This is a genomic window from Xanthomonas sp. NCPPB 1132 (assembly GCF_056629235.1).
This window is the reverse complement of record NZ_CM152819.1, coordinates 1,210,147-1,324,210: the sequence shown is the minus strand read 5'-3', so window position 1 is coordinate 1,324,210 and position 114,064 is coordinate 1,210,147. Positions and strand designations below refer to the sequence as shown.

94 protein-coding genes, 1 other RNA gene, 1 pseudogene and 1 riboswitch (2 of these 97 running past the window's edge) are annotated in these 114,064 nt (G+C 70.5%); of the genes and pseudogenes, 49 read left to right on the top strand and 47 right to left on the bottom strand.

Annotated features, from left to right (window positions below; all coding sequences use genetic code 11):
* The 7 genes from rph to pepQ form a co-directional block, all read left to right on the top strand.
* Positions 1–194, top strand: the 3' end of a protein-coding gene (gene rph, locus AC1G9L_RS05730) for a ribonuclease PH (RefSeq protein WP_010343098.1). It extends 532 nt beyond the left edge of the window; 194 of the gene's 726 nt are visible here — the last part of the coding sequence; its start codon lies off the left edge, out of view; it ends in the stop codon at positions 192–194.
* The gene (locus AC1G9L_RS05725) at positions 191–580 is read left to right on the top strand and encodes a VOC family protein (RefSeq protein ID WP_019801816.1); all 390 of its coding nucleotides are present in this window, start codon (positions 191–193) and stop codon (positions 578–580) included. The genes rph and AC1G9L_RS05725 overlap by 4 nt, the downstream gene beginning before the upstream one ends.
* Positions 577–1,188 carry an RdgB/HAM1 family non-canonical purine NTP pyrophosphatase gene (gene rdgB, locus AC1G9L_RS05720; RefSeq protein WP_019801817.1) on the top strand — a complete coding sequence of 204 codons (612 nt, stop codon included), beginning with the start codon at positions 577–579 and terminating at the stop codon, positions 1,186–1,188. The genes AC1G9L_RS05725 and rdgB overlap by 4 nt, the downstream gene beginning before the upstream one ends.
* Positions 1,189–1,314: 126 nt before the next feature.
* Positions 1,315–2,544: a radical SAM family heme chaperone HemW gene (gene hemW, locus AC1G9L_RS05715; RefSeq protein ID WP_019801818.1), complete on the top strand. Its 1,230-nt coding sequence runs from the start codon at positions 1,315–1,317 to the stop codon at positions 2,542–2,544.
* A 75-nt stretch (positions 2,545–2,619) separates the two neighbouring features.
* Positions 2,620–5,004, top strand: a complete 2,385-nt coding sequence (locus AC1G9L_RS05710) for a DUF1631 domain-containing protein (RefSeq protein ID WP_481070453.1) — start codon at positions 2,620–2,622, stop codon at positions 5,002–5,004.
* Complete coding sequence (locus AC1G9L_RS05705; protein ID WP_019800853.1) at positions 5,001–5,342, top strand: PilZ domain-containing protein; 342 nt, start codon at positions 5,001–5,003, stop codon at positions 5,340–5,342. The genes AC1G9L_RS05710 and AC1G9L_RS05705 overlap by 4 nt, the downstream gene beginning before the upstream one ends.
* Positions 5,343–5,607: 265 nt before the next feature.
* On the top strand, positions 5,608–6,933 hold the full coding sequence (pepQ, locus tag AC1G9L_RS05700) for a Xaa-Pro dipeptidase (protein ID WP_019800854.1): 1,326 nt from the start codon (positions 5,608–5,610) through the stop codon (positions 6,931–6,933).
* A 112-nt stretch (positions 6,934–7,045) separates the two neighbouring features.
* On the opposite strand, the gene AC1G9L_RS05695 is transcribed toward pepQ, so the two are convergent.
* Positions 7,046–8,377 (bottom strand): aminopeptidase P N-terminal domain-containing protein, encoded by a 1,332-nt coding sequence (locus AC1G9L_RS05695; RefSeq protein WP_481070452.1) that lies wholly within the window; start codon positions 8,375–8,377, stop codon positions 7,046–7,048.
* A complete protein-coding gene (locus AC1G9L_RS05690; protein ID WP_481070451.1) occupies positions 8,377–8,922 on the bottom strand; it encodes a YecA/YgfB family protein in 546 nt (181 codons plus the stop codon). Before AC1G9L_RS05690 ends, AC1G9L_RS05695 begins: the two co-directional genes overlap by 1 nt.
* A gap of 210 nt (positions 8,923–9,132) precedes the next feature.
* On the opposite strand from AC1G9L_RS05690, the gene AC1G9L_RS05685 reads away from it, so the two are divergent.
* The 10 genes from AC1G9L_RS05685 to AC1G9L_RS05640 all read left to right on the top strand — a co-directional run bounded on the left by AC1G9L_RS05685 (position 9,133) and on the right by AC1G9L_RS05640 (position 16,583).
* Positions 9,133–11,316 (top strand): putative bifunctional diguanylate cyclase/phosphodiesterase, encoded by a 2,184-nt coding sequence (locus AC1G9L_RS05685; protein WP_010342808.1) that lies wholly within the window; start codon positions 9,133–9,135, stop codon positions 11,314–11,316.
* Positions 11,317–11,383: 67 nt separating this feature from the next.
* On the top strand, positions 11,384–11,605 hold the full coding sequence (locus tag AC1G9L_RS05680) for a TIGR02449 family protein (protein ID WP_019800452.1): 222 nt from the start codon (positions 11,384–11,386) through the stop codon (positions 11,603–11,605).
* A complete protein-coding gene (locus tag AC1G9L_RS05675; protein WP_010342806.1) occupies positions 11,602–11,895 on the top strand; it encodes a cell division protein ZapA in 294 nt (97 codons plus the stop codon). The genes AC1G9L_RS05680 and AC1G9L_RS05675 overlap by 4 nt, the downstream gene beginning before the upstream one ends.
* 98 nt (positions 11,896–11,993) lie before the next feature.
* Positions 11,994–12,178, top strand: a non-coding RNA gene (gene ssrS, locus AC1G9L_RS05670) — 6S RNA.
* A gap of 160 nt (positions 12,179–12,338) precedes the next feature.
* Entirely contained in the window at positions 12,339–13,118 is a 780-nt protein-coding gene (locus AC1G9L_RS05665) for a thioesterase family protein (RefSeq protein ID WP_371184804.1), read from the top strand.
* A gap of 79 nt (positions 13,119–13,197) precedes the next feature.
* Positions 13,198–13,791, top strand: coding sequence for a 5-formyltetrahydrofolate cyclo-ligase (locus tag AC1G9L_RS05660; RefSeq protein ID WP_152240004.1), 594 nt, complete (start codon positions 13,198–13,200; stop codon positions 13,789–13,791).
* A complete protein-coding gene (locus AC1G9L_RS05655) occupies positions 13,788–14,258 on the top strand; it encodes an EVE domain-containing protein (protein WP_019800670.1) in 471 nt (156 codons plus the stop codon). The genes AC1G9L_RS05660 and AC1G9L_RS05655 overlap by 4 nt, the downstream gene beginning before the upstream one ends.
* A 92-nt stretch (positions 14,259–14,350) precedes the next feature.
* Entirely contained in the window at positions 14,351–14,998 is a 648-nt protein-coding gene (rpiA, locus tag AC1G9L_RS05650; protein ID WP_010342802.1) for a ribose-5-phosphate isomerase RpiA, read from the top strand.
* Positions 14,999–15,166: 168 nt separating this feature from the next.
* Positions 15,167–15,619: a DUF192 domain-containing protein gene (locus tag AC1G9L_RS05645; protein ID WP_019800669.1), complete on the top strand. Its 453-nt coding sequence runs from the start codon at positions 15,167–15,169 to the stop codon at positions 15,617–15,619.
* 49 nt (positions 15,620–15,668) lie between these two features.
* On the top strand, positions 15,669–16,583 hold the full coding sequence (locus AC1G9L_RS05640) for a SirB1 family protein (RefSeq protein ID WP_371184883.1): 915 nt from the start codon (positions 15,669–15,671) through the stop codon (positions 16,581–16,583).
* A 181-nt stretch (positions 16,584–16,764) separates the two neighbouring features.
* On the opposite strand, the gene AC1G9L_RS05635 is transcribed toward AC1G9L_RS05640, so the two are convergent.
* Positions 16,765–16,956 (bottom strand): rubredoxin, encoded by a 192-nt coding sequence (locus AC1G9L_RS05635; RefSeq protein WP_019800667.1) that lies wholly within the window; start codon positions 16,954–16,956, stop codon positions 16,765–16,767.
* A 72-nt stretch (positions 16,957–17,028) separates the two neighbouring features.
* On the opposite strand from AC1G9L_RS05635, the gene thiE reads away from it, so the two are divergent.
* On the top strand, positions 17,029–17,652 hold the full coding sequence (gene thiE / locus AC1G9L_RS05630; protein ID WP_481070450.1) for a thiamine phosphate synthase: 624 nt from the start codon (positions 17,029–17,031) through the stop codon (positions 17,650–17,652).
* A 732-nt stretch (positions 17,653–18,384) separates the two neighbouring features.
* On the opposite strand, the pseudogene AC1G9L_RS05625 reads toward thiE, so the two are convergent.
* Positions 18,385–21,545: pseudogene (locus tag AC1G9L_RS05625) on the bottom strand (TonB-dependent receptor domain-containing protein).
* Positions 21,546–21,857: 312 nt separating this feature from the next.
* On the opposite strand from AC1G9L_RS05625, the gene hemL reads away from it, so the two are divergent.
* Together hemL and AC1G9L_RS05615 are read left to right on the top strand one after the other, a co-directional pair.
* Positions 21,858–23,150 (top strand): glutamate-1-semialdehyde 2,1-aminomutase, encoded by a 1,293-nt coding sequence (gene hemL / locus AC1G9L_RS05620; RefSeq protein WP_019801439.1) that lies wholly within the window; start codon positions 21,858–21,860, stop codon positions 23,148–23,150.
* 223 nt (positions 23,151–23,373) lie between these two features.
* Positions 23,374–26,148 (top strand): winged helix-turn-helix domain-containing protein, encoded by a 2,775-nt coding sequence (locus tag AC1G9L_RS05615; RefSeq protein WP_481070449.1) that lies wholly within the window; start codon positions 23,374–23,376, stop codon positions 26,146–26,148.
* A gap of 136 nt (positions 26,149–26,284) precedes the next feature.
* Here the strand turns inward: AC1G9L_RS05615 and azu are convergent, their stop codons facing one another.
* The 6 genes from azu to AC1G9L_RS05585 all read right to left on the bottom strand — a co-directional run bounded on the left by azu (position 26,285) and on the right by AC1G9L_RS05585 (position 33,567).
* Positions 26,285–26,740: an azurin gene (azu, locus tag AC1G9L_RS05610; RefSeq protein WP_481070448.1), complete on the bottom strand. Its 456-nt coding sequence runs from the start codon at positions 26,738–26,740 to the stop codon at positions 26,285–26,287.
* 148 nt (positions 26,741–26,888) lie between these two features.
* The gene (locus tag AC1G9L_RS05605) at positions 26,889–28,076 is read right to left on the bottom strand and encodes a pyridoxal phosphate-dependent aminotransferase (protein ID WP_481070447.1); all 1,188 of its coding nucleotides are present in this window, start codon (positions 28,074–28,076) and stop codon (positions 26,889–26,891) included.
* A 32-nt stretch (positions 28,077–28,108) separates the two neighbouring features.
* A complete protein-coding gene (locus tag AC1G9L_RS05600; protein ID WP_019799091.1) occupies positions 28,109–28,618 on the bottom strand; it encodes a Rid family hydrolase in 510 nt (169 codons plus the stop codon).
* A gap of 44 nt (positions 28,619–28,662) precedes the next feature.
* On the bottom strand, positions 28,663–29,091 hold the full coding sequence (locus AC1G9L_RS05595; RefSeq protein ID WP_481070446.1) for a c-type cytochrome: 429 nt from the start codon (positions 29,089–29,091) through the stop codon (positions 28,663–28,665).
* Entirely contained in the window at positions 29,088–30,662 is a 1,575-nt protein-coding gene (locus AC1G9L_RS05590) for an FAD-dependent oxidoreductase (RefSeq protein ID WP_019799089.1), read from the bottom strand. Before AC1G9L_RS05590 ends, AC1G9L_RS05595 begins: the two co-directional genes overlap by 4 nt.
* Before the next feature lie 208 nt (positions 30,663–30,870).
* Positions 30,871–33,567 (bottom strand): TonB-dependent receptor domain-containing protein, encoded by a 2,697-nt coding sequence (locus AC1G9L_RS05585; protein ID WP_019799088.1) that lies wholly within the window; start codon positions 33,565–33,567, stop codon positions 30,871–30,873.
* A 287-nt stretch (positions 33,568–33,854) separates the two neighbouring features.
* Here AC1G9L_RS05585 and AC1G9L_RS05580 point away from each other — a divergent pair, with 287 nt between their 5' ends.
* Entirely contained in the window at positions 33,855–34,472 is a 618-nt protein-coding gene (locus AC1G9L_RS05580; protein WP_481071024.1) for an HAD-IA family hydrolase, read from the top strand.
* 510 nt (positions 34,473–34,982) lie between these two features.
* On the opposite strand, the gene AC1G9L_RS05575 is transcribed toward AC1G9L_RS05580, so the two are convergent.
* Complete coding sequence (locus AC1G9L_RS05575) at positions 34,983–36,215, bottom strand: acetylornithine transaminase (protein WP_019801987.1); 1,233 nt, start codon at positions 36,213–36,215, stop codon at positions 34,983–34,985.
* A gap of 151 nt (positions 36,216–36,366) precedes the next feature.
* Between AC1G9L_RS05575 and AC1G9L_RS05570 the strand changes: the two genes are divergently transcribed.
* Positions 36,367–37,236 carry an ion transporter gene (locus AC1G9L_RS05570; protein WP_019801988.1) on the top strand — a complete coding sequence of 290 codons (870 nt, stop codon included), beginning with the start codon at positions 36,367–36,369 and terminating at the stop codon, positions 37,234–37,236.
* Positions 37,237–37,240: 4 nt separating this feature from the next.
* Here AC1G9L_RS05570 and AC1G9L_RS05565 read toward each other — a convergent pair whose 3' ends face one another.
* From AC1G9L_RS05565 to AC1G9L_RS05550, 4 genes are all read right to left on the bottom strand, one after another.
* Positions 37,241–37,663, bottom strand: a complete 423-nt coding sequence (locus tag AC1G9L_RS05565; RefSeq protein WP_010343362.1) for a VOC family protein — start codon at positions 37,661–37,663, stop codon at positions 37,241–37,243.
* Between the two features lie 115 nt (positions 37,664–37,778).
* Positions 37,779–38,939 (bottom strand): ROK family transcriptional regulator, encoded by a 1,161-nt coding sequence (locus AC1G9L_RS05560; protein WP_209246032.1) that lies wholly within the window; start codon positions 38,937–38,939, stop codon positions 37,779–37,781.
* A 187-nt stretch (positions 38,940–39,126) separates the two neighbouring features.
* The gene (locus AC1G9L_RS05555) at positions 39,127–39,942 is read right to left on the bottom strand and encodes an SDR family oxidoreductase (protein WP_481070445.1); all 816 of its coding nucleotides are present in this window, start codon (positions 39,940–39,942) and stop codon (positions 39,127–39,129) included.
* A 125-nt stretch (positions 39,943–40,067) separates the two neighbouring features.
* A complete protein-coding gene (locus tag AC1G9L_RS05550; protein ID WP_481070444.1) occupies positions 40,068–40,730 on the bottom strand; it encodes a serine/threonine-protein kinase in 663 nt (220 codons plus the stop codon).
* 332 nt (positions 40,731–41,062) lie between these two features.
* Between AC1G9L_RS05550 and AC1G9L_RS05545 the strand changes: the two genes are divergently transcribed.
* Positions 41,063–43,075: a bifunctional DedA family/phosphatase PAP2 family protein gene (locus tag AC1G9L_RS05545; protein ID WP_481070443.1), complete on the top strand. Its 2,013-nt coding sequence runs from the start codon at positions 41,063–41,065 to the stop codon at positions 43,073–43,075.
* A gap of 87 nt (positions 43,076–43,162) precedes the next feature.
* Here AC1G9L_RS05545 and AC1G9L_RS05540 read toward each other — a convergent pair whose 3' ends face one another.
* The 4 genes from AC1G9L_RS05540 to AC1G9L_RS05525 all read right to left on the bottom strand — a co-directional run bounded on the left by AC1G9L_RS05540 (position 43,163) and on the right by AC1G9L_RS05525 (position 47,065).
* Positions 43,163–43,639, bottom strand: a complete 477-nt coding sequence (locus AC1G9L_RS05540; protein ID WP_481070442.1) for a protease inhibitor I42 family protein — start codon at positions 43,637–43,639, stop codon at positions 43,163–43,165.
* A gap of 273 nt (positions 43,640–43,912) precedes the next feature.
* Positions 43,913–44,494 (bottom strand): LON peptidase substrate-binding domain-containing protein, encoded by a 582-nt coding sequence (locus AC1G9L_RS05535; protein WP_019802480.1) that lies wholly within the window; start codon positions 44,492–44,494, stop codon positions 43,913–43,915.
* Between the two features lie 28 nt (positions 44,495–44,522).
* Positions 44,523–45,962: a UDP-N-acetylmuramate:L-alanyl-gamma-D-glutamyl-meso-diaminopimelate ligase gene (gene mpl / locus AC1G9L_RS05530; protein WP_481070441.1), complete on the bottom strand. Its 1,440-nt coding sequence runs from the start codon at positions 45,960–45,962 to the stop codon at positions 44,523–44,525.
* Positions 45,963–46,501: 539 nt separating this feature from the next.
* Positions 46,502–47,065 (bottom strand): adenylate kinase, encoded by a 564-nt coding sequence (locus tag AC1G9L_RS05525; RefSeq protein WP_209230549.1) that lies wholly within the window; start codon positions 47,063–47,065, stop codon positions 46,502–46,504.
* 145 nt (positions 47,066–47,210) lie between these two features.
* Here AC1G9L_RS05525 and AC1G9L_RS05520 point away from each other — a divergent pair, with 145 nt between their 5' ends.
* Together AC1G9L_RS05520 and AC1G9L_RS05515 are read left to right on the top strand one after the other, a co-directional pair.
* Positions 47,211–48,467 (top strand): diphosphate--fructose-6-phosphate 1-phosphotransferase, encoded by a 1,257-nt coding sequence (locus tag AC1G9L_RS05520; RefSeq protein WP_019799183.1) that lies wholly within the window; start codon positions 47,211–47,213, stop codon positions 48,465–48,467.
* A 188-nt stretch (positions 48,468–48,655) separates the two neighbouring features.
* Positions 48,656–48,973, top strand: a complete 318-nt coding sequence (locus AC1G9L_RS05515; protein WP_019799182.1) for a DUF6434 domain-containing protein — start codon at positions 48,656–48,658, stop codon at positions 48,971–48,973.
* 174 nt (positions 48,974–49,147) lie between these two features.
* On the opposite strand, the gene AC1G9L_RS05510 is transcribed toward AC1G9L_RS05515, so the two are convergent.
* Positions 49,148–49,687 (bottom strand): hypothetical protein, encoded by a 540-nt coding sequence (locus AC1G9L_RS05510; protein WP_481070440.1) that lies wholly within the window; start codon positions 49,685–49,687, stop codon positions 49,148–49,150.
* Between the two features lie 257 nt (positions 49,688–49,944).
* On the opposite strand from AC1G9L_RS05510, the gene AC1G9L_RS05505 reads away from it, so the two are divergent.
* Positions 49,945–51,972: a sodium-translocating pyrophosphatase gene (locus AC1G9L_RS05505; RefSeq protein WP_019799180.1), complete on the top strand. Its 2,028-nt coding sequence runs from the start codon at positions 49,945–49,947 to the stop codon at positions 51,970–51,972.
* A gap of 58 nt (positions 51,973–52,030) precedes the next feature.
* Here the strand turns inward: AC1G9L_RS05505 and AC1G9L_RS05500 are convergent, their stop codons facing one another.
* Positions 52,031–52,519: a hypothetical protein gene (locus AC1G9L_RS05500; protein WP_481070439.1), complete on the bottom strand. Its 489-nt coding sequence runs from the start codon at positions 52,517–52,519 to the stop codon at positions 52,031–52,033.
* 198 nt (positions 52,520–52,717) lie between these two features.
* On the opposite strand from AC1G9L_RS05500, the gene ppa reads away from it, so the two are divergent.
* Positions 52,718–53,251, top strand: coding sequence for an inorganic diphosphatase (gene ppa / locus AC1G9L_RS05495; RefSeq protein WP_010343376.1), 534 nt, complete (start codon positions 52,718–52,720; stop codon positions 53,249–53,251).
* Between the two features lie 158 nt (positions 53,252–53,409).
* Complete coding sequence (locus AC1G9L_RS05490; protein WP_010343377.1) at positions 53,410–54,525, top strand: HDOD domain-containing protein; 1,116 nt, start codon at positions 53,410–53,412, stop codon at positions 54,523–54,525.
* A 345-nt stretch (positions 54,526–54,870) separates the two neighbouring features.
* On the opposite strand, the gene AC1G9L_RS05485 is transcribed toward AC1G9L_RS05490, so the two are convergent.
* The 5 genes from AC1G9L_RS05485 to ggt form a co-directional block, all read right to left on the bottom strand.
* Complete coding sequence (locus AC1G9L_RS05485; protein ID WP_019799178.1) at positions 54,871–55,119, bottom strand: hypothetical protein; 249 nt, start codon at positions 55,117–55,119, stop codon at positions 54,871–54,873.
* A gap of 247 nt (positions 55,120–55,366) precedes the next feature.
* The gene (locus tag AC1G9L_RS05480) at positions 55,367–56,026 is read right to left on the bottom strand and encodes an ion channel (protein WP_019799177.1); all 660 of its coding nucleotides are present in this window, start codon (positions 56,024–56,026) and stop codon (positions 55,367–55,369) included.
* A gap of 153 nt (positions 56,027–56,179) precedes the next feature.
* Positions 56,180–58,057 (bottom strand): phosphomethylpyrimidine synthase ThiC, encoded by a 1,878-nt coding sequence (thiC, locus tag AC1G9L_RS05475; RefSeq protein ID WP_481070438.1) that lies wholly within the window; start codon positions 58,055–58,057, stop codon positions 56,180–56,182.
* Between the two features lie 111 nt (positions 58,058–58,168).
* Positions 58,169–58,268: riboswitch (TPP riboswitch) on the bottom strand.
* A gap of 215 nt (positions 58,269–58,483) precedes the next feature.
* Positions 58,484–60,340 (bottom strand): methyl-accepting chemotaxis protein, encoded by a 1,857-nt coding sequence (locus AC1G9L_RS05470; RefSeq protein ID WP_481070437.1) that lies wholly within the window; start codon positions 60,338–60,340, stop codon positions 58,484–58,486.
* 251 nt (positions 60,341–60,591) lie between these two features.
* Positions 60,592–62,313 (bottom strand): gamma-glutamyltransferase, encoded by a 1,722-nt coding sequence (gene ggt / locus AC1G9L_RS05465; RefSeq protein ID WP_019800451.1) that lies wholly within the window; start codon positions 62,311–62,313, stop codon positions 60,592–60,594.
* 489 nt (positions 62,314–62,802) lie between these two features.
* Here ggt and ilvC point away from each other — a divergent pair, with 489 nt between their 5' ends.
* The 9 genes from ilvC to leuB all read left to right on the top strand — a co-directional run bounded on the left by ilvC (position 62,803) and on the right by leuB (position 71,970).
* Entirely contained in the window at positions 62,803–63,810 is a 1,008-nt protein-coding gene (ilvC, locus tag AC1G9L_RS05460; RefSeq protein WP_010343386.1) for a ketol-acid reductoisomerase, read from the top strand.
* 43 nt (positions 63,811–63,853) lie between these two features.
* Complete coding sequence (gene ilvG, locus AC1G9L_RS05455) at positions 63,854–65,575, top strand: acetolactate synthase 2 catalytic subunit (RefSeq protein ID WP_481070436.1); 1,722 nt, start codon at positions 63,854–63,856, stop codon at positions 65,573–65,575.
* Positions 65,559–65,807, top strand: coding sequence for an ACT domain-containing protein (locus tag AC1G9L_RS05450; protein WP_010343388.1), 249 nt, complete (start codon positions 65,559–65,561; stop codon positions 65,805–65,807). Before ilvG ends, AC1G9L_RS05450 begins: the two co-directional genes overlap by 17 nt.
* A gap of 195 nt (positions 65,808–66,002) precedes the next feature.
* Complete coding sequence (locus tag AC1G9L_RS05445; protein ID WP_481070435.1) at positions 66,003–67,106, top strand: threonine dehydratase; 1,104 nt, start codon at positions 66,003–66,005, stop codon at positions 67,104–67,106.
* Positions 67,103–68,659, top strand: coding sequence for a 2-isopropylmalate synthase (locus AC1G9L_RS05440; RefSeq protein ID WP_481070434.1), 1,557 nt, complete (start codon positions 67,103–67,105; stop codon positions 68,657–68,659). The genes AC1G9L_RS05445 and AC1G9L_RS05440 overlap by 4 nt, the downstream gene beginning before the upstream one ends.
* A gap of 84 nt (positions 68,660–68,743) precedes the next feature.
* Positions 68,744–70,159 carry a 3-isopropylmalate dehydratase large subunit gene (gene leuC / locus AC1G9L_RS05435; RefSeq protein WP_019801584.1) on the top strand — a complete coding sequence of 472 codons (1,416 nt, stop codon included), beginning with the start codon at positions 68,744–68,746 and terminating at the stop codon, positions 70,157–70,159.
* Positions 70,159–70,341, top strand: coding sequence for a hypothetical protein (locus AC1G9L_RS05430; protein ID WP_010344479.1), 183 nt, complete (start codon positions 70,159–70,161; stop codon positions 70,339–70,341). The genes leuC and AC1G9L_RS05430 overlap by 1 nt, the downstream gene beginning before the upstream one ends.
* A complete protein-coding gene (gene leuD, locus AC1G9L_RS05425; RefSeq protein WP_017914017.1) occupies positions 70,341–70,919 on the top strand; it encodes a 3-isopropylmalate dehydratase small subunit in 579 nt (192 codons plus the stop codon). The genes AC1G9L_RS05430 and leuD overlap by 1 nt, the downstream gene beginning before the upstream one ends.
* Positions 70,909–71,970, top strand: coding sequence for a 3-isopropylmalate dehydrogenase (gene leuB, locus AC1G9L_RS05420; protein WP_019801210.1), 1,062 nt, complete (start codon positions 70,909–70,911; stop codon positions 71,968–71,970). The genes leuD and leuB overlap by 11 nt, the downstream gene beginning before the upstream one ends.
* A 179-nt stretch (positions 71,971–72,149) precedes the next feature.
* Here leuB and AC1G9L_RS05415 read toward each other — a convergent pair whose 3' ends face one another.
* From AC1G9L_RS05415 to AC1G9L_RS05380, 8 genes are all read right to left on the bottom strand, one after another.
* Positions 72,150–75,158 carry a two-component regulator propeller domain-containing protein gene (locus tag AC1G9L_RS05415; protein ID WP_481070433.1) on the bottom strand — a complete coding sequence of 1,003 codons (3,009 nt, stop codon included), beginning with the start codon at positions 75,156–75,158 and terminating at the stop codon, positions 72,150–72,152.
* A gap of 114 nt (positions 75,159–75,272) precedes the next feature.
* Positions 75,273–76,649: an ATP-binding protein gene (locus tag AC1G9L_RS05410; protein WP_481071022.1), complete on the bottom strand. Its 1,377-nt coding sequence runs from the start codon at positions 76,647–76,649 to the stop codon at positions 75,273–75,275.
* A 17-nt stretch (positions 76,650–76,666) separates the two neighbouring features.
* Complete coding sequence (locus AC1G9L_RS05405; protein ID WP_010344484.1) at positions 76,667–77,344, bottom strand: response regulator transcription factor; 678 nt, start codon at positions 77,342–77,344, stop codon at positions 76,667–76,669.
* 21 nt (positions 77,345–77,365) lie between these two features.
* Complete coding sequence (locus AC1G9L_RS05400) at positions 77,366–78,019, bottom strand: tetratricopeptide repeat protein (RefSeq protein ID WP_481070432.1); 654 nt, start codon at positions 78,017–78,019, stop codon at positions 77,366–77,368.
* Positions 78,016–78,834: an SDR family oxidoreductase gene (locus AC1G9L_RS05395; RefSeq protein WP_010344486.1), complete on the bottom strand. Its 819-nt coding sequence runs from the start codon at positions 78,832–78,834 to the stop codon at positions 78,016–78,018. Before AC1G9L_RS05395 ends, AC1G9L_RS05400 begins: the two co-directional genes overlap by 4 nt.
* Positions 78,834–79,511 (bottom strand): iron-containing redox enzyme family protein, encoded by a 678-nt coding sequence (locus tag AC1G9L_RS05390; protein WP_019801718.1) that lies wholly within the window; start codon positions 79,509–79,511, stop codon positions 78,834–78,836. The genes AC1G9L_RS05395 and AC1G9L_RS05390 overlap by 1 nt, the downstream gene beginning before the upstream one ends.
* Positions 79,508–81,001 carry an AMP-binding protein gene (locus AC1G9L_RS05385; protein WP_481070431.1) on the bottom strand — a complete coding sequence of 498 codons (1,494 nt, stop codon included), beginning with the start codon at positions 80,999–81,001 and terminating at the stop codon, positions 79,508–79,510. Before AC1G9L_RS05385 ends, AC1G9L_RS05390 begins: the two co-directional genes overlap by 4 nt.
* Positions 80,998–81,654 (bottom strand): thermostable hemolysin, encoded by a 657-nt coding sequence (locus tag AC1G9L_RS05380; RefSeq protein ID WP_019800272.1) that lies wholly within the window; start codon positions 81,652–81,654, stop codon positions 80,998–81,000. Before AC1G9L_RS05380 ends, AC1G9L_RS05385 begins: the two co-directional genes overlap by 4 nt.
* 222 nt (positions 81,655–81,876) lie before the next feature.
* Between AC1G9L_RS05380 and AC1G9L_RS05375 the strand changes: the two genes are divergently transcribed.
* The 3 genes from AC1G9L_RS05375 to AC1G9L_RS05365 all read left to right on the top strand — a co-directional run bounded on the left by AC1G9L_RS05375 (position 81,877) and on the right by AC1G9L_RS05365 (position 84,710).
* Positions 81,877–82,536 carry a TetR/AcrR family transcriptional regulator gene (locus tag AC1G9L_RS05375; protein WP_481070430.1) on the top strand — a complete coding sequence of 220 codons (660 nt, stop codon included), beginning with the start codon at positions 81,877–81,879 and terminating at the stop codon, positions 82,534–82,536.
* Positions 82,537–82,670: 134 nt separating this feature from the next.
* Complete coding sequence (locus AC1G9L_RS05370; protein WP_010344493.1) at positions 82,671–83,330, top strand: protein-L-isoaspartate O-methyltransferase family protein; 660 nt, start codon at positions 82,671–82,673, stop codon at positions 83,328–83,330.
* Between the two features lie 18 nt (positions 83,331–83,348).
* Positions 83,349–84,710, top strand: a complete 1,362-nt coding sequence (locus AC1G9L_RS05365) for a TolC family outer membrane protein (protein ID WP_010344494.1) — start codon at positions 83,349–83,351, stop codon at positions 84,708–84,710.
* Positions 84,711–85,091: 381 nt separating this feature from the next.
* Here AC1G9L_RS05365 and AC1G9L_RS05360 read toward each other — a convergent pair whose 3' ends face one another.
* Together AC1G9L_RS05360 and waaA are read right to left on the bottom strand one after the other, a co-directional pair.
* Positions 85,092–86,063, bottom strand: a complete 972-nt coding sequence (locus tag AC1G9L_RS05360; protein WP_481069694.1) for an IS110 family RNA-guided transposase — start codon at positions 86,061–86,063, stop codon at positions 85,092–85,094.
* 325 nt (positions 86,064–86,388) lie between these two features.
* Positions 86,389–87,708, bottom strand: coding sequence for a lipid IV(A) 3-deoxy-D-manno-octulosonic acid transferase (gene waaA / locus AC1G9L_RS05355; RefSeq protein WP_010344495.1), 1,320 nt, complete (start codon positions 87,706–87,708; stop codon positions 86,389–86,391).
* Positions 87,709–87,811: 103 nt separating this feature from the next.
* Between waaA and AC1G9L_RS05350 the strand changes: the two genes are divergently transcribed.
* Entirely contained in the window at positions 87,812–88,759 is a 948-nt protein-coding gene (locus AC1G9L_RS05350) for an LpxL/LpxP family Kdo(2)-lipid IV(A) lauroyl/palmitoleoyl acyltransferase (protein ID WP_481070429.1), read from the top strand.
* A gap of 4 nt (positions 88,760–88,763) precedes the next feature.
* Here AC1G9L_RS05350 and AC1G9L_RS05345 read toward each other — a convergent pair whose 3' ends face one another.
* From AC1G9L_RS05345 to AC1G9L_RS05335, 3 genes are read right to left on the bottom strand one after another with little or no spacing between them, the layout of a single operon-like run.
* Positions 88,764–90,119 (bottom strand): O-antigen ligase family protein, encoded by a 1,356-nt coding sequence (locus tag AC1G9L_RS05345; RefSeq protein WP_481070428.1) that lies wholly within the window; start codon positions 90,117–90,119, stop codon positions 88,764–88,766.
* Positions 90,100–91,221 (bottom strand): glycosyltransferase, encoded by a 1,122-nt coding sequence (locus tag AC1G9L_RS05340; protein ID WP_481070427.1) that lies wholly within the window; start codon positions 91,219–91,221, stop codon positions 90,100–90,102. Before AC1G9L_RS05340 ends, AC1G9L_RS05345 begins: the two co-directional genes overlap by 20 nt.
* 10 nt (positions 91,222–91,231) lie before the next feature.
* Positions 91,232–91,429 carry a zinc-finger domain-containing protein gene (locus AC1G9L_RS05335; protein ID WP_010344507.1) on the bottom strand — a complete coding sequence of 66 codons (198 nt, stop codon included), beginning with the start codon at positions 91,427–91,429 and terminating at the stop codon, positions 91,232–91,234.
* Positions 91,430–91,507: 78 nt separating this feature from the next.
* Here AC1G9L_RS05335 and AC1G9L_RS05330 point away from each other — a divergent pair, with 78 nt between their 5' ends.
* Positions 91,508–91,882, top strand: coding sequence for a helix-turn-helix domain-containing protein (locus AC1G9L_RS05330; protein ID WP_481070426.1), 375 nt, complete (start codon positions 91,508–91,510; stop codon positions 91,880–91,882).
* A 438-nt stretch (positions 91,883–92,320) separates the two neighbouring features.
* On the opposite strand, the gene AC1G9L_RS05325 is transcribed toward AC1G9L_RS05330, so the two are convergent.
* A complete protein-coding gene (locus tag AC1G9L_RS05325; RefSeq protein WP_010344510.1) occupies positions 92,321–94,606 on the bottom strand; it encodes an NADP-dependent malic enzyme in 2,286 nt (761 codons plus the stop codon).
* Between the two features lie 149 nt (positions 94,607–94,755).
* A complete protein-coding gene (locus AC1G9L_RS05320; protein ID WP_481070425.1) occupies positions 94,756–96,120 on the bottom strand; it encodes a dicarboxylate/amino acid:cation symporter in 1,365 nt (454 codons plus the stop codon).
* Between the two features lie 445 nt (positions 96,121–96,565).
* Here AC1G9L_RS05320 and AC1G9L_RS05315 point away from each other — a divergent pair, with 445 nt between their 5' ends.
* The gene (locus tag AC1G9L_RS05315; RefSeq protein ID WP_019800027.1) at positions 96,566–97,738 is read left to right on the top strand and encodes a porin; all 1,173 of its coding nucleotides are present in this window, start codon (positions 96,566–96,568) and stop codon (positions 97,736–97,738) included.
* A 320-nt stretch (positions 97,739–98,058) separates the two neighbouring features.
* Positions 98,059–100,704, top strand: coding sequence for a hybrid sensor histidine kinase/response regulator (locus AC1G9L_RS05310; protein ID WP_481070424.1), 2,646 nt, complete (start codon positions 98,059–98,061; stop codon positions 100,702–100,704).
* A 527-nt stretch (positions 100,705–101,231) separates the two neighbouring features.
* Here AC1G9L_RS05310 and AC1G9L_RS05305 read toward each other — a convergent pair.
* Together AC1G9L_RS05305 and AC1G9L_RS05300 are read right to left on the bottom strand one after the other, a co-directional pair.
* Complete coding sequence (locus tag AC1G9L_RS05305) at positions 101,232–101,582, bottom strand: DUF5713 family protein (RefSeq protein ID WP_010344517.1); 351 nt, start codon at positions 101,580–101,582, stop codon at positions 101,232–101,234.
* A gap of 94 nt (positions 101,583–101,676) precedes the next feature.
* Positions 101,677–102,315 carry a LuxR C-terminal-related transcriptional regulator gene (locus AC1G9L_RS05300; RefSeq protein WP_209030825.1) on the bottom strand — a complete coding sequence of 213 codons (639 nt, stop codon included), beginning with the start codon at positions 102,313–102,315 and terminating at the stop codon, positions 101,677–101,679.
* Positions 102,316–102,600: 285 nt separating this feature from the next.
* Between AC1G9L_RS05300 and AC1G9L_RS05295 the strand changes: the two genes are divergently transcribed.
* The gene (locus AC1G9L_RS05295) at positions 102,601–105,735 is read left to right on the top strand and encodes a two-component regulator propeller domain-containing protein (RefSeq protein ID WP_481070423.1); all 3,135 of its coding nucleotides are present in this window, start codon (positions 102,601–102,603) and stop codon (positions 105,733–105,735) included.
* 16 nt (positions 105,736–105,751) lie between these two features.
* Here the strand turns inward: AC1G9L_RS05295 and AC1G9L_RS05290 are convergent, their stop codons facing one another.
* The 3 genes from AC1G9L_RS05290 to AC1G9L_RS05280 are packed head-to-tail and all read right to left on the bottom strand — an operon-like array spanning position 105,752 to position 108,916.
* Positions 105,752–106,834 carry an ABC transporter substrate-binding protein gene (locus AC1G9L_RS05290; protein ID WP_481070422.1) on the bottom strand — a complete coding sequence of 361 codons (1,083 nt, stop codon included), beginning with the start codon at positions 106,832–106,834 and terminating at the stop codon, positions 105,752–105,754.
* Complete coding sequence (locus tag AC1G9L_RS05285; RefSeq protein WP_481070421.1) at positions 106,831–108,219, bottom strand: sensor histidine kinase N-terminal domain-containing protein; 1,389 nt, start codon at positions 108,217–108,219, stop codon at positions 106,831–106,833. The genes AC1G9L_RS05290 and AC1G9L_RS05285 overlap by 4 nt, the downstream gene beginning before the upstream one ends.
* A complete protein-coding gene (locus AC1G9L_RS05280; protein WP_019802381.1) occupies positions 108,212–108,916 on the bottom strand; it encodes a response regulator in 705 nt (234 codons plus the stop codon). The genes AC1G9L_RS05285 and AC1G9L_RS05280 overlap by 8 nt, the downstream gene beginning before the upstream one ends.
* Before the next feature lie 222 nt (positions 108,917–109,138).
* On the opposite strand from AC1G9L_RS05280, the gene AC1G9L_RS05275 reads away from it, so the two are divergent.
* The 4 genes from AC1G9L_RS05275 to AC1G9L_RS05260 all read left to right on the top strand — a co-directional run bounded on the left by AC1G9L_RS05275 (position 109,139) and on the right by AC1G9L_RS05260 (position 113,742).
* The gene (locus AC1G9L_RS05275; RefSeq protein WP_019802382.1) at positions 109,139–110,329 is read left to right on the top strand and encodes a porin; all 1,191 of its coding nucleotides are present in this window, start codon (positions 109,139–109,141) and stop codon (positions 110,327–110,329) included.
* A gap of 131 nt (positions 110,330–110,460) precedes the next feature.
* Positions 110,461–111,786, top strand: a complete 1,326-nt coding sequence (locus tag AC1G9L_RS05270; protein ID WP_019802383.1) for a CitMHS family transporter — start codon at positions 110,461–110,463, stop codon at positions 111,784–111,786.
* Between the two features lie 107 nt (positions 111,787–111,893).
* A complete protein-coding gene (gene phbB, locus AC1G9L_RS05265; protein WP_010344527.1) occupies positions 111,894–112,634 on the top strand; it encodes an acetoacetyl-CoA reductase in 741 nt (246 codons plus the stop codon).
* Positions 112,635–112,710: 76 nt separating this feature from the next.
* The gene (locus AC1G9L_RS05260) at positions 112,711–113,742 is read left to right on the top strand and encodes a substrate-binding domain-containing protein (protein ID WP_019802384.1); all 1,032 of its coding nucleotides are present in this window, start codon (positions 112,711–112,713) and stop codon (positions 113,740–113,742) included.
* Between the two features lie 73 nt (positions 113,743–113,815).
* On the opposite strand, the gene AC1G9L_RS05255 is transcribed toward AC1G9L_RS05260, so the two are convergent.
* Positions 113,816–114,064, bottom strand: partial view of an MFS transporter gene (locus AC1G9L_RS05255; protein ID WP_481071020.1) — the end only. It continues 1,167 nt past the right edge of the window; only the last 249 of its 1,416 coding nucleotides appear in the window; its start codon lies beyond the right edge, outside the window — the gene reads right to left on this strand; its stop codon occupies positions 113,816–113,818.

Sequence of the window (114,064 nt, the reverse complement as noted above, 5' to 3'; positions counted from 1 at the left end):
TGGACTACGCCGAGGACAGCGACTGCGATACCGACATGAACGTGGTGATGAACGACGGCGGCGGCTTCATCGAACTGCAGGGCACCGCCGAGGGCCATGCCTTCCGCCGCGACGAACTGGACGCGCTGCTCGGCCTGGCCGAGCGCGGCATCGGCGAGTTGCTGGCGGCGCAGCGCGCGGCCCTGGCGCAATGACGCGGCACCTGACCCTGGTCACCCTGGTGGTGGCCGACTACGACGAGGCCATCGCCTGGTACACCGGCAAGCTGGGATTCCAGTTGCTGGAAGACGTGGAGCAGGGCCACAAGCGCTGGGTCGTGGTCGGGCCTGGCGATGCGCGCGGCGCGGCGCTGCTGCTGGCGCGCGCCAGCGACGACGCGCAGCGCAGCCGCATCGGCAATCAGACCGGCGGCCGCGTCGGCTTCTTCCTGCACACCGACGACTTCCAGCGCGACCACGCGGCGATGCTCGCCGCCGGCGTGGAATTCCTGGAAGCCCCGCGTCACGAACCCTACGCCACGGTCGCGGTGTTCCGCGATCTGTACGGCAACGCCTGGGATCTGCTGGAGCCCACCGCATGAAACTGGTCCTGGCCAGCAGCAACGCCGGCAAACTCGAAGAACTGCATGCCCTGCTCGACGACGTCGGGGTCGAACTGATCGCGCAATCCACGCTCGGCGTCAGCGATGCCGATGAAACCGGCCTGACCTTCGTCGAGAACGCGCTGCTCAAGGCGCGCCACGCCGCGCGCGTCACGGGCCTGCCAGCGCTGGCCGACGACTCCGGCATCTGCGTGGACGCGCTGCACGGCGCGCCGGGCCTGTATTCGGCGCGCTACGCCGGCGAGCACGGCAATGCGCAGGCCAACATCGACAAGCTGCTGGACGCCCTGCGCGATGTTCCCGACGCGCAGCGCGGCGCGCACTTCTACTGCGTGCTGGTGCTGCTGCGGCATGCCGAAGATCCGCAACCGCTGCTGGTGGAAGGGCGCTGGCGCGGCCGCATCGCGCAGGCCCGTGCCGGCACCGGCGGACATGGCTACGATCCGGTGTTCCTGGACCCGGAGCATGGCCAGACCGCAGCCGAGATGCCGCTGGCGCTGAAGAACCGCATCAGCCACCGCGCCCTCGCCCTGCAGCAGCTCAAGCAACGCTTTGCCGAGCTGCTGGCGGCACGGCCGGCCGGGTGAACGCGCCGCGCGCAGGCGTCGGGCCGACGCAGGTCGCATGGTGCGCGCAGCCTGCACTGCACCGCGCCTGCGGCCCCTGACCCACCCCCGCCCCATTCGCCGACCGCACTCCGCTTTCCCGACGCCATGCCGCACGCCCACGACCATTGCCAGCATCCGCCCGGCGCCGCCTGCCCGGATCCGTCCGCGCACGCCGGCAGCCCGTCGCTGGTGCCGCCGCCGCTGTCGCTCTACGTGCACCTGCCCTGGTGCGTGCGCAAATGCCCGTACTGCGACTTCAACTCGCACGCAGCCAAGGGCGCGCCGCCGTTCGACGCCTACGTGGATGCGCTGATCCGCGACCTGGACCAGGACCTGCCGCTGGTCTGGGGCCGGGTGGTCAACAGCGTGTTCTTCGGCGGCGGCACGCCCAGCCTGTTCCCGCCCGAGGCGATCGACCGCTTCCTGCAGGCGGCCAGCGCCCGGCTGCGCTTCGCGCCGGGCCTGGAGATCACCCTGGAGACCAATCCCGGCACTGCCGAGCACGGCCGCTTCGACCGCTACCTGGCGGCCGGGGTGAATCGCCTCAGCTTCGGCATCCAGAGCTTCGACGACGCGGCCCTGCAGCGGCTCGGCCGCATCCACGACGGCGCCGAGGCCGAGCGCGCGGTGAAGCTGGCGCAGGACGCCGGCTACGCCAATGTCAACCTGGACCTGATGTACGCGTTGCCGCAGCAGACCCTGGCCGAGGCCGAGCGCGACATCGCACAGGCACTGGCGCTGCAGCCGACCCACCTCAGCCACTACCAGCTCACCCTGGAGCCGAACACCGTGTTCGCCGCGCGGCCACCGCAGGGCATCCCCGAGGACGACGACGCCTGGGACATGCAGGAGCGCTGCCAGGCGCTGCTGGCCGAGGCCGGCTACGCGCAGTACGAAGTCAGCGCCTATGCACGCGCCGGCTACCGCTGCGCGCACAACCTCAACTACTGGACCTTCGGCGACTATCTCGGCATCGGCGCCGGCGCCCACGGCAAGATCAGCTCCGGCGCCGAACAGAACATCCTGCGGCGCTGGAAGCACAAGCATCCGCAGGCGTTCCTGGACGCGGCGGGAACGCCGGCGGCGATCGGCGGCGACGAGTGGATCGCGCCGGAGCGGCGCCCGTTCGAGTACATGCTCAACGCCCTGCGCCTCAACGACGGCTTCGCGCTGCGCGACTTCAGCGCCCGCACCGGCCTGCCGCTGCAGGCGATCGCCCCGGCCCTGGCCACCGCGCAGGCCCGCGACTGGCTGCGGGTGGACGCCGGGCACGCCGTCCCGACCGAGCTGGGACGGCGTTTCACCAACGACGTGATCGCCCTGTTCCTGCCCTGAGCCGCGTCGTCCGCCTTGGTTGCGGCGGCGGATCGTGCTACATACCGCGCAGAAAAGTACAACGGCGATCACAGGATGCCCGTGTCTGCGACCCTCCAGGCCCCGACGGCGACGCTTGCCAGCGCCGCCCTGCCGGCGCGCGTGCGCGACATCCTGCAGGCCCTGAACAGCCTGCTGTGGCAGGCCCTGGACATGCCGCTGCAGGCCACGCTGGACGAACTGGAGCAGGACCTGCTCGAGCAGGCCGGGCGCGCCCGCAACGGCCAGGTGCAGCAGGACCTGTTCCAGGAAGCGCAGCGCCTGCGCGCGCAGCGCGGGGGCTTTGCGCCGCACTACCAGGCGCACCTGGAAGCCGGGCTGGCCGGCATCCGCAGCCCGGCCGCCACGGCCGCCACGCCGCGCACGGCCAGGCCGGTCGCGGCGGCGCAGATGCTGACCCTGGTCGCCGACGTGGATATCGACCGCGACATCGTGCTGCACGAGATCGCCCGCCGCGAGGCGACCCGCTGCAACATCCCGCTGCAGTTGCTCGGCCAGCGCTTCGGCGTGCTGGCGGCACGGCCCGCCTTCGAGATCGAGCAGTTGCCGCTGGGGCCGCACGCGCTGTGCCGGCTGCTGCGCGCTGCCGGCGAAACGCTGGGCCTGGGGCTGGACACGCAGTTGTCGCTGTACAGCGCCTTCGAACGCCAGGCACTGGCGCGCTATGGCGAGATCGTGGAACGGGCCAATGTGCTGTTGACCCACGCCGGGGTGCTGCCGGGCCTGATCTACCTACCCTACGTGGCACGCAGCACCAACGTGGAGCCGGGCACGCGCCGCACCGCGCGCATGGCCACGGGCACCGCGCCGGCGCCTGCCGATGGCGGCTCCCGCGGCAGCGGCGCTGCGCCCTTCCAGGCCGCACCCGCCATGGGTATGCCGCCGGGGCCTGCCGCCACGGCCCCGCTGCCGCCAGCGGGTGTAGCGGCGGCCGCCGCGGAACCGGCCGCCAGCGGCCCCGACCTGGCCACCCTGCGCCAGTTGCTGACCGCAGCGCGCGCCAAGGCCGCACCGGCCGCGACGGCGCCCACAACCGCGACCGCCGGTGCCGCCACGCTCCCGGCGCGGCCGGCAAGCGCCACCGGTGCGATCCCGGTCCCGACCGCCAGCCTGCTGCAGGCCCTGGGCGAACTGCAGGCGCAACCGCCGGCCCACAGCACCCTGGGCGGGCTGCGCGGACGCCGCCACCTGCGCGACGTGCAGACCGCCCTGCTGCAGGCGCTGCGCGCCAGCCATGGCGCGCAGGCGACCCTGGCCCCACAGCAGGCCGACACCTTCGACCTGCTCGGCCTGCTGTACGGCGAGATCGAGCGCGAGGTGCGCGCCGACGCGCCGGCCGCGGCGCTGCTGGAACGCCTGCAAGTGCCACTGGTGCGCGCCGCGCTGCAGGACCCGGCGTTCTTCGCGCGCAGCCGCCACCCGGCGCGGGAACTGCTCAACGCCGTCGCCGAATCGGGCGCGACCTGGCTGGGCGAAGACGACAGCGATCCGACCCTGCTGCTCAAACTCAACCAGGCCGTGGACCGCGTGGTCGAGGAATACGAAGGCGACGAAACCGTCTTCGAGCAGGCCCACCAGGACATCCAGGCGCAGCAGCGCAGCCTGGCGCACAAGGCCGAGATCGCCGAGCGCCGGCACGTGGAGGCCGCGCGCGGCAAGGAACGGCTGGAGCTGGCCAAACAGACCGCCACCGCCACCCTGGAATCGCTGTGCAACGCCCGGCAACCGCCCGGTTTCGTGCAGACTCTGTTGCAGCAGGCCTGGTCCGACGTGCTGGTGCTGACCCTGCTGCGCCAGGGCGAGGATTCGGAGATTTGGCGCGAGCGCATCGGCCTGGCCGAGCGCATCGCCGAAGTCACCTGCCGCAGCGAGGGCGCCTCCGATGCCGGCCTGGCCGAACGCGTGGGCCAGGCGTTGCTGCAGGTGGGCTATCACCAGCAGGAGGCCGAGGCCATCGCCCGCCGCCTGTCCACGCCCGGCGGCACCGACGCCACCACCTCGCGCACCGAGCTCAGCGTGCGGCTGAAGGCACGCACCCGGCTGGGCGAGCAGGGCGAGGACGGCGAGCGGCCGTCGCTGCCGCCGCGCAACGAGGCCGAACAGGCGGCGTATGCGCGGCTGCGCACGCTGCCGTTCGGCACCTGGTTCGAATTCGTGGTCAACCAGCAAGGCGACCTGAAGCGGCAACGCCTGTCCTGGTACAGCCCGATCACCGAGCGTGCGCTGTTCGTGAACCAGCGCGGGCAGAAGACCGCCGAACACACGCTCGACGGATTGGCGCGGCTGCTGGCGCAGGGCCAGGCCCGCATCGTCAGCGAAGACCGCGCACGCCTGATCGACCGCGCCTGGCAGGCCGCGGTGCGCGCGTTGCGCACCCTGGCCGGCGTTCCCGCCGCCGACGACGCCTTGGAGGGTGCATGAGCAGCGACGCCCGCCGTTCGCCGCGCCGCCAGGTCCCGGACATGGTGCCGGTGCTGGACCTGATGGAAGACGCCGTGGTCGGCCGCCTCGGCAACGTCTCCGAACACGGCATGCTGCTGCTGGCCTCGGCGCCGCTGCACGAGGACGCGCTGTACCAATTGCGCTTCGCGATGCCGCAGGCCGACCGCGACGCGCAGATCGACGTCGGCGCGCATCTGCTGTGGAGCGAACCCTCGCACGCACCGGGCCAGGCCTGGGCCGGCTTCCGTTTCCTGACCATTTCCCCCGCGCACCGCGACCTGCTGCGGCAGTGGATCAACTCGGCCCCCGGCGGCTAGCGTTACCAACCCGTAGGAGCGGCTTCAGCCGCGACCGGCCTTCCAGGGAACGCCTCGTTCGCGGCCGAAGCCGCTCCTACGACGGCCATCCGGGTCCGGTTCGCTTCGACGCAAAGAAGATCCGGTGGATCGACAACGCCACGCGTCGCCGGCGCAGCTTCGGCAGCGCGCGCCATGCGCACGCCGTCCACCCGCGTCCGCACGCCCGCAGCGTTTCCGGCACACTGGCGCCCCTGTTTCCGCATCATCGAACGAGTCCGCCGCCATGCCCCAGCACGACCCAAGCGCCCTGTATCCCGACCACCTGCGCACGCTGACCCAACGCGCCGACGAGGCGCTGGCGCGCGGCGGCTTCGACCACCTGGTGGTCCCCAGCGGCACCCTGCACTACCAGGTGTTCGACGATCGCGACTATCCGTTCGCGGTGAATCCGCAGTTCAAGGCCTGGCTGCCGCTGACGCGGGTGCCGAACAGCTGGCTGGTGTACACGCCCGGGCGCCGCCCGCAGGTGATCTTCCACCAGCCGCGCGACTACTGGCACGTGGTGCCGGACGCGCCCAGCGGCTGGTGGGTGGAGCACTGCGACATCCACCTGATCCGCACCCCGGACGAGGCGCTGGCGCTGCTGCCGGATGCCGCGCGCAGCGCGATCCTCGGCGAGCCGCAGAGCGCGCTGGGCGCCTACGTGCCGAACAACCCGGCGGAGGTGCTGCACTACCTGGAATACCACCGCGCCTACAAGACGCCCTACGAACTGACACTGATGTGCCAGGCGCAGCAGGCGGCAGTGCGCGGCCATCGTGCCGCCGAGGCCGCGTTCCGCGACGGCCGCAGCGAGTTCGAGATCCACATGGCCTACTGCGCCGCGGTTGGCCAGGACGCGAACGAACTGCCGTACGGCAACATCGTGGCGCTGAACGAGCACGGCGCCGTGCTGCACTACACCGAACTGCAGCGGCAGGCGCCGACGCCGCTGCGCAGCTTCCTGATCGACGCCGGCGCCTCCGCGCACGGCTACGCCAGCGACATCACCCGCACCTACGCCGCCGATCGCGGCAGCGACTTCCAGGCGCTGATCGACGCGGTGGACGCCGCGCAGCAGCGCATGGGCCAGCACGTGCGCGCCGGCGTCGACTACCGGCAACTGCACCTGGATGCGCATCTGGCGCTGATGGGCGTGCTCCGGGATGCCGGGGTGCTGAAGGTGTCGCCGGAAACCGCGGTGGCCACCGGCGTCAGCGCCGCGTTCTTCCCGCACGGCCTGGGCCATCCGATCGGCCTGCAGGTGCACGACGTCGCCGGCTTCGCCGCCAGCGACCGCGGCGGCCGCATCGAACGCCCCGACGGCCACCCCTACCTGCGCATGACCCGCACCCTGGAACCGGGCATGGTGGTGACGATCGAGCCGGGCCTGTATTTCATCGACATGCTGCTCGACGACCTCAAGCAGGCCGGCCACGGCGATAGCGTCGACTGGGCGCGGGTGGCGCAGTTCAAGCCCTACGGCGGCATCCGCATCGAGGACGAAGTGGTGTGCACCGAGGACGCGCCCGAGAACCTGACGCGGCCGGTGTTTGCGGCGGCGGCCTGAAGGCCGCCGCCGGGATTGGGGATTCGGGATTGGGGATTCGCAACAGCAAAAGCGCCGGGCCTGCTAGCTGACCTTTCCGCGCGCGGGCGCTGCTTTTCCCATTCCCTAGTCCCTATTCCCCATTCCCAGCCATCAACCCCTCGATCTCCTCGGCGCTACGCGCCAGGGCATCGGTGAGCACGCGGTGGCCGTCGTCGGTGATCAACACGTCGTCCTCGGTGCGGATGCCGATGCCGCGCCACTTCGGGTCCACGTCCTTGTCGTCCGGCGCCACGTACAGGCCGGGTTCGATGGTGAACACCATGCCCGGCTCGAGCAGGCGCGATTCGCCGGCCAGCCGGTAGTCGCCGACATCGTGCACATCCAGGCCCAGCCAGTGCCCGGTTTTGTGGCGATAGAAGCGCCGGTAGTCGCCGCTGGCCAGGTTCTGCTCGACACTGCCTTTGAGCAGGCCCAGCCGCAGCAGACCCTCGGTCAGGGTCTGCACCGCGGCCAGGTGTCCGGCCTCGTAGGCCACGCCCGGGCGCGCCTGCGCCAGCGCGGCGGCGTGCGCGGCGCCGACCAGGTCGTGCAGCGCGCGCTGTTCGGCGCTGAAGCGGCCGCTGACCGGAAACGTGCGGGTGATGTCGGCGGCATAACCGCGGTACTCGGCACCGGCATCGACCAGCACCAGGTCGCCGTCGCGCAGGCGCGCGGCATTGGCACGGTAGTGCAGCACGCAGGCGTTGTGGCCGCTGCCGACGATGCTGCCGTAGGCCGGCCAGGCGTCGCCGGCGCGGAATTCGCGCTCGATCTCGGCCTGCACCTGGTATTCGTGCACGCCTGGCTTCGCCAGCCGCATCGCGGCGCGGTGCCCGGCCACGCTCAGGTCCGCGGCCACCTGCATCAGCGCGATCTCGTCGCGCGACTTGAACAGGCGCTGCTCGTGCAGCAGATGCCCGAGCTCCAGGAATTCGTGCGGCGGCTGCGCGCCGTGCCGTACCTGCTCGCGCACGCGCTTGACCCAGCCGATCAGCTTCAGGTCGAAATCGACGTCGCGGCCGAAGTGGTAGTACACCCGCGAGCGGCCTTCCAGCAGCCCGGGCAGGATCTCGTCGAGGTCGTCGATCGGATAGGCATCGTCCATGCCGTAGCGTTCGACCGCGCCTTCCTGGCCCGCCCGCGGACCATCCCAGGCTTCGCGTTCGGGATCGCGTTCGCGGCAGAACAGCAGCGCTTCGCCGTGGCGGCGCCCAGGCACCAGCACCAGCACCGCGTCCGGCTCGGGAAAGCCGCACAGGTACCAGAAATCCGAATCCTGCCGGTACGGGTAATGGGTGTCGTGGCTGCGCACCCGCTCCGGCGCGCTGGGCAGCACCAGGATGGCCTGCTCGCCAGCCATGTCCATCAGTTGCCGACGGCGGCGCGCGTACTCGCCGGAGGAAATCCCGGTGAGCCGCTTCATCAGTTCAGGCGCTGCCGGTGGCGCGGGCCGAGCACGCAGTCGCTGTGCAGCAGCAGCACCGCCACGCGCACGAACTCCTCGATCTCGGCCAGCGCGTCCTCGTCCTCGTCGCCGCTGTCGAAATCGTCGGCGCTGGCCTGGGCCAGGCGCGCCAGGTCCTGCAGCGCCTCCTGCCCTTCCTCGGACAGCGGCGGTGCGGCGCCCGCGGCCAGGCCGAAGCCGCCGAGGAAGCCGCGGCACCAGTCGAACAGCGCGTCGGCGCGCTCGGGCAACGACGCGCCGGCATCGGCCAGCACCAGGTCGAAACCGAAATCGCGGTCGTTCAGTTGCGCAGCGCTGGCCTCGCGCAGGCGGTCCAGGGCGTCGCCGCTGCGCGGCGCGGCGATGCTGGCATCGGCCAGCACCGCAGCCGGCCAGGCCGGCAGATCGGCGCCGCCGCCGGCCAGCCAGCCGCACAGGGCGCCGTGCAGTTCGGCCGCCGACGCAGCAAGGCCAAGCGTCCGGCTGGCATCGGCGATCTGGTCGGCAGTGGGAAGTTCGGTCATGGAGCGAAACCTGTCGGGCGCTGGCCACGGGCCTGTGGCGGCCTGCAGCGGAATCGGGACTGCGCAGTGTAGCAATCGCGTGTGCGCCGCCGCTTGTGGTGGCTTCCGGCACGCGCCTACACTCCACCACCCGTTCTTTGACAGAAGTCACTTTCCGCCATGCCATTGGAGCACGTCGCTGCAGGAGCTGCGGAAAGGACCGGCCTGGCCTTGTTCGGCCAGACCCTGCTGGCCGCGTGGCCGCTGGTGGCGCTCGCGGCGCTGGCCGCCGGCGGGCTGGCGGCGCTGTTCGCGCTGCGCTCGCGTCGGCGCCTGCGCGAGCAGTTGCAACGGCATGCGCAGCTGCAGCAGCGCGACCAGCACCTGAAGCTGGCGCTGTGGGCCTCGGGCGAACACTTCTGGGATTACGACCTGCAAGCGCGCACGCTGCGGCTGATGCGCGCCGACGAGGCCACGCCGCACGCGCAGGACATCGGCCTGGTGATCCGCGAGAACGAGCCGCTGCGCATCCATCCCGACGACATGGCGCAGGCGCGGCAGGTGCTGCAGGAACACCTGCAGGGCCTCACCGCGATCTACACCGCCGAGTACCGGGTGGACCTGACCGGCGATGGGATCTGGCACTGGGCGCGGGTGCGCGGCCGCGTGGTCGACTACGACGCCAGCGGCGCACCGCGCCGGCTCGCCGGCACCGCCCGCGACATCACCTCGCACCGCCAGGCCGACCTGGAACGGCGCATCGCCGCCGAAGTGCTGCGCAGCATGGGCGAAGCGGTCGCCGTGCTCGACGAGGACCGCCGCTTCATCTCGGTCAACCCGGCCTTCACCCGCATCACCGGCTACAGCGAGCGCGAGGTGTTGGGCCAGCCGATGGCGCTGATCGACCACACCCCGGAAACGCCGGCGGCGCCGGCCGCCGACCACGGCCGGCACTGGCGCGGCGAGGCCTGGAAACGGCGCAAGGACGGCCAGGAGATCCTCTGCCACCTGCGCCGCAACACCGTGGTCGACGCCGACGGCCGCCAGAGCTTTCAGGTGGTGGTGCTGGAAGACATCACCGAACAGAAGCGCGCCGAGCAGGAACTGCGCTACCTGGCCAACTACGACACGCTGACCAGCCTGCCCAATCGCGCCCTGCTGTCCGAGCGCCTGGCGCGGGCGATCGTGCGGGCGCGGCGCCAGGCCGGCTCGGTCGCGGTGCTGTTCCTGGACCTGGACCGCTTCAAGGACATCAACGACTCGCTCGGCCACGCCGTCGGCGACCGCGTGCTGCGCGCGGTCGCCGAACGCCTGCAGCAGGCGGTGGGGCCACAGCACACGGTGGCGCGCCTGGCCGGCGACGAATTCACCGTGGTGGTCGAGGACATCGTCAGCCAGGGCGAGGCCGAGGCGGTGGCCGCCCGCGTGCTGGCCGCGTTCGAGGCGCCGCTGCGGCTGGACGAACGCCGCGAGGTCGCGGTGTCCACCTCCATCGGCATCTCCCTGTTCCCGCAGCACGCGCTGCTGCCGAGCGAACTGCTCAAGCACGCCGACACCGCGATGTACCAGGCCAAGGCCGCCGGGCGCCGCAACGCGCAGGTGTACTCGGCGCGCATGGACGAGGCCACCCGCCACCGCGCCACCTTGGCCAGCACGCTGCGCAAGATCCCGCTGGACCAGGAACTGAAGCTGGTCTACCAGCCGCGCTACTCGCTGCGCACGCAGCGGGTGGTGGGCGTGGAAGCGCTGCTGCGCTGGCACAGCGCCGACTTCGGCCCGGTCTCGCCCAGCCAGTTCATCCCGCTGGCCGAGGAGACCGGGTTGATCCTGGAGATCGGCGAGTGGGTGCTGCGCCAGGCCTGCAGTGCGTTGCGCGACTGGCGGCGGATGGGGCTGACCGATCTGTGCATGTCGGTGAACGTCTCGGCGATCCAGCTCGAGCGCGGCAACCTGCCGGAGCTGATGGCCGGGATCCTCGCCGAAACCGGCGTGCCGGCGGCCAACATCGAACTGGAACTCACCGAGAGCGTGGTGATGTCGCAGGTCGGCAAGAACGCCGCGCTGCTGCGCGCCTGCCGCGAGCTGGGGCTGACCCTGGCAATCGACGATTTCGGCACCGGCTATTCGTCGCTGGCGTATCTGAAGCGGCTGCCGATCAACACCCTGAAGATCGACCAGGAATTCATCGGCGATCTCACCCGCGACCCGGACGACGAGGCGATCACCAGCACCATCATCGCGATGGGCCACTCGCTGGCGCTGAAGGTGGTGGCCGAGGGGGTCGAGGACGCCGGGCAACTGGCGTTCCTGCGCGCCCACGGCTGCGACGAGATCCAGGGCCACCTGGTGGCGCCGGCGCTGGAACCGGACGCCTGCCTGCGCCTGTTGCAGCAACCGCTGCGGCTGCCTGCCTGAGCGCCGGCCATGGCGCCGCCGCGCGGCGTCTTGACCGCCCCTTGGGCGCATGCCTATCGTGAGCGCCATGGACAGCCTTGACGCCCTCGCCGAGCTTCGCGCCCTTGCCGCACGCGTGGAAACGCTGGTCGAGCGCTGCCAGCGCCTGTCCGACGAGAACCGCAGCCTGCGCCAGCAGCAGGAACACCTGATCGGCGAGCGCTCGCAGTTGCTGACCAAGAACGAACAGGCGCGTTCGCGCGTGGAAGCGATGATCGCCCGACTGAAGTCCCTGGAGCAGCACACGTGAGCGAGCCGGTCAGCGTTCGCATCCTCGATCGCGAATACACCGTCGGCGTCGAGGCCGAGGAGCGCGACGGCCTGCTCGCCGCCGCGCGCCTGCTCGATGCGAAGATGCGCGAAGTGCGCGGCAGCAACCGCATGGCCGCGGTGGATCGCGTCGCCGTCCTGGCGGCATTGAACCTGGCGCACGAACTGCAGCAACTGCGCGACGAACAGGCGCAGCGCGAGCGCGAGATGGCGCGCACACTCGCCGATCTCAATCGGCGTCTGGACAGCGTGGTCGATACGACGCGCTGATCCGCTCGTGGCGCGGCGATCATCAACGTGAATTGCAACGCACCGAAGTACCGACGAACGGACTAGCCAAGCGCGACGACGGCGCTATACTCCACTTGCGTTCTCTGCTGTGAACGACAGCGTGTGCAAACATTCGCCTTGTCCCTTAATGACGACCACGGGGTGGCGACGGAATCGGGAGTGCAGGTCCGCCTCGTAGCGGGAAGCCCGATGATTCTCCAGCCATCCCACTTGAACCCCGGGTTCAAGGTCGTTTCGCACGCATCGTCACGGCGGAGAATGCAATTCTTCCAGGAAGCGGCGCCGCAAGGCGCCGTTTCCTTTTTGTGCGTCCGCAACCTGCGTGCCCCCCACGCCGTCGTTGCCGGCGCAGTGCATGTCCGATGCGTTTTCGCACCGGCCGAAACCCGGGATACTGGTGGCCCCACCACGGAGATCCCGGATTGCCGACGCTCGCCCAGATCCTCGACCGCTTCGACCCCGCCGAGGGATGCGATGTCCCCGCCAGCTGGCGACAAGGCCGCACCGCCTTCGGCGGCCTGTCCGCGGCGCTCGCCCTGCAGGCCGCGCTGCGCACGGCGCCGTCCGCGTTGCCGCCGCTGAAGTCGGCGCACATCGGCTTCGTCGGCCCGGCCGACGGCCGCTTGCGCTTCGACGCGCAGGTGTTGCGCCAGGGCAAGTCCGCCACCTCCGTGGGCGTCGATTGCCTGGCCGACGGGCAGGTCGCCCTGCGTGCGGCCTTGCTGTTCGCACAGCCGCGCGCCAGCCGCATCGCCCACGACTTCCTGCCGGCACGGCCGGCGGTGGTCGGCCCCGATGACGCGACGCCGATCGCCGACAGCGCGGTGACGCCGGCCTTCGTCGCCAATTTCGACATGCGCCTGGCCGGCGGCGCGCTGCCGATCTCCGGCGCCGCCACGCCGGAGTTGCTGGTCTGGGCGCGCCATCGCGACGCCGGCGGCGTGGACCCGGGCGTGGCCCTGGTGGCGCTGGGCGACTGCCTGCCGCCGGCCGCGATGACCTGCTTCACCGCACCGGCGCCGGTCAGCTCGATGACCTGGACCCTGGACTTCCCGCAGCCGGCCAGCGCCGGCGACTGGTTCCTGCTGCGCTCGGCCAGCCTGCATGCCGAGGACGGCTACTCGCTGCAGGACATGCAGATCTGGGACAGCGCCGGACGGCTGGTGCTGTGGGGCCGGCAGACGGTGGCGCTCTACGCGTGATCGCGGCGGCGGCTGCCACGCCCTGGTCAGTGCGCGCGCCGACGCCGACAATAGCGCCTTCCCTCGCCACGCCCGCCCGATGACCGCCGACGACCGCGACTCCCTGCGCCAGGACCTGCGCGCGCGCCGCCGCGCGCTCACCGCGCCCGTGCGCCTGGCCGCCGCCGACGCCTTGGCGCAGCGACTGCTGGACCTGCCGTTCGCGCCGCAGCACGGCCATGTCGGCGGCTACTGGGCGATGGACGGGGAGATCGCCCTGCACCGCTGGCAACTGTCGCTGCCGGAGGCGGTGCAGTACTGCCTGCCGGTGCTCAGCGGCGACACCCTGCGCTTTGCGCCGTGGCGCCCCGGGCAGCCGCTGCGCGCCAACCGCTACGGCATCCCCGAGCCCGATGTCGACCCGGCCACGACCCTGGCGCCGGCGCAGATGGCGCTGGTGGTGACGCCGCTGGTCGGCTTCGACACCGCCGGCGGCCGCCTGGGCATGGGAGGCGGCTGGTATGATCGCAGCTTCGCTTTCCGCCAGCGGCAGGCCCCGCCGCCCTGGCTGGTCGGGGCCGCCTTCGACGCGCAACAGGTCGCGGCCTTGCCGCTGGCGGCCTGGGACGTGGCGCTGGACGCGGTCTGCACCGAATCCCTCACTCTGTCGACCGCGCCCGATCTGCCCGCATGACCGCACGCACCCGCTATTGGCTGATGAAGTCCGAACCGGACGCCTTCTCGATCGACGACCTGCAGCGGGTCGGCACCGAACCCTGGAACGGCGTGCGCAACTACCAGGCGCGCAACTTCATGCGCGACGGCATGAAGGTCGGCGACGGCATCCTGTTCTACCACTCCAACTGCAAGGTGCCGGGCATCGTCGGCGTGGCGCGCGTAGCCAGCCAGGCCTATCCCGACGCCACCCAGTTCGACCCGTCCTCCGACTACCACGACCCCAAGGCCACCCCGGAGCAGCCGCGCTGGTACCTGGTGGACGTGGCGTTCGAACGCAAGCTGGCGCGCACCATCGCCCTGGACGAGATCAAGCAGCACGCCGACACACTGGGCGAGGGCTTCCCGCTGGTCGCCCGCGGCAACCGCCTGTCGGTGTTCCCGGTCAGCGCCGCGCAGTGGAAGTTGCTGCTTTCGCTCGAGTAGCCGGGATTCGGGATTTGGGATTTGCCCCGTCCCATCCGCCGAACCGCTTTCACGAATCCCCAATCCCGAATCCCAACTCCCGAGCTCCTCAAATGTCAGAAGCCAAACGCCTTGCCGCCGAGAAAGCCATCGACTACGTCCAGGACGGCATGATCGTCGGCGTCGGCACCGGCTCCACCGTCGCCTATTTCATCGACGCGCTCGGCCGCATCGGCCACCGCATCAAGGGTGCGGTGTCCAGTTCCGAGCAGAGCACCGCGCGCCTGCGCCAGCACGGCATCGAGGTGCTGGACCTGAACCACACCGGCAACCTGTCGCTGTACGTGGACGGCGCCGACGAGTGCGATCCGAACAAGTGCCTGATCAAGGGCGGCGGCGCCGCGCTGACCCGCGAGAAGATCATCGCCGAGGCCAGCGAGCGCTTCATCTGCATCGTCGACCCGAGCAAGCAGGTGCAGACCCTGGGCAAGTTCCCGCTGCCGATCGAGGTGATCCCGATGGCGCGCAGCCTGGTCGCCCGCGAGATCCTGGCGCGCACCGGCGGCCAGCCGGTGTGGCGCGACGGCGTGGTCACCGACAACGGCAACGTGGTGCTGGACGTGCACCACCTGTCGATCACCGACCCGGTGGCGCTGGAGCGCGAACTGAACCAGATCCCGGGCGTGGTCTGCGTCGGCCTGTTCGCGCGCCGCCCCGCCGACGTGGTGATCGTCGGTGGCGAGCCACCGCGCGTCTTTTGACGCGCGCTGGCGCGCGCGCGGGATTGGGGATTGGGGATTGGGGATTGGTGAAAGCCGAGATCCTTGCCTTTGCGAATCCCCAATCCCGAATCCCCAATCCCCGCTCTTGACGCCAAACGCACCATGCAACAAGGTGCGCGCTGTCCTCCTCTTGCCCTGGCCCCGCCCATGTCCCTCTTCCGCGCGCTCGGCGTCCTTCTCCTGCTTGCCCTCAGCGGTTGCGCCAGCGCCGGCGGCGACCATTGGGTGGAATTGGGCGGACATCGCTACGACGTGGAACTGGCGCAGAACGATGCGACCCGCGCGCGCGGGCTGATGTTCCGCGACCAGATGGAGGCGGACCACGGCATGCTGTTCATCCACGACCGCGAGGAACCGCAGGCGTACTGGATGAAGAACACCAAGATCCCGCTGGACATCCTGTACTTCGACAACCAGCGCAAGCTGGTGGCGCAGCAGCGCGACGTGCCGCCGTGCTCGGCCGGCGACGCCTGCCCGCCCTACCCGAGCAACGCGCCGGCGCGCTATGTGCTCGAACTCAACGCCGGCCAGGCCGAGCAGTTGAAGCTGCAGGACGGCACCGAACTGCGTTTCGGCCCGGGAATTCCGCAGGGCCACTGACCCGTCAACGGTGCCGGCCGCGTCGGGAAAAGGCCCTGCGAGCACCGCGCTGAACCCGACACCGCTGTCGGGAACGGCCGGACTTGATCGGGCCCGGCTTTGCCGCCAGTCTTGGGCCATGGCCGCCCCATTGACATTGCCGAGCTGGAATACCCTGGCCGCGCTGGATGACGATGCCCTGCCGCTGCTGGCGACCGCGCTGCTGATCGCCCGCGACGAGTATCCGGAGCTGGATGCCGCCCATTACGACACCCTGGCGCAGAGCCACGCCGACCACCTGCGGCACGAGGTGGCGACGATCGAGCAGTGGCCGCTGAAGATGGCGGCGATCAATCGCCACCTGTTCGAAGAGCTGGGCTATACCGGCAACCACGACGAGTATTACGACCCGCGCAACAGCTACATGAACCAGGTGTTCGAGCGGCGCCTGGGCAACCCGATCTCGCTGGCGCTGGTGCAGATGGAAGTGGCGCGGCGCCTGGACATCCCGCTCGACGGCGTGTCCTTCCCCGGGCATTTCCTGGTGCGCCTGCCGGTGGACGACGGCCTGCTGGTGATGGACCCGTTCAACGGCGGTCGCCCGCTGGCGGTGGAGGAACTGCGGGAGCGTGCGCGGCCGCACATGGGCGGCGAAAGCCCGGACGACCGCGCCCTGCTGCAGATCCTGGACCCGGCGCCGCACCGCGCGATCCTCGCCCGGGTCCTGCGCAACCTGCACGGCCTGTATGCCGAACGCGACGAGTGGGACCGCGCCGCACGCAGCGCCGACCGCGTCCTCAAGCTGATGCCGGACCAGCCGGAGGCCCTGCGCGACCGCGGCATGGCCTACCTGCAAATGGATTACGTGCCCGGCGCGCGCCGCGACCTGGGCCGCTATCTGCAACTGAACCCCGAGGCCTCCGACGCCCTGCCGATCCGCGAGCGCCTGGTGGAACTGAGCGCGCGCGCGCAGCGGATGCATTGACGGCGGGGATTGGGGATTCGGGATTGGGGATTCGCAAGGGCGGCTGCGGCGTGATCTGACGCGTCGCTGAGCAACGCTGCTTTTTCTTGAGGGCTTCCAGGCTGAAGGCGCTCAGGATGGCTTGCAGATTGAGGATTGCGGCTCTTGCGAATCCCCAATCCCGACTCCCCAATCCCAGCCCTCACTCCATCTCCACCATCTCGAAATCGTCCTTGGTCACGCCGCAGTCCGGGCAGGTCCAGGTGTCGGGCACGTCGTTCCAGCGGGTGCCGGGGGCGATGCCTTCTTCCGGCAGGCCGTCGGCTTCGTTGTAGATGAACCCGCAGACGACGCACATCCAGGTGCGATAAGTGGTGGCGGTGGCGTCGCTCATTGGATAATCGCAGGTCACAGTCGGACGGAACGGCATTGTCCCATCGCCGTCGACGCATCGGAAGGCTTGGCCATGAACGCATCCCCGGCGCCGCGCGGCGTGTACCTGATCACTCCCGACGACGCCGACGGCGCGCGTCTGCTGGCGCGGGTGGCGCCGCTGCTGGACCAGGGCGTGACCTGGCTGCAGTACCGCAACAAGCGCGCAGACGCGGCGCAGCGGCGCGACCAGGCCTCGGCGCTGCAGGCGCTGTGCGCCCAGGCCGGGGTGCCGCTGATCGTCAACGACGACGTCGCCCTGGCGCAGGCGGTGGGCGCGGCCGGCGTGCATCTGGGCGAGGACGACGGCGACCTCGCTGCCGCGCGCGCCATGCTAGGACCGCAGGCGCTGATCGGCGCCTCCTGTTACGACGACCTGGCCCTGGCCCGCAGCGCCGCGGCGGCCGGCGCCAGCTACGTCGCCTTCGGCGCGTTCTTCCCCACCCGCAGCAAGGTCACCACGCGCCGCGCCACACCCGGACTGTTGCACGAGGCTGCAGCGCTGGGCCTGCCGCGCGTGGCGATCGGCGGCCTTACCCCGGACAACGCACGCCCACTGGTCGCGGCCGGCGCCGACCTGCTGGCGGTGATCAGCGGCGTGTTCGATGCGCCCGATCCATGCGCGGCGCTGGCTGCGTACCGCGCCTGTTTCGACTGAGGGGCGGGGATGCGTCACGAGTCACTACGCGCCGGACCCTCACCCCAACCCCTCTCCCGAGGGGAGAGGGGCTAGCCGCTCCCTTCTCCCATCGGGAGAAGGTGCCCCGCAGGGGCGGATGAGGGTACGGGCGAAGCCTCGCGCACCCAAACATCGCGCGTCGCTTCGCACCGGACCCTCACCCCAACCCCTCTCCCGGTGGGAGAGGGGCTCAGCGCCTCCCTTCTCCCTTTGGGAGAAGGTGCCCCGCAGGGGCGGATGAGGGTACGGGCGAAGCCTCGCGCAACCAAACATCGCGCGTCGCTGCGCGCCGGACCCTCACCCCAACCCCTCTCCCAATGGGAGAGGGGCTTCGGCTTCTCCCTTCTCCCGCCGGGAGAAGGTGCCCCGCAGGGGCGGATGAGGATACGGGCGAAGCCTCATGCTCCAACCAGCGCGCGTCGCTTCGCGCCGGATCCTCACCCCAACCCCTCTCCCGATGGGAGAGGGGCTTTGGCTTCTCCCTTCTCCCGTCGGGAGAAGGTGCCCCGAAGGGGCGGATGAGGGTACGGGCGAAGCCTCATGCTCCAAACATGGCTCGTCGCTTCGCGTCAGACCCTCACCCCAACCCCTCTCCCAGTGGGAGAGGGGCCTTGGCTTCTCCCTTCTCCCCTCGGGACCATGGCCCCCTTTTTGGGGGAAGGTGCCCCGAAGGGGCGGATGAGGGTACGGCCGAAGCCGCATGTATCCCACTCAGAAGTCGTAGCTCAGCGTCACCCGTGCCGAGCGCGGCGCCTGGTACGCCACGGCCTGGTTCCATAGCGGGTTGACTCGCCCGGGTTCAACTCGGAGAACGGATAGACGTTGACCGCCGTCTGCCGGTTGGTGACGTTGAACACGTCCAGGCTCAGCGCCAGCCTGCCGGCGGCGAACTTCGGTTTGTAGCTTACGCCCAGGTCGAGTTGCGCTACCCAGCCCAGGGTGCCGTGCGAGCCCGGCGGCGACGGCTCGCCGGTGCCGGTGCTGGGGTTGTAGCAGAAGTGGTAGGGGCCGCCGGTGACGCTGGGATTGGCGTAGCCGGCCGGATCGCGGTCGCCGGCGTCGTAGTTGTCGCCGTAGTAATATCCCAGGCAGGGGCGCGGCGCGCCGGAAATCAGGCTCAGGTTGGCCGAGGTGCCCCACTCCTCGGTCAACTGGTAGAACCCATAGGCCTTCAACTGGTGGCGGCGGTCGTTGGACTGGTTGCCGTTGAAGTGCTCCATCAGCGCCGCATGGTCCCAGCTCTGCGTGGTCGAGGTCGCCGCCTGGCCCTGGTAGCTGCCCAGCGCGCCGCCGGTCCGCCACAGGTCAGAGCGCAGCTGGCCCTCGGTGGTGCCATAGCTGTGCGACCACACGTAGCTCATCTTGGTATACCAGCGACCGTCGAACGGACGTTCCAGGTTGAACTCCAGCGCCGAATAGCGGCGCTTGAACTCGGGATAGCCGCCCTGCTCGCGGGTCACGGTCAGGGCGTGGATCTGGCCGTCCGTGCCGATCACCCGGTAGGTGTTGGTCTTGCCCGGGTTGACCAGCGCCGCGCTGGCGTTCTTGGTCCAGTCGATGTCCACGCCCGCCGCCGCGGCCGCGGCCAGCAGGCCGGCATTGGAGTTGTCGAGGTTGGTGTCGTCGATGCCGTCGTTGAGCCGGCGATGCACACCGCGCACGCCGAGCACCCAGTCGTGGGGCAGCAGCTTGCTGAAACCGAGGATGAGCTCGTCCTGGTTCTCGCCCTTGATGTCCTCGACGACCGCCGTGCGCACGTCGGCGAGGCGGCCGAAACGCGAGTTGGCCGAGACCGGCGGGGCCAGTTGCCGGGCCAGGATCGGCGTGCCGTCGGCATTGATGCCGCTGTAGGTGTAGTAGGTGCTGGTGGACACCGCCGGGGTGAACAGGCCGGCCGGCGACAGCGGCAGGCCGAGGTAGTAGCGGCCGAGGTTGCCGTAGACCTTGAGGCTGGAATCGCCGTTGACGTCCCAGCTGAAGCCCAGCCGCGGCGCCCACTGGTTCTTCAGCGCGATGTAGGCCTGGCCGAATGGGGTGTAGTTGGTGAAGCTGTCGTTGCGCACGCCCAGCGAGAGCAAGAGCGTGTCGGTCGCCTGCCAGTGGTCTTCGAGGTAGTAGGCGGTCTGCTTGGCGTCGTAGGAATACAGGTTGGTGGCGATGTCCTTGGTGACGTAGTAGCCGGTGCTGCCGTAGGTGGGATCGGCCAGGCCGGGGCTGGGCACGCCGATGCTGCCGTCCTCGGCGACCGAGCCGCTGACCAGGCCGCCGCTGTTGCGCCCGAACGGATCCGGGGTGTAGCCGTAGGTCCAGGCATAGCCGGGGCCGGAACTGTACGAGCCGATGTTGATCGCCTCGCTCTTCTGGTTGTCGATGCCGACGTCGAGGCTGTGTTCGCCGAGGCGCCAGTTGAGGTTCAGGCGCAGGTTGTCCTTCTTGTATTCGCGGTCCGGATCGGTGATCGAGCTGACCGTCTGCGCGTTGCCGATCGGGGTGCCGCCGGTGTAGGCCGGATTCTGGTTGGAGACGCTGTTGAGGAACGGGCCGTTGCCGGCGTCGTAGCCGATGGCGGTGAGCTTGTTGGGCAGGCGCTCCTTGCCGTACAGCGCGGTCAGGGTGACGTTGTCGCCGAAGTAGCCGGTGTACTTGCCCAGCAACAGAGTCGGGCCGAACGTGTTCTTGGCTTCGCGACCCTTGTAGCTGCCCACCTCGCGATCGACGTAGTCGTAGCGGTAGATGCTGCCGTTGGTGCGCGCCTTGTCCTCCGCGCCGGTGAATTCCAGCAGGTGGTTGTCGCGGATCTGCCAGTCGATCTTGGCGTAGGCGCGGGTCTGCTTGTAGTCGTAGCGGGTCCACGGCGAACCGGAGATGCCGCCGGAGGTGACCCGCGCGTCGGCGACGCGGGTGCCGCTGGAATCGACCTGCTCCAGGGCCAGGAAGAAGAACAGGCGATCGCGGACCAGCGGGCCGCCGAGATAGGCGCTGTAGGTGGTCTGATCGGCGCTGGTCTCGCTCAGCGGCTGGTAGTTGCCGGCGGTGTACTTGGCGTTGCGCGGATCCCAGTAGACGCTGTCCTTGCGGAAGTACAGGTCGCGCTGCCTGGCGCTGAGGCTGTCCGGCTGCCAGATCACCGCCGCGCCGAAGTGCCAGTCGTTGCTGCCGCGCTTGCCGACCTGGCTGATCACCCCGCCGTTGGAGCGGCCGTACTGCGCGCCATAGCCGCCGGTGAAGATTTCCTGCTGGTCGATCGCGCCGTACGGCAGGGTCAGCCCGCCGAGGCTGCTGGCCGGGTCGGTGGTGTTGAAGCCGTTGAGGTAATAGGCGTTCTCGCTGGCCGCCGAGCCGCCGAAGCTGGCCAGCGAACCGCCGAGGGGGCCGTTGTCGTAGCCGCCGCTGTTGTTGACCACGCCCGGCGCCAGCAAGGCGATGGCCTCGGCGCTGCGGCCCAGCGGCAGCACCGCCAGCTGCTCGGCGGTGATCACGGTGCGGCTGTCGACGCTGGCCACGTCGATCCGGGCCACGTTGCCGGCCACCACGTTGACCGCGTCCAGCGTCTGCGCCGGGCCGCCGAAGCCGACCTCGGTGCCGGCGCCGACCACCAGACTGATGTTCTCACGCGTCTCCACCACCTTGCCGTCGCGCTTGAGCGAAACCGTGTAGGTGCCCAGCGGCAGGTTGCCCTGCGCGTAGCGGCCGCGTTCGTCCACCTTCACCTCGCGGCTGAAGCCGCTGGTGTTGGTGATCAACACGCTGCTCTCGCCCGGCCCCGGCGGCACGCTGCCGACGATGCTGCCAGTGGTGGACTGCGCTTGGACATGGCCGCCGGCAAGCGCCAGCGCGAGCGCCAAGGCGCTCCTGCGGATCGTACGATGCATGCTCTCTCCCGAAGACGAACAGCGTTGGCACGCCAACGCCACTACAGGCGCACCGCCGGATGGCGATCCCCACGCCTGCGCTGGACACTCCGCCCATCGCATGCCCGATGCCCATCGGCAATCGGGTCATGCGCCCCTGGACGTTCCGATCCTAGGCAGCCGATCGCGGCGCGACGTCGGCCGCGACGGGTAGGTGGCCCCTGGCCGGGTAGGCGACATGGCGCAGGCCGGCGGCAGCCGCGACAATAGACGGCCTCGCTCCGCGCCCGGCCGGTCGGTCGGCCCGGCCAGCATCGCCAAGGATTTCCGCTCATGACCCATTCCCGCTCGCACGCCCTGTTCGCCCAAGCGCAATCGCTGATTCCCGGCGGCGTCAATTCGCCGGTGCGCGCCTTCAAGTCGGTCGGCGGCGAGCCGTTCTTCGTGCAGCGCGCCGATGGCCCGTACCTGTACGACGTCGACGGCAACCGCTACATCGACTACGTCGGCTCGTGGGGGCCGATGATCGCCGGGCACAACCATCCGGCGGTGCGCGAGGCGGTGCAGCGCGCGATCGGCGATGGGCTGTCGTTCGGCGCGCCCTGCCCGGCCGAAGTGACGATGGCGCAGACCATCACCCGGCTGGTGCCGTCCTGCGAGATGGTGCGCATGGTCAACTCCGGTACCGAGGCCACGCTGTCGGCGGTGCGATTGGCGCGCGGCGCCACCGGGCGCAACCGCATCGTCAAGTTCGAAGGCTGCTACCACGGCCACGGCGACTCGTTCCTGGTCAAGGCAGGCAGCGGCATGCTGACCCTGGGCGTGCCGACCTCGCCGGGCGTACCGGCGGGCCTGAGCGAACTCACCGCCACCCTGGCCTACAACGACGCTGAGGGCGCCACCGCGCTGTTCGAGGAGATCGGCCACGAGATCGCCGCGGTCATCATCGAGCCGGTGGTCGGCAACGCCAACTGCATCCCGCCGCGCCCGGGCTATCTGCAGCACCTGCGCGACCTGTGCACGCAACACGGCGCGCTGCTGATCTTCGACGAGGTGATGACCGGCTTCCGCGTCGCCCTGGGCGGCGCGCAGGCGCACTACGGGGTCACCCCGGACCTGACCACCTTCGGCAAGATCATCGGCGGCGGCATGCCGGTGGGCGCCTATGGCGGGCGCGCCGAGCTGATGCGGCAGGTGGCGCCGTCCGGGCCGATCTACCAGGCCGGCACGCTCAGCGGCAATCCGGTGGCGATGGCCGCGGGGCTGGCGATGCTGGAGTTGATCCAGGCGCCGGGCTTCCACCAGCGCCTGGACGCGGCCACCGCGCAGCTGTGCGCAGGCCTGGAAGCCGCTGCGGCGGCGGCCGGCGTGGCGGTCACCACCAACCAGGTCGGGGCGATGTTCGGACTGTTCTTCACCACCGAGAAGGTGGAGACCTATGCGCAGGCCACCGCCTGCGACACCGCCGCGTTCAACCGCTTCTTCCACGCCATGCTCGACCGCGGTGTGTTCCTGGCGCCCTCGGCGTACGAGGCCGGTTTCGTGTCCAGCGCCCACGACGATGCCGTGCTGGAGGCCACGCTGGCCGCGGCGCGCGAGGCGTTCGCGGTGGTCGCCGCCGGCTGAACGCACGCCGGGCCGCGGTGCGCGGCTTTGCTTTTGTGGCGTCGCTGGCATAAGTTCACCAGACAACGCCAGCGGACGGCGCCAGGGTGGGGACCCGTGGAACCTACGCGGCGAAGACCGTTCCGCGCTCCGCGCGGCACGGTGGTGCGCGTGCGGTTCCGTCCCGTCGACCGAACCGCCGGAGGGCGCAAGGGCGACCGCTGCAGACGACACCGCTGGCGACATGCTCAAGCCCGTGACGCTGTTGAACCCGCGCCCTCCCGCGTCCTCGCACGACGGCCCTGGCGTGTCCGACTGGGTGCTGGCCGACAAACTCGCGCCACCACGCGCACGCGTGGCCACGGTGCCGCGCGAGGCCTTGCTGCAGCACCTGGACCGCGCCGCCGAACTGCCGCTGACCGTGTTGCTGGCGCCGCCCGGATTCGGCAAGACCACCCTGCTCGGGCAATGGCACCAGCGCCTGCGCGAGCGCGGCGATGCCGCGGTGGCGTGGCTGTCGCTGGACGAGGACGATGCCGACCCGGGGCGCTTCCTCGCCTACCTGGCGCTGGCCGCGCGCGAAGCCGGGATCGAACTCGGCGCGCCGTTGCAGGCCGCGCTGCAGCAGCAGGGTCAGGACCTGGACGTGGCCGCCACCGTGCCGGGCCTGATCCGTGCGATCCGCGCCGCGCCGCGGCGCCTGCGGGTCATCCTCGACGACTACGACCGCAGCCAGGCCGGCGCGCTCGACGAGGTGGTGACGCGGCTGGTCGAACATGCCGGCGGCCAGTTGCACCTGCTGCTGGCGACGCGGCGCGCGCCGGCGCTGCCGCTGGCGCGCTGGGCGCTGCAAGGGCAGTTGGAACGCATCGGCGCGCGCGAGCTGGCCCTGGACGAGGCGGAGACGGCGGCGCTGCTGGGGCCGCAGGTGCCGATGACGATGGCCTGCCAGTTGCGTCGCCAGACCGAGGGCTGGGCGGTCGCGCTGCAACTGGCCGGGCTATGGCTGGGCGGCGACGAGCGCCGCCGCGACGACCTGGGCCGTTTCTCCGGACGCACCGCCGAGCTGGCGGCGTACCTGGCCGAACAGGTGCTCAACGACCTGGATCCGGCATTGCGCGCGCTGTTGCTGCAACTCTCGCCGCTGGAACGGTTCAATGCCGCGCTCGCCGACGCGGTGCGCGAGCGCGACGACAGCGGCCGCCTGCTGGAACGGCTGGCGCACTTCCAGGGCCTGCTGGTGGCGCTGGATGGCGAGCACGAATGGTTCCGCTTCCATCCGCTGTTCGCCGACTACCTGTCCCAACAGTTGGAGCGCGAGACGCCCGGGCTGGCGCCGCAGTTGCACCGGCGCGCCGCGCAGTGGTTCGACGCGCACGGGCAGTTGCCCGAGGCGGTGCGCCACGCCGTGCGCGGCGGCGCGATCGACAGCGCCGCCGACTGCATCGCCCGCGCCGGCACCTGGCAATTGCTGCTGCGCCATGGCACCGCACCGGTGCGCGCGCTGCTGCGCCGCTTCCCGCGCCAGTGCATCGGCGAGCGACCGGCGCTGGCCCTGACCCAGGCCTACCTGCACATGAAGCTGGGCGAGTTCGCGCATGCGCAGACGCTGCTGGAACGGTTCCGCGATTTCCCCGAGCAGGCGCGCGCGCCGTTCGAGCGCGACTACACGGTGGTGGTGGCGTTGCTGCGCGACCTGCTCGACCAGGTCTGCGCCAACCGGCGCGGATTGGCGCAGATCGCCGCACAGGCCGTCGCGCTGGACGAGGACGACAGCCTGGGCCGCGGCACCCTGTGGTGCATCTGCGCCACCACCGCGCTGGGCCGCGCCGATTTCGCCGGCGCCGAACGCTATGCGCAGTTGGCCGGCACGGCGATGCACGCCAGCGGCAGCGAGGTCGGGGTCAGCTACGCGCTGACCCACCTGGCGCAAAGCCACTTCTACCGCGGCCAACTGGACCGGGCCGAGGCCACCTGCCGCCAGGCGCTGGCCATCGCCCAGCGCCAGCAGCAGTTCGATCCGACCCTGCAGGCGGTCGGCCAGTGCCTGCTGGCGCAGTTGCAATGCGAACACGGCCGCTACGATGCGGCCGCCGACTGCCTGCAGCCGGCGCTGGAGTTCCTCGAGCAGCACGACGGCTGGCTGGACGTGTACGCCGCCGGCTACGAGACCGCGCTGGTGCTGGCGCGGCAGCACGACCGCAGCGGTCGCGCCGCACTGGACCTGCTCGACCACGTCGACCGGATCGCGCACGCCCGGCACCTGGGCCGGCTCGCCGACCTGGCGCTGGCCTGGCGGCTGCACGTGCTGCTCGACCAGCCGCCGTCGCCGGGGCTCGACCTGCTGATCGCGCGTGCCAGCGGCGAGGCGCGCTTCACGCACGCGCTGGCGCAGCCGCAGGATTGGCGCTTCCTGACCGCGCTAGGGTTCGCCCTGGCCCGCTGGCATCGCCTGGGCGGCCGCACCCGCGCCGCGCTGGCGGTGCTGCAGGGCGTCGAAGCGCGCTGCGTGGCCGCCGACAATCAGACGCACCTGGCCCGCGCCCGTGCGCGCATCGCGCTGGTGCTGCACGACCGCGGCGAGTCCGACGCCGCCCTGCCCCACCTGCGCCACGCGCTGCAGCACGTGGCCGCCACCCAGGCCTGGCAGTGCCTGCTGGAGCTGGGCGTGCCGGGCAAGGCCCTGCTGCGCATGGCGCGCCAGCAGGACCCGCAGGCAGCGCCCAACACCACGCTGGCGATGACCATCCAGGCCTTGCTCGACAAACTGCGGCACGACCAGGACAACGGCGCCGAACTGTTCAGCGAGCGCGAACTGGAGGTGCTGGCGCTGCTCGCGCAGGGCGCCGCGAACAAGCAGATCGCGCGGCGCCTGGCGCTGTCGGAGAACACGGTCAAGTTCCACCTGAAGAACCTGTACCGCAAACTGGACGCCGGCACCCGCGAAGCCGCGCTGGCCAGCGCGCTGCAACGCGGCCTGCTGCAGCGCATGGCGCCGCCGGATGTCGCATCGGACTGAGTGCCACGGTGGGATCCGCGCCGTCGTCGTCTTCGTGGATGCAGTCGGCGCTTCCGCAGGCCGCCGCCTGCGGAGCCCTCATGCCGGCAAGACCCCGCAGCGGGATCGCGGGTCGCAGACCGACGCGCGGCGCCGCTCAGCCGAACACGAACTTGCCCTTCATCACCGCCCAGTGCCCCGGGAACGAACAGAAGAAGGTGTAATCGCCGCCCTTGCTGAGCTTGGCGGTGGAGAACTTGACCGTGTCCGACTGCCCCGCGCCGATCACCTTGGTGTGGGCGATGATCCGCGGATCGTTCTTGGGCAGGTAGTTGTCGGCCAGGCTGGAGCTGGTGCCGGCATTGGCCACCGCCTGGAAATCCGCAGTCTTGGTCAGCACCCAGTTGTGGCCCATCACCGCGGCGGCGAGCTTGCCGCTGTGCTTGAGCGTCACCGCCACCTCGGTGCAATCGGCGGCGACCTTGATCTGGGTCTGGTCGTAGGACATCTGGTCGGTGCCGGTGATGGTCACCGCACAGGTCTTGGCCCAGGCCGCCGGCACGAACGCGAGCGCGGCGAGGACCAGCAAGAGAGACAACAGTTTCGCTTTCAAGACGGACTCCTTGGCAATGGGAACGGCACCAGCGCACGCACTTCGCCAGCATGCGCTGCGCGCGCGGCGGCACCACGACTGTCTGCCTTTGCGCAAATGGTTGTCAACGACAAGCCCTCGTGCACTGCAACATCCAGCGCAGGCAGACCTAGGCATTGCGGAAGAATCCGTGCAAGGGATCGTGCGCCGCGAGCGGCGGCGGTACCGGCAGCGGTCCGCGCTTGCCCGCGGCCACCTGCGCGAACGCCTGCTTGAACCGCGCCATCTCCGCAGCAGTGCCGACGGTGATGCGCGAGCGCTCCGGCCATCGCGCCCAACTGCGGCCGACGAACACGCCATAGGTCGCCATTGCGTCCATGAACTCTTTCGCCGGCCGCTTCACGTCGACCATGAAGCAGTTGCTTTCCGAGACGGTGCAGGCGTAGCCCTGCGCGTCGAGCCAGCGCACCACGTCGCCGCGGATGGCGCTGTTGAGCGCGCGCCGCTGCGGCACCAGCGCCGGATCGCGCAGGCTGGCCAGGCCGGCGGCGACCGCGGTCACCGGCAGGCTGTTGACGCTGTAGAACTGGAGCCTGGCCAGCAGTTCCGGGCGCGCCACCGCATAGCCCAGACGGATGCCGGCCATGCCATAGAGCTTGGAGAAGGTGCGCAGCACGATCACATCGTCGCCGGCGGCGACGCGGTCGACCATGCTGCTGGCGCTGTCGGAGAAATGCAGGTACGCCTCGTCGACCACCAGCACGCTGCCCTTGGGCTTGTGCGCCAGCGCGTAGTCCAGGTCCTTGCGTGGGGTGACCGAGCCGGTGGGATTGTTGGGATTGCAGAGGTAGATCACCCCGGCGTGGGCGTCGGCGGCGCACATCGCCTGCACGTCGTGCGCATCGTCCTTGCGCAGCGGCACCTTGATCACCTTGGCGCCGTTGCGTGCGGCGGCGCGCCAGCCGGATTCGTAGGTGGGATCGGCGGTGACCAGCGACGCGCCGGGCGAGGTGAACGCCAGCATGGCGTAGTCCAATGGCTCGGTGGAACCGGCGTAGGCCATCAGGTGGTCCACGCCCACCCCGAGCTGGGCGGCGAGGGTCTGCAGCAACTCCAGTTGCAGTTCGCCCAGGTAGCGGCCGCCGCTGGACGCGATCGCGGCGATCGCGCGCTGCGCTGCCGGCGAGGGACCGCCGGGATACTCGTTGGCGTTGATCAGCACCGGCGCCAGCTCGGTGCCGGCCGCCAGCGCCGCGGCGGGCAGGGCCTGCGCCAGCCACGGCGTGCCGACACCGGCTGCGGCGACCAGCGCCGATTGCTGGAGGAACCTGCGGCGCGAAGGCGACGACTGCTGCATGAGGAACTCCTGGCAGGAACGTGGCGAAGGCACTACGGACGCACCGCGACCACTTCGATCTCGATGCGATACAGCGGATTGCCCAGCGCAGCGATCTGGAACGCCGAGCGCGCCGGCAGGTTGGGCTGCTCGGGCGTGCCGAAGAACTGCCGGTAGCCCTCCATGAAACCGGCGAAGTCCATCTTCCCGCCCAATGCCGGGTCTCCGACCAGGAACGCCTGCATCTTGACCACGTCGCGCATGCCCAGGCCCATGCCTTCCAGCTGCGCCTTGATCTGCGACAGCACGCTGACCGTCTGCGCCTTGGTGTCGCCATAGGTGGCGGGCGTGTCCTTGGGCGCGTCCGGATCAATCGGCCGCGGCACCGCGCCGCTGAGATAGACTGTGGTCTTGCCGGCCGGGATCTCCACCGCCGCGGAGATCGGGAAATCGCTGTTGGGAATCTTGTGCCGCACGACCTCGGCGGCGCCGGCCAGCGTGGGCAGCCACAGCGCGGCGCACAGGCCGGCATGGAGCGAACGGGAAACGACACGATGGCGCATGCGGAACTCCTTGCGATCGGAACGGAAAGGGAAGCGAGGCGGGCTCAGTGCCGCAGCGCGTGCACGTCCTCGGCGCTGAGCCGGCCGGGATAGTCGTTGCCGAATTGGCTGCGCACGTAGTGCACCACCTCGGCGACCTGCCGGTCGTTGAGCGTGTCGGCGAAGCCGGGCATGCCGCCGTGGCCGTCGAGCACCATCATCGCCACGTAGGGCGCGGCGGCCACCTTGGGATTGCCGGCCAGCGCCGGATACTCGCCACCGCCGCGCGCGCCCTGCCCGCCCGGCATGTGGCAGCTCTGGCAGATCGCCGCGTACACGGTGGCGCCCGAGGTGGTGGTGAACTCGGCCTGCGGGTACAGCGGGGTGGCATCGGAACTCTGCGCCACGGCCGGGCCGATCCCCGGCGGCAGCATCAGCGCGACGAGCGCGACGGCGATCGCCGCGGCGAGCATCCAGGAACGATCCGGTTTCATGCGCGGGCTCCGTTGACGACGCGCCGATGCAGGCGCTCGATCGCGTCCAGCGCCGAGGTGATGGCGCCTTCCTGCCAGGCCGGGATGTAGGAGGCGTGCTCGCCGGCGAGGGCGATGCGGCCGTCGATCTGGCACAGGTTCTCGTAATGCTCGGCGCGCGCGGCATCGCTCCACACGCCGAAGCAGCCGTGCGTGAACGGTACCCGGTGCCAGCCCACGGCGATGCCGTTGTCGAATTCGCGCGGGTATTGCGGATGCAGCTGCGTGCCGTACTCCACCGCCTTGGCCACGCGCTGCGGCGGCGTCATCGAGGTGAACTCGAATGCCTCCAGTCCCCACACGTAGGCGCCCAGCAACACGCCCTTGCCGGCACTCTGGAAGCCGGTGCTCGGATAGCTGATCAGGGTGATCGGCAGGTCGGTGTAGCTGATGCCGCCGTAGATCGCCTCGTCCTCTTCCCAGAAGCGGCGCTTGAACTGCAGCCCGACCTTGACCGAGGCCGCGTACGGCACCTGGCCGATCGCCGCGGCCATCTTCTCGCCCACCGCGATCGGGATGCGGCTGAGGATCGACAGCGGGATCGTGCACACGCACCAATCGGCCTTGGCCAGCCGTTCGCTGCCGTCCGCCTCCTGGTAGGCGACGCTGACCCCGTGCGCGTCCTGGTCGATGCGGGTCACCCGCGCGTTGTAGCGGATCGCATCGCCCAGCTGGCGCGCGAAGGCCTTGCCGATCTGGTCCATGCCGCCGACCGGCTGGAACATCGCGGTCTGCATCTCGTAGTTGTTGCCTGCCGCCAGCGTGGTCCACAGCCGCGAGCGCAGGATGTCCTGGGCGGTGAACGGTGCGGAGAACTGCGGCTTGCCGGACAGGCCGCCGCCGGGATACTTGGCGAAGCCGCGACGCTCGCTGCTCTCGCGGCCCTCGACGTAGCCGAAGTCCTTGTCCAGCGCGCCCCAGTTGCGCAGCGACTCGAGCAGAATCTCCTGGTCTTCGCGCTGCAGTTGCGCATCCAGCGCGCCCTGCCTGGTGCTCTTGGCCAGCAGTTCGGCCACGTGCCCCTTGTAGTCGGCGTCGATGTCGCGGAAGCGCTGCGGCCTGCCGCCGAAACCGGCGCGGCTGTGCAGCAGCGCGTTGAAGTTGACCTGCACGAACGGCTCCAGCGCCACTCCGAACTGCTTGCAGTAGGACAGCACCGCCTTGTGGTGGTGCGGGATGCGCCACGGCCCGGGATTGAGGTACATGCCTTCGTCGAACCCGCACTGCTGGGTGAAGCCCCCCAGTTCGGTGTAGCGGTCGCCGCCGCGCAGCGTCCAGTTGCGGCCGCCCGGGCGTGCGTTGTATTCGAGCACCTGCACGCGGTAGCCGGCCTTGCGCAGTTCGAACGCCGCGGTCAGGCCGGCCAGGCCGGCACCGAGCACCAGCACCGAGGCGCCGCGGGCGTCGCCGTCCAGGCGCGGCACGCCGGTGAAGCGCGATTCGGCGGCCAGTCCCAGGCTGTGCATCGCCTGGTACATCATCGCGCCGCCGCCGGCCAGGCCGATCCTGGCGAGCAACTGGCGGCGGGTCATGGCTCGCTTGGGGGCTGCGTGCATCGTGGACATCGCCTCGCGGATAGCGGGTCGACCATAGCCGTCGCGGCGGCGGCGCAGGCCGGATGCGGCGGGTAGGCCGCGAAGGAGTGGGTAGGTGGGTGGGTGTGGTGCCTGGCGGGGATTGCGGCGGTCGGACCCTCACCCCAACCCCTCTCCCGGGGGAGAGGGGCTTCAGCGACTGCGCTCAGAAGCGGTAGGTGAGCTTGGCGTAGTAGCGCGCGCCGAAGTAGCCGATCGGGCTGCCGGTCAGGTACGGCGAGTTGTAGTAGCTCAGGTAGTTGTTCTCGAGGTAGTCGTAGGCCGCCGCCGGGATCTTGTCCGGATACGTGTTGAACACGTTGTCGCCGCCGACGCTGACCGTGAGCCGTTCGGTGGGCCGGTAGGTCAGTTCGACGTTGGTCAGCGCCAGCGTGCCGATCTCCTGCTTGTAGTACGGCGCGCCGTTGACGTCGACCACGTCGAGCTTGCTCAGTACGCTGGCGGGGAAGATCTCGCCGTTCCAGTCGTCGTACGGCGTGACCAGCTGGTATTGCGGCCCGTAGATCGCCTCGGTCACGCGCAGGCTGAACTTGCCGATGTTGAGGGTGGCGCCCAGGTTGACCCGGTACTTGGGCGCGTTGTTCTCCAGGTTGATCAGGGTCGCCGCGCTGTACATGGTGGCGCCGCCGAGCACCTGCGGCGCCGGCTTGGCGTCGAGCACCTCGGTCTTGTTGTAGTTGGCCGCCAGGATCCAGTCGATCGAGCCCCAGTCGAACGCGCTGATGTAGTTGGTCACCCAGTCCACGCCGCTGCTGCGGGTCTTGAGCGCGTTGTTGAAGATCGCCACGGAAATGTTCTGGCGTGCGGTGGCATCGAGCGAGCCGCCCGGCGCGGACGGATCGATGCCGCCCAGGTAGCCGAAGTCGACCAGGGCCTGGCCGAGCGCGGCGTTGTAGGTCGCGTCGGGGACGCCGTCGCCGTTGGTGTCGCCCGGCTCGCCGGCGCGGGAGTATTCGAAGGTCCCGACGCCGATGCGGTCGGAGATGGTGATGCGGTAGAAATCCAGCGTGCTGTCGAGGTTGGACATCGGCCGGAACACGAAGCCCAGGCTGTAGTTGGTGCTGGTCTCCGGTTTCAGGCTGCCGAAGCCCAGCGCGGCGGCGGCGGCGCTGTTGGGCTGCAGCGTCGGCGTGGCGCTGGTCGGGCCGACCTGCACCGCCGAGTAGTAGCCTTCCTGCAGCGTCGGCGCACGGAAGCCGGTGCTGGCGGTGGCGCGCACCGCGAACGTGTCGCTGAGGTCGAAGCGGGTGGTCAGCTTGCCGACCACCTTGCTGCCGAAGTCGCTGTAGTTCTCGTAGCGCCCGGCCACGTCCAGCAGCCACTTCTCGGTCGGGTTGAACACCGCGTCGGCGTAGGCGGCATAGCTGTGGCGGCTGTAGGCGCCGGTGTTGAACAGCGGGTTGTAGCCGGGGAAGGACGAGGCACCGGCGCCGTAGTACGAGGCGGGGTCGCCCGCGTCGATGCCGTAGCGGTCGCGGCGGTATTCGATGCCGGCATTGAAGGTCAGCGGCTGCGACAGGCCGACGTCGAAATCGTGGGTGGCGTTGAGGTTGGTGGTCCACTGGCTGGCCCAGAAGCTGCCGTCGTAGAAATCCTCGGGCGAATAGCCGTCCTCCTGCCACAGGCTGAAGTTCATCGAGTTCAGCGTGTACACGTCCATCGTGTTCTTGCCGTAGCTGCTGGAGACATCCCAGGACCAGTCGGCCAGCACACCCTTCAGGCCGGCGGTGAGTTCGTAGTCGACCTCGTCGGACGCCTCGGACGGATTGAAGCCCAGCGGATACTTGTGGCTGACCGCGCCGGTCGTCGGATCGACATAGCCGCCATCCTGGCTGGGACGCCGGTAGTTCTCCTCCGACTGCGCGGTCTTCTTGCCGAAGCTGCCGAACGCGTAGAACTCGAGCGCGTCGCCAAGCACCGCGCCGGAGTTGAAGAACAGCGCCTTGCGGTGCACTTCCGGCGGATTGAGCCAGGCGTTGACGTTGGGAAAGCGCGGGTTGAGGGTCATGCCGCGGACGTCGTCGGCAAGGAAGTCGGCCATGCTCGGATTGACCGCCGAGCAGTCGGCGTAGTTGGCCACGCAGTCGGCGTAGCTGTAGGAGCCGAGCCGGTACACGGTCTTGCGGTTCTCGACCTCGGCGCTGAGGCTGAAGTACGCCGCGTCGCTGCCGAAGCCGATGTTGGCGCCCCAGGAATCGGTGCCGCCGCCCCCGTCCTTGTAGCCGGCGTAACCGGCATCCACCTCGCCGCCGTCGTGGTTCTTCTTGAGGATGATGTTGATGACGCCGGCGATCGCGTCCGAGCCGTACAGCGCCGCGGCGCCGTCGGTCAGCACTTCCACGTGGTCGATGGCCGCGGCGGGGATGAACGACAGATCCGCCGACGCCGCGCCGGTGGTGGTGTTGACGTTGGAGGTAATGTGGCGGCGCTTGCCGTTGACCAGCACCAGCGTGTGGTTGGGCGAAAGGTTGCGCAGACTGGCGGTGAGAGTCTGGCTGGCCATGTCGTTGCCGGTCTGGTTGGCGTTGTAGGACGGCACCTGGTTGGCGATGGCGTTGATCAGGTCCGGCGCGGCCGACTGCTTGAGCATCTCCGCGCTGACCAGCTGGATCGGCGCGGGGCTGTCGGTCACCGCCATGTTGGCCTTGCGCGTGCCGGTCGAGATGACCGTGATCGCGTCCAGCGTCTTGGCCTCGCCGTCGGCGTCCTCGGCCAGCGCCGGCAGCGCCTGCGCGGCAGACAGCAACAGCACCAGCGTGGCCGGCCCATGGCGATGGCCTGCGCTCTCCAGTCCCCTGCGCACCGATTCGGCCAGACGCTGCGTCTTCAATCGCTTGCTCATGCCCAAGACCCCCTGGATGGCGTGGATGTCGCGTGGAAACGCACCGGTCCCCTACCGGCGGCGCCGTGACGCGGCGCGGAGGAACCATAGCCAGCGCGCTGCGGCGAGCGGCCGCACGCGGCGGGTAGGTGGGCCGCGGGCGGGTGGGCGGGGGACCACCGGCAACGCCACGCGGGTAGCGGCGGTCGCCGCTGCCGGGGACCTGGGTTACGCTCGGGCGCCCCACCCCGGCCTCCTCGCATGTCCCAGCCCCGCCCTCGCCTGCCGTCGCCCGCACCATGGCCGTGCTGACCCAGCCGCGCCCGCGTCTACTGCTGCTCGATTTCGACGGCGTGCTGGCCGGCTACACCCGCGCAGTGCGCATCGCAGTCCTGGCCGCGCAGTGCGGCTGCGATCCGGCGCGGGTGCGGCAGGTGCTGTTCGCGTCCGGCCTGGAGACCGCCTACGACGGCGGCGAGCTCGCCACCGCCGACTACCTGGCGCGGCTGGGTGCGGGCCTGGGCAAGCCGGTGCGCGAAGCTGACTGGATCGCCGCGCGCGTCGCCGCCAGCCGCGGCGATCCCGGCGTGGTCGCGCGGGTGCTGGCACTGGCCGACCGCGTCGACATCGGCGTGCTGACCAACAACGGCGCGCTGATGGCCCAGGCGATCGCGCAGATCGTGCCGGCGCTGTTTCCGTTGCTGCAGGGCCGCGTGCTGTGCAGCGGCACGCTGGGCGGGCGCAAGCCGCAGGCCGAGGTCTATCGGCGTGCGCTCGACCACTTCGGCGTCGCCCCGCGGCACGCCCTGTTTCTCGACGACCTGTTCGTCAACGTGCGCGGCGCCCGTGCCGTCGGCATGCGCGCGGAAACCGCCAGCGGCGCGCGCGCGGTGCGCCGCGCGCTGGCGCGACATGGCCTGGCGTAGGCATCGCGCCTACGCACGCGGCAGATGCTTCCTGCCGCAGCAACAAGATGGATTAAAGCGGCTTCAGCCGCGACGCGCGATGCAATGGCCTCGCTGACCCCAGAGGCCATCGCTCCCCGCATTGCGTCAGTCACCGGTCATCGCGTCGGGACTGAAGTCCCTCCCACAGGCGCTTGCCTGCAGGTGACGCGTCCGCTGGCGCGATGCGATGGCCTCGCAGGCCCCAGAGGCCATCGCCACCCGCAGTGCGGCAGTCACCGATCATCGCGTCGGGACTGAAGTCCCTCCCACAGGCGCTTGCCTGCACGTGACCCGTCCGCTGGCGCGATGCCCACCTGTGGGAACGGCTCCAGCCGCGACGCGCGATGCGATGGCCTCGCTGACCCCAGAGGCCATCGCTCCCCGCAGTGCGGCGGTCACCGGTCATCGCGTCGGGACTGAAGTCCCTCCCACAGGCGCTTGCCTGCAGGTGACGTCCGCTGGCGCGATGCCTACCTGTCGGGGTAACTGTCAACGCGTGCCGACGTACTCCCGCAGCGCCGTGCGCAACCGCTGCAGGCCCTCGGCCAGCTCCTGGTCGGTGATGTTCAGCGCGGGCACGAAACGCAGCACGTCCGGCCCGGCCTGCAAGGTCAGCACCCCGTGTGCGGCGGCGTGGTCGAGGATCGTCCCGGCCTGCCCGGCATGCGCCGGGTTCAACACCGCACCGAGCATCAGCCCGCGTCCGCGCACCTGCGAGAACAGCCTGAATTCCTCGTCGAGCGCCGTCAGGCCCTTGCGCAGCGCCGCCGACTGCCGCGACACGTTGGCGGCGATCGCCGTCGAGGCCAGCTTGCGCAGCGCCACCCGTGCCACCGCCGCGGCCAGCGGGTTGCCGCCGAAGGTGGTGCCGTGCGCACCGAACTGCATGGTCTCGGCCACCTTCGGCCCGGCCAGCAGCGCGCCGATCGGGAAGCCGCCGCCCAGCGCCTTGGCCAGGGTCACGATGTCGGGGACGATCTGGTCCTGCCAGTGCGCGAACAGGGTGCCGGTGCGGCCCATGCCGCACTGGATCTCGTCCAGCACCAGCAGCGCGCCGTGGTGGTCGCACAGCGCCCGCACCTGCGCCAGGAAGCCCGGCGCCGCCGGCATCACCCCGCCCTCGCCCTGCACCGGCTCCAGCATCACCGCGGCCACGTCGCCGGCGGCCATCGCCGTTTCCAGCTGCACGATGTCATTGAAGTCGACGTAGCGGAAGCCGCCGGGCAGCGGCTCATAGCCTTCCTGGTACTTGGGCTGCGCGGTGGCGGTCACCGCGGCCAGGGTGCGGCCGTGGAAGCTGCCGCGGAAGGTGACGATCACCCGCCGCTGCGGCGGACGGCCCTGGGCGGAGGCCCACTTGCGCACCAACTTGATCGCCGTTTCGTTGGCCTCGGCACCGGAATTGCACAGGTAGGCCTTCTCCGCGAAGCGCGAGGCCACCACCAGTTCCTCGACCAGCCGCAGCGGCGGCTCGCTGTAGAACACGTTGCTGGTGTGCCACAGCTTGCCGGCCTGTTCGAGCAGCGCCGCCTGCAGGTCCGGATCGTTGTGGCCGAGCCCGCACACGGCGATGCCGGCGGACAGGTCGATGTAGTCGCGTCCCTCGCTGTCCCAGACCCGGGCGCCCTGGCCGCGCTCCAGCACCAGCTGGCGCGGGCGGTAGATCGGCAGGCTGTAGCGTTGACCGAGGGCGATCAGCTCCGCGGCGGAAGAAGCGGTCATCGAGGCAGTCCTGCGGGGAAAGCGCCGATTATAGAGACCACCGGCAGCGCGTGCCCGGGACCGCCGGCGGGCGCCTGGCACCATGGGCTGGCACGCCGTCCGCTGCGGCAGCGCACGCCGGGCGGCACTGCCGCTCGGGTAGCATGGGCGCATGCGATTTTTCCTCGATTCCCCGCTCGCCCCGGCGACCGAACACGGCTGGCGGCGCCGCTGGTTCGACATCATCTATCGGCACGACACCACGCCGTCGCGCAACTTCGACCTGTTGCTGGTGGCGGCGATCGTGGCCAGCGTCGCGGTGATCCTGGTCGACAGCGTGCCGGCGCTGCACAGCCGTTACGCCGGCACCCTGTACGTGCTGGAATGGGCCTTCACCGTGCTGTTCACCGCCGAGTACGTCTTGCGCCTGGCCACGGTGCAGCGGCCGCTGCGCTACGCGCTGAGCTTCTGGGGCGTGATCGACCTGTTGTCGATCCTGCCCACCTACATCTCGTTTCTGCTGCCCGGCGCGCAGACGCTGCTGGTGGTGCGTGTACTGCGGGTGCTGCGGCTGTTCCGCATCCTCAAGCTGACCCGCTACGTCGAGGAAAGCAGCCTGCTGGTCGATGCGTTGTGGCGCAGCCGGCGCAAGGTGTTCGTGTTCCTGTTCACGGTGATCACCCTGGTGGTGATCTTCGGCGCGCTGATGTACGTGGTCGAGGGCCCGGCCAACGGCTTCACCAGCATCCCCACCGCGATGTACTGGGCGGTGGTGACGATGGCCACGGTCGGCTTCGGCGATATCGCCCCGCTCACGCCGCTGGGCCGCGCCATCACCTCGGTGCTGATCCTGATCGGCTACAGCATCATCGCCGTGCCCACCGGCATCTACACCGCCGAACTGGCCAACAGCCTGCGCGACGCCGACCGCCTTCGCGCGCCGGATCGACGCACCTGCGCACGCTGCGGCCTGCACGGCCACGACCGCAACGCCGGCTATTGCCGGGGCTGCGGCCAGGCGTTGCCCGAGACCGCGCCCTGAGCGCTCACCACACGCCGGTATTGGGCATCGACGCCCACGGCTCGGCCGGGGCCAGCGCATCGCCCTTCTGCAGCAGTTCGATCGAGATCAGGTCGGGCGTGCGCACGAAGGCCATGCGCCCATCGCGCGGCGGACGGTTGATGGTCACGCCGAGCGACTGCAGGTGCGCGCACAGGGCGTAGATGTCGTCGACCTCGAAGGCCAGGTGGCCGAAGTTGCGGGCGCTGCCGTAGTCCTCGTCCGAACCCCAGTTGTAGGTCAGCTCGACCTCGGCCTCCGGGTTCTCCGGCGCGCCGAAGTACACCAGGGTGAACTTGCCGGCTTCGTTCTCGATGCGGCGGGTTTCGTGCAGGCCCAGGCCTTCGGTGAAGAACTTGCTGGTCTTCTCCAGGTCGTGGACGCGGATCATGGCGTGCAGGTATTTCATCGTGACAGCTCCGAGGGTGGGGGATGGGACGCGTCGTACCGCGATGGCGCGCGGAAACGGCGCATAGGGTAGCGCCGGCGGCGTGCAGGCATGGCGACGCCGCGGCGGGACCGGTTCAACGGAAATAGCAGGCCTTCAGCGGCAGCGCCGCCGCGCCCACCGCGCTGGCGTCGGCGGTGGCGGCGGCCGGCAGCAGCCGCGGCAGCGGCCGCGCCTGGCCGCGGCGCGGCTGGTTGTCGATGCGCACGTGCGGAATCAGCCGCGTGGCCAGCTCGCGCGGCATGCGCCCGCCGAACACCACTGCCTGCGGATCGAAGATCGCCACGATCGCGGACACGATCAGCGACAGACCCGGCGCCACCCGCGCGATCCAGCGCTCGATCGCCGGCCACGCCGGATCGTAGGCCGCCAGCAGCGCGCGGATGTCGGGCAGCGCGATGCCGTCCTCGGCCAGCAACTGCCGCAACAGCTCCAGCGTGCCGCGCTCCAGCCCCTGCTGCGGCAGCATGCCGGCGAACTCGCCGGCATTGCCATGCGCGCCGCGCAGGCAGGTGCCGTCGATCACCACGCCGCCGCCCAGGCCGTAGTTGAAGTGCAGATAGGCGAAATCGCGGTACTGGCGGCCGATGCCGAGCAGGCTCTCGCCCGCCGCCGCCACCGTGCCGTCGTTGTCCACCCACACCGGCAGGCCCAGCGCCTCGGCCAGCCAGTCGCCGATGGACAACTCGCCCAGCGCGCGCAGCGGCTCGGGCGGATTCATGTGCACGCCGTCTTCGACGAAGAAACCGGTCATCGCCACCCCCGCACCCAGGCGCGGGCCGAGCCCGGCGCCGGCGGCCGCGGTCAGCGCCGCATCCGCCTCGCGCAGTTGCGCCAGCAGCGCGGCCGGCTCGGTCGAACGCAGCGCATGTTCGGCAGTGGCGCGGATCTGCCCGCTGAAATCCAGCAGTGCCAGCGACAGCGCATCGGTGGCGATCGCGTAGCCGACGGTGTGGCCGTAACCGGGATTGAGCGCGATGCCCGCGCCAGGCTTGCCGCGGCCGGCATGCGCCAGCGAGGCGCCGATCGCGACCAGGCCGCGCTCGGCCAGCGCATCGACCAGGCGCACCGCCGACTGCACGGTCAGCCCGGTGCTGCGGCTGAGATCGGCGCGGGTGGCGGTGCCGGCCAGGCGCAGGCGGTCGAGCATGTGCCGCTCGTTGTCGCTGAGATCGGCATGGATGGCGTGGCGGGACTCGGGAAGGCGCGGCAGGGCGACGGCGACTGGAGCGGGCATGGGCGGCGGTGGCATCAAGACCCAGGCAGCATAGCCGCGCCGGGTCGTTGCGGCACCGGCCGCGCTCGGATGGAACAGAGCGTTTGTGCAGCGCGCCGCAGCCCGCACACGGTGCGTTTGCGGTCGTGGCCCCTGCCGCCCAAACCGCCGCGCCGCGTCGCCTCCGGTGCGCCGGCGCCTGGGGGCCTCAGTCCAGGAACAGATCCGGCAGCAGCGGCTGCGAGGGATCCAGCGCATAGCCGGACAGGTCGTGCACCCCGGCCTCGGCCAGCACCGCGTCGTCGATCAGGAACTGGCCGAAGAAGCCGGCCGCCGGCCGGGTCAGCACGGCGTGCGCGGCGTCGGCCATGATCTCCGGGCGACGGCCGTTGCCGGCCTCGACGCCAGGGATCATGTTCAGCGCCTCGGTGGCGATCAGCGTGCGCGGCCACAGCGCATTGACCGCAACGCCCTGCGGGCCGAACTCGCCGGCCAGGCCCAGGGTGACGAAGCTCATGCCCATCTTGGCCAGGGTGTAGCCGGTATGCGGCGCCCACCACTTGGGTTCCAGCGACGGCGGCGGCGCCAGGGTCAGGATGTGCGGGTTGGCGCTGCGCAGCAGATGCGGCAGGCAGGCCTGCGCGCACAGGAAGCTGCCGCGCGCATTGACCTGCTGCATCAGGTCGAAGCGCTTCATCGGCGTCTCCAGCGTCCCGCGCAGCCAGATCGCGCTGGCGTTGTTGACCAAGATGTCGATACCGCCGAACGCCTCCACCGTCGCCGCCACCGCCGCACGCACCTGCGCCTCTTCGCGGATATCGCACTTCAGCGCCAGCGCACGCCCACCAGCCGCCTCCACCGCCGCCGCCGCGCTGTGGATGGTGCCGGGCAACTTGGGATTGGGCACCGCCGACTTCGCCGCGATCGCCACATTGGCGCCATCGCGCGCCGCCCGCAGCGCGATCGCCAGCCCGATACCGCGCGAAGCGCCGGTGATTAAGAGGGTTTTACCTTGTAAGGTCACGGGATTGGGGATTCGGGATTGGGGATTCGCCAAAGCTTAGCGCCTTGCTGTCCCCACCAGGGCCGGGTCAGGCGCCGCCATGCGCCGTTGCCAATCCCCAATCCCGAATCCCCAATCCCGGCCTTTCAGGGCTTCGGCCCCTGCCCCTCGTTGTCTTCCCACTTGAGCAGGCGCCGGGTGACGAAGCGATAGACCGGCTTGCCGCTGGCGAACCACAGTTCGCGCACCCAGGAATGGCGCTTGAGCAGGCGCCGCTCGACCGGGGTCAGGGCGTGCGCGCAGTACATGCGCTTGTGCTTGAGCAAGTGGCGCAAGTCCTCGCGCGCCAGCAGGCGCATCCAGCGCGAGCGCGGCGCGCCGCGCACGGCGAGCTGGAAGTCGATCAGTGCCGGGCTGCCGTCCGCCAGCACCAGCCAGTTCGCTTCCTTGGCCAGGTCGTTGTGCGCCACGCCGCGCCGGTGCAACTGCTGCAGCAGGCGCCGCGCGGCGCGGAAATACGCCAGGTCGCCGCACGGCGGCCGCTGGTACATCGCCGCGCCGTCCAGGTAACTGCGGTCCAGGAAGGTGCCGTCCCAGCCGCGCAATTGCGGCGTTGCCGCCATGCCGTCCAGTTGCCGCAGGGCGAGCGCCTCGCGCCGCGCCAGCCACCACGCCGGCAGCCGCAGCCACCACGGCGAGGCAGTGAGGTCGCGGCGAACGAAGCGCGCCTCGCCTTCGCCCAGCAGCAGGATGCGACCGAAGCTGTCGGCCTTGAGGATCTGGACGGTGCGGGGAGCGGGGGCAGGCATCCGGCCAGTGTAGAGCGTGCGACGCGGTTTGATCGGTCTGCACACACGGCCACCGCCAGGCAGGCGCCTGGTCCGGCGCTGGTCAGCTGCGCGTCGCGCCCCACGCCACGGCAGGCCGCACCGCTGGATCGGCGCGTCGCGCTGGACTGCGGCGGATCCACGCACGGCCCCGCGCTCCTCGGCGCGGATTGGACCGGCGCAGTCCGGGATGGCGCCCACAATGCGCCTGCAGCAAACCAGGCGCCGGGCAGCCCGGTGCTGCAAGGGCGCTCGCCCGACTCGGCATCGCCAGCGCTAACGGACCGTCATCACGCTCCCTCTATACTTGCCCGATGAATGCCTCATGGACCGATGCCACGCTGGAGTGGATCGCAGCACACCCCATCCTGGCCGGCGCGGTCATCTTCGCCATCGCGTTCTGCGATGCGGTCATCATCCTCGGCACGCTGGTGCCGGCGCTGCCGCTGCTGTTCGCGATCGGCGTGCTGATCGGCCTGGGCCAGATCTCCGGCCCGTACGCGGTGGTCAGCGCCGCGCTGGGCGCGCTGATCGGCGATGCGGTCAGCTACTGGGTCGGCTACCGCTGGGGCCATCAGTTGCGCAACTACTGGCCGTTCAAGCGCTACCCGCAGCTGCTCGACCGCGGCGAGGCGATGTTCCGCCGCAACGCCTTCAAGAGCATCCTGGTGGCGCGCTACGTCGGCGCCATCCGCCCGTTCGTGCCGGCGGTGGCGGGCATGATGAAGATGCCGCTGCGGCGCTACCTGCTGCCCAGCAGCGTGGCCGCGGTGACCTGGGCGCTGCTGTTCCTCGGGCCGGGCTGGCTGTTGGGCCAGGCCTACGACGCGGTGGCCGCGGTCGCCGGCCGTCTGTTCCTGGTGGTGGGCCTGCTGGCGCTGGCGCTGGGCCTGGTGTGGGCGATCGTGCTGTACGGCTACCGCTGGTCGGCCGGACACATGGACGCACTGCTGGCGCGCGGCCTGGACTGGTCGCGCCGGCACCCGGTGCTGGGCCGCTACTCGATCGCGGTGTTCGACCCGCAGCGCCGCGAGTCGGTGCCGCTGGCGATGCTGGCGGTGATGCTGCTGGCGCTGGGCTGGGGCTGGTTCGCGCTGCTGATGGTGGTGGTGGCGCACGGCGAGCCGCTGCGCCTGGACCTGGCGGTGCACGACCTGATGCTGGCCCTGCGCAACCCGCTGGCCGACTACCCGATGACCGCGCTGGCCTCGCTGGGCGACTGGCAGGTGCTGCTGCCGCCGACCGCACTGGGCCTGCTCTACCTGGCCTGGCGCCGGCGCTGGATGGCCGCGGCGCACTGGCTGGCGGCGCTGGCGTTCGGCCTGGCCCTGACCAAGCTGCTCGGCACCACCGTGCACGTGGTGCGGCCGCCGGCGGCCAGCAGCGGTTTCGGCTTCCCGTCGGTGGCGGTGACCATGGCCACGATCAGCTTCGGTTTCTTCGCGGTGTTGATCGCGCGCGAACTGCCCGGGCGCTCGCGGGTGTGGCCGTACCTGTTGTCGGGTGCGGTGGTGACCCTGATCGGCTTCGCCCGCCTGTACCTGGGCGCGCACTGGCTCAGCGACGTGGTCGGCGGCATGCTGTTCGGCATCTTCTGGCTGCTGGTGCTGGGCATCGCCTACCGCCGCCGCTTCAACCGCGGGTTCTGGATGAAGCCGCTGGCCTGGCTGTTCTATGGCGGCTTCGCGATCGCCGCGCTGTGGTACGCGCCGCGCCAGCTGGAACGCAAGCTGGCCAAGTTCGAACCGCCGCCGCCGCAGGTCACGCAACTGGCGGATGCGGCCTGGTGGCAGCACGACTGGCGGCAATTGCCGTCGCGACGCAACGAGTTCGACGACGACCAGCGCTGGCCGCTGGACATCCAGGTGGCCGGATCGCTGGCGCCGCTGCAGCGCCAGCTCGAAGCGGCCGGCTGGCGCGTGCAGCCGCAGGCCGGCTGGCAGCAGGCGCTGCAGTTGCTCGACTACAAGGCCACGCCGGCACAGGTGCCGGTGCTGCCGGCGACGCTGGATACGCGCGTCGAGTCGCTGCTGATGCTGCGCCCCGGCCCGAATCCGGACGAGCTGTATGCGCTGCGCCTGTGGCCGGCGCCGGCGCGCCTGCAGCCGGGCAACGTGCCGCTGTGGCTGGGCAGCGCGCAGAGCCTGCGCTACGAGCGCCACTTCAACCTGATCGGCCTGTGGCGGCCGCTGCGCGGTGCCGATCCGGCGCTCAATGCCGTGACCGAGGCGCTGCACGCGCTGCCGACCCGCAAGGACATGCACCGTCGCAGCCAGATCCCGGTGCTGCTGGTGCGCAGCGACGGCGAGGCGCCGCCGTCGCCCTGAGCGGCGGCGACGCGCCTGGGTTCCAGAGCGATCAGCGCAGCGCCGGCGCAGCGCCGTCCTGCCTGCGACTGCAGGCAGTGGTGGCGGCTACTTCACCTCGACCCGGATCGAACGCGAGTCGGTGGCGCGATCTTCCCAGTGCCGGGAGTAGATGAGATCGATCGTGCCGCCACCGTGATCGGTGGCCTTGAAGGTGTAGGTGACGGTACTGGGGCAGCCCATGCGGCCCGTGGCGCAGGCCGTGCCCGGTGCATGCTCGATGTCGAGCAGCGACAGCGGCGCGGGCAGGCTGCGCAAGGCCCAGGCGCTGCCGGTCGAGCCGTTCTCGGTGAGGGTGATGGCGAACAGTTGCCCGCGCTGCAGCGCGAACGGCTTCATCGAGGGCGTCAGGCAGGTCTTCGGCGACACCTGATCGGCATTGCCGGTGACCTGGGCGATGGCGCCGCGCGGGCAGTCGGCCTGGCCGGCTGCGGCGGCGGGCGCGGGGGAAGTCTCGGCGGCGATGGCGGGCAGGCTCAGGCCGCCGCCGGCGGACAGCAACAACAGCAGGAAGGAACGCTTCATACGAAGTCCTCGATCGTGCGTGGACAGGACGTCAGGCCGCCAGGGCGGGATGCCGTTGCCGGCAGCCGGGCGCGGCCGCCGATCGCTGCCAAGCGTGGCCTGCGCCTGTTAGCGGTGCGCTGAATATCGCGTGCGGGGCGCAGGTCGGCGCCATGGCCGCCGCGCGAGTGCAGCGCGGCGATCGTGGTTGCTGGGGGCACTCGGCCGCGCCGATGCCGGCCGCCGTGTTCCGCATGCCGACCAGGACGGCGCAGCCGCCCTCGCCTGCCTCGCTCAGGGAATCCAGGCCAGCAACTGATCCAGCCGCGCGTGCGGGTCGTCTTCCTGCAGCAGCGACAGGCGCTGGCGTTCGTCCAGCGGCAGCAGTTCGGCCATGCGCCAGCCGACCCAGGCGGCCTGGTCGAGCTGGCGCGGACCGGCCAGCGGATACACCGCGGCGGCCTGGTCGAGGATGCTGTCGAGCACCGTCGCCAACAGCGCGTGCTGCGGACGCAGTTCGTCGTCGCCATCGGCTTCGCGCCATTCCACGTCGCCGACCACCAGGCCGTTGTCGCGGACCCGGCTGCGAAGCACGTGGAAGCGCCGCGCGCCACGCAGGCTCAGCACCAGCACGCCATCGGCGCCGACATCGAAATCGACGATGCGCGCCTCGGTGCCGAACGCCGCCGGCACCGCCGGGGCACCGGTCTCGCTGCCGTCCAGGATCAGGCACACGCCGAAGCCGCTGTCGGTGCGCCCGCACTCGCGGACCAGGTCCAGGTAGCGGCGCTCGAACACCCGCAGCTTGATCGCGGCGCCGGGCAGCAGCACCGCGTGTAGCGGGAACAGCGGCAGCGTGGTCCGCTGCGGGCTCACGCGCCGGCTCCGCCGTGCCCGGAAGCGCTCATTGCAGCGCGGCCAGGAAGCGGCGCGGCGCGCCGTCGAAGCCGCCGTTGGACATGAACACCACGTGGTCGCCGGCGCGCGCCTGTGCCTGCAGCGCGGCCAGCAAGGCGTCCACGTCGGGTGCCGCGCAGGCCTCGCCGCGCACCGCGGCGATCACCTTGCCCGCATCCCAGGCCAGCTCCGGCCGCTGCAGGAACACCACCGCGTCCGCGGCCTCCAGCGACGGCGCCAGCGCTTCGGCATGCGCACCCAGCCGCATCGAATTGCTGCGCGGCTCCATCGCCACCACGATGCGCGCCGCGCCGACCTTGGCGCGCAGGCCCTCCAGGGTGGTGCGGATGGCGGTGGGATGATGGGCGAAGTCGTCGTACACGGTGATGCCCTGCGCCTGGCCGAGCACCTCCAGGCGCCGCTTGACGCTGCGGAAGCGCGCCAGCGCCGGCATCACCTGCGCCGGCGCCACGCCCACCGCATGGGCGGCGGCCAGCGCGGCCAGCGCGTTCATCACGTTGTGGCGGCCGAGCAGCGGCCAGTCCACCTCGCCCAGTTCGCGGCCCTGGTGCAGCACCGCGAAGCGGCTGCCATCGGCGGCGATCAGGCGTGCGCTCCACTCGAACGCCGGATCGAAGCCAAAGCGCTCCACCGGGGTCCAGCAGCCCATCGCCAGCACCTCGCGCAGATGCGCGTCCTCGCCGTTGACGATCAACCGCCCGCGGCGCGGCACGGTCCGCACCAGATGGTGGAACTGGCGCTGGATCGCGGCGACGTCGGGGAAGATGTCGGCGTGGTCGTATTCGAGATTGTTGAGGATCGCCACCAGCGGCCGGTAGTGCACGAACTTGCTGCGCTTGTCGAAGAACGCGGTGTCGTACTCGTCGGCCTCGACCACAAACAGCGGGCGGCCCGCCAGGGCCGGCCCCTGATGCCCTTCTCCCCCCGGGAGAAGGTGGCGCGCAGCGCCGGATGAGGGTTCGGTAGTTGCACGCCCCAGCCGCGCTGACACCCCGAAATCCTCGGCCACGCCACCAATCAGAAAGCCCGGCTCGCGCCCGGCCGCCTGCAGCAGCCAGGTCAGGATGCTGGTGGTGGTGGTCTTGCCGTGGGTGCCGGCCACCGCCAGGGTGTCGCGCCCCGGCAGCACCTGCTCGCTCAACCATTGCGCGCCGGAGGTGTAGGCGCGCCCGGCGTCGAGCACCGCCTCCACCGCCGCGTTGCCGCGCGACAGCGCGTTGCCGACGATCACCTGGTCGCAGTCCGCGGCGATGTGCTCGGGCAGGTAGCCCTGCTTCAGCGCGATGCCCAGGTGTTCCAGCTGCGTGGACATCGGCGGGTAGATCGCCTGGTCGCTGCCCTCGACCGCATGGCCGAGTTCGCGCGCCAGCGCGGCGACACCGCCCATGAACGTACCGGCGATGCCGAGAATATGGATCTTGCTCATGGCCCGATTGTCGCCGATCCCCCGACGCACGCAAACCGGCGCAGGCGCGGCGGTTGGCCGCGGCAGACGGGCCGCGGGGCCGATCCGGGGCAATCGTGGCGCGACGCCGTCAAGTAGGGAATCCCCCACATCCGCTGAGGAAAGTCCCCGATAGGCAAGTCGGGAGCCGACGCCGAGAATGAACGGGCCAGCCTCGACACCCTGTGGTTCTACTCCCCAAGAGACCATCCCCAAGGGAGCTCATGTCGTGGGGCCCTGAGCAAGCCCGTTCGCTGGCACCCTCTTTTAGCAAGCCCGGCCTGATGGCAAGCGGCATGCGCGCCCACGGCCGATCACTCGCTGCGCCGCAGCGCCGCGGGACATGTCCTTACCGTGGTAGGAGCGGCTTCAGCCGCGATGCGCATTCCCGGTAAAGCCCGTCGCGGCTGAAGCCGCTCCTACGGGCGTTGCGCGTCGTGACCGGGAGACGCGCAATCGTCGGGATCCCGCGCCATCTGCACGTCCGGCGCCCGCTGCGGGCGCCGGCGTGCCGGGCCGCCTCAGCGGCCGATCGCCGCCAGGATGCGGGCGAGCACCTCGTCCAGCGAGCCGACGCCATCCACCCGCGCCAACGTGCCGCGCTTGTCGTAGAAGCCGATCACCGGCGCGGTCGAATCGGTATAGACCTGCAGGCGCTTGCGCACCGACTCGGGATTGTCGTCCTCGCGACCTTCGGCCTTGGCGCGGCCGGCGATGCGCTCGACCAGCAGTTCGTTGGCCACGTCCAGCTGCACCACCGCGTCCAGCGGCTGGCCGATCTTGGCCAGCAGGTCGTCCAGTGCCGAGGCCTGCGCCAGGTTGCGCGGGTAACCGTCCAGGATGAAACCGTTGGCGACGTCGTCGCGGCCCAGGCGCGATTCGAGCATGCCCAGCAGGATGTCGTCGGAGACCAGGTCGCCACGCGCCATCACTTCCTTGGCCTGCACGCCCAGCGGGGTGCCGGCGGCGACTTCGGCGCGCAGCAGATCGCCGGTGGAAATGTGCGGAATCTGCAGCTTGTCCTTCAGGCGGGCCGCCTGCGTGCCCTTGCCCGATCCGGGCGGTCCCAACAGAACCAATCGCATCAACCTGACTCCTCGAGGAAAGTACCGTGCGCGGCCGGCGGCGTTAGACTCGGGGGCCACGCCTGCGCTGCACCGCTAGATCCCCAGCTTACCGCATCCGGGCAATGTCCCGGCAATGTCCCCACCCCAGGAGCGAACCCCGACCATGGCCCAAGGCACCCTGCTGTACGCCCAGTCCGGCGGCGTCACCGCCGTCATCAACGCCAGCGCCGCCGCCGTCATCGGCGAAGCGCGGGCGCGCAAGGTCAAGGTCCTGGCCGCGCGCAACGGCATCCTCGGCGCGCTGCGCGAGGACCTGATCGACACCTCCAAGGAGTCGGCGGCGGCCATCGCCGCGCTGGCCCACACCCCCGGCGGCGCGTTCGGCTCGTGCCGCTACAAGCTCAAGTCGCTGGAGGCCGACCGCGCCAAGTACGAGCGCCTGCTGCAGGTGCTGCAGGCGCACGACGTGCGCTACTTCCTCTACAACGGCGGCAACGATTCGGCCGACACCGCGTGGAAGGTGTCGCAGCTGGCGCAGGCGTTCGGCTACCCGCTGCACTGCGTCGGCGTGCCCAAGACCATCGACAACGACCTGGCGGTCACCGACACCTGCCCGGGCTTCGGCTCGGCGGCCAAGTACACCGCGGTGTCGGTGCGCGAGGCGGCGCTGGACGTGGCGGCGATGGCCGAGACCTCGACCAAGGTATTTGTCTACGAAGCCATGGGCCGCCATGCCGGCTGGCTGGCCGCCGCCGCCGGGCTGGCCGCGCAATCGCCGGACGAGGCGCCGCAGATCATCCTGTTTCCCGAACGCGCCTACGACGAGGCCGCGTTCCTGGCGCAGGTGCGCAAGGTGGTGGACAAGGTCGGCTGGTGCGTGGTGGTGGCCAGCGAGGGCATCCAGACCGCCGACGGGCGCTTCGTCGCCGATGCCGGCGGCGGCACCGATGCGTTCGGGCACAGCCAGCTCGGCGGCGTGGCGTCCTACCTGGCCGGCAAGGTCAAGGCCGAGCTCGGCTACAAGGTGCATTGGACCCTGCCCGACTACCTGCAGCGTTCGGCCCGCCACCTCGCCTCGCGTACCGACTGGGAGCAGGCGCAGGCCGTCGGCAAGGCCGCGGTGCAGTTCGCGCTGAAGGGCATGAACGCGGTGATGCCGGCGATCGTGCGCAGCAGCGATGCGCCGTACCGCTGGAAGATCGAGGCAGCGCCACTGCACAAGGTCGCCAACCACGAGAAGAAGATGCCCGCTGGCTTCCTGCGCAAGGACGGCTTCGGCATCACCGAGAAGGCGCGCCGTTACCTGCAGCCGCTGATCCGCGGCGAGGCGCCGCTGCCCTACGGCACGGATGGGCTGCCCAAGTACGTGGCGCTGAAGAACGTGGCGGTGAAGAAGAAGCTGCCGGCCTGGGAGGGCTGACAGCGCGGCGCAGGATCGTCATGGCGTCATCGGCGCATGCCGTCGCGCGCGGCATGGCGCCATGCGCACCGGCGTCCGCAGGCGCTGCGCGTGACGATCGAGGGACACGACAAGAGGGTGCACAGCGCCGACGCCTCCGGCGCCGATGCCGGAGTGTCCGGAGCTTCCGAGAAGACGGGACAACCAAGATGCGCGACATGCTCGAAGATACGACCAGCGCGTCCAAGCACATGCACTTCGATTGGCACAGCGACACGATCACGCGCGCGACGCCGGTGAATGGAGGCTACCGCAACACGCAGAACGTGCGTCGTTTTCTCGTTGCGGCATGCGGCGACGGCTTCGCCTTCGATCGCGCGTTCATGGCCTGGATCCGCAATGGCGTCGCCAAGACCATGGGCGATGTCGCCGACGAATGGCGGCGGCGGCATACCGGCGCAGCTGCGCCTGATGTGGCGTCGCCTGTCGCGCACGCCGCAGGCGATGGGTCGGCGACGATCAAGTAGCGCGAGACAGCCGCGCGCATGTCCCTGGGTACCGGTTTACGCAGGCGCCGATGGCGCGCATGTGCCATGTGCCATGTGTGCGCGTGACACGACAGGTCCGCCACCGTCATGCAAACCTGCGGCCCGTGCCGCGCGGCAGGCGACACGGGCGAGGCTGTCATCCAAGCCGCACGCTCAGCGGCAGGCCTTGCCCTCCACGGTCATCTGCGCGGTGAACTGCGGCACCTGCGGGACCTTGCCGGCCGCCGCCTGCTGCTTGGCCTCTTCCAGATAGATCCGCGACTGGCCCTGACCATCGCGCTCGGTGTTCAGCGCCACCGGCTTGCGCCACACCCGCACCACCGCCTGCTGCGAGGGACAGGCGGCGCTGGGCACACGGATCAGGTCGTTGAACTTCCAGCCGGTGGCCTCGCTGGGCTTGGCCTGGTCGAACTCGACCAGCCTGGCGCGCGGCTGGCAGGTGGGACTGCTGCGCACCGCCGAGAAGCGGTAGGGCTGCGCCGCATCGCCGGTGTACTCGCCCTCGAAGCGCACGCAGGCCTCGGGGATCTGGCGGATGGTGTGCACCACCCCGACCGCCTGCGGCGCGCTGGCCGGGCGCTGCAGTTCCGGGGTGGGATCGGCGGCCACGGCGGCCAGCGGCGCCAACGCACACAGACCGAGGACGAGGATCGAAGCGCGTGCGCGCAGCCTTGGGGAAAGCGTCGTGTGCATCGGAGGGCTCCTGGGAAGCGATGCGCCACGCTGCCATGCGCAGACTGAACCGGACGCCAAAACTGCGACGCCCTGCCGGGTCGCTGGCGGCATCACCGAGCCAGGCGCATACTCGTCCACGTCCAGGCCAGATGACATTGCGATACGCACCAGCGGCGCGCGTTGTGGCCGCGGAGTCGTTGCATGCTTCAGCTCCTACGGTGTGATCCCGCGGTACGTCCAACGCTTGGGCGCCATCCACATCCTTGGGAGGGGTCATGCTGGAACGATATGCGGTCACCGTGGCACTGGCGTGCGCGGCTCTGGCGGTGCTCTACGGCATCGTCTCCACGCGCTGGATCCTGGCGCAACCCGCCGGCAACGAACGCATGCGGCATATCGCCGATGCGATCCAGGAAGGCGCCCGCGCCTACCTCAACCGCCAATACCTGACCATCGCCATCGCCGGCGCGGTGCTGCTGGTGCTGGTCGGCGTGTTTCTGAGCTGGTACACCGCCGGGGGCTTCGCGATCGGCGCGGTGCTGTCCGGGGTCGCCGGCTACATCGGCATGAACCTGTCGGTGCGGGCCAACGTGCGCACCGCCGAGGCGGCGCGGCGCGGGCTGGCGCCAGCCATGGCGGTGGCGTTCCGCGGCGGCGCGATCACCGGCATGCTGGTGGTGGGCCTGGGCCTGATCGGCGTGGCCGGCTACTACGGCCTGCTGCAGTGGCTGGGCCACAGCGTCGGCGACAGCCTACATGCGCTGGTCGGCCTGGCCTTCGGCAGTTCGCTGATCTCGATCTTCGCGCGCCTGGGCGGCGGTATCTTCACCAAGGGCGCCGACGTCGGCGCGGACCTGGTCGGCAAGGTCGAGGCCGGCATTCCCGAGGACGACCCGCGCAACCCGGCGGTGATCGCCGACAACGTCGGCGACAACGTCGGCGACTGCGCCGGCATGGCCGCCGACCTGTTCGAGACCTACGCGGTCACGGTGATCGCGACGATGCTGCTGGGCGGGCTGATGGCCGCCGAGGCCGGGCGCAACGCGGTGCTGTATCCGCTGGTGCTGGGCGGGGTATCGATCGTCGCCTCGATCGTCGGCACCTTCTTCGTGCGCGTGCGCCCGGGCGGTTCGATCATGGGCGCGCTGTACAAGGGCGTAGTGGTCTCGGCGGTGCTGGCGGCGCTGGCGTTCTGGCCGGTGACCCAGCAACTGATGGGCGACACCGCCGCCGGTGCCGGCAAACTCTACGGCTGCGCGCTGATCGGCCTGGCGCTGACCGGGCTGATCGTGTGGATCACCGAGTACTACACCGGCACCCAGTACAAACCGGTGCAGCATGTGGCGCAGGCCTCGACCACCGGCCACGGCACCAACATCATCGCCGGGCTCGGCATCTCGATGAAATCCACTGCGTTGCCGGTGATCGCGGTGTGCGCGGCGATCTGGGGCGCGTTCGCGTTGTCGGGTCTGTACGGGATCGCCATCGCCGCCACCGCGATGCTGTCGATGGCCGGCATGATCGTGGCGCTGGACGCCTACGGCCCGATCACCGACAACGCCGGCGGCATCGCCGAGATGGCGGAACTGCCGCCGGAGGTGCGCGCGGTCACCGACCCGCTGGATGCGGTCGGCAACACGACCAAGGCGGTGACCAAGGGCTATGCGATCGGCTCGGCGGCCCTGGCGGCGCTGGTGCTGTTCGCCGACTACACCCACAACCTGCGCGCCGCGCACCCCACCGAGACCTTCGCCTTCGACCTGTCCGACCACACGGTGATCATCGGCCTGCTGATCGGCGGCCTGATCCCCTACCTGTTCGGCGCGATGGCGATGGAAGCGGTGGGCCGTGCCGCCAGTGCGGTGGTGGAGGAAGTGCGGCGGCAGTTCCGCGAGATCGCCGGCATCATGCAGGGCACCGGCAAGCCGCAGTACGACCGCGCGGTGGACATGCTGACCCGCTCGGCGATCCGCGAAATGATCGTGCCGTCGCTGCTGCCGGTGGCGGTGCCGATCGTGGTCGGCCTGCTGCTGGGCCCGCGCGCGCTCGGCGGCCTGCTGATCGGCACCATCGTCACCGGCCTGTTCGTGGCGATCTCGATGACCACCGGCGGCGGCGCCTGGGACAACGCCAAGAAGTACATCGAGGATGGCCATTTCGGCGGCAAGGGCAGCGAGGCGCACAAGGCCGCGGTGACCGGCGACACCGTCGGCGATCCGTACAAGGACACGGCCGGGCCGGCGATCAATCCGCTGATCAAGATCATCAACATCGTGGCGCTGCTGCTGGTGCCGCTGCTGTAGCTGAATGGACAGCGGGCGCCGGCGACATGCCCGCGCCCGCTGCGCATGCGCGTCGTGGCTACAGGCAGTCGATCAACCCGTCGTTGATGCTGCGCTCGCTGTGCGGCAGCGGCGCGAACAGCGGTCGCTCGCCCGAAAGCGCCGCGTACAGCGCGTGCAACCGGGTCTGCGGCTGCAGCGGCGTGCGGCAGTGCCACAGCCGCGCATCGACCACCACCTGGCCGGTGTCCGGGTCGACGCTGGCCTCGCTGGCGGCGAAGCTCCACAGGCACTCGCCGATCACCCCGTCGCGCTGACGCACCGAGCAGCGATAGCGCAGCGGCCGGTAGTCGCTGTAGTCGCCTTCGCAGAAGGTGTCGCCGCAGAGCTGGTCGAAGTCGTGCGCCAGCCGTCGCTCCAGGTCGGCGAACGCCTCCCAGCCCTCGCCGGGCGCTGGGTAGTCCATTGCATCCACATACCTCGGCGCCGCCTGCTGCGCGTGCGCAGCGCCGCAGGCCAGGACCAGCACCGCCAGCAGCGGCCATATCGATCGCCGGATTCCGTTCATCGTCTTGCTCCTTGATGGGGGACAGTGGCCACAGGGTCGCCGCCACCGAGGACCGACACCATCGGAATGCGCCCCATGCGGGCCGGTATGGAGTCCGAAACCGCTGTAGGAATCCTCCGAACCGCTGTGCGCTGCATTGCAACAGCCAACCGACTAGAATGCCTGCCTCTTTAGAAGCCACTCCACTGGAGCTAGCGCATGGGTCTGGAACTGGTCACCTCCGGCAAGAACCTGCCGGAAGAAATCAACGTCGTCATCGAAATCCCCAAGGATTCCGAGCCGGTCAAGTACGAAGTGGACAAGGCCAGCGGCGCCATCTTCGTCGACCGCATCCTTTCCACGCCGATGCGCTACCCCTGCAACTACGGCTACGTGCCCAACACCCTGTGCGGCGACGGCGACCCGGCCGACGTGCTGGTGGTGCTGCCGTTGCCGCTGGTGCCCGGCTGCGTGGTGCGCTGCCGCCCGGTCGGCGTGCTGAAGATGAGCGACGAGGCCGGCAGCGACGAGAAGATCCTGGCGGTGCCGGTGGCCAAGGTGTTCCAGGGCTACGCGCACATCGAGGACATCACCCAGGTGTCCGGCCACTGGATGGAGCGCATCGGCCACTTCTTCGAGCACTACAAGGATCTGGAGAAGGGCAAGTGGGTCAAGCTCGACGGCTGGGGCAATGCCGAAGAGGCCAAGCGCATCCTGCGCGAGTCGGTGACCCGTTACGAAGCCGGCGCCTGAGCCGCGCGGCCGCGGCGGGGCGCCTGCCCTGCCACGGCTGATCCGTTTCACGTTTTGCCGTTGCCGGGGCGCCGCGCTTCGGGGTTTGCGGTACATTGCGTCATGGCATCAGCGAGCCCGGTCCGTCCGCGATCCGGCTCTTTTTGGGGGACAGTCTCTTGCGCATCCTGTTCGTCGGCGACGAAGCCAGCCTTCCGTCCGAAGTCACTGAATACATTCGCGATCTGGGCGACGACTGGCAGGTCCAGAGCGTCGCCGACGGCAATGCCGCGATCGCCGCGGCAGCCACCGTGCGCCTGGATGCGGTGATCGCCGCGCCGACGCTGCCGGACCTCACCACTGCCACCCTGCTCGGCCAGATCCGCACGCTGAGCCCGGAAACCATCCGCATCGCGCTGATCGAGGCCGAACAGAGCAATCGCGCGCCGCCGGCGCGGATCATCGGCGTGGCGCACCGGTTCCTGCCGCTGCCGCTGTCGCCTGAGATGCTGCTGGAGGCGGTCACCAGCCTGGAAGAACTGCAGGAACTGCTGGGCAACCCGCGCCTGCGCTCCAGCATCGGCCGCATCGAGAAGCTGCCCTCGCCGCCGCATCTGTACCTGAGCCTGATGCACGCGCTGGAGCAGGACGAAGGCAGCAACGCCGCCGACCTGGCCAAGCTGGTCTCGGCCGACCCGGCGATCGCGGCCAAGGTGCTGCAGCTGTGCAACTCGGCGTTCTTCTCCAACGGCCGCACCATTTCCGACCTGCGCACCGCCGTGACCCGGTTGGGCACCGCCACCCTGCGCGACCTGGTGCTGGCCAGCGAAGTGTTCTCGGTGCAGGCGCTGTCCAACGCCGAGCGCAACGCGCTGCAGCAGCGCTCCCTGCTGGCGTCCAAGCTGGCCGCGAAGATGCTGCCGGCGTCCAGCGTCGAACTGGGTTCGACAGCGGCGCTGCTGGCCGACATCGGCCTGTTGCTGCCGGGCGTGCGCGACGAGCGCGAGCCGCCCGTCGATGCCGACGACGCCCGCCCGGGCCACGCCGAGGCCGGCGCCTACCTGCTCGGCCTGTGGGGCCTGCCGATGCCGATCATCGAGGCGGTGGCCTTCCATCGCCAGCCGCAGCGCTCCAGCACCCGCAGTTTCTGGGTCACCGGCGCGGTACACGTGGCGATGGCCCTGGCCAGCGGCTCGGAGGTGGACGAGGAGTACCTGTCCAAGACCGGCATGCTGAGCAAGCTGCCGACCTGGCGCGAACACGCCGAAAACCTGATGGGGCTGACTTCGGCCTGAGCCCGGCCGTGGCGCGCGCGGCCTGCTGCCGCGTGCGCCGACCGAAGGCTCCATGCACCGTCAGACGTTCAATAGCGCGGTAGATGCGCCCTGCGTAGCTCCTGCACCGCGCGTCGGCTGCGCCGCTGCCGGGATGGCGCGGCGCATAATCGAAATCGCCAACGACGACCGCATAGTCCAAGGTTGTTCAGCTTTCGCTGCCCAGATCCAACACATGACGCCACCCTGCCACGCGCCGGTTCCTGCTAGCGAACACCATCGGCACCCCAGCCTAAAAATGAACGATTCACTCTCGTCGAAGCGTGACCTCGCTTGCAGGCGTGCGTTCTTCGGACTGCACCAGCATCACCCGTATTGCCGGTTCATGCCGAGCCGGGCGAAGGCGATGCATGCGCCTTCGGGCAGGCGGTCGGACTCGCCGCGGGCACGGACGCCCAGCGAGCACCGCGCGGTACTGCCGGCGGCCGCGCCGCGCGGCGGCACCAGCAACGGCGTGCGATCGCTGCCGTCAATGCGTGCGACATACGTGACTTGCGTGCCGTTCGGAGACAGTGCCTGCTCCAACTTGAACACGGACAGGGCGGTGATCGCCAATACACGCGCTTGAGGGCCGTCCAGCACACACTCCTGTTCGGCGCTATCGACAGGCGCCACCGGGCCGCGCGCGAACCACCACCACACAACCAGCACCAGCCAGCAACAGCCCGCATCAAAACTGCATCGGAGCCACCAAGCGGTGGCCGGTCTTGGCCAGGATCGGATGTACACCGACGCATCGCAGCGCGCCAGCCGCAAAGGCCTCGCGCAACAGGGAATGGCCTAGTTCACCACATTGAGCGCTTCACAACTTGCGCGTGACGCTCAGCCCAATCAGCCGCGACACCACCAGGGCGATATACATCACCCCTGCGAACTGTTCGAGCATCACCAGCGCCCGCGCGAACGGCTGCACCGGCACGACGTCGCTCAGGCCCACGCCGGAGAGCACGCTGAAGCTCAAGTACAGCAGTTCCATCCAGGTCCGCGGCGAGGACGGGTCCACGGCCGCGGTGAAGCTGCCCGGCCACCATTGCTGGCACACCGCGAAGACGAACGCGAAGGCCCAGGCCAGCAGCGTGAAGGTGGCACCGGCGGCATACAGTTCGTCGCGGGTGACCACATGGTCCTGCAGCATGTAGGCGATCAGGCTGCCGGCGGTATAGAAGTACAGCAGGCTTTCCAGCAGTTGCGCCCACACGGTCATCGCCGGATTGCCGAGCAGCGCCGCGGCGATCGACAGCGCCACCGACGGCAGCGCCAGGCAACAGGCGATCCACAGTGCCGTGGGTCCGCGGTTGACCACCCAAAGCGCCAGCGACAGCACCACGATGCCGAACGCACCGAACAGCGCGCGCCCGGCGGCGGTGTCCTCCATCCAGGGATACAGCAGCACGCCCAGCAACTGCACGCCGAGCAGCAGCGCGGACGGATGGCGACGCAGCGCGAACGCATAGCGCAGCATGGGACATTCCCTGTGGCGACCAGCGCGCATGATAGACGGGCGTGTGCATGGCGCCGTCGTCACGACCGAAGATGCCGGCCGCACCTGCCGTGCGAGCGCACGGCAGGCGTGGCGTTGGACCGGCGCATGCGCACACGCGCCGACCGCCACAGGTCACTCGGCGCGGTACACCTGCGCGCCGGCCGCCAGGAACTGCGCCGACTTCTCCGCCATGCCGGCCTGCAAGGCCGCTTCCGCATCGACCCCGTGTTCGGCGGCGTAGTCGCGCACGTCCTGGGTGATCTTCATCGAGCAGAAGTGCGGCCCGCACATCGAACAGAAGTGCGCCAGCTTGTGCGCGTCCTTGGGCAGGGTCTCGTCGTGGAACTCGCGCGCCTTCTCCGGATCCAGGCCGAGATGGAACTGATCGTCCCAGCGGAACTCGAAGCGCGCCTTGGACAAGGCGTTGTCGCGCACCTGCGCACCCGGGTGGCCCTTGGCCAGGTCCGCGGCGTGCGCGGCGATCTTGTAGGCCATGATGCCGTCGCGCACGTCGGCGCGGTTGGGCAGGCCCAGATGCTCCTTCGGCGTGACGTAGCACAGCATCGCGGTGCCGAACCAGCCGATCATCGCCGCGCCGATCGCCGAGGTGATGTGGTCGTAGCCCGGGGCGATGTCGGTGGTCAGCGGCCCCAGCGTGTAGAACGGCGCCTCGCCGCACTCGCGCAGCTGCTTGTCCATGTTCTGCTTGATCAACTGCATCGGCACGTGGCCGGGGCCTTCGATCATGGTCTGCACGTCGTGCTTCCAGGCGACCTTGGTCAACTCGCCCAGCGTCTCCAGCTCGCCGAACTGGGCGGCGTCGTTGGCGTCGGCGATGCAGCCCGGGCGCAACCCGTCGCCGAGCGAGAAGGCCACGTCGTAGGCCTTCATGATCTCGCAGATCTCTTCGAAGTGGGTGTAGAGGAAGTTCTCGCGATGATGCGCCAGGCACCACTTGGCCAGGATCGAGCCGCCGCGCGAGACGATGCCGGTGACGCGTTTTGCGGTCAGCGGCACGTAGCGCAGCAGCACGCCGGCATGGATGGTGAAGTAGTCCACGCCCTGTTCGGCCTGCTCGATCAGGGTGTCGCGAAAGATCTCCCAGGTCAGTTCCTCGGCGCGGCCGTCCACCTTCTCCAGCGCCTGGTAGATCGGTACGGTGCCGATCGGCACCGGCGAATTGCGCACGATCCATTCGCGGGTCTCGTGGATGTGCTTGCCGGTGGACAGGTCCATCACCGTGTCCCCGCCCCAGCGGATCGCCCACACCAGTTTTTCCACTTCCTCGGCGATGCCGGAACTGACCGCGCTATTGCCGATGTTGGCGTTGATCTTGGTCAGGAAGTTGCGGCCGATGATCATCGGCTCGCTTTCCGGATGGTTGATGTTGCACGGCAGGATGGCGCGGCCGCGGGCGATCTCGTCGCGCACGAACGCGGGCGTGATCTGCTGCGGGATCGCGGCGCCGAACGCCTCGCCGTGATGCTGCATTCGCAGTTGCGCATCGTGCAGGTCCTGCAGGCGCTGGTTCTCGCGGATCGCCACGAATTCCATTTCCGGGGTGACGATGCCGCGCCGCGCGTAATGCATCTGGGTGACGTTGGCGCCATCGCGGGCGCGCCGCGGCAGGCGCCGTGCGGGGAAGCGCACCGCCTGCAGGCGCGCATCGTCCTCGCGCGCGCGGCCGAACTGCGAACTGAGCCCGGCCAGCGCCACGCTGTCGCCGCGCTCGGCGATCCAGGCCGCGCGCAGCGGCGCCAGGCCGGCGCCGAGATCGATCCGCGCCTGCGGGTCGGTGTAGGGCCCGGAGGTGTCGTAGACGGTGATGGGGGCGTTCTCCTCGCCGCCGAACACGGTGGGCGTGCGGGTCAGCGCGATCTCGCGCATCGGCACCTGCAGGTCGGCGCGCGAGCCCTGCACGAAGATCTTGCGCGAACCGGGGATCGGGCGGGTCACCGCCGCGGACAAGGTATCGGTCTGCTGCTGCAGCGGGTTGGGTACGGCATTCATCGGCGTTCGTCCTGGTTGGGTGACCCGCGGGGGAACGCGGGACGGGTGCGAGCGGACTCGCATCTCGGACGAAGCGGCGGCGCGGGCCCGCCACGGACGCGCACGCGCCGGCAGCGGACTTGCGAAGCTTCCCTACGCCGGTATCAGCCGGATCAGGTTCGAAGGGACTGTCTCAACCGCGGCCTGCGCCGCGGTACCCCCGCTTCTGCGGCTATTAGACCCGTTTCCGCCGCTGGCCGCCAACCGGCGCGGACTGAACGCCAGCACAGCCGCCGCGCCCATGTGTCAGCGCCGCGACACAGATTGCCACCGGCGACAAACCGCGACCACGCGGCCGACCTAGGCTGGACGGACAAGAATCCACGCTCTCTCTCTCATTGCCGCCGGCACCACCGGCGGCATTTTTTTGCCCGCGCGGGCGATGGCTCATTCCAGCATGTAGGCCACGCGCAGGCCGCCCCAGTGGCGCCCGCGCACATGCACCGGCACCGACAGATCGAACAGGATCTGCCCGGTATCGCGCCGGTACACCTGCAGCAGATAGGGCGCGGTGTGGCGGCCGACGTTGCGGCCGACCCGATCGGCGAAGATGCGTTTGGTGCGGTTGCCGACCAGATCGCGCGCGCGGTCGCCGCTGAGCGGCTGGCTGAAGCGCAGATTGTGGGTCGGCACATAGCCGTCGACGTTGGCGCAGATCGCGAACACGATCCACGGATGCGCGGCCAGCAACGGCTCCTGCAGCGGCGGCAACAGCTCGTCGCACAACGCATCGAACGCGGTGCGGTACTTGGGCGGGTCGATGCCGGGGATCGGCACGTAGTCGGTGGAGAACAGCGCATCCTCGCCGATCCGCCCGCGCGCCAGTGCGGCCTCCAGGGCCAGGCCGATGCTGACCGCGGCCGCCTGCGCCAGATCGCGCACGCGCGCATGCCGTGGCTGCCGCATCGGATCGGCGGGCAGCCGGAACAGGTTCACGCAGTCGTGCAGGGTCTCGCTGCCGGCGGCCAGGTCGGCGCTGCGCTGGAGCACCTGCGCGGCGTGCTGCAGATTGCTGCGGCTGAGCCCGACCACGTGCTCCACGGCGCGGCCGATGCCGCCGATCTCCCCGCTTTGCGTGGCGATGCGTCCGGCCACCGCCTCCATCGCCGTACTGGCGCGGCCAAGCAACTCGCCGATGCCGCCCAGCACCTGTTCGGTGCGCTGCGCCGAGGCGGCGCTGTCCTGCAGCGCCGCACCGGTCTCGCCGATGATGCTGCGCACGTCGCGCGCCGCGTTGGCGGCGCGGTCGGCCAGTTGCCGGATCTCGGTGGCGACCACCGCGAACCCGCGCCCGGCCGGGCCGGCATGCACCGCTTCGATGCTGGCGTTGATCGAGAGGATATTGGTCTGGAACGCGACCGCATCGATCACCTCGATGACCTGGTTGGCGCGCGCCGAACGCCGCGCCAGCTCCTGCATCGCCTGACCGAGGCTGTGCGCCGCCTCCACGCCCTGGCGGGCGCTGTCGTCGGCGCTGGCCGCCACTGCGATCACCGCGCGCAGATCGCGGTCCGTCTCCTGCAGGCTCTGCAGCAACTGCCGGGTGGTGCCCAGCACGGTCTGCAGCGCATCCAGCTGGGTCTGGGACTGCCGCGCCAGTTCGTCGTTCTCGGCGACCACGTGCGGCACGTCGGCGGCGATCTGCAGCGACAACGCCACCGCCTGGCGGATCGCCTCGGCCAGGTTGCCGAAGCCGGCCGACAGGCGCCGTCCCGGCATCGCCTCGGTCTCCTGCGCCGACAGCGGCGTCTGCAGCCCCAGATCCAGATCGCAGCCGGTCAGCCGCTCGCCGACCCGATCCAGCAGCGCCTGCGCCACCGCCCCCTCCTGGATCCGCTGCGCCAGCGCCTGCAGCGCCGGGCTGGTCGCCCCCTGCGGCTGGCCCTCGCCGAGCAGCGCGGCGTCGCGCAACAGTGCCGCGGTTTCCGGATGCGGCAGCGACAGCAGCCAGCCCTGGCCGCCACGATCGCGGTCGCGCTGGTAGCGCACGCGCCGCGCGGGATCGTCCCCCGGCGCCTGCCAACTGCCTTCGCTGTCGACCAGGGCGGACAGCGGCAAGCCCCAGACCGCCTCGCTGGCGGCGCCAAGCAGCGTTTCGGCCGGGACGCCCAGCAGGTCCAGGGCGGCACGGTTGGCGGCACTCACGCGACCGTCGGGCTCCAGCCGCAACAGCGCGATCGGGGCATCCGGCAAACCGGCAACGGGCGCGGCGTCGGCATCGGGACTGCGTGAAAACAAGGCCATCGGCGTCTTCCTCAGTGCTGCGGCCATGGTATCGGGTCGCCCACCTGCCGTTGCAGCCGCCGCACGCGCAAACGGGATCGCCATCATGGGTCGGCCGGCCAGGACGCCCGCCGCGGCATCACGCCGAGGCGGCCGCGCGGCGCACGATCGCCGCCTGGCGCGCGCGAACCGGACGTAGCGGCCGGATCGCGTTGTGCCTGCCCGCCCTCGCTTTTGCGGGCCCCGCGTCCCGGACCAGCTGCGGCGTTTCCTCAATACCCGGCGGCCTGCCCGTCCTTGCGGCTCTCCGAGGCGCCGTAGTACACGCCGCTGTCCGGATCGCGCGCGATCGCCTGGTAGCCGCCATACGGGCCGTCGGCGAAGATCACCCGGTGACCCTTGCGCATCAGCGCGCGGATCGTGTCGTAGGAAAAGCCGGTCTCCAGGTTCAGCTCGCCGCCGTCGCGCATCGCGGTGGCCTGCCCGGTCGGCTCGGTGGAGCCGTCGTGCTGGATCCGCGGTGCGTCACCGGCCTCCTGCAGGTTCATGTGGAAATCGATCAGGTTCATCAGGATCTGCACGTGGCCCTGCGGCTGCATCGCCCCGCCCATCACGCCGAAGCTCAGCCACGGCTTGCCGTCCTTGGTCACGAACGCGGGGATGATGGTCTGGAACGGACGCTTGCCCGGCGCATAGCCGTTGGGGTGGTCCTTCTGCAGCACGAACATCTCGCCACGGTCCTGCAGGATGAAGCCCAGCCCCGGCGGCGCCATGCCGCTGCCCATGCCGCGGTAGTTGGACTGGATCAGCGACACCATCATGCCGTCGGCATCGGCGACGGTCAGGTAGATGGTGTCGCCCTCTTCCAGTTGCTTCGGCGTGCCCGGCTGCACCTCCTTCAGCGCGCGGTCCATCGAGATCAGCGCGCGCCGTTGCGCGGCATAGTCCTTGGAGATCAGCCGCGCCAGCGGCGCCGGCTGGAACGCCGGGTCGGCATAGAAGCGCGCGCGGTCGGCGAAGGCCAGCTTCTTGGCCTCGGTGAACAGGTGCACGTGCTCGGCCGAGCCGAACGGGATCCTGGAGAAGTCGTAGCCCTCCAGGATGTTGAGCATCTGCAGCGCGGCGATGCCCTGGCTGTTGGGCGGCAGCTCCCACACGTCGTAGCCGCGGTAGTTGGTGGACACCGGCTCGACCCATTCGCCGTGGTGGCTGGCCAGGTCCTCGTAGCGCAGGAAGCCGCCATTGGCCTTGAAGTAGGCATCGATGGTGCGCGCGATCGGCCCCTTGTAGAACGCGTCGCGGCCGCCGTCGGCGATCTGCTGCAGGGTGTTGGCCAGGTTCGGGTTCTTCCACAGCTCGCCCTTGCGCGGGGCGCGGCCGTCGATGGTGAACTGCTCCTTGAAGCCGGGGTACTGCGACAGCCGCGGCACCGAAAGGCCCCAGTAGTAGGCGATGGTCTCGGCCACCGGATGGCCGTCGCGGGCGTAGCGGATCGCCGGCGCCAGGTTCTGCGCCATCGTCCTGCGTCCGAAACGCTCGTGCAGCGCGAACCAGCCGTCGACCGCGCCGGGCACCGACACCGGCAGCGGGCCGGTGGCCGGGATCTCCTTCAGCCCGCTGCGCTGGAACTCGGCCAGGGTCAGCGCCTTGGGCGAGCGGCCGGAGCCGTTGTAGCTGTACAGCTTCTGCGTCTTCGGATCCCAGACGATGGCGAACAGGTCGCCGCCGACGCCGTTGCCGGTCGGCTCCATCAGCCCCAGCGCGGCGTTGGCGGCGATCGCCGCGTCCACCGCCGAGCCGCCCTCACGCATCGTGTCCAGCGCGATCTGCGTGGCCAGCGGCTGCGAGGTGGCGGCCATGGCGTGCGGGGCGATCACTTCCGAGCGGGTGGCGAACGGCTGGCCGGTGATGCGGTCGGCGGCCTGCGCCGGCACCGACGTGGCCAGCGCCAGTGCCAGCGCCAGGCGCGCCAGGGAAGGAAGCGAGACGGACATGCGCGGCTCTCCGGAAACAGGGACGCCCACCGTACCCGAGTGCGGCGGGCGGTGCCGCGCACGCGTGCACATCGCGCCCTTGGCAATCGCCGGATTTCCGCGCAATTGGCGCCATTCGCCGCCCGCGCCGCCTCCGTTTCATGCGTAACCATGCAGTGCTGGCGCGGCTTTCGGCACATTCGTGCAGAAGGGCCCGCGACACAGTTGACAGTCGCGCAAAGCCCATGTTTATCTCGCTGCATGTTGCAGCGCCACACCCGCCCGAAGCCGACCCACCAGCCCGCCGCATTGCGCGCGGACGCTGCCGCGTCGCTCCTCGTACTCGTGCTTATTACCTCGCCCACAAGTGCGGGACGAACCGGCGTGTAAGCGACAAGCAGCCAGGATTCGATCAGACCCCGCACCGGCAACGGCGCGGGGTTTTTCGTTTCAGTGACCACGAATGCAAGACCCCTCTCCACTCCAACACCGTTCAAGGACATCCGCCCCATGACCAGTTCCGCCCAGCCCACCACCAAGATCGCCATCGTCGGTTACGGCAGCCAGGGCCGCGCGCACGCGCTGAACCTGCGCGAGTCCGGCTTCGACGTCACCATCGGCCTGCGTGCCGGCGGCCCGACCGAAGCCAAGGCGCAGGCCGACGGCTTCGTGGTGAAGAGCCCCGCCGAGGCGGTCAAGGACGCCGACCTGGTCGCGGTGCTGACCCCGGACATGGTGCAGAAGAAGCTGTACGAAGAAGTGCTGGCGCCGAACATGAAGCAGGGCGCGTGCCTGCTGTTCGCGCACGGCCTGAACGTGCACTTCGACATGATCAAGCCGCGCGCCGACCTGGACGTGGTGCTGGTCGCGCCGAAGGGCCCGGGCGCGCTGGTGCGCCGCGAGTACGAGATCGGCCGCGGCGTGCCGTGCATCTGGGCGGTGTACCAGGACAAGAGCGGCAAGGCCGAGCAGTTCGCGCTGGAATACGCCGCCGGCCTGGGCGGCGCGCGCGCCAACCTGATCAAGACCACCTTCAAGGAAGAGACCGAGACCGATCTGTTCGGCGAGCAGGCGGTGCTGTGCGGCGGCGCCTCGTCGCTGGTGCAGGCCGGCTTCGAAGTGCTGGTGGAAGCCGGCTACCAGCCGGAAATCGCTTACTACGAAGTGCTGCACGAACTGAAGCTGATCGTCGACCTGTTCTACGAAGGCGGCATCACCCGCATGCTCGAGTTCGTCTCCGAGACCGCGCAGTACGGCGACTACGTCAGCGGCCCGCGAGTGATCGACGCGGCCACCAAGGAGCGCATGCGCGACGTGCTGACCGACATCCAGAACGGCACCTTCACCAAGAACTGGGTGGCCGAGTACGACGCCGGCCTGCCGAACTACAAGAAGTTCAAGCAGGCCGACCTGGACCACCCGATCGAAACGGTCGGCAAGCAGCTGCGCGCCAAGATGGTGTGGCTCAACGGCGACGCCGCTGCCGCGCCGGCCGCCGGCGGCACCAAGGCCGCGTAACCCGCGGCTCCCCCACCCGCTTCCACCGAAAGGTCGCCACCGTATGAACTCCTCCGCTCACGGCACGCCCCGCAACGGCGCGCGCTGGCTGACGCAGGCCCTGGAAGCCGAAGGCGTGGACACGCTGTTCGGCTATCCGGGCGGCACCATCATGCCGTTCTACGACGCGCTGGTAGACAGCCAGCTCAAGCACATCCTGGTCCGCCACGAACAAGGCGCGGCGCTGGCCGCCAACGGCTACGCCCGCGCCAGCGGACGGGTCGGCGTGTGCGTCGCCACGTCCGGCCCGGGCGCGTCCAACCTGGTCACCGGCATCGCCGATGCGATGCTCGACTCGGTGCCGATGATCTGCCTGACCGGGCAGGTCGCCACGCCGCTGCTGGGCACCGACGCGTTCCAGGAACTGGACGTGTTCGGGCTGACCCTGCCGATCGTCAAGCACAGCTTCCTGGTGCGGCACGTGGACGACCTGCCGCAGGTGCTGCGCGACGCGTTCCGCATCGCCCGCGAAGGGCGGCCTGGCCCGGTGCTGATCGACCTGCCCAAGGACGTGCAGCTGGCCGACGCTTCGCATCTGCCGGCGCACGTGCCGGCGGCGGTGCCGACCCCGCCGGCGCCGCAGGACGCGGTGCTGGCCGAGGCGCTGGCGGCGATCGCCGGCGCCGAGAAGCCGGTGATCTACGGCGGCGGCGGCATCGCCCTGGGCGATGCGGTGGAGGCGTTCCGCCAGTTCGTCGAGGCCACCCGCATCCCCACCGTGCTGACCCTGCGCGGCCTGGGTGCGCTGCCGCACGCGCATCCGCATTACCTGGGCATGCTCGGCATGCACGGCACCCGCGCCGCCAACATGGCGGTGCAGGAGTCGGACCTGCTGATCGTGGTCGGCGCGCGCTTCGACGACCGCGCCACCGGCAAGCTGGCCGAGTTCGCGCCGTTCGCCCGGGTCATCCACCTGGACGCCGACGCCTGCGAGATCTCCAAGCTGCGCCAGGCCGATATCGCCGTGCCCGGCGACGTGGCGCAGTCGCTGCGCGCGCTGGCCGCGGCCACCAGCACCTGCGAGCCGTGGCACGCACGCTGCGTCGCCCACCGCGAGAAGTTCGGCGCGCGCTACGACGCACCCGGGCAGGACATCTACGCGCCCGGCCTGCTGAAGCGGCTGAGCGAACTGGCCCCGGCCGACACCGTGATCGCCTGCGACGTCGGCCAGCACCAGATGTGGGTCGCCCAGCACTGCCGCTTCAACCACCCGCGCAATCACCTGACCAGCGGCGCGCTGGGCACCATGGGCTTCGGCCTGCCGGCGGCGATGGGCGCGCAGTTCGCCTGCCCCGACCGCACCGTGGTGCTGGTCAGCGGCGACGGCAGCTTCATGATGAACGTGCAGGAGCTGGTCACCATCGCCCGCTGCAAGCTGCCGGTGAAGATCGTGCTGCTGGACAACAGTTCGCTGGGCATGGTGCGGCAGTGGCAGGAACTGTTCTTCGCCGAGCGCTACAGCGAGATCGACCTGTCCGACAACCCGGATTTCGCCGCGCTGGCGCAGGTGTTCGGCATCCCGGCCAAGCGCATCACCGCTCGCGGGCAGGTCGACGACGCGCTGGCCGAGCTGCTGGCGCAGCCGGGCCCGGCGCTGCTGCACGTGGCCATCGACGCACGCGCCAACGTGTGGCCGCTGGTGCCGCCGAACACCGCCAACAGCACCATGCTGGAAAGCAATCCCGCTGCCCAGCGCCAGGAGACGACACATGCGTTACCAGCTTGACCTGGTGCTGAAACCGATCGACGGCGCCCTGCTGCGCGCGATCGGCATGGCCGAACGCCGCGGCTTCGCGCCGATCTCGATCAGCGGCGCGCCGGTGGCCGAGGACGCCGGCCGCTGGCACCTGCAACTGGTGGTGGACGGCAACCGTCCCGGCGAGACCCTGCGCCTGCAGATGGAGAAGGTCTACGACTGCGAATCGGTGCGCGTGACCGCGCTGGACGGCGTAGCGTGATGGCGCCGGGATTCGGGAGTGGGAAGTCGGGATTGGGCGCGCATCCCAACGTCCCGGCGTGCATGGCGGTCCTGCCGCGCCTGCGCCGTACTGCCATGCGGAGGCATCTTCTTCAACGGAGGTCGCTTCTTCTCGCCTGCGCCCAGGATTCCCGCTGCGCATCCCCACTCCCCACTCCCCGCTCCCGGCCCCACCATGTCTGACGCCGGTCGCCCTGCGCAGGAGCCGGATGTAGGCCACGTCGCCGTCAGCGTGGCCGACGTGCTGGCCGCGCAGGCGCGGCTGCGCCGCTACCTGCCACCGACGCCAGTGCATTACGCCGAGCGCTTCGGGGTCTGGCTGAAACTGGAAAACCTGCAGCGCACCGGCTCCTACAAGGTGCGCGGCGCACTCAACGCGCTGCTGGCCGGGCTGGAACGCGGCGACGAGCGCGCGGTGATCTGCGCCTCCGCCGGCAACCACGCGCAGGGCGTGGCCTGGGCCGCGCACCGGCTGGGCGTGCAGGCGATCACGGTGATGCCGCACGGCGCACCGCAGACCAAGATCGCCGGCGTCGCGCACTGGGGCGCCACGGTGCGCCAGCACGGCAACAGCTACGACGAGGCCTTCGCCTTCGCCCGCGAGCTGGCCGAACAGAACGGCTACCGCTTCCTGTCCGCCTTCGACGACCCGGACGTGATCGCCGGCCAGGGCACCGTCGGCATCGAACTGGCCGCGCACGCCCCGGACGTGGTGATCGTGCCGATCGGCGGCGGCGGCCTGGCCTCCGGCGTGGCCCTGGCGCTGCGCTCGCAGGGGGTACGCGTGGTCGGTGCCCAGGTCGAAGGCGTGGACTCGATGGCGCGGGCGATCCGCGGCGACGTCCGCGCCGTGGATCCGGTGCCCACCCTGGCCGACGGCGTCAAGGTTAAAATCCCCGGGTTCATCACCCGCCGGCTGTGCGCCAGCCTGCTCGACGATGTGGTGATCGTGCGCGAGGCGGAACTGCGCGAAACGCTGGTCCGCCTGGCGCTGGAGGAGCACGTCATCGCCGAGGGCGCCGGCGCGCTGGCCCTGGCGGCCGGGCGCCGCGTCGCCGGCAAGCGCAAGTGCGCGGTGGTGTCCGGTGGCAACATCGACGCCGGCGTGCTGGCGACGCTGCTGTCGGAGGTGCGCCCGCGCCCGCCGCGCAAGCCGCGCCGCCGCAGCGCCGAGCGACTTCGCAGCCAACGTCCCGCCCCGCCCGCTCCTGCCCGCATCGCGCCGTCCCCGCATCCCCATCCGCAAGCCACCGCCGCCGTAGAGGAACCCATCTGGTGAACACTTCCGTTTCTTCCCAGACCCCCCGCATCCGCATTTTCGACACCACCCTGCGCGACGGCGAGCAATCCCCCGGCTGCAGCATGACCCCGCCGCAGAAGCTGGTGATGGCGCGCGCCCTGGCCGAGCTGGGCGTGGACATCATCGAGACCGGCTTCCCGGCCAGCTCGCAGTCCGACCGCGAGGCGATGGCGCTGATCGGCCGCGAGCTGCGCACGCCGACCCTGGCGGTGCTGTCGCGCTGCCTGGCCGCCGACATCGAGACCTCGGCACGGGCACTGGAAGCGGCAGCCAATCCGCGCCTGCACGTGTTCCTGTCGACCAGCCCGCTGCACCGCGAGCACAAGCTGCGCATGACCCGCGAGCAGGTGCTGGAGTCGGTGCGCAAGCACGTATCGCTGGCGCGCCAGTACGTGGACGACGTGGAATTCTCGGCCGAGGACGCCACCCGCACCGAGGAGGATTTCCTGGCCGAGGTCGCCAGCGTGGCGATCGCCGCCGGCGCCACCACCATCAACCTGCCCGACACCGTCGGCTTCACCACCCCGGAAGAGATCCGCGGCATGTTCGCGCGGATCATCGCCAGCGTGCCCGGCGCCGACCGCGTGGTGTTCAGCACCCACTGCCACAACGACCTGGGCCTGGCCGTGGCCAACTCGCTGGCCGCGGTGGAAGGCGGCGCGCGGCAGGTGGAATGCACCATCAACGGCATCGGCGAGCGCGCCGGCAACTGCGCGCTGGAAGAGATCGCGATGGCGCTGAAGGTGCGCAACGCGTTCTACGAGCTGGATACCGCGATCAACACGCCGCGCATCGTCGCCACCTCACAGCTGCTGCAGCGCTTGGTCGGCATGCCGGTCCAGCGCAACAAGGCAATCGTCGGCGGCAACGCCTTCGCCCACGAGTCGGGCATCCACCAGCACGGCATGCTGCGCCACCGCGGCACCTACGAGATCATGCGCCCGGAAGACGTGGGCTGGGAGTCCTCGCAGATGGTGCTGGGCCGCCACAGCGGCCGCGCCGCGGTCGAGCAGCGCCTGCGTGCGCTGGGCTACGTGCTGGACGAGGCCGAACTGAACATCGCCTTCGACGCGTTCAAGGCGCTGTGCGAACAGCAGCGCGTGGTCAACGACGCCGACCTGCAGGCGATGATGCAGGACGCGCCGGAGAGCCAGGGCTACCGGCTGTCGTCGATGACCGTCAGCGACCGCGGCCAGCGCGCCAGCGCGCAGGTCGAGCTGTCCGATCCGGACGGCCAGCGGGTCAGCGAGCGCGCCGAGGGCGACGGCCCGGTGGACGCGCTGTTCGCCGCGCTGTCGGCCGCCACCGGCGTGCAGCTGGTGCTGGACAGCTACCAGGTGCACAGCGTCGGCATCGGCGCCGACGCGCGCGGCGAGGCCAACCTCAGCGTGCGCCACGGCGAGGTCGAGTACGACGGCACCGGCACCAGCCGCGACATCATCGAGGCCAGCGCGCTGGCCTGGCTGGACGTGGCCAACCGCGTGCTGCGCCAGCGCCAGGCGGCGCCGGCCGCCGCCGACGCGATGGCGTGAGCGGCCACGCCGCGGTCATCGTCCTCGTGCACGCTCGCCTTCGCTCGCCCTCCCCGCCCAGCTTTCCTGCCAGGTAGTTCCGCAATGTCCGCCACTCCCCGCACTCTGTACGACAAGCTGTGGGACGCGCACGTCGTCGTCCCCGAAAGCGCCGCCGCCCCGGCGGTGCTGTACATCGATCTGCACCTGATCCACGAAGTGACCTCGCCGCAGGCGTTCACCGAGCTCAAGACGCGCGGCCTGGCGCCGCGCCGGCCCGACCGCACCAAGGCGACGATGGACCATTCCACGCCGACCCTGCCGCGCGGCGCCGACGGCAAGCTGCCGTACTACACCCCGGCCTCCGAGGCGCAGGTGGACATGCTCGCGCGCAACTGCGCCGACTACGGCATCGAACTGTTCGACATGGGCTCGGACAACCGCGGCATCGTCCACGTGATCGCGCCGGAGCAGGGCTTCACCCAGCCCGGCATGACCATCGTCTGCGGCGACAGCCACACCTCCACGCATGGCGCGTTCGGCGCGCTGGCGTTCGGCATCGGCACCAGCGAGGTCGGCCACGTGCTCGCCACGCAATGCCTGCTGCAGCGCAAGGCCAGGACCATGGCGATCACCGTCGACGGGCCGCTGGCGCCGGGCGTCGGCGCCAAGGACGTGATCCTGCACATCATCGGCGTGATCGGCGTCAACGGCGGCACCGGCCACGTGCTGGAATACCGCGGCTCCACCATCGAAGCGATGGACATGGAGCAGCGCATGACCCTGTGCAACATGTCGATCGAGGCCGGCGCGCGTGCCGGCATGGTCGCGCCGGACCAGGTCACCTTCGACTGGGTCGCCAACACCCCGCGCGGCCCCAAGGGCGCCGACTTCGACGCCGCCGTGCAGCGCTGGTCGGAGTTGCGCAGCGATCCCGGCGCGCGCTTCGACGCCGAGGTGCACATCGATGCGCGCGAGATCCGCCCGACCCTGACCTGGGGCACCCACCCCGGCACCGCGATCGCGGTGGACGTGCCGATCCCGGCCGCACAGGATCCGGCGGCGCAGAAGGGCCTGCACTACATGCACCTGGAAGCCGGGCACGCGCTGATCGGCACGCCGGTGGACGTGGTGTTCGTCGGTTCCTGCACCAACGGCCGGCTCAGCGACATGCGCGCCGTGGCGCAGGTGCTGCGCGGGCGCAAGGTGGCGCCGCACGTGCGCATGCTGGTGGTGCCGGGTTCGGAGATCGTCAAGCGCCAGGCCGAGGCCGAGGGCATCCACGAGGTGGTGCGCGCGGCCGGCGCGGAATGGCGCGAGTCCGGCTGCTCGATGTGCATCGCCATGAACGGCGACCTGGTGGCGCCGGGACAGCTGGCGGTGAGCACCAGCAACCGCAATTTCGAGGGCCGTCAGGGCCCGGGCTCGCGCACCCTGCTGGCCTCGCCGCTGACCGCGGCCTGGGCGGCGGTGAACGGCAAGGTCAGCGATCCGCGCGCGCTGTTCGCGGAGGTCGCGTGATGGCGTCGCACATCGCCGCGTTCGCGGCCACGCTGACCTTCGTCGCCACCACCACCCGCGCCTTCGCGCACCGCCACCAGCCGCTGCTGCCGCCGCACGTGCCGCCCGTGGCGCTGCCGCCGCCCGTGGCCGACGCCGCGGCACCCGCCCTCGACTCCGTCGCTTCCCAGGAGACCCCGTGATGGCCGGCTTCGCCACCCTCACCTCGCGCAGCGTGGTGCTGCGCCAGACCAACATCGACACCGACCAGATCATCCCGGCGCGGTTCCTGTCCACCACCGAACGCGCCGGCCTCGGCCGCCACGCCTTCAACGACTGGCGCTGGCAGGCCGACGGCACGCCGAACCCGGAGTTCGCCTTCAACCAGGCGCACAACGCCGGCCGCCAGATCCTGCTGGCCGGGCGCAACTTCGGCTGCGGCTCCTCGCGCGAGCATGCGCCGTGGGCGCTGACCGACCTGGGCCTGCGCGCCATCGTCAGCAGCGAAATCGCCGACATCTTCCGCAACAACAGCCTCAAGAACGGCCTGCTGCCGATCGTGCTGGCCGAGGACGACGTGCAGACGCTGATGCAGCGCCCGGACGACGAACTGACCGTGGACGTGGCCGCGCGCGAACTGCGCACGCCCGACGGCCGCGTCTACGCCTTCCCGCTCGACGCGTTCTCGCAGACCTGCCTGCTCGAAGGCGTGGACGAGATGGGCTACCTGCTGCTGCGCCAACCCGACATCGAACGCTACGAGGCCACCCATGCACGCTGACATCGTCGTCCTGCCCGGCGACGGCATCGGTCCGGAAGTCGCCGCCGCCGCGGTCGCGGTGCTGCGTGCCGTCGCCGCGCGCCACGGCCACGACTTCCAGTTCCACGAACACGACATCGGCGGCATCGCCATCGACCGCCACGGCGAGCCACTGCCGGCGGCCACGCTGACCGCCTGCCAGGGCGCCGACGCGGTGCTGCTGGGCGCGGTCGGCGGACCGAAGTGGTCCGATCCCAACGCCAAGGTGCGCCCCGAGCAGGGCCTGCTGGCGATCCGCCGCGGCCTGGGCCTGTTCGCCAACCTGCGCCCGGTCAAGCCGCACAAGGCGGCGCTGGACGCCTCACCGATCAAGCCGCACCTGCTGCAGGGCGTGGACATCGTGGTGGTGCGCGAACTGACCGGCGGCATCTACTTCGGCGACAAGACCCGCAGCGCCAGCGACGCCAGCGACCTGTGCCGCTATACCGTCGCGGAGATCGAACGGGTGCTGCGCAGCGCGTTCCGCCTGGCCCGGCAGCGCCGCAACCACGTGGTCTCGGTGGACAAGGCCAACGTGCTGGAGACCTCGCGGCTGTGGCGCGACGTCGCCGCGCGCATCGGCCGCGAGGAATTCCCGGACGTGCGTCTGGAACACCAACTGGTCGATTCGATGGCCATGCACCTGCTGGCCAAGCCGCGCGAGTACGACGTGATCGTCACCGAGAACATGTTCGGTGACATCCTCACCGACGAAGCCTCGATGCTGGCCGGCTCGCTGGGGCTGCTGCCGTCGGCCTCGCTGGGCGACGGCCGCATCGGCCTGTACGAGCCGATCCACGGCTCGGCGCCGGACATCGCCGGCAAGGGCATCGCCAATCCCTACGCGACCATCCTCAGCGCGGCGCTGCTGCTGCGCCACTCGCTGGGCCTGGACGCCGAAGCAGTGGTGATCGAGCAGGCGGTGGATGCCGCGCTCGAGGCGCAGGCGTTCACTGCCGATCTCGCCGCGCCCGGCCAGGGCATCTCCACCGAGGCGGCCACGCAGGCGGTATTGCAGCGCCTGCAAGGCTGATCTGCGCCGGCGCACTGGCGCCGGCCGCCTCCCGCCCGCCGCGACGATGCGGCGGGTGCGGAACGCCCCACTGGAATACCCCACGCGCTTCGCGGCGCCTGCCTGGCGCCTGCGCGCGCTGCCCACGCAACCTGCGTCGCCGCGCAACCGACGCGCTGCGTCCGTGTGGCGACAGCGCCCTAGCCGACCACCCGATCGCGGCCTTCGCGTTTGGCCTGGTACAGGAGCTTGTCGGCCTTCACCAGCAGGTCGCGGCGCGTGCGCAGGGTCGGCGACACGCAGGCGAAGCCGATGCTGGCGGTGAAGCGCACTGCGCGCCCGTCGTCGTCGTACAGCACCAGGTCGGCGATGCGCACGCGCAACGCATCCAGGCGCGCACGCGCCGGTTCCTGGTCCAGGCCGGGCAGCACCAGCAGGAACTCCTCGCCGCCATGGCGCGCGGCGAACGCCTGCTCGCCGAGGCTGGCGCGCAGCGCCTCGCCGACCCGGCGCAGCACCTCGTCGCCGATCTCGTGGCCGTACGCGTCGTTGATCTTCTTGAAATGGTCGATGTCCAGCAGCGCCACGCACAAGGGCGTGCGCGTGCTCAGCGCCCGCTCCAGCGCCGCGTTGAGGTAGGGATCGCCGGTGCGCCGGTTGGGCAGGCCGGTCAGGGCATCGTGACCGGCCTGGTAGGCGAGCTTGCGCACCAGATCCTCGCGTTCGAGGTTGGCCAGCTTCAGGGCCAGGTTCTTGGCCTTCAGCTCGTGAGTGCGCTCGGCGATGATGGTGTTGAGGCGACGCTGGCGGCGCCGGTAGCGATGGCTGCGGCCGCGGTACCACCACAGGATCAGGCCGGTCGCGCACAGCGCCACCAGCACCACGAACGGCCAGCGCTCCCAGAACGGCGGCACCACCTGCAACTGCAGCGAGGCGCTGCCGATGCGATCGCTGCGCGACCAGTCCAGCGGGCTGGTCATCGCCTGCACGTCCAGGCGATAGCTGCCCGACGGCAGGTTGGTGTAGACGGCCTCCTCGTTGCTGCCGGCATCGACCCACTGGCGGTCGAATCCCTGCAGGCGGTAGCGGTAGCGCACCTTGTCCGGCGAGCGGAAGCTCAGCCCGGCATAGCCGACCGCGAGCCGGGCGACGCCGCCGTGCAGGCGGTACTCGCCCCGCAGCGGCTGCGCCACGCCATCCACCTGCACGTGCGAGATCACCAGCGGCGGCGCACGCACGTCGCGCCGGCTCGGCAGCGCCGGATCGATCAGCGCCAGGCCGGCCGAGGTCGGGATCAGCAATATCCCGTCGCGGCTGCGCCAACCGGCCGGCGCGGTGCTGCCGTTGCCCTGCACGCTGGGCATGCCGTCGCTGCGATCGACCACGTCCACCGCCAGGGTGCTGCGCTGGCCGGCGTCCAGTTCCGCCAGACGCGCACGCGCGATGCGCAGCACCCCGCGATTGCTGTTGGCCCACAGGTTGCCGTTGCCGTCGTCGAGCAACCGGAACAGCTTGTCGCGCGGCAGGCCGACGCTGTGGTCGTAGATGCGCCACTGCCCGCCGCGCAGCCGCAGCAGGCCGCGGTCGCTGGCGACCCACATCGTGCCGTCGGCATCTTCGAGGAAGTCGAAGGCGTTCTGCGCCGGGAAGCCGTGGCCGCTCGGCCGCGCCCGCAGCGTGCCGTCCGCGGCGAGCGTGGCGATGCCCTGGCTGGTGCCGATCCACAGCACGCCGGCGCGGTCGCGGTACAGCGCCTGCACCTGCCGCCCCGGCAAACCGTCGGCGCTGCCGTAGGCCCGCGTGCGATCGCCCTTGCGGTACAGCAACCCCTCGTTGCCGCCGATCCACAGGCCGCCGTCGGCGTCGGCCAGCAGCGCGCGCACCATGCTCCGCGGCACGCCCGCGGCCACGCCCAGGCGCTGCCGGATGCTGCCGTCGGCCGACAGCAGCAGCAGCACGCCCTGGTCGTAGGTGCCGACCCACATGCCGCCGTCGCGCGCGGCGGCCAGCGCCAGCACCGACGGATCGCGGCCCGCGCGCTCGCTCAATCGCACCGCATGGATGCGGCCGCCCTGCCAGCGGTCGAGACCGGCGGCATGGCCGATCCAGATCGCGCCATCGGCGTTCTGCTGGACCACGCGCACGTAGTCGCTGCCCAGCCCGTCCTGGCGGGTCAGGCCGCCGGCGTCGCCCTTGGCGACGCGGAACAGGCCTTCGGTACTGCCGGCCCAGACCAGGCCTTCGTGATCCTCGATCAGCGCCGGGCTGACCACGCCGGAAATCGACAGCACTTCGTCGCTGGCGCCGTTGCCGGCGCGCCGCAGCAGTTGTCCGCTGGACAGGCTCATCCACAGGTGGCCGTCGCGGTCCTGCAGCGCGGCATCGACGCGCTGGCCGCGCCGCAGCCATTGCAGGCTGTCATCGGCGCCGAGCCAGAACACGCCCTCGTCGCTGGCCGCCAGCAGGCCGCCGTGGCGGTCGGGGGCCAGGCGCCGGATCGACGCCGTGCGCATCGCCGCCGCCCCCCAGCGCTGCGCGCGCGTGCCATGCGCGGTCAGCCGGAACAGCCCTTGCGGCGTGCCCACCAGCACCGCATCGCGGTAGCGCAGCAGCGCGGCGATGCGGGTCCTGCCCAACCCCGCGGCGGCGCCGGCATCGACCAGGCGGCCGTCGGCCTCGATCCGGAACAGGCCGTCCTCGCTGCCCACCCACAGCCCGCCATCGGCATCGCGCAGCATGGCGGTGACCCGCAGCCGTTGCGCGCGCGCATCGCCCAGATGCTCCCAACGCCCGGCGGCGTAGCGGAACACGCCGTCGTAGGCGGTGCCGACCAGCATGCCGCCGTCGGCGTCGGCGAGCAGCGCGAACACCCCCGACAGCTCCATGCCCGGCGTGTTCTGCCGATCGAAGACGGTGAAGGCGCGGCCGTCGAAACGCGCCACGCCCTCCCAGGTGCCGACCCAGATCATGCCGTCGCGGTCCTGCGCCAGCGCGTGCACCAGGTTGTGCGGCAACCCTTCCTGCATGGTCCAGCGCGCGATCACCGGGCGCTCGAGCACCGCGCGTTCGGTCAGCGGCGCGGCCGGTTCGGCGCGCGCGACGACACTGGCGCAGCACAACGCCAGCAACAGGCACAGACCCACGCCCAGGCGGCGACACAGCGCGTACGCGCCGTCGCGAATATCGTGACGCCGATCCCCCTGTTCCATCCTTTCCGAATCACACCGGTAACGGCGCGCGGGTACCCCCCTGTGGGCAGATGGCTAATCTATCACCGCCTGTTCGGCGCCGATGTCAGGGTGTTCCTGACGCCCAGGCTGCATTCACGGCGGCAGCGGCAGGGTCACGCAGACGCGCAGGCCGCCCAGGGCCGGGAAGGTGTCCAGGGTCACCTCGCCGCCGTGCGCGCTCACCACCTCGCGCACGATCGCCAGGCCCAGGCCGCTGCCCTCCACGCCGCTGCCCAGTTCGCGGTGGAAGCGCGCGAACACCCGCTCGCGCGCCTCGGCCGGGATGCCGGGGCCGGAATCCTCGACGCTGAAGCAGACCGCGTCGCGCCCGGCGCACAGCGCCACCTCGACCTGCCCCTGCGGCGGCGCGTAGCGCAACGCGTTGTCGATCAGGTTACGCACCAGCGCCGACAGCGCCGCCTCGTTGGCTGGCAGCCGTGCCGGGTCGTTGCGGCGCAGGTGCAGGTGCTGGCCGCGGCGCGCGGCCAGGTCGTGCGCCTCCTCCACCTGCAGCGCCACCAGCGCGTCCAGCGCCAGAGGCGCCAGCGTCGCGGCGGCAGCCCCCGGCTCGACCCGGCTCAGGGTCAGCAACTGCGCGACCAGCCGCTCCACCCGGCGCACGCTGGCGTCCAGGTGCCGTTGCGAGTCGGCGCGCTCGTCGGCATCGCGGGCCTGCCGCAGGTTGTCGGCGTGCACCTTCAGCGCGGCGATGGGGGTGCGCAGCTCGTGCGCGGCATCGGCGATGAAACGGCGTTCGCGCTCCAGCGCGGTCTGCAGGCGCCGCATCAGCCCGTTGACCGCGGCGACCAGGCCGAGGATCTCGCGCGGCACGCCCCGCAGCGGCAGCGGCTCCAGCCGCTGCGGGTCGCGCTCGCCGATCTCTTGCGACACCCGGCTCAACGCGCCGCTGGCCCAGTTCACCAGCAGCCACACCAGCACCACCAGCACCGGCAGCGCCAGCAGCAGCGGCAAGGCCGTGCCCAGCGCGATGTCCTCGGCCAGCTCCTCGCGGATATCGGCCTGCTCACCGGTCTGGAACCAGCGCCCGCCCGGCGAGCGCAGGCTGAAGGTGCGCCAGCGGTCGCCCTCCAGGGTCACGTCGGCGAAGCCGGCGCGCAGCGGCGCCAGTTGCCGGGTCGGCCCGCTGTCCGAGCGCAGCAGCAGATGGCCGTTGCCGTCGCGTACCTGGAACGCCAGCTTGCTTTCGTAGGCGTGCCCGGTGCGGAACGCCAGCGCCTCGCCCACGCCCTGCGCCTGGCCATGCCAGCCGCGGATCACGATGGCATCGCCGGCCGGCCCCAGCCGCGACAGATCGTCCAGCGGCTCGTCGACCAGGCTCATCAGTACCCGCGAGGACTGCACCAGCTTGGCGTCGAACATCTCGCCGGCCTCCTGCAGGCCGGCGCGGTAGCTCAGCAGCGCGGTCAGCGCGAACACCGGCACCACCACACCGAGCAGGCCGCCCAGCAAGCGTCGCCGCATCGAGCTCATGGCGCGGCCGTGGCGGCCTGGGTGTCGAGCGCGTAGCCGACCCCGCGCACGGTGCGGATCAGCGCCGGATCGAGCTTGCGCCGCAACTGGTGCACGTGCACGTCCACCGCGTTACTGGCCACGTCCTCGTCCCAGCCGTACAGCCGCTGCTGGATCGAATCGCGGGCGATGGCACGGCCGTGGCGCTCGGCCAACAGCCACAGCAGGGCGAACTCGCGTCGGGTCAGGTCCAGCGCACGGCCGCGCCAGCGCACCGCCAGGCGCTCCGGGTCCAGGTGCAGCGCACCGATCTCCAGCTGCGGCGTGGCGCGGCCGGCGCTGCGCCGCAGCAGCGCACGCGTGCGCGCCAGCAGTTCGGTGGTGTCGAAGGGCTTGCCCAGGTAGTCGTCGGCGCCCACGTCCAGGCCCAGCGCGCGATCGGCCGGCCGTTCGCGCGCGCTGAGCACCAGGATCGGCACGTCGGCGCCGAGCTGGCGGGTGCGCCGGATCACCTCCAGCCCGTCCATCCGCGGTAGCCCCAGGTCCAGCAGCACCAGGTCGATCTCGCCATCGCCGATCGCGGCCAGCGCGGCGGCACCGTCCTGCACCCAGTCCACCGAATAGGCGGCGCGGCGCAACGCGGTGCGGATGCCTTCTCCCAGCGACAGATCGTCTTCCACCAGCAGGATGCGCATGGCCGCAGTGTGGGCGGCGGCTCAGCGGCTGGCAAGATGCGGCTCGACCTCGCGCAACGCCGCCTGGATCTGCTGGCGGCGGCCGTGGTCGGCCACCTCGCGCCCGGGCCGCGGCGGTGCCGCCAGGGCCTTGCGCAAGGCCGCGGCAGCGCCGCTCCAGTCCTTCTGCGCGCGCAGGAAATCGCCGTAGAAGTAGTTGGCGTCGATGCCGTCCGGATCGTACTGCAGGCCCTGCTGCAACAAGGTCCGCGCCTTGGCGTCGTCGCCGAAGCCGACCGGCCAGCCGGGCACCTGGTAGTACAGCGCGCCCAGGCTGGTGCAGCCGGCGCCGTTCAAGGCGGCCGGGTCCAGGGCCAGCGCCTGCTCGAAATCGCTGCGGGCGCGCTTGACCAGGGCGAGCGCGCCGAGTCCACCGCGTTCATTGGCCTCGCTGGACAGCACGATGCCCTCCCAGATCAGCGCCGCCGGATCCCGGGGCGACGCCTGCCGGGCCACGCCCGCCTGCGTGGCGAGGCGGGCGTAGGCCTGCAGGCGCTGCGGCTTCGGCGTCTGGTAGGCGACCTGCGCCCACTGGTCGCGCACCGCGGCCACCGCCGGGTTCAGTGGCGCGGCAGCGGCCGCCCCCAGCGGCAACAGCGCAAGCAACAACGACAGCGCACGCAGACGGACGTTCATCGGGCATCTCCAAATCGGGAAGGAGCGCGCGCGGCATGCCGGCGCACCACGGGCAACTGCGCTTTCAAACTGCGGTCCACCAGTCCCGGCAAGGCGCCGTTGAGGCGGGCGAAGAGCTTTTCCGGCCAGCCGATCTGCAGGCGCCGGTCGCCACGTTCGATCGCCTGGCGCAGCGCACGCGCCACCCGCTCGGGCGTATCGGCGCCGACCTTCAGCTCCTGGTTCATCGCATCCACCTGCGCGGTATTGAACGCGGTGCGGGTGGCGCGCGGCGCCAGGTACTGGAAGCGCACATGGCTGTCGGCGTACTCGCGCGCCAGCGCCTCGAACAGGCCGCGCAGGCCGAACTTGCTGGCGCTGTAGCCGGCGAAGCCGGGGAACCCCAGGCTGCCGAAGGTCGAGCCGACCGCCACCACCGTGGCCTGCGGCTGCGCCTGCAGCAACGGCAGCAGCGCGCGCACCAGCAACATCGGCGCCATCAGGTTGGTGTCCAGCAGTTGCCGCAGATCCTGCTCGGACTGCTCGGCGAACAGGCCGAAACCGCTCTGCGCATGCGCGATCAGCAGCAGCGACGGACGGATCGGCAAGGCCGCGGCGGCACCGAGCAACTGCGCGCGCCCGGCCGGCGTGGACAGGTCCAGCGGCAGCGGCAGCACCCGCCCCTGCGGATGCCGGCCGGCGACCTGCGCCAGCCGCACCGGGTCGCGGCCGACCGCCAGCACGCAGGCGCCGGCGGCCACCAGTTCGTCGCACAGGGCGGCGCCGATGCCGCCGCTGGCGCCAGTGAGAATCACGCTGCGTCCGTTGAGATCCATCATGCGGCCTCCGCCATGGACAGCGCCGGCTGTACGCGCAGGCTGCGGAAGATGTCGCCGTACAGGCCGTAGAAGCGCTTGGCCGCGTGCACCACGGCGCGCTGGTCGTCGGCGTCGTCGAGGCGGTCCATCAGGCCTTCGAAGAAGCCGGCATGCTCGATATCCAGGTCGCCGTGCGAGCGCAGGTAGCTGAAGGCGTTGCGCGGCAGGCCCAGCGAGGTCTCGATGCTCTCGGCCGCGCGCGTGGCCAGCGCCACGCTGGTGCCTTCCAGCACCAGCACCATGCCGAAGAAGCCCACCGGATTGCCGCGGGCGATGGTGTCGTAGGCGTAGGCCACCATCAGCTCGGTCGCCGCCGAGGGCATCGACGCCGCGGCCGCGGCACGGTCGGCGCCGCAGGCGGCCAGGTCGTCGAGGATCCACTCCTGGTGGCCCAGCTCTTCCTCGATGTACTCGGCCACCGCGCTGCGCAGCCACTCCAGCCGCGCCGGCAGGCGCGCGCCGCAGGCCATCAGCAAGGGCACGGTGTGGCGCACGTGGTGATAGGCCTGGCCCAGGAAGGCGACGTAGTCGGCGCGGGCGATCTGCCCGGCCAGGGCGGTCTGGATGATCGGAATGGCGATCAGGTCGGCGCGTTCGGCCTGGGTCTCGGCGAGCAGCCGGGCATGGAAACTCATTGGAAGGCTCCTGGGGCGGGATCGGTTTCGAGTTCGGCGTAGCGCTGCGCCACGGCGTCGGCGTAGCGCTGCAGGATGGCGTCGCGGCGCGGGCGGCCGTTGCCGGTGAGCAGGCCGTCGGCAGCGCTGAACGGCGCGGCGGCGCGCACGAAGCCGGCGACACCGGCGTAATCGGGCAGGCCGGCATTGACCTCGGCCAGCGCCCCTTGCAGCGCGGCGTCGTCTTCGCCGGCGCGGCGCGGCCACAGCACCGCCAGGTTGTGCGCGCGCGCCTCGCCGCACACCACCGCCTGCGCGATCAGCGGATGCTGCAGCAACTCGCTTTCCACCCACTCCGGCGAGACGTTGCGGCCGAACGCGGTGATGAACACATGCTTGCGGCGGCCGGTGATGTGCACGAAGCCATCGGCGTCGACATGGCCCAGGTCGCCGGTGGCGATCGGCCCCGGCGCCGGACCGGGGGCGCCCAGGTAGCCGAGGCAACGCACGCCTTCGATCTGCAGTTCGCCATCGACCACCTGCACCCGCGCATGCGGCAGCGGTCGCCCGACGCTGCCCAGGCGCTGCGCCTCGGGGCGGTTCAAGGCCACCACCGAGGCGCATTCGGTCAGGCCGTAGCCTTCGAACACCGGCAACTGCAGCGCCGCCGCACGGCGCAGCAGGCCCGGGCCGACGCGGCCACCGCCGACCGCCAGGTAGCGCAACGAGGCGGGTAGCGGCACGCCGCGCTCGGCGGCCATGACCAGCCCCAGCAGCAACTGCGGCACCAGGATCACGCTGTGCGGCTGGTAGCGGTGCAGGCAGGCGATCAGGGTCGGAATGTCCAGTCCTGCAGCGCCGCTGTAGCCGATCTCGGCCAGCGACGGCAGCGCGATCTGCGCGCCGGACAGCAGCGGCGCGTACAGGCCGCCGACGTTTTCCAGCAGCGTCGACAGCGGCATCAGGCACAGGTGCCGGCGCGGCGCCAGCGCCGAGGCCGCGTCGGCCAGCGAGCCGGCCACCTGCAGCAGCGCCTCGGCACTCAGGCACACCCCCTTGGGCTGGCCGGTGGTGCCGGAGGTGTAGGTGATGCAGCCGGTGCCCGCGGGCAGAGCCACCGGCGCCTGCGCCAGGCGCCGGCCGGCCAGGCCCGGCTCCGGCAGGCGCAGCGCCTCGCCGTCGAGATCGGCCAGCGCCGGACCCGGCGCCGCGATCAGCCCCTGCGCACCGCTGCTGGCCAGGGCGTACTGCACCTGCGCCGGACTGAAGAAGGTCGGCAGCGGCACATGCACGCCGCCACTCAGGCGGATCGCCAGGTCCAGCAGCAGCCACTCGGGGCCGCTGTCCAGGCGGCTGGCCACGCAGTGCAACCCATGCCGCTGCAGCGCATCGGCCAGGCGCCGGGCGCGCTCGAGCAGATCGCGCTCGGGCAGCGCCCCATCGGCGTAAAGCACGCGCGCGTCGTCGCCGCGCAAGCCGGCCAACAGGTCGGCGACGCTCGGCGCGCTCACGGCGCCCCCGCCAGGCAGGCGCGGAAGGTCGGCAGCGTGCCGTGGCGTGGTTCCGCCTCGCGCTGCAGGAAGGCGTGCCCGGCGGCGATGTCGCCGAACATCAGCCGCGGCTGCGCCGCGTAGTAGTCGCCCCAGTCGCTGGGGTCGTCGCGCAGGTCCTGGCCGCGCGCCTCGCCCAGTTCCACGGTCGCCAGGTGCAGGCGGTCGAAGGCGTTGCGCAGTTGCCGGGTCGCCACGAACAGCACCCAGCGCAGGCCGGCGCCATGCAGGGTGCAGGTCAGTGCGCGGATCATCGCCCGCGCATCGCCGGCGTGCTCGGCGGCGAAATTGCCCACCTCCACCAGTTCGCTGCGCACCACCCGCCGTGGCATCCGCTCGGCGATCGCCAGCTCGGCCGGCTGCGCCAGGTACTGCTCGACGAACAGCGGGCCCTCGCTGGCGCAGCGCAGGCCCAGCGCGGCCTGCAGGCGACCGTCGGCGCCGTGGTAGGCGAGCAGGTGCGGGAGGAAACCGCGCAGGACCGCGCCGTAGCGCTCGCGGTAGACCCGGGCGATGAAGGCTTCGACCTGCGCGCGGTCGGGATGCAGGGCATCCACCAGCACGGGGTCGGCGAAGCGGAAACCGGAAGCGGCGGAGAGGGGGACGATGGCCATGGCGGGCATCGTCCGGGGCGCCGATTAGGCGACCATGAGCCCGATGTTAGGCAAATGTAAGCCGCGCATAAGCAAAGCATTGGACGCCGTTGCCGCCGTCCCCCAGACAGTCCATTGCCCGCCTGCCCCATCCGGTCCGCGACGCCGGCCGAACGCAGCGTCACAATAATGAACCAACGGGTCTAGTATAAATATCGAACCGACTGGTCTAGTATTGCCGCCATGGTCAGCAAATCGCCCGCCGCCGCCAAGCCCTCCTCCCGTCCCGCCGGACCCGGCCGCCCCAAGGACATGGGCAAGCGCGCCGCGATCCTGGAAGCGGCCCGGGAGATGTTCACCGAACTGGGCTTCGGCGGGGTCAGCATGGACGGTATCGCCGCCCGCGCCGGCGTCTCCAAGCTCACCGTCTACAGCCACTACGGCGACAAGGAGACCCTGTTCGCCGAGGCGGTGCGCGCGCAATGCCAGGCGCTGCTGCCGGACGACCTGTTCGGGCACGCGCTCAAAGGCCCCCTGCGCACCCAGTTGCTGGACATCGGCCAGGCCTTCTTCGCCATGATCAGCAGCGAGGCGGCGATGGCCACCCACCGCATGATGCTGACCCCCGGCACCGGCGACGACCACGTCCGCGAGATGTTCTGGAATGCCGGCCCCAAGCGCACCCAGCAGGACCTGGCCAGGTTGCTGCAGGCCCACGTCGCCGCCGGCGAACTGGACATCGCCGACCTGGACCTGGCCGCCTCGCAGTTCTTCTGCCTGGTCAAGGGCGAGCTGTACTCGCTGATGATGTGCGGCCTGTGCCGCGACGCCAGCCAGGAGCGGATCCGCGCCCATGTCGAGGCCAGCATCGACTTCTTCCTGCGTGCCTATGCGGCGCGCTAGCCCGGCCGCCCGGCCGCTCCCCGGCGCCGATGACTTCCGGCACTGCGCGCCGGGCCGTCCGGCGGCGATGCTGCGGCATACGCCCGGCCTCCGTGCCGGCTAAAATGCCCGGCCCTCCGCGTTGGATGCCCGAAATGACGATCGACTACTCCCAAGCCCGCGAAAAGATGGTGGAACAGCAGGTCCGTCCCTGGGACGTGCTGGACCTGCGCGTGCTCGACGTGCTGTCGCGGCTGCCGCGCGAGACCTTCGTGCCGCCGGCCCACCGCGCCGTGGCCTACGCCGACCTGGAAATTCCGCTGGGCCACGGCCAGTTCATGATGAAGCCGGTCATCGAAGGCCGCATGCTGCAGGCCCTGGACCTGCAGCCGGGCGAGGACGTGCTCGAGATCGGTACCGGCAGCGGTTTCGTCAGCGCCTGCCTGGGCGAGCTCGGCCGCGAAGTGGTCAGCCTGGAGATCGAGCCGGCCCTGGCCGCCGCCGCGCGCGCTAACCTGGACGCCGCCGGCCTGGGCAGCAACGTCCGCATCGAGACCGCCGACGCTTTCGCCTGGAACAGCGAGCGCCGCTTCGACGTGGTCTGCGTCACCGCCGCGGTCACCGAGATCCCGGCGCAGTTCCTGGCCTGGCTGCGTCCCGGCGGGCGCCTGTTCGCGATCCGCGGCCGCGCGCCGGTCATGGAAGCGGTGCTGGTGCATGCCGAGGCCGGCGCGCCGCGCACGGAATCGCTGTTCGAAACCGACCTGGCGTACTACCTGCGAGGCGCAGCGCCAGTCCCCCAGTTCACATTCTGATCCATCAAGGAAGCCGCAATGATCCGCCGATCCCTCGTCCTGGCGCTGGCCGCCGCGCTGTTTCCGCTGGCCGCCAACGCCACGGACCTGCTGCAAGTCTACGAAATGGCCCGCAACAGCGACCCGCAGTTGGCCTCCGCGGAATCGACCCGGCTGTACGACAAGGAGGGCGAGGTGCAGGCGCGCGCCGCGCTGCTGCCGCAGATCAACGGCAGCGCATCGCTGCAGCGCAGCCATAGCGAGATCGAGCGCGGCACCGGCGAACTGGCCGGCACCAGCAAGAGCCGCAGCTACGCCGTGCAGGGCCAGCAGACCCTGGTCAACTTCGCGCAGTTCTCCAACCTGCGCGCGCAGAAGGCGCGCAGCCTGGCCGCCGACTACACCCTGGATTCGGCCAACGACGACCTGATCGTGCGCACCTCGGCGGCCTACTTCAACGTGCTGGTGGCGATCGAGTCGCTGGTCGCCGCCGAGACCAACGAAGCCGCCGCCAAGAAGCAGTTCGACTACGCCGACAAGCGCCTGGAAGTGGGCCTGGCGCCGATCACCGACGTGCACGAAGCCCGCGCCGAGTACGACCAGGCCCGCGCCGACACGATCACCGCGCGCAACTCGCTGCAGGACCTGTACCAGGCACTGACCGAAATCACCGGCCAGCCGGTGCGCGACCTGCGCGGCCTGCCGGAGGATTTCCGTCCGCAGCTGCCGGCCACCGGCGGCGACATCGACAGCCTGATCGCCTCGGCGCTGGACAAGAATCCGTCGCTGCGTTCCTACCAGTACCAGGTGCAGGCCGCCGAGGCCAGCGTCTCGGCCGCGCGCGCCGGGCACCTGCCGACGCTGAACCTGTCGGCCAGCGCCGGCCGCGATGCGACCTGGGGCGACGGCGTCTCCGGCAGCAATTCGCCGCGCGCCGACAGCAACACCATCGGCGTCACCCTGAGCATCCCGATCTTCGCCGGCGGCGCCACCCAGTCGGCGGTGCGCCAGGCGCTGGCCCAGCGCGACATCGCCCAGGACACCTACGAACTGCAGAAGCGCGCGCTCGACCGCAACACCCGCAACGCCTACCAGACGGTGGTGGCCGGGATCAGCGAGATCGAGGCGCGGCGCCTGGCGGTGGTCTCGGCGCAGGCCGCGTTCGACGCCTCGCAGGTCGGCCTGGAAGTCGGCACCCGCACCGTGCTGGACGTGGTGCAGAACCAGCGCACCCTGTACCAGGCGCAGCTGGCCTACGCGCAGGCGCGCTACAACTTCCTGCAGAACCGCCTGCTGCTGAGCCAGGCGCTCGGCTCGCTGGACGTGGCCGAGGTGCAGTCGATCAACGCACTGCTGACCCAGAGCGCCGAATCCAAGCTCAACTCCACCAGCACGCAGTAAGCGCGTTCGCGCGCGCATCGAAACGGCGGGCCTTCGGGTCCGCCGTTTTGTTTTGCGCGCCGCGGGCGGCGATGCGTCAGCACCCCGTTTCCGCCTGCCGGTCGCGGCTGAAGCCGTTCCTACGAGTACGCACTCGCCATGCGACACGCGCCGTGCAGCGTCGCCCGCCATCTGCCAAGGCGAACGCCGTCCTGACCGCGACACGACAGTCCGGCAGCCTCACTGTGGGAGGGACTTCAGTCCCGACGCGCTGCGCCATGGATGAGGCGGAATAGGCGAAAGGAGAGTGTCATGCGTCGCGACTGAAGTCGCTCCCACAACCGGTTGTCTGGAGCCTGGAAAAGGACGCCGTCGCAGAGCCGGTAGATACCGTCTTACCCCCTAGCAGGCAAGGCCCCTTTTCGGATCGAACGCCGTGCCCGATTTGAGAACCCCGTAGGCCAGGTGCAGCAGCTTGCGCATGGCAGCGCACACGATCTGCTTGCCGGCTTTGCCGCGTTCGCTCAGCCGCTGTTTCAGCGTCCGGATGATCGGGTTGTGGGTCATGGCCACCAGGGCCGGCATGAACAGGCCCGCGCGCAGGCGGGGCGAGCCGGTGCGCGAGATGCAGACGTGGCCTTTGCGCTCGCCTGACTCCTGTAGGCACGGATTCAGGCCCGCGAAGGCGGTCACCGCCGAGGCATTGGCGAAGCGCCTCACATCGCCAAGCTCGGCCAGCATCAAGGCCGCGCTGGTGTCGGCAATGCCCTGGATGCTCACCAGCAGCTCGCGCTGCCCACGCAAGGTCGGATCCTGGTCGATATGGTCATCGATGGCCTGCTCGATCTGGGCGATGTGGTGTTGCAGATCGGCCAGATGGACCTGGATCGAGTCCTTCACCTGGGCCGGAGCGACCTCCAGCCGGTTGCGCTCCATCTGCAGCATCTGTTGCAGGTCCTGGCGCCGGCGCACCAGCGCTTTGAGTTGCTTGAGCGCCGGCGGATCAGGGGACCAACGGCGCAACTGCTCGCGATGACGCAGGGCATAACTGGCGATCAGCTTGGCATCGCTGCGATCGGTCTTGACCCGGCTGAGTTGGCTGCGTGCGTACGCGGCCGTCTGCGCCGGGTTGAGCACGCACACCCGATAGCCTTGTGCGTGGAGGAACTCGGCCAGCGCCTGGTGGTAGGTGCCGGTGGCCTCCATGGCGATCCAGCTATCGGGCTGCGCATGCGTCTGCAGCCATGCCTGCAGGGCCTGGAAGCCCTTGGCATCGTTGGACAACTTGGCCTTGGTACGGTGCTTGCCATTGGTCAGATCGATGGCCACATCGAAACTGCGTTTGGCGACGTCGATGCCGATGACGGGAGACATACGCGATTCCTCCATCGTGTCAGGGTCATGATCGGCGCTGAGCCCGGTCCTGCCTTGTCGATGCGAGTTCACGCCCGGGGGCGGACTCTGGATACCGTTCGGACACACAAGGGCCAGCATGTGGAGGGCGGAGCCGATCTACGATGCAAGCTCGAAGCTTTAGGAGCGACTGGACCTCCCACACCTCCTCCGATGATCAGTCGGAAGACATGACGCCTGTTTAGGGGCGACATGTCCAGATACAAGGAGCGGCTTCAGCCGCGACACGCCTTACCGGGAACGTCCGTCGCGGCTGAATGACGCACGCATCCCTGCACCACGCACGTCAGTCCTCCGCACTCGCCTCGCCGGCCAACGGCGGCAGATGCGGCGCGATCAGTTGCAGGGTCCGTTGCAGCGCGCCGCGGCCGTTGGCGACCAGCGCGCAGCCGGCCTCGGCCATCTGCTTGCGCGCCTCCGCGTCGCCCAGCAGGGACTGCAGCGCCGCGCACACGGCGCCGGCATCCTCGCAGATGGCCACCGCACCGGCCTCACGCATGCGCCGCGAGATTTCGGAGAAGTTGTGCAGGTGCGGGCCGGTGACCGACGGCGTGCCGACCGCTGCCGGCTCCAGCAGGTTGTGGCCGCCGATCGGCTGCAGGCTGCCGCCGACGAAGGCGACCTGCGCACAGGCGTAGAACCCCATCAACTCGCCCAGCGTGTCGATCACGAACACCGCATCGTCGGCACCCGGCCACTGCTGCTGGCGGCGCGTGGCCACGCGCCAGCCCTGGTCGCGCGCCAGCGCCTCGACCTTGGCGAAGCGTTCCGGATGCCGCGGCGCCCACAGCAGCAGCAGGTCCGGCCACTGCCGGCGCAGTTGCCGGTGCATCTCGATCACCGCCGCTTCCTCGCCATCGTGGGTGCTGGCGGCGATCCACACCGGGCGCGCCGCCGGCACGCGCTCGCGGAACGCGGCAACGACTTCCGGCAGGTGCGCGGGCGCGGCGATGTCGAACTTCAGGTTGCCCAGCGCGCGCACCTGCTCGGCGCGTGCGCCCAGCGCGACGAAGCGCTCGGCGTCCTCCTGCGACTGCGCCGCCACGCAGGTGACGGTGCGCAGCGCGCGCCCGATCAGCGGTCGCAGCACGCGGTAGCCGCGCAGCGAACGCGCCGACAGCCGCGCGTTGAGCACGTACACCGGAATGCCGCGGTCGCGGCAGCCGAACAGCATGTTCGGCCACAGCTCGGTCTCCAGGATCAGCGCCAGGCTCGGGCGGAAATGCTGCAGGAAGCGGCCGACGCTGCCGGGCACGTCGTAGGGCAGGTACACATGGTCCAGGGCGTCGCCCCACAGCGCACGCACCCGCTCCGAACCGGTCGGGGTGATGGTGGTGATCACCCAGCGGATGTCCGGGCGCTGCGCGCGCAGCGCGTTGACCACCGGCGCGGCGACGTTGACCTCGCCCACCGAGACCGCGTGCAGCCACACCCGCGGGCGTCCGCGCGCCTGCGAGTACGAGGCGTAGCGCTCGTCCCAGCGCTGGAAGTACTGGCGCACGCGGAAGCCGCGCCAGACCAGGTGATAGACGGTGACCGGCAGCAGCAGATAGAGCACGGCCGAGTACAGGCCGCGCAGCAGCCGCTCGATGAAATCGTTGCGCATCCGGACAGCATAGCCGGTTGCGCGCAGGCGGCGGCAGACGATCGCCATGCGCCCAACAGTGCGAGCCGACGCGGCCGTGCGCGTGCCCGGCTAAACTTGGCGCATGTCTGCCGCCCCCACTCCGCCCGCGTCCGCGACCCAGGCCGCACCGCCGCCACGCTCGCCCCGCCACTGGCCCACCTGGCTGCTGCTCGGCCTGGCGGTGATCGCCGCACGCCTGCCGTGGCTGTTGCAGCGCGCACTGGGCCGCGGCATCGGCTGGCTGGCGCTGCGCCTGGCCGGCACCCGCCGCCATGCCGCCGAGGTGAACCTGACACTGTGCTTCCCGGAGCAGAGCGAGGCCTGGCGCGCGCGCCTGCTGCGCGACAGCTTCGACGCGCTGGGCGTGGGCGTGTTCGAATTCGCCCGCGCCTGGTGGGGCGGCATCGGCGCGATTCGCCGGCGCACCCGCATCGAGGGCCTGGAACACCTGCAGGCGCTGCAGGCGCAAGGCCGCGGCGTGCTGCTGGTGTCGGGCCACTTCATGACCCTGGAGATCTGCGGCCGCCTGCTGTGCGATCACGTGCCGCTGGCCGGCATGTACCGGCGCCACCGCAACCCGGTGTTCGAATGGGCGGTCAAGCGCGGCCGCCTGCGCTACGCCACCGCCATGTTCGCCAACGAGGACCTGCGCGGCAGCGTGCGCCACCTCAAGCGCGGCGGTTTCCTGTGGTACGCGCCGGACCAGGACATGCGCGGCAAGGACACGGTGTTCGTGCCGTTCTTCGGCATGCCCGCGGCGACCATCACCGCCACCCACCAGCTGGCGCGGCTGACCGGTTGCGCGGTGGTGCCGTACTTCCACCGCCGCGAAGGCGCCGACTACATCCTGCGCATCGCGCCGCCGCTGGAAGACTTTCCGTCGGAAGACATGGTCGCCGACACCGCGCGGGTCAACGCCGCCATCGAGGCGATGGTGCGCGAGGCGCCGGCGCAGTATCTGTGGATCCACCGCCGCTTCAAGCGCCAGCCCGGCGGCCGCAGCGACTTCTACGAGCGCCAGCGCGGCTGAGCGCTCACCCCGGCGTCGCGGCGTCGGTGCGTTCGCCCGGTTCGGGGTCGTTGGCGAGCAGGGCGCCGGCGTACAGGCCGATCAGCAGCATGGTCAGCGCGCCCCAGAACGACGAGTAGAAGGCCAGGTGGGTGTTGAACGGGAACACCGTGATCAGCAGCGCCTGCATGGCCGGCCGCGCGCGTTCGCGCGCCTGCGCGGACGCGTAGCGCCAGGCGCGCCACGCCTGCGCGGCACCGGCCAGCCACAGCAGCAGGCCGATCACGCCGGTCTCGGCGAGCACCTCGAGCACGATCTGGTGGGCATGGAACGCCGGTTCGCGTCCCCATTCCCCGGCATGGCTCGGGTCCGGATCGCACCCGACGTAGGCCTCGCGGAAGCCGCGCACGCCGACGCCGTTGATCGGGTGCTGGCGGATCATGCACCAGGCCGCGGTCCAGATCTGCGCGCGCCCGGTCAGGGCGGCGTTGAGGTCGGCCGGATGCCCGCTGAGCGCGCGCGCGGTGCGCTCGAAGCGGTCGTGCACCTGCGGCGACACCACACCCAGCACGCCGGCGCCCAGCAGCGCGGCCACGCCCAGCGCCAGCAGCTTGCGCGTGCCGAGCAGGCGCCAGCCCGACAGCACCAGCAGCAGCGCATAGGTGACCCACGACGCGCGCGATCCGGCCAGCACCAGCACCACGCCCACCGCGCCCGCCGCAAGCAGCCAGCCCCAGGCGCCGCCGCGGCGCGCGGCCACCCACAGCAGGAACGGCGAGACGCTGGCCAGCACCTGGCCGAATTTCAGGTTGCACGGGCCGAACACGCCGCTGAGGCGATCGGCCAGGGCGATCTCCTGCGGCGTGCACAGGCCGTGGTGGCTGATCGCCCACTTCAGTTGATCCATCGACCAGAACAGCGGGCTGGTGCCGCACAGTGCCTGCGCCAGCGCGTCCACGGTCCAGATCGCCGCGATCGCCGCCAGGCCGTTGAAGGTGATGCGGCGCCCGCGCGGCGTCGCCACCGCCATCGCCACCAGCCACAGGAACGGCAGGAAGCGCAGGTCCACCGCCGATTCGCGCAGGGCCAGCGCCACGTCCACCGCGCCGAATGCCGACAGCGGCTGCGGCAGCCAGTAGGTGAGGAACAGCAGCGTGGTCAGCGCCCAGGCCGGACCGCTGAGCAGGCGCGCGCCGCCGCGGAAACGGCTGTGCAGCAGGCGCGCCAGGGTGACCAGGGCGCCCAGCGCCAGCACGCCGGCGGCCAGGCCGGGCGCCGGCCACAGCGCGACGAACACCAGCACCCACACCGGCGCCCAGCGTTCGCGGACCTCAGGCAGGGCAGAAGCGGACAGGGAACCGTCAGGGCCGGAGTTCGTCATAGATCGCCAGGGTGCTGCGCTGCATCGCCTGCAGCGTATAGGGAAGCGTGGCCGGCGGCGCCGGTGGCTGCGCCAGCAGCGCGCGTGCGGCGCCCTGCAGGGCCGCGGCGTCGAACGTCGCCACGGCGCCGGCGGGCTGCAGTTGCGCCAGCAGTTCGCCGACCCCGCCATGCGCCCAGCCCAGGACCGGCCGCCCGACCGCCAGCGCCTCGACCACGGTGCGGCCGAACGCCTCGGGCTTGCGCGAGAGTTGCAGCACCAGGTCGCTGGCGGCATAGGCCTCGGCGATGCGGGCGGTCGGCGGCGTGAACGCCACCGCGTCGGCCACGCCGAGCGATGCCGCCTCGGCCTCCAGTTCGCGCACATACGCGTCGCGCCCGGGCTCGCGCGCGCCAGGCAGCCACAGCCGCGCATCCGCGGCCGCGCCGCCCTCGCCGCGCAGCGCGGCCAGCAGGCGCAGGGCGTCGGCGTGACCCTTCAGGCGGGTGCCACGCCCCGGCAACAGCAGCAGCGGCCCGTTGCCGGCCAGCGCCGGCGCCTGGCCAGCGGCCCAGGCCCGCGCCTCCGCGTCGGGCCAGGGACGGCGCGGGAACTGCGCCGGATCGATGCCGCGCGGCACCACCCGCAGGCGCGCCGGATCGGTCTGCGGATAGTGCTGCAGCACATAGGCGCGCACCGTCTCGGACACGCAGATGACCCGCTCGCCGCGGGTCATCACCGCGCTGTAGCGGCTGGGCGAATTGAGCCCGTGCACGGTGGTGACCAGGCGCGGACGCTGCGCCGCCGGCATGCCCTGCAGCGCGCGCCAGCCCAGCCAGGCCGGCAGTCGCGAGCGCGCGTGCACGATGTCCGCGCGCTCGCGAGCGAACAGGCGCCGCAGCGCCGGCACATGGCGCAGGGTCAGCAAGGACTTGCGGCCGATGTCCAGGGCGATGTGCTCGGCACCGGTGGCGGCCAGCGCCGGCAGCAAGCGGCCGCCGGCCGACACGACCACGGCGCGATGCCCGGCGTCGACCAGGGCCTGGGCGATTTCCAGCGTGGACCGCTCGACGCCGCCGGACTCCAGCGCCGGCAGCAGCTGCACCACGGTCAGGCGGTGCATCGAATCCGGGTCAGTCGACCAGCACGAAGACCGCGCCGCAGTACGGGCACTTGGCTTCCAGGCCCGGCTCGTCCTCGATCGGCAGGTAGACCCGCGGATGCGAGTTCCACAGCGCCATCTCCGGCGTCGGGCAGCTCAGCGGCAGGTCGGCGCGGCGCACCTCGTAGCGCGTCTGGGCATTGGCGGGCGCGGTGGCGGTATGGCTCATGGCGGTGGGGACACGGCGAAAAGGGACAGGCGATTCTAGCAGTCCGTCCCGGGCCAGGCGCGGGTCCCGGAGGCCGCGGTGGCAGCGATCGCCGGCCGTCCTTTCACGCGCCTTTCCGCTTCGCTTGATACGGAACCAACGCACCACTATGCTGGCATCACGCGGCGCCGACATGCCGCTTTGAGGTGTCTCGTGGATATAGGTGTGCGTTTGATGCAGGCGCGGCGAAATGCCGGTTTCACACTGCGCGAGCTTGCCGCCTTGTTGGGCGTGGCGCATAGCACGCTGGGTCATTGGGAGAACAACCGTTCGGTCCCCAATGCCCGGCATTTACTGAAGATCGCCGAACTTACCGGCGTCGACGCATATTTGCTGCTGACCGGCAAGCCTTCCAAGCTGAACCAGACCGACGGCGACAGCCTGCCGCTGCCGGTGGGCAAGCGCATGGCCTGAACGAGGCGCGGCGCCGCCGGCGCCGCCGGCGCCGCCTTCGTGCCCGGCCTTCCCTCGCGCGGCCTTCGTGCCGGCCGCGCGCGCAGCGATGCGAATGGCACTGCGACATTTGGTGTCGCCTACGAATGAAAGCGTTTTCAGCCTCGGCCTTTCGATCCCTCCCCTAGCGTCCCCCTCGCCCGCCGGCCCAGCAGCCGTGGGGATCGTGGCGCCGCTGCTGTTCTCTTCTCGCTCCATACCATTGCGCGCAACCAGCGCAGGCGGCTGCGTGCGCGGAACGCCCGCGCGGCAGGTGCGATTCGCCTGCAATGCGAATGCGCACGCCGATGCGCCGCCGCATCAGCGGCAGCGCATCGGCACAGCAACAGTGGGCGCGACCGGCGAACGCACGGCGCGCGACGCGTGCCGGCGCCGCTGCGTGCGGCGCCGACCCGGCGCTTACTTTTCCGCGTCGCGTTGCTTGCGGATCTGCGCATCGACCGCGGCGATCGCGGTCATGTTCATCACCCGGCGCGAAGTGGCGCTGGTGGTGAGGATGTGCACCGGCTTGGAGATGCCCATCAGGATCGGGCCGATCGCCACGCCGTCGGTGAACACGCGCACCAGGTTGTAGGCGATGTTGGCCGCTTCCAGGTTCGGCAGCACGAACAGGTTGGCGCGGCCCTTCAGCGTGCTGTTGGGCATGATCTGCTTGCGCAGCGCCTCGTCCCACGCGGTATCGCCCTGCATCTCGCCGTCGATGTTGAGTTCCGGCTTGCGCTTGAGCAGCGCCTCGCGCACTTGGCGCATCTTCAGCGCGTCGCGCGAATCGTGGCTGCCGAAGTTGGAATGCGACAGCAGCGCAATATTCGGCTCGATGCCGAACAGCTTCAGGCGATAGGCGGCCTGCAGCGTGGCCTCGACGATCTGCTCCACGCTCGGGTCTTCCTGCACGTGGGTGTCGACGAAGAAGAACGCGCCCTGCTGGTTGATCACGCCGGTCATCGCCGAGGTCGAGCTGACCCGCGGCTCGAGCGGAATCACGCTGCGCGCGTAGCCGAGCTTCTTGTGGAAGCGGCCGACCACGCCGGTGAGCAGCGCATCGGCTTCGCCGCGCGCGACCATCACCGCGGCAATCAGCGTCGGCCGCGAGCGCATCAACTCCTTGGCCGCGGTGACGGTGACGCCACGGCGCTCGGTCAGCGCGTGGTAGTACTGCCAGTAGTCGTTGAAGCGCGGATCGTCGTGGATGTTGGTGATCTCGAAATCCACGCCGGCAGTGATGCGCAGGCCCAGGCGCTGGATGCGCGCCTCGATCACGTCCGGGCGGCCGATCAGGATCGGGAACGCCAGGCCCTCGTCGATCACGCTCTGCACTGCGCGCAGCACCACTTCCTCTTCGCCCTCGGCGTACACCACGCGCTGCTTGTCGGCGCGGGCGCGGTCGTACACCGGCTTCATCATCAGGCTGGTGCGGTAGACGAACTGGCTGAGCTTGTCGCGGTAGGCGTCCATGTCGGCGATCGGCCGCGTGGCCACGCCCGAGTCCATCGCCGCCTGCGCGACCGCCGAGGACAGTTCGACCAGCAGGCGCGGGTCCAGCGGCCGCGGGATCAGGTAGTCGGGGCCGAAGCTCGGCGTCTCGCCGCCGTAGGCCGCGCCCAGGTCCGAGGCCTCGCGCCGTGCCATCGCGGCGATCGCCTTGACGCAGGCGACCTTCATTTCCTCGTTGATGCCGGTGGCGCCGACATCGATGGCGCCGCGGAACAGGTAGGGGAAGCACAATACGTTGTTGATCTGGTTCGGGTAGTCCGAACGGCCGGTGCCGATGATCGCGTCCGGGCGCACTGCCTTGGCCGCTTCCGGGGTGATCTCCGGATTGGGATTGGCAAGGGCGAAGATCACCGGCTGCGGCGCCATGGTCGCCACCATCTCCGGCTTGAGGATGCCCGCGGCCGAAAGGCCGAGGAAGATGTCCGCGCCCTCGACGATCTCGGCCAGCGTGCGCTTGTCGGTGTCGCGCGCGTAGCGCGCCTTGTCCGGATCCAGATCGGTGCGACCGGTGTGGATCACGCCGTCGCGGTCCAGGGCCAGGATGTTCTCCGGCTTCAGGCCCAGCGAGACCAGCATGTTGACGCAGGAAATACCGGCCGCGCCCATGCCGGTGGTGGCCAGCTTGACCTCTTCGATCTTCTTGCCGGTGACCACCAGCGCGTTGAGCACGGCCGCGCCGACGATGATCGCGGTGCCGTGCTGGTCGTCGTGGAACACCGGGATGTTCATGCGCTCGCGCAGCTTGCGCTCGACGATGAAGCACTCCGGCGCCTTGATGTCTTCCAGGTTGATGCCGCCGAAGGTCGGCTCGAGGCTGGCGATGATGTCGACCAGCTTGTCCGGGTCGTTCTCGTTGATCTCGATGTCGAACACGTCGATGCCGGCGAACTTCTGGAACAGCACGCCCTTGCCTTCCATCACCGGCTTGGACGCCAGCGGGCCGATGTTGCCCAGGCCCAGCACCGCGGTGCCGTTGCTGATCACCGCCACCAGGTTGCCGCGCGCGGTCAGTTCGCTGGCCTGTTGCGGATCGGCGACGATGGCCTCGCAGGCGAAGGCCACGCCCGGCGAATAGGCCAGGGACAGGTCGCGCTGGGTCAGCATGGGCTTGGTCGCGGAGACCTTGATCTTGCCCGCCGGCTGTTGGCGGTGATAGTCGAGGGCGGCCTGTTTGAAATCGTCGTTTGACATCGAGGGCTTCTTTTGTCGAAAGGCGCGGAGGCCCGGAATTCTACCCCCAGCAGCAGGAGTGGTCCTGTCTGGCGGCTGTCGCCAGGGCCTTGAGTGCCGGGAAAAACGCGACGCGCCGGCAATGCCGGCGCGTCGTGCGGTGCAGCGGATCAGCGCGTGGCGAGCGATTCGGCCGCCACCGCGGGCAGCGGCACGGCCTCGCCGTCCAGGGCCAGGCGCAGGCGATCGCGATCCAGTGCGTTCTCCCAGCGCGAGACCACCACGGTGGCCACCGCATTGCCCATGAAGTTGGTCAGCGAGCGGCACTCGCTCATGAAGCGGTCCACGCCCAGGATCAGCGCCATGCCGGCCACCGGCACTTCCGGCACCACCGCCAGCGTCGCCGCCAGAGTGATGAAGCCGGCGCCGGTGACGCCGGCCGCGCCCTTGGAGCTGAGCATCGCCACCAGCAGCAGCGTGATCTGGTGGCCGAGGGTGAGTTCGGTGTTGGTGGCCTGGGCGATGAACAGCGCCGCCAGGGTCATGTAGATGTTGGTGCCGTCGAGGTTGAACGAGTAACCGGTGGGCACCACCAGGCCGACCACCGATTTCTCGCAGCCGGCACGCTCCATCTTCTCCATCAGCGACGGCAGCGCCGATTCGGACGAGGACGTGCCCAGCACCAGCAACAGTTCCGTCTTGAGGTAGCGGATCAGCTTGAAGATCGAGAAGCCGCACAGATACGCCACGGCGCCGAGGATCACCACCACGAACAGCAATGAGGTGACGTAAAACGAACCGACCAGCCAAGCCAGCTGCACCAGCGAGTGCAGGCCGTGCTCGCCGATGGTGTAGGCGATCGCGCCCAGCGCGCCGATCGGCGCGGCCTTCATCAGGATGTGCACCAGCTTGAACACCGGCGCGATCAGCGCCTCCAGCAGGTTCAGCACCGGCTTGCCGCGCTCGCCGACCAGGGCCAGCGACACGCCGAACAGCACGGCGACGAACAGCACCTGCAGGACGTTGGTACCGACCAGCTTGCCGTTGACCACCTGGTCGCCGGTGAACGCGCCGACCAGCGAGTTGGGGATGATGTCCATCAGGAAGCCGACCAGGGTCAGGTCGTGCGACTTCTGCACGTAGCTGGCGACCTTGCTCTGGTCCAGCGTGGCCAGATTCACGTTCATGCCCGCGCCGGGCTGCACCACGTGCGCGACGATCATGCCCACCACCAGCGCGAGGGTGGAGAAGAACAGGAAGTACACCATCGCCTTGCCGAACACCCGGCCGACCGTCTTCAGGTGGGTCATGCCGGCGATGCCGGTGACGATGGTCAGGAAGATCACCGGCGCGATGATCATCTTCACCAGCTTGATGAAGGCATCGGCCAGCGGCTTGAGCTGGGTGGCGAACTGCGGTTCCAGATGGCCGAGGACGGCACCGATGACGATGGCCACCAGCACCTGGACATAGGTGTGCCGGTAGAACGGCACAGGCCGCGGCGCAGGCGTGGCCGGGGAAGTTGAGATGTGCATTGAAAGCGCTCCGGGACGGTCCGCCCACCCGACGCGGGTCGCGGAATGCTGCCTTTGTACGCGTCGCCAGCGTCTAAGCAGATAACCTATTGGTACTAGGCCCGGCGCCGCACCGTGTCGACGCGGTTACAGTGGCGCGGTAGGCTCACGGAAGGGCTAACGCAACGCCGCACGCAGACGCCGCCCCTCGCGGCCGACAGCGGCGCCGTCGCCATCGCAGCGCGCGTCTTCAGGGGTAGACGCCGCCGCAGGACTGCAACATCGCCGTAAAGAACGGCCGGGCGCGTCCGCTATTGCATGCAGGGGGCATCACGTCCGGCACCGTGTCCGCATCGCGGCGGCATCGCCGTTCGCGTGTGGCCCACCGCCGCACTGCCCGCGTCATCGCACCAACTGCCCGGCCGGGGACTGCCGTGCCTTCATTCCTTACCGAGACGACTCCATCATGCGCCACACTCTTCTCTTCGCCGCGCTGGGCCTGACCGCCGCCGCTCCCGCCTTCGCTGCCAACGGCTTCGACGACTGGCCGACCAAGGTCGCCTTCAACGACGGCACCGAACTGGCCGTGACCGGCAACTACGCCTACGACTGGAACAACTTCTCCAACGACGACGGCCGCCTGGAGGACGACAATACGTTCCGGCGCAAGGAATTCGGCGCCACGCTGAAGAGGAAGGGCGTGTACGACGCGATGGTGTACTTCGACTTCCAGTCCAAGCTGTGGCTGGACGTGTTCTTCCGCTTCGAGACCAAGGCCCTGTTCGGCGCCGACTACGGCAAGGTGCGCCTGGGCTACATCAAGGTGCCGGTGGGCCTGGAAGGCGTGACCAGCTCGCGTGCGGACAGCTTCATGGAAGTGGCGCTGCCGGTGCAGGCGATCTATCAGGGCCGCCGGACCGGCGTGGAGTGGACCTTCGAGCGTCCGCAGTACCTGCTGCAGGCCGGTGCCTACGGCGGCAAGGATCTGCAGGGCGACAATCCCGGCACCACCCAGGCGGTGCGCGGCGTGTGGACCCCGTTCAAGGCCGACGGCGACGTGCTGCACCTGGGCCTGGCGTACTCGCAGGAGAATCCGCGCGGCTACCACAACGGCCTCGACGTGAGCTTCAGCCCGCGCGCGCGCTTCCGTGCGCGTCCGGAAGCCGGCCTGACCGACGTGCGCCTGATCGATTCGGGCACGCTGGTCGACGTCGACCAGGTGCGCCGCACCGGCCTGGAGGCGATCTGGATCAAGGGTCCGTTCTCGATGCAGGGCGAGGCGCTGCGCGCCGACGTGACCCGCGACAACGGCCGCCCCGACTACACCGCCGACGGCCAGTACGTGTTCGCCAGCTACGTGCTGACCGGCGAATCGCGGCCCTACAGCGCCGGCAACGTCGGCAACATCAAGCCGGCCAACGCCTACGGCGCGGTCGAACTGCTGGCGCGCTACAGCCGCCTGGACCTGGACGACGGCACGGTGCTCGGCGGCCGCCAGCACGACTGGACCCTGGGCGCCAACTGGTACCTGACCAGCCACTTCAAGTTCCAGGTGAACTACGTGCGTGCCGATGCCGAGCGCGCCGGCGTGCGCGTCAAGCCGAACTCGCTGGACCTGCGCGCCCAGGTCCAGTTCTGAGCCGACGCAGTCCGGCCGATCCGACGCGATCGGCCGGACTGCGGGTTGCTGCCCCGCGCGAAGGCGCTGCGCAGCGAACTGCCGGCATGGCCCTCGGCGATGCCGACGGCGCTTGGGTGATGTGCCCTGTCCACCCACGACGTGCCCGTTGTAGATCCGCAAGACGGCGTCGGCGGCATCCATTGACGCGATCGGCGGCCAATCTGCCCGGGTACTTCGCTCTCGCTTGGCGATCCACGGTGCCAGCCATCGCCACCGCGCACCGCAAACGCCAGCGCACCCTCTAAGCTGATGCGGTCCCGGCCGTTGCGTTCTTCCGCATGCCCTCGCTCCTGCGCCATCGTCGCCTGATCCTGCTGCTGGTCGTCATCGTCGGCGGCATGGTGCTGGCGATGCTGTCGGCGCAACACGTCGCCGAACAGCGCGCGCTGCGCGCCGAGAGCGTGCAGTTGCGCCAACAGCTGGAGCTGTATGCGCAGACCCTGCAGCAGCGCATCGACCGCTACCGCACCCTGCCGCAGGTGCTGGCGCTGGACCCGGAACTGCGCGACGCCCTCACCCATCGGCTGGACGCGGCCACGCAGCAGCAGTTGAACCTGAAGCTGGAACGCGCCAACGACGTCACCCGCTCCTCGACCCTGACCCTGATCGATGCCAACGGCGTGGCCCTGGCCGCCAGCAACTGGCGCCTGGCCAGCAGCAACGTCGGCGCCGACTACAGCTTTCGCCCCTACGTGAAGCAGGCCCTGGCGCAGGGCAAGGGCCGCTTCTACGGGATCGGCATGACCACCGGCGTGCCCGGCTACTTCCTCTCGCAGGCGATCCTCGACGCGCATGGACGCCCGCTCGGGGTGATCGTGATCAAGATCGAACTGGCCGCGCTGGAGCACGAATGGCTGCGCGTGCCCGACGTGGTACTGGTCAGCGATGGGCATGGCGTGGTGTTCCTGTCCAGCCGCGACGTGTGGCGCTACCGCCAATTGCAGCCGCTCAGCGCGCGCGAGCGCGACGAACTGCTGGCGACCCGCCAGTACGCCCAGCAGACCCTGCTGCCGGCGAAGCGGCGGGTGCTGGAGACGCTGGACGACGGCGGCCAGGTAATGCGCATCGACATGCCGGCGCAGCCGGCGCCGCTGCTGTGGCAGAGCATGGCGCTGCCGGAGAGCGGCTGGCGCCTGCACCTGCTGCACGACGTCGGCGGCAGCCGCGCCGCCGGCCGTGCCGCCGCGCTGGCTGCGGCCGGCATCTGGCTGGCGCTGTCGTTCCTGGGCCTGCTGTTCCAGCAGCGCCAGCGGCTGGCGCGGCTGCGCCAGCGCAGCCGGCGCGAACTGGAAGCGCTATTGCAGCAGCACGCGCAGGAACTGCGCACCGCCCAGGATGGCATCGTGCAGGCCGCGCAACAGGCCGATACCGGCCTCAGCCGCAGCCTGGAACACCTGCCGCAGGGCGTGGTGATCATCGACGCGCAACTGCGCCTGGTGGCGTGGAATTCGCGCTATCTGGAGATCTTCCGCTTTCCCCCGGAGCTGATCCGGGTCGGCCGCCCGATCGAGGACGTGTTCCGCTACAACGCGCGCCGCGGCCTGCTCGGCCCCGGCCCGGTGGAAGCGGCGATCCAGCGCCGCCTGGACCACCTGCGCAGCGGTCGCCCGCACATGCGCGAGAGCGAGAAGGACGACGGCACGGTGCTGGAGATCCGCGGCAATCCGCTGCCCGACGGCGGCTTCGTGACCAGCTACGCCGACATCACCAGCTACAAGAACGCCGCACGCGAACTGCGCTCGCTGGCCGACGCGCTGGAGCATCGCGTCGCCGAACGCACCCACGACCTGGCCGAGGCCAAGCGCGAGGCCGAGAACGCCAACCGCTACAAGACCCGATTCGTGGCCTCGGCGGTGCACGACCTGCTGCAGCCGCTCAATGCCGCGCGCATGTTCGTCTCGGCACTGCGCGGCAAGCTGCACGACGCCGATGCACGGCAGATCGCCGACCATGTCGACAACGCGCTGGCGGCGCAGGATGCGATCCTCAACAGCCTGCTGGACATCTCGCGGCTGGAAGCGGGCACGCTGAAGACGCAGGTGCAGGACCTGGCGCTGGATCCGCTGCTGCAGACCCTGGCGCGCGAGTTCGGCATCGTCGCCGAAGGCCGCGGCCTGCGCCTGGACTACGTGCCGACCCGCGCCACCGTGCGCAGCGATGCGACCCTGCTGCGGCGCATCCTGCAGAACTTCCTGTCCAACGCGGTGCGCTACACCCCGCGCGGGCGCATGCTGCTGGGCTGCCGGCGCGACGGCGCGCAGTTGCGCATCGAGGTCCACGACCAGGGGCCGGGCATTCCCGACGCGCTGCAACAGGAGATCTTCGAGGAGTTCCGCCGGCTCGGCGACGGCGTCGCCAACGACCGCGGCGCCGGCCTCGGCCTGGCGATCGTGGAACGCATCGGCCGCCTGCTCGGCCATCGCATCGGCCTGCGCTCGCAGTTGGGCCGCGGCAGCGTGTTCTCGGTGACCGTGCCGCTGGGCGATGCCGCGGCCGCACAAAGGCAGGCACCGGCGGCGATGGCCAGCGACAACGGCGACGATCCGATCCTGCACGGTTGCCGGGTCTGGTGCATCGATGACGACCCGCGGGTCTGCGAGGCCAGCCGCACCCTGCTGACGCGCTGGGCCTGCCAGGTGGAACTGGCCGCCGGCCCGGACCAGGCGCTGGCCGCGGCGCAGCCGGCGCAGGCGCCGGAACTGGTGCTGCTGGACGTGCGCATGGGCGAGTGCGACGGCCCGACCCTGTTCGCGCAGTTGTGCACGCGCTGGCAGGCCGAGCCACGCGCGATCCTGATCACCGCCGAGGCCGACCCGGCGCTGCGCATCCTGGCGCAGGAGCGCGGCTGGGGCTTCCTGGCCAAACCGGTACGCGCGCCAGCCCTGCGCGCGCTGATGACGCAGATGCTGCTGCGGCGTGGGTGAGGCGTGTGAGCGGGTTTATCAGGTTTGGGGAATGTGGATCTTTGGCTGCCGCACCCTCATCCGCCCCTGCGGGGCACCTTCTCCCAGAGGGAGAAGGGAAGCGCTGGCCCCTCTCCCTCCGGGAGAGGGGTTGGGGTGAGGGTCCGGGGCGCGCAGCGCCACGCACGAACTCATCCGCAGTTGACGCGCCCATCCCACCGCCGCCCTGGCGGCGAAAGAATCCTGGCCGCCGTACCCTCATCCGCCCCTGCGTGGCACCTTCTCCCGAAGGGAGAAGGGAAGCGCTTAGCCCCTCTCCCCCCGGGAGAGGGGTTGGGGTGAGGGTCCGGGGCGCGCAGCGCCGCGCACGACCTCAACCCGCAGTTGACGCGCTAATCCCGCCGCTGCGCTGGCGGCGAAAGAATTCTGGCCGCCTTACCCTCATCCGCCCCTGCGGGGCACCTTCTCCCGGAGGGAGAAGGGAACGGCTGGCCCCTCTCCCGCCGGGAGAGGGGTTGGGGTGAGGGTCCGGGCGCGCAGCAAGGCCTCTACCACTCGCGCGGCGCGATCAGCTCCTCGACGTCGGCGTCTTCGAAACCGTAGGCCTTGGCGATGTGCAGAAAATCCACGCCGATGTTCTCGCTTGCGGCGGTCTCGATCTCGCTGTCGTGGGCCTCGAATTCCAGCGCCAGCTTGTTGAATTCCTCGGTGGCGGCATGGGTCAGCCGGTACAGCGCCGGCAGGTCCGCCGGTGCCTGCGCCTCGATCGCCTCGCACAACCGCAGCAGGATCTTCTGTCCCTTGCCGACCAGCGACGGCGGGAAGTAGTCGTCGTCCAGCATCTCCTGCAGGAACGGATAGTGGGCGGTCTGCTCGTTGCGGAGGGTCGTGGTGGGCATGGTCCGGTGGTCTCCGCCCGCGGGGGGCGCGGGCATCGGCGCATAGCATCGCGTATCCGGGCGCCGCGGAAAACGCCCCCCGCCGCGGTTCGGTTCAGGCCTCGCCTTCAGGCTCCAGCGCCTTCACCAGCACCGCGGCCTGGGTGCGGCTGTGGCACTCGAGCTTCTTCAGGATCGCGGTCACGTGGACCTTGACGGTGTTCTCGGCCAGGCCCAGCGCATAGGCGATCTGCTTGTTGAGCAGGCCATCGGCCAGGCACAGCAGCACCCGGAACTGCTGCGGGGTCAGTTGCGCCAGGCGCGCGGCCAGCTGCGCGTCGGCCTCCGACCGTGCCGCGGTCAGCGGCGGAAACCAGGTGCCGCCGTCGAGCACCGCCGCCACCGCGATGCCGATGGTCTCGGCCGGCGAGGACTTGGGGATGAAGCCGGCCGCGCCGAACTGCTGCGCACGACGGATCACCCGCGGGTGATCGTTGGAGGAGATCACCACCACCGGCACGTCCGGGCGCTCGCCGCGCACGTGCAGCAGGGCCGAGAAGCCGCGCGCGCCGGGCATGGCCAGGTCCAGCAGGATCAGGTCGGCATCGGCCTGCGCGGCCAGCGCAGCGTCCAGGGTCGCGGCGCTGGCCGCTTCCACCACCAGGGCGCGCGGCAAGGCCTGGCGCAGCGCGTGCAGCACGGCGGCGCGGAACAGCGGGTGGTCGTCGGCGACCAGGATCGTCGGGGCATCCATGGGCGTGAGGCGGCTGGCATGACGCCGCGAGGCGTCGGGTGGGCGCGGACGGCGCGCAGGACATGCAGTGTACGTGCGGCGCGGAGGGATGCCGAGCGCGCGCGCTCCCCCGGAGGAGCGCGCGCCAGGACCCGCCTGCCGGATCTCGTCGGCAGCGCGCGCCACGCGGCACCGCCCTGCACGAGCCGCACCGGACGATCGCCCGGCATCCTGGACGCCAGCACCAGCGGCAGGCCCCGACTGCCGCCCATTCAAGACCGACACCACATTGGCCGATAACACGGCGTGATCGCCTCCCTCTCCAACCTGCTGGGCCGCCTGCCGCTGGCCGCGTCCTGCCTCACCCTGTGCCTGGCGCTCGCGCCGGCTGCCTCCGCGGCCGTGGCGGCCGACGACGACGCCCTGCCCAGCAGCCTGGAGCACTTCGGCCTGGACGAGGGCCTGTCGCAACTGTCGATCAACGCCTTGCAGAGCGACGACCAGGGCTTCCTGTGGGTCGGCACGCAGGAAGGCCTGAACCGCTTCGACGGACATCTGTTCCGCGCCTACCGGCGCGAGCTCGGCAGCGACAGCCGGCAGAGCCTGCTCAGCAGCAGCATCGACAGCATCGGCTTCGAGCCGCGTGGCACCCGCCTGTGGCTGGGCACCAACGACGCCGGCCTGGAAGTGATCGAACTGGCGACCTGGCAGCACCACCGTCTCGACACGAAGCAGGGCCTGTCGCACAACCGCATCACCCAGATCCTGATCGATCCGCACGGCGGCGCGTGGCTGGGCACCGAACGCGGCCTGGACCGGGTCGAGGCCGACCTGCAGCGGGCACGACCGCTGGGCGGCGATGCGCCGGTGGTGGGACTGACCTGGATGCCGGACGGCACGCAGCCGGTGGCGCTGGACCGGCAATGCCGGCTGTGGCGGCTGAGCCGCGACGCACGCGAGGAGCTGCCGGCGCCGCGCGGGATCGACGAATGCGTGGGACTGCAGTCCGGGCCGGAAGGGCTGTGGCTGGCCTCGGCGCGCGGCGGGCTGTTCCAGCTCGATCCGCGCGGTGCGGTGTTGGCGCACTGGATGCCGGCGCAGTTGTTCACCCACGGCAGCGACCTCAGCGCGCTGATCCGGCTGCACGACGGCCGCGTGCTGGTCGGCACCACCAACGCCACGGTGACGCAACTGGACAGCGTGCGCCATGTGCCGCAGCGGCTCAGCTTCGACCTGCCGCCGAACAGCGCCATCATCCGCTTCTACCAGGCGCCCGACGGCACCTGGTGGATCGGCACCTACACCGCCGGGCTGTACCGGGTACGGCCGTTGTCGGCGGTGATCCGCAACGACGAGGAGCGCGTCAGCGACACCCACGACTGGCCCAGCAGCAGCGTGCGCAGCATCTGGCGCGACGGCGAGCGCATGCTGATCGGCACCGACCAGGGCCTGCTGACCCGCGACAACAGCCGCGCCGCCTGGCATGTGGTGCCGGGGCTGGCCAGCCAGGCGATCCGCAGCATCGCCGCCGACCGCGACGGCTGGTGGCTGGGCACGCGCCAGGGCCTGTGGCGCCTGGACCGCAGCGGCGCGCTGCGACGCCTGGGCGGCCTGGCCGACGAGCACATCAACGATCTGCTGCTGGAAGGCGACACGCTGTGGGTGGCCACCCGCCGCGGCCTGAGCCGCGTGGTCGGCGGCCAGGTGCGCAACGATCCGCGCTGGGCGCCGCTGAACGGACACACCCTGACCCGGATCTACCGCGACAGCGAGGACACGCTGTGGATCGGCTGCAACGACTGCGGCGTGTGGCGCATGCGCAGCGGCCGTCCCGCCGAGCCCTACCGCCCGCGCGGCAGCACCCTGTACCCCTCGGTGTGGTCGCTGTACGAACACGACGGCGTGCTGTGGGTGGGCACCTTCTCCGGTGGGCTGTACCGCATCGACCTCAAGCGCGACGTGGCAGTGCGCTACAGCGACCGCGAGGGGCTCAGCAGCAACGTCATCTACACCATCCTGCCGGATCCGCAGGGGCGGCTGTGGCTGAGCACCAACAACGGCCTGAGCGTGCTCGACCCGCGCACCCGCATCGTGCAGAGCCTGGGCCGCCGCGACGGCCTGCAGAACCAGGAGTACAACAGCGGCCGCGGCTACCGCGACGCGCACGGGCTGCTGTACTTCGGCGGCACCCAGGGCGTGGACGTGGTCGATCCCACGCGCCTGCCGCTGCGCAGCCCGCAGGCGCGCGCGGTGCTCACCGACCTGCGCATCCTCAATGCCGGCGAGGACCGCGAAGGCGGCGAGAACCAGACCGAGAGCGACGTGGTCTACGCGCAGCGCATCGCCCTGGACCACCGCGACAACGTGTTCACCATCGGCATGACCGCGATCGACTTCGCCGCGCCCGGCACCGCGCGCCTGCGCTACCGCGTCGACGGACTGCAGAAGGGCTGGGTGTATCCGCAGACCGCGCACAGCGATTTCTCGGTCAGCCACCTGCCGCCGGACCGCTATACGCTGGTGGTGGAAGCGGCCGGGCGCGACGGCCAGTTCGGCGCCGCGCGGCGACTGCAGATCGAGGTACTGCCGCCGCCGTGGCGGCATCCGCTGGCCTACGCCGGCTACGTGCTGCTGGGGCTGGCGCTGCTCGGGCTGGTCTTGCATCGCGTGCGACGCACGGTCAACCGCGAGCGCGACATGGTGGAACTGTTGAACCTCACCGTGGCCGAGCGCACCCGCCAGCTCGAACGCGCCAACCAGCAACTGCTGCAGAGCAACGCGCGCCTGCAGGCGGCCACGCGCCTGGATCCGCTGACCCAGGTCGCCAACCGCCGCGAGCTGCAGGATTGGCTGGCGCGCGAATGCCCGGTCCTGCTGGCGGCGCTGGACGACGGCAGCAGCGCCGATGCGCTGTATTTCTTCATGATCGACGTGGACAACTTCAAGCGCATCAACGACGACTATGGCCACCAGGCCGGCGACGCGGCGCTGGTGCACTGCGCCGACCGCCTGCGCGGGCTGTGCGGCGAGCGCGACCTGCTGGTGCGCTGGGGCGGCGAGGAGTTCCTGCTGGTCACGCGCCTGCCGCGCGAGGACGCCGCCAGCGCCCTGGCCGAACGCCTGCGCGCGGCGGTGGCGACGCAGGGCTTCGCCCTGGCCGAGCGCGAACTGACCCTGACCTGTTCGATCGGTTTCGCACCGTGGCCGTTTGTCGCCGCGTGGCCGGCGCTGGGCGACTGGGAACAGAGCGTGGGCCTGGCCGACCGCTGCCTCTACGCCGCCAAGGGCGCCGGCAAGGACGCCTGGGTGGGGCTGGCGCCGGGCGCGGCCCCGGACCGGCCGCGCCTGCACGCGCTGCTGGCCGGCGGCGCGCCGGAGGAGCTGGGCGACAGCGTGCGCGTGCTGTGCTCGCCCGGGCGCCAGCCGCGCTTCGCGCGCTGAGCACCGGCGCCGCGGCTCAGCGCGGCGGCGCCTGCTGCATGCTGCTGCGCCAGGCGTCCAGGAACTGCCGCCGCTTCAGCGCATCCAGGTACACCAGCAGGCCCGGCCCCAGCGCGATCGGGCGGAACGCCGCGGCCGCCGCCGGCCCGCCCTGCGCCGCCGTGCCCGGCTGCGGCAGGATCGGCTGCAGCCGCGCCTCGCGCGACAACACCTGCTGTCCGCGCGGCGACAGCAGGTAATCGAGGAAACGCCGCGCTTCGGCCGCATGTGGACTGTCGCGCGGGATCACCGCGGTGCGCAGCGCGACCAGGGTGTAGTCCTCCGGCTGCACGATCGCCAGCGGCGCGCCGGCGTCGATACGCGCCTGCGCGTACGAACCCAGCACGTTGTAGGCCAGCAGCAGCTCGCCACGCGCGACCCTGTCCAGCAGCACGCCGGTGCGCTCTTCCAGCACCACGTGGTTGTCGCCCATCGCCGCCAGCAGCGCCCCGGCCATGCTGCCGAGCTGGCTGTCCTGGGTCGCGAACAGATAGCCGACGCCGCTGCGTTCGACGTCGTAGGTGCCGATGCGCCCGCGCAGCGGCGATGCGGGCGCGCGCAGCAGTTCCAGCAGCCGGCGGCGGGTCCGCGGCACCTGCGCGGCCGGCAGCCGCGCGGTGTTGTAGACGATCGCCACCGGCTCGTAGCTGATGCCGAACACTTCGTGCCGCCATTGCGCCCAGGCCGGCAGCGCCTCGGTCTGCGGCGAGCGGTGCGCCAGCGCGTGGCCGTCGTTCACCAGCTTGGTCTGCAGGTCCATGCTGGCGCTGATCAGCAGATCGGCGCAGCGCGGACCCGGGCCCGGATGCAGGTAGCGCCGGTAGATATCGCCGGCGATCACGTCCTGGTACACCACCTCGGTGTGCGGATGCAGGCGTTGGTAGTCGCCGATCACCGCGGCGAACACCTCGATGTCGGTCGAGCCCTGGATGCACAGGTGCGCGGTGGCCGCACCCTGCGCCGGGAAGCGACGCACATCGCCGGGCGCGGCCAGCGCGGCATTGGCAAGCAGCACGGTCAGCAGCAGCGGCAGACGGCGCAGCAGTGCGGGCAGGCTCATGGATGCAACCTCGGCAGGTGCAGGCTGGCGATCAGGCCGCCGCCCACGCGGTTGGACAGATCGATGCGCCCGCCATGCGCTTCGACCACGCGCTTGACGATCGCCAGGCCGAGCCCGGCGCCGCCGGCGGCCGCACCCTCGCCGCGCACGAAGCGCTCGAACACGCGCTCGGCCTCGGCCGCGGCGATGCCCGGGCCGTGGTCGGCCACGGTCACCACGCAGTCGCGCGCGCTACAGGTCAGCGCCACCTGCAGCGCGCCATCGCCGCCATACTTGCAGGCGTTGTCGATCAGGTTCTTGATCGCCTCGCGCAACAGCAGCGCATCGCCGCGCACCAATGCCGGCTCGCTGGCGACGGCCAGTTGCACGCGCGGCCGCGGCGCGGCCTGCGGCACGGCCTCGTGCAGCGCCTGGTGCAGCACCTCGGCCAGGTCGACGCTGGCGTAGCGCTGCAGGTTGGAGCGGTGGATCACGCTGGCGTCGCTGAGCAACTGGTTGAGCAGGCGGCTCATGTGCGTGGCGTTGCGCTCGATCGCCTCCAGGCTGCGGCGCATCTCCTGCGGGTCGTCTTCGTCCAGCGCCAGTTGCGCCTGCGCGCGCAGCGCCGCCAGCGGCGTGCGCATCTGGTGCGCGGCCTCGGCCATGAACGCACGCAGGGTCTCGTTGCTGCCGGCCAGACGCGCCATGAAGCGGTTCAACGCCGCCACCATCTGCTGCATTTCCTGCGGCGCCGTCGCAGCCACCGGCTTGAGTTCGGACGGTTCGCGCCGCGACAGCTCGTGCTCCAGCGTGCGCAACGGCCGCAAGGCGCGCGACACGCCCAGCCACACCAGCGCCAAGGCCAGCAGCGACAGCAGCGCGATCGCGACCAGCGCGTGCAGCACCACGTCCTGCGCCAGCGCCTCGCGCGCGCGCCGGGTCTGCCCCACCTGCACCCACACCTGGTCCTGCGCCGCCGCCGAGGACACCCGCCGCGACACCACCGCAAAGCGCACCGGCTCGCCGCTGTAGACCGCATCGAACAAGCGCGGCGGCGCGCTGGCGCGCGGCAGCGACGGCGCCGCCGGCAGGTCGTCGTAGCCGGTGATGGTGCGCCCGCGCGCATCGAACACGCGGTAGAACACCCGGTCCTCCGGCGCCATCGCCAGCAGGTCCAGCGCCGCGTACGGCAGGTCCACCTGCCACTGGCCGCCGGCCAGCGCCACCGAGTCGACGATGGACAGCGCCGAGGACACCAGCAGGTGGTCGTAGGAACGGTTGGCGGCGCGCTGGCCGTAGTCGCGCGCGACGAAGAACAGCGCCACCGCACCGAGCAGCGACAGCGCGCCCAGGTAGCGCAGCAGCGTGCGCCGGATCGACGGCGCTGGCGGCGCGGCCTCAGCCATCGGCGTCCGCTGCCGCCGGATCCGGCGGCGTCGCCGCCGCCTCCAGCTTGTAGCCGACGCCGCGCACGGTGACGATGCGCAACGGCGCGGCGGCCAGCTTCTTGCGCAGGCGCCCGACGTACAGCTCGATCGCGTTCGGCCCCGCCTCGTCGTCGAAGCCGAACAGGCCGTTGCCGATCTCGTCCTTGCCGACGACCTGGCCGAGCCGACCGATCAGGATCTCCAGCAGGCGGTACTCGCGGTTGGGCAACTCGATCGGCGTGCCGTCCAGGCTGACGCTGTGCGCGGCGTTGTCGAAGGCGAAACCGCCGAGCTGCACCACCTCGCTGGCCTGGCCGCGGTTGCGCCGCAGCAACACCCGGCAGCGCGCCTCGAACTCGCGGAAATCGAACGGCTTGCCCAGGTAATCGTCGGCGCCCACGTCCAGCGCCTGTACCCGGTCCTCGATGCCGTCGCGCGCGGTCAGCATCAGCACCGGCGTGGTGTCGCCGCGCTCGCGCAGCCCGGCCAGCACGCGCAGCCCGTCCAGCCCCGGCAGGCCGATATCCAGCACCACCAGATCGAAGCGCTGGTAGCGCAGCACCCCGGCCGCACTCAAGCCATCGCGCTGCCAATCCACCGCATGCCCGCTGCGGCGCATGCGCCGCACGATCGCATCGGCGAGATCGGCATTGTCTTCTACCAGGAGCAGGCGCATTGGAGGCCGGGAATGGTGAATCGGGAACGGGGAATGGAAACAGCAACGGCAGAAGCCTAGCGCATCCGGGAACGTGCTTTTTCGATTCCCCATTCTCGATTCCCGATTCCCCACTGCCGACAGGTCGTTGACAGCTACGCCCGACTAGGCTGCGTCCATGCCGGTCCGCGGCCGTTGCTGGCGGACCGATCCAATCGCTGCGACACGCACCTGGGAGGGGACGTGGAACTGAAGACTCTGACATTGGGCAGCGCCTGCGCGTTGCTGTGCCTGGCCGGATCGGCGCGCGCCGCCAGCGACGACGACGGCCCGGTGACCGCCGAGCTCGGTGGGCGCCTGCATTGGGATTTCGCCCACTTCGACAACGACAATCGCGGCACGCCCAATCCCGACGACACCGAGATCCGCCGGCTGTGGCTGGACGTGTCCGGCAAGTTCTTCGGCTTCGGCTACAAGGTCGAAGGCGATTTCGCCGGGCTGCAGGACGACTTCAACGGCAAGGGCATCGAGGCCAAGGACGTCTACATCACCCGTAAATTCGATGCCGGCACCCTCACCGTGGGCCAGTTCAAGCAGTACTTCACCCTCGACGACCGCACCGGCTCCAACTTCGGCCAGTTCCTGGAGCGCAGCGGCGCGGCCAGCACGCTGGCGCCGCTGTACCGCAAGGCGGTGTCGTGGCAGGCCGCGGGCACCGACTACACCTGGGCCGCCAGCGTCTACAGCCTGCAGAGCATCGACGTCTCCAACACCCGCGGCCACGCGTTCGGCGGCCGCGGCACCTGGGCGCCGGGTGCGCGCGACGGCGACGTGCTGCACCTGGGCCTGTCGCTGGCGCACGAGCACTACGACCATCCCGGCGCCGGCGGCGCGCCGGCGCTGAGCATCCGCCCGCGCCCGGCCGGGCATCTGTCCGACGACAGCCGCGTCACCCTGGCGCGCTTCGCCGACGGTCGCGATACCGACGTGGACAAGTGGTCGCTGGAATACGCGCAGGTGCGCGGGCCGTTGTCGTGGCAGGGCGAGTTCAGCGGCGGACTGTTCGACGACGGCGCACAGCGTGCCGACGTGATGGCGGCCTATGGCTTCGTCAGCTGGTTCGCCACCGGCGAATCGCGCCGCTACGACAGCAAGACCGGCCGCTTCACCCGCATCAAGCAGGTCAACCACACATATGGCGCCTTCGAACTGGCATTGCGCTACGACCGCATGTGGGGCGAGCAGCACCGCGACGGGCAAGCCGACCTGCTCGACGCGTCCACCGCGTCGTGGACGCTGGCCGGCAACTGGTACATCAAGCCGAACCTGCGGCTGATGCTCGACCTGATCGACAGCCGCAACCGCGATCACCTGGCCGGGACCACGCTCGACCATACCCGCGCGATTACCGGTCGTTTCCAGTACGACTTTTGAGTGCCGGGATTGGGGAATGGGGATTCGGGATTCGCAACGGCGGGATCGCGCGATGTGATGTCTGGTCGGCCTCTTTTCGGATCCCCGATGCGGGTTCCATCTTCTTTCATGCACTGCCCTGAGGAACTTCCATGCTGACCGCGCTCGGTTTCGGAATGGTCATTACCTTCATGTACCTGATCATGAGCAAGCGGCTGTCGCCGCTGGTCGCGCTGATCATCGTCCCGATCGTGTTCGCACTGGCCGGCGGCTTCGGCACCGGCATCAACGAGATGATGCTGGAGGGGATCAAGAAGATCGCGCCCACCGGCGTCATGCTGATGTTCGCGATCCTGTACTTCGGGGTGATGATCGACGCCGGCCTGTTCGATCCGCTGGTCCGGCGCATCCTGCGCCTGGTCAAGGGCGACCCGATGAAGATCGTGGTCGGCACCGCGGTGCTGGCGCTGCTGATCTCGCTCGACGGCGACGGCTCCACCACCTACATGATCACCGTTTCGGCGATGCTGCCGCTGTACCGGCGGCTGGGCATGAACGCGCTGAACATGACCTGCGTGACCATTCTCGCCGGCGGCGTGATGAACCTGACGCCGTGGGGCGGCCCCACCGCGCGCGCCGCCACCGCCCTGCACGTGGATCCGGCCGACGTGTTCGTGCCGCTGGTGCCGGCGATGGCGCTGGCGATCGCCGGCATCCTGGTGCTGGCCTGGTACCTGGGCATGAAGGAGCGGCGCCGCCTCGGCGTGGTGACGCTGCCGGGCGATGCCTGGATGGACGGCAGCGTGGCCGACGACGGCGAGGCGCTGCCCACGGTGGAGGACGCCGAGGACATCAAGCGGCCGCGGCTGCTGTGGGTGAACCTGGTGCTGACCCTGGCGCTGATGGCCGCGCTGGTGATCGGCGTGCTGCCGATGCCGGTGCTGTTCATGATCGGCTTCGCGCTGGCGCTGCTGATCAACTACCCGAACCTGGCCGAGCAGCGCCGCCGCCTGGTCAACCATGCCGGCAACGTGCTGTCGGTGGTGTCGCTGATCTTCGCCGCCGGCGTGTTCACCGGCATCCTCTCCAACACCGGCATGGTCGAGGCGATGTCGCGCAGCTTCCTGGCGGTGATCCCCGACGCCTGGGGCCCGTACCTGGCGGTGATCACCGCACTGGCGAGCATGCCCTTCACCTTTTTCATGTCCAACGACGCCTTCTACTTCGGCGTGCTGCCGATCCTGTCCGACGCCGCCAGCCACTACGGCATCACCCCGGTAGAAATGGCCCGCGCCTCGCTGGCCGGGCAACCGGTGCACCTGCTCAGCCCACTGGTGCCGTCCACCTACCTGCTGGTCGGCCTGGCCAAGGTCGACTTCGCCGACCACCAGCGCTTCACCCTGAAATGGGCGGTGCTGGTGTCGTTGGTGTTGATGGGTGGCAGCTTGTTGTTCGCACTGTATCCGTTGGCCGCTTGAGCGCTGCCGGGAATGGGGAATCGAGAATCGGGAATCGCAAGAGCGGCCCCGCTTCCCACCATTCCCGATTCCCCACTCCCCATTCCCAACTCCGAAGGAGTTAAGCCATGACCCTCCGCATCGCCTACGTCACCAGCGGCATGGGCAGCATCGGTACCGCGATCTGCCAGAAGCTGGCGCGCAACGGCCATACCGTGGTCGCCGGCTGCGGGCCGGACTCGCCGCGCAAGTCGGCGTGGCTGCGCGAGCAGCGCGAGCTCGGCTTCGACTTCATCGCCTCCGAGGGCAACGCCACCGACTGGGATTCGACGGTGGCCGCGTTCGCCAAGGTCAAGGCCGAGGTCGGCGAGATCGACGTGCTGGTCAACAACGCCGGCGGCAGCCGCGACATGCTGTTCCGGCAGATGGGCCGCGAGGACTGGCAGGCGGTGATCGCCAGCAACCTGCATGCGCTGTTCAACATCACCAAGCAGGTGGTGGACGGCATGACCGCGCGTGGCTGGGGCCGCATCGTCAACATCGGTGCGGTCAGCGCGCAGAAGGGCCAGATCGGGCAGATCAACTACGCCACGGCCAAGGCGGCGATGCAGGGCTTCAGCCGCGCGCTGGCGCAGGAAGTGGCCTCGCGCGGGGTCACCGTCAATACCGTCTCGCCCGGCTACATCGCCAGCGCGGCAATCAGCGGCTTCCCGCCGGACGTGCTCGACCGCCTGGCCAGCTCGGTGCCGCTGCGCCGGCTCGGCAAACCCGAGGAAGTGGCCGCGCTGTGCGCCTGGCTGGCCTCAGACGAGGCCGCCTACGTCACCGGCGCCGACTACGCGGTCAACGGCGGCCTGCACATGGCCTAGCCATGCGCAGCGCAGCGCCGCGACGCGCGCCTGGCATACACTGACGGTTCCGCTTCGTCCGTCGCGCCCGCTCCGCATGTCCGACAAACCCGAACCCGGCGCGCCCGCCGCGCGCCTGCAGATGGCCGACATCGCGCGCATGGCCGGCGTCTCCGAATCCACTGTCTCGCGCGCGCTGGCCGACAATCCCGTGGTCGCCGAACGCACCCGCGCCTACATCAAGCAGCTCGCCCGCGACGCCGGCTACCGGGTCGATCCGGTGGCGCGCAGCCTGCGCTCGCGCCGCTCCAACATCGTCTGCGTGGCGGTGCCGCTGATGCACGCGCACGAGCAGCCGCTGTCGGACCCGTTCATGATGACCATGCTGGCGCTGCTGGCCGACGCGCTGACCGCGCGCGGCTACAGCATGCTGCTGTCCAAGCTGGACCAGCACCAGGACCACTGGGTCGAGGACCTGGCGCGCAACAGCCGCGCCGACGGCGTCATCATGCTCGGCCAGAGCCACGAGCACGCCGCGCTCGACGCCGCCGCGCGCGGTGGCCTGCCGATGCTGGTGTGGGGCAGCCGCATCGACGGCCAGGCCTATGCCAGCGTGGGCAGCGACAACCTGCGCGGCGGCGAACTGGCCACCGCGCACCTGATCGAGCATGGCCGCCGGCGTATCGCCTTCCTCGGCGACGAGCAGTTGCCGGAGGTGGCGCCGCGCTTCGCCGGTTACCGGCGCATGCTCGACGCGCACGGCCTGGCGTTCGACCCGCGGCTGCACGCGCGCAGCCACTTCCTCAGCGAGGACGCCTACCGCCTGACCCGCGCGATGCTGAAGAAGACCGACCCGCCGGATGCGGTGTTCGCCGCCTCCGACGTGATCGCCCTGGGCGCGATCCGCGCCCTGATCGAAGCCGGCCACCGCGTGCCGCAGGACATCGCCCTGGTCGGCTTCGACGACATCCCCCTGGCCGCCTACAGCCAGCCGCCCTTGACCACCGTGCGCCAGGACCTGGCCCAGGCCGCCACCCTGCTGGTGGACGGCGTACTGAACCTGATCGCCGGCACGCCGGTGGACTCGGTGGAGATGCCGGTGAGTCTGGTGGTGCGGGAGTCGGCTTGAAGGCTGGGAATGGGGAATCGGGAATGGGGAATCGGAAAAGCGTTGGTCGCGCGCTGACGCTGAGTCAGCTGGCCTAGGGCTCTACATTCGAATTAGGGAGTTGGGGAGATCGGTCAGCACGCGGAGTTTCAGCGCACGATGCCGCGCTTTTCCGATTCCCCATTCCCGATTCCCCATTCCCGGTTCCCCATTCCCGACGCTTCACCAACAACATCGCCACCGCCGCCGCCAGCATCAGCGCGCCGGCCAGGCGGATCACGTTGCGCGGATCGCCCTGCAGCAGGCTGTCGTAGTACAGCGGCAGGGTCACGATCTGGATCAG

Excerpts from the sequence above, each read along its gene's own strand:
- AC1G9L_RS05725 (WP_019801816.1), top strand. The coding sequence starts at position 191 with ATGACGCGGCACCTGACCCTGGTCACCCTGGTGGTGGCCGACTACGAC.
- rdgB (WP_019801817.1), top strand. The coding sequence starts at position 577 with ATGAAACTGGTCCTGGCCAGCAGCAACGCCGGCAAACTCGAAGAACTG.
- hemW (WP_019801818.1), top strand. The coding sequence starts at position 1,315 with ATGCCGCACGCCCACGACCATTGCCAGCATCCGCCCGGCGCCGCCTGC.
- AC1G9L_RS05710 (WP_481070453.1), top strand. The coding sequence starts at position 2,620 with ATGCCCGTGTCTGCGACCCTCCAGGCCCCGACGGCGACGCTTGCCAGC.
- AC1G9L_RS05705 (WP_019800853.1), top strand. The coding sequence starts at position 5,001 with ATGAGCAGCGACGCCCGCCGTTCGCCGCGCCGCCAGGTCCCGGACATG.
- pepQ (WP_019800854.1), top strand. The coding sequence starts at position 5,608 with ATGCCCCAGCACGACCCAAGCGCCCTGTATCCCGACCACCTGCGCACG.
- AC1G9L_RS05695 (WP_481070452.1), bottom strand. The coding sequence starts at position 8,377 with ATGAAGCGGCTCACCGGGATTTCCTCCGGCGAGTACGCGCGCCGCCGT.
- AC1G9L_RS05690 (WP_481070451.1), bottom strand. The coding sequence starts at position 8,922 with ATGACCGAACTTCCCACTGCCGACCAGATCGCCGATGCCAGCCGGACG.
- AC1G9L_RS05680 (WP_019800452.1), top strand. The coding sequence starts at position 11,384 with ATGGACAGCCTTGACGCCCTCGCCGAGCTTCGCGCCCTTGCCGCACGC.
- AC1G9L_RS05660 (WP_152240004.1), top strand. The coding sequence starts at position 13,198 with ATGACCGCCGACGACCGCGACTCCCTGCGCCAGGACCTGCGCGCGCGC.
- AC1G9L_RS05655 (WP_019800670.1), top strand. The coding sequence starts at position 13,788 with ATGACCGCACGCACCCGCTATTGGCTGATGAAGTCCGAACCGGACGCC.
- rpiA (WP_010342802.1), top strand. The coding sequence starts at position 14,351 with ATGTCAGAAGCCAAACGCCTTGCCGCCGAGAAAGCCATCGACTACGTC.
- AC1G9L_RS05645 (WP_019800669.1), top strand. The coding sequence starts at position 15,167 with ATGTCCCTCTTCCGCGCGCTCGGCGTCCTTCTCCTGCTTGCCCTCAGC.
- AC1G9L_RS05635 (WP_019800667.1), bottom strand. The coding sequence starts at position 16,956 with ATGAGCGACGCCACCGCCACCACTTATCGCACCTGGATGTGCGTCGTC.
- thiE (WP_481070450.1), top strand. The coding sequence starts at position 17,029 with ATGAACGCATCCCCGGCGCCGCGCGGCGTGTACCTGATCACTCCCGAC.
- hemL (WP_019801439.1), top strand. The coding sequence starts at position 21,858 with ATGACCCATTCCCGCTCGCACGCCCTGTTCGCCCAAGCGCAATCGCTG.
- AC1G9L_RS05615 (WP_481070449.1), top strand. The coding sequence starts at position 23,374 with ATGCTCAAGCCCGTGACGCTGTTGAACCCGCGCCCTCCCGCGTCCTCG.
- AC1G9L_RS05605 (WP_481070447.1), bottom strand. The coding sequence starts at position 28,076 with ATGCAGCAGTCGTCGCCTTCGCGCCGCAGGTTCCTCCAGCAATCGGCG.
- AC1G9L_RS05600 (WP_019799091.1), bottom strand. The coding sequence starts at position 28,618 with ATGCGCCATCGTGTCGTTTCCCGTTCGCTCCATGCCGGCCTGTGCGCC.
- AC1G9L_RS05595 (WP_481070446.1), bottom strand. The coding sequence starts at position 29,091 with ATGAAACCGGATCGTTCCTGGATGCTCGCCGCGGCGATCGCCGTCGCG.
- AC1G9L_RS05590 (WP_019799089.1), bottom strand. The coding sequence starts at position 30,662 with ATGACCCGCCGCCAGTTGCTCGCCAGGATCGGCCTGGCCGGCGGCGGC.
- AC1G9L_RS05585 (WP_019799088.1), bottom strand. The coding sequence starts at position 33,567 with ATGAGCAAGCGATTGAAGACGCAGCGTCTGGCCGAATCGGTGCGCAGG.
- AC1G9L_RS05575 (WP_019801987.1), bottom strand. The coding sequence starts at position 36,215 with ATGACCGCTTCTTCCGCCGCGGAGCTGATCGCCCTCGGTCAACGCTAC.
- AC1G9L_RS05570 (WP_019801988.1), top strand. The coding sequence starts at position 36,367 with ATGCGATTTTTCCTCGATTCCCCGCTCGCCCCGGCGACCGAACACGGC.
- AC1G9L_RS05565 (WP_010343362.1), bottom strand. The coding sequence starts at position 37,663 with ATGAAATACCTGCACGCCATGATCCGCGTCCACGACCTGGAGAAGACC.
- AC1G9L_RS05560 (WP_209246032.1), bottom strand. The coding sequence starts at position 38,939 with ATGCCCGCTCCAGTCGCCGTCGCCCTGCCGCGCCTTCCCGAGTCCCGC.
- AC1G9L_RS05550 (WP_481070444.1), bottom strand. The coding sequence starts at position 40,730 with ATGCCTGCCCCCGCTCCCCGCACCGTCCAGATCCTCAAGGCCGACAGC.
- AC1G9L_RS05545 (WP_481070443.1), top strand. The coding sequence starts at position 41,063 with ATGAATGCCTCATGGACCGATGCCACGCTGGAGTGGATCGCAGCACAC.
- AC1G9L_RS05540 (WP_481070442.1), bottom strand. The coding sequence starts at position 43,639 with ATGAAGCGTTCCTTCCTGCTGTTGTTGCTGTCCGCCGGCGGCGGCCTG.
- mpl (WP_481070441.1), bottom strand. The coding sequence starts at position 45,962 with ATGAGCAAGATCCATATTCTCGGCATCGCCGGTACGTTCATGGGCGGT.
- AC1G9L_RS05525 (WP_209230549.1), bottom strand. The coding sequence starts at position 47,065 with ATGCGATTGGTTCTGTTGGGACCGCCCGGATCGGGCAAGGGCACGCAG.
- AC1G9L_RS05520 (WP_019799183.1), top strand. The coding sequence starts at position 47,211 with ATGGCCCAAGGCACCCTGCTGTACGCCCAGTCCGGCGGCGTCACCGCC.
- AC1G9L_RS05515 (WP_019799182.1), top strand. The coding sequence starts at position 48,656 with ATGCGCGACATGCTCGAAGATACGACCAGCGCGTCCAAGCACATGCAC.
- AC1G9L_RS05510 (WP_481070440.1), bottom strand. The coding sequence starts at position 49,687 with ATGCACACGACGCTTTCCCCAAGGCTGCGCGCACGCGCTTCGATCCTC.
- AC1G9L_RS05505 (WP_019799180.1), top strand. The coding sequence starts at position 49,945 with ATGCTGGAACGATATGCGGTCACCGTGGCACTGGCGTGCGCGGCTCTG.
- AC1G9L_RS05500 (WP_481070439.1), bottom strand. The coding sequence starts at position 52,519 with ATGAACGGAATCCGGCGATCGATATGGCCGCTGCTGGCGGTGCTGGTC.
- ppa (WP_010343376.1), top strand. The coding sequence starts at position 52,718 with ATGGGTCTGGAACTGGTCACCTCCGGCAAGAACCTGCCGGAAGAAATC.
- AC1G9L_RS05480 (WP_019799177.1), bottom strand. The coding sequence starts at position 56,026 with ATGCTGCGCTATGCGTTCGCGCTGCGTCGCCATCCGTCCGCGCTGCTG.
- thiC (WP_481070438.1), bottom strand. The coding sequence starts at position 58,057 with ATGAATGCCGTACCCAACCCGCTGCAGCAGCAGACCGATACCTTGTCC.
- AC1G9L_RS05470 (WP_481070437.1), bottom strand. The coding sequence starts at position 60,340 with ATGGCCTTGTTTTCACGCAGTCCCGATGCCGACGCCGCGCCCGTTGCC.
- ggt (WP_019800451.1), bottom strand. The coding sequence starts at position 62,313 with ATGTCCGTCTCGCTTCCTTCCCTGGCGCGCCTGGCGCTGGCACTGGCG.
- ilvC (WP_010343386.1), top strand. The coding sequence starts at position 62,803 with ATGACCAGTTCCGCCCAGCCCACCACCAAGATCGCCATCGTCGGTTAC.
- ilvG (WP_481070436.1), top strand. The coding sequence starts at position 63,854 with ATGAACTCCTCCGCTCACGGCACGCCCCGCAACGGCGCGCGCTGGCTG.
- AC1G9L_RS05450 (WP_010343388.1), top strand. The coding sequence starts at position 65,559 with ATGCGTTACCAGCTTGACCTGGTGCTGAAACCGATCGACGGCGCCCTG.
- AC1G9L_RS05445 (WP_481070435.1), top strand. The coding sequence starts at position 66,003 with ATGTCTGACGCCGGTCGCCCTGCGCAGGAGCCGGATGTAGGCCACGTC.
- leuC (WP_019801584.1), top strand. The coding sequence starts at position 68,744 with ATGTCCGCCACTCCCCGCACTCTGTACGACAAGCTGTGGGACGCGCAC.
- AC1G9L_RS05430 (WP_010344479.1), top strand. The coding sequence starts at position 70,159 with ATGGCGTCGCACATCGCCGCGTTCGCGGCCACGCTGACCTTCGTCGCC.
- leuD (WP_017914017.1), top strand. The coding sequence starts at position 70,341 with ATGGCCGGCTTCGCCACCCTCACCTCGCGCAGCGTGGTGCTGCGCCAG.
- leuB (WP_019801210.1), top strand. The coding sequence starts at position 70,909 with ATGCACGCTGACATCGTCGTCCTGCCCGGCGACGGCATCGGTCCGGAA.
- AC1G9L_RS05415 (WP_481070433.1), bottom strand. The coding sequence starts at position 75,158 with ATGGAACAGGGGGATCGGCGTCACGATATTCGCGACGGCGCGTACGCG.
- AC1G9L_RS05405 (WP_010344484.1), bottom strand. The coding sequence starts at position 77,344 with ATGCGCATCCTGCTGGTGGAAGACGATCTGTCGCTGGGAGAAGGCATC.
- AC1G9L_RS05400 (WP_481070432.1), bottom strand. The coding sequence starts at position 78,019 with ATGAACGTCCGTCTGCGTGCGCTGTCGTTGTTGCTTGCGCTGTTGCCG.
- AC1G9L_RS05395 (WP_010344486.1), bottom strand. The coding sequence starts at position 78,834 with ATGGATCTCAACGGACGCAGCGTGATTCTCACTGGCGCCAGCGGCGGC.
- AC1G9L_RS05390 (WP_019801718.1), bottom strand. The coding sequence starts at position 79,511 with ATGAGTTTCCATGCCCGGCTGCTCGCCGAGACCCAGGCCGAACGCGCC.
- AC1G9L_RS05380 (WP_019800272.1), bottom strand. The coding sequence starts at position 81,654 with ATGGCCATCGTCCCCCTCTCCGCCGCTTCCGGTTTCCGCTTCGCCGAC.
- AC1G9L_RS05375 (WP_481070430.1), top strand. The coding sequence starts at position 81,877 with ATGGTCAGCAAATCGCCCGCCGCCGCCAAGCCCTCCTCCCGTCCCGCC.
- AC1G9L_RS05370 (WP_010344493.1), top strand. The coding sequence starts at position 82,671 with ATGACGATCGACTACTCCCAAGCCCGCGAAAAGATGGTGGAACAGCAG.
- AC1G9L_RS05365 (WP_010344494.1), top strand. The coding sequence starts at position 83,349 with ATGATCCGCCGATCCCTCGTCCTGGCGCTGGCCGCCGCGCTGTTTCCG.
- AC1G9L_RS05360 (WP_481069694.1), bottom strand. The coding sequence starts at position 86,063 with ATGTCTCCCGTCATCGGCATCGACGTCGCCAAACGCAGTTTCGATGTG.
- waaA (WP_010344495.1), bottom strand. The coding sequence starts at position 87,708 with ATGCGCAACGATTTCATCGAGCGGCTGCTGCGCGGCCTGTACTCGGCC.
- AC1G9L_RS05350 (WP_481070429.1), top strand. The coding sequence starts at position 87,812 with ATGTCTGCCGCCCCCACTCCGCCCGCGTCCGCGACCCAGGCCGCACCG.
- AC1G9L_RS05345 (WP_481070428.1), bottom strand. The coding sequence starts at position 90,119 with ATGACGAACTCCGGCCCTGACGGTTCCCTGTCCGCTTCTGCCCTGCCT.
- AC1G9L_RS05340 (WP_481070427.1), bottom strand. The coding sequence starts at position 91,221 with ATGCACCGCCTGACCGTGGTGCAGCTGCTGCCGGCGCTGGAGTCCGGC.
- AC1G9L_RS05335 (WP_010344507.1), bottom strand. The coding sequence starts at position 91,429 with ATGAGCCATACCGCCACCGCGCCCGCCAATGCCCAGACGCGCTACGAG.
- AC1G9L_RS05325 (WP_010344510.1), bottom strand. The coding sequence starts at position 94,606 with ATGTCAAACGACGATTTCAAACAGGCCGCCCTCGACTATCACCGCCAA.
- AC1G9L_RS05320 (WP_481070425.1), bottom strand. The coding sequence starts at position 96,120 with ATGCACATCTCAACTTCCCCGGCCACGCCTGCGCCGCGGCCTGTGCCG.
- AC1G9L_RS05315 (WP_019800027.1), top strand. The coding sequence starts at position 96,566 with ATGCGCCACACTCTTCTCTTCGCCGCGCTGGGCCTGACCGCCGCCGCT.
- AC1G9L_RS05310 (WP_481070424.1), top strand. The coding sequence starts at position 98,059 with ATGCCCTCGCTCCTGCGCCATCGTCGCCTGATCCTGCTGCTGGTCGTC.
- AC1G9L_RS05305 (WP_010344517.1), bottom strand. The coding sequence starts at position 101,582 with ATGCCCACCACGACCCTCCGCAACGAGCAGACCGCCCACTATCCGTTC.
- AC1G9L_RS05300 (WP_209030825.1), bottom strand. The coding sequence starts at position 102,315 with ATGGATGCCCCGACGATCCTGGTCGCCGACGACCACCCGCTGTTCCGC.
- AC1G9L_RS05290 (WP_481070422.1), bottom strand. The coding sequence starts at position 106,834 with ATGAGCCTGCCCGCACTGCTGCGCCGTCTGCCGCTGCTGCTGACCGTG.
- AC1G9L_RS05285 (WP_481070421.1), bottom strand. The coding sequence starts at position 108,219 with ATGGCTGAGGCCGCGCCGCCAGCGCCGTCGATCCGGCGCACGCTGCTG.
- AC1G9L_RS05280 (WP_019802381.1), bottom strand. The coding sequence starts at position 108,916 with ATGCGCCTGCTCCTGGTAGAAGACAATGCCGATCTCGCCGATGCGATC.
- AC1G9L_RS05270 (WP_019802383.1), top strand. The coding sequence starts at position 110,461 with ATGCTGACCGCGCTCGGTTTCGGAATGGTCATTACCTTCATGTACCTG.
- phbB (WP_010344527.1), top strand. The coding sequence starts at position 111,894 with ATGACCCTCCGCATCGCCTACGTCACCAGCGGCATGGGCAGCATCGGT.
- AC1G9L_RS05260 (WP_019802384.1), top strand. The coding sequence starts at position 112,711 with ATGTCCGACAAACCCGAACCCGGCGCGCCCGCCGCGCGCCTGCAGATG.